This window comes from Acidovorax sp. NPDC077693, assembly GCF_044542805.1.
Classification (GTDB): Bacteria; Pseudomonadota; Gammaproteobacteria; order Burkholderiales; family Burkholderiaceae_C; genus Acidovorax.
This window is the reverse complement of record NZ_JBITVD010000011.1, coordinates 58962-171953: the sequence shown is the minus strand read 5'-3', so window position 1 is coordinate 171953 and position 112992 is coordinate 58962. Positions and strand designations below refer to the sequence as shown.

The following is a 112992-nucleotide window of genomic DNA, read 5'->3' as shown; positions in this document are numbered from 1 at the left end:
CCGCTCGGCCCTTTACGACCAAATGGCGCGAGGGCACTTTCCGGGGTCCATCAAGATCGGGCAGCGTGCGACCTCATGGTCAGCCAAGGCAGTACGAAACTGGATAGCGCAGCGTGTGGATGGCCTGTAGCCGATGGGGCAATGTAGCCCTTGTTGACGATGTGGCGGCGGCGTCTTGGGCTGCCAAAATTGATCGGTCATGGGGCCGTCTGCATCCACAGTTTTTCACGCGGCAGCTCATGGTGAACAAGGTGGGGGAACAAACGGGGGAACAAGTCAAAAAATAAAAAAACGAAATCCAGCTTCTATGCGGGTTTACAGCTTTCATTCAATTGACGCCAGCTACCATACAAGACACCGCCACACTCTGGAGAACCCAGGCTGTGGCGGTTTTTCTTTGCCTATCGACAAAACTGCTTGGCACGATCGGCGTAGGTAGCCTCGCCGCGTCGCGTGCGGCCGCTCCAGCGTTGTGTCAGCGGCGCTGTTTTTTAGTTGCAACCGCCTCAACGAGGACGGGGTCGCCACCACCTCGGATCACACTGTGCTGAACGCACTTCGCGATAAAGCCTTGGCCGCCTCCTGCCACAGCATCATTCAAGGAAAAAAGCGTTTCAACGCCTCTTCGAACGCCGGAACATCGGCACCCACGTGCGAGGTGTTGTACTCGGCTTTGAGCAGCGCCAGACCGGGCAGGCTCTGCGCGGACATCTGGTTGTACAGGGGGATGCCAATCAGCGGATGGTTTCCATTGCTGGCACCGGCAATGAACAATGTGGTGGGGAGCGGCTTGCCCTCTATCGTCTTTTCAAATCCCAGCACGCCGGCGGGGCTGGAGTATTCACCCACGCTGCACTCCGTGGAAAGGTAGTGCGAAAAGCTGGGCGGGCGGCCGGCCTGTGCCTCCAGCACCAGGGCGGCCACCACAAAGTAACCGCCGTGTGACAGCCCGGACAGCGCGCGGCGCTTGGGGTCTGCGCGGTACTGGCTTTCGATGGCGGGCACGAGTTCCTTCACGATGAAGTCGAGGTATCTGGATGCCCCGGGCTGAAGGAAGTCTGTAGTGCGCCACGCAGTACCGCCAATGCCGACCAGGATTGCCTGCGTTCCCCGGCGCTGCATCACTTCCTTGAAGGTATCGAATCGCGATCGATTGGGCCCACCGCTCCCCGGCGCGGCCCCGCCATAAGGCGCATCACCCTCCGTGGCGTAGATCACCGGCAGTGCCGCGGTGCCGCCCGCGTAGCCTGCAGGGATGAACACCTGAATGGAATAGGTGCTGCCGGTCGATGCGGACTTCATGGAGGAGTTGACGACTTGTCCCACTGTTTCGGGCGGCGGAGCGTCGGGGCCGGAGGAGCCCCCGCCGCCACATGCGCTCAAGGCGCCTGCCAATGCGCCCCCCAGTGCCGCGGCCAGTGCAGCGCGCCGCGCGGGTTGGAATGATCCCTGGTGCATGTGTGTCTCTCCCTGTAGAGAGGGATTCTGGCACGCAAGCGTGGCAGTACCTGCTGCGCACGCTAAGCCTCGCTCAGAATGCCGTTGACCATCAGCTCCAGGAGTGCGGCACGCAGGGCGTCTTGCGGATCGTGGACATCGGTGACCGCGCCACGCTCCACCCATATGGCGCGGCCGTCAAAGTTGTAGTCGGTGGCCTGAAGATGCCGGACGAGGGCTTCGACCTCCTGGAAGTCCTTGTCCGATATGTTCCTGGCGAGGGTGACAGTGATACCCATGGCAATCCTGTAAGGCCAGCGTTGCGAAATCCAGGGTGATAGCCTGATGGAGCATGCGCCCGTTTGTCACGCCCAGGGCTCATCGTTTACCAGTGTCGCGGCCAGGCTGACGTGGGGGCGGTGATTTGTGTCACTGCGCACGCGAAAGGTGGGTGGTGCTCACATTCGCTCAGCACTGACCGTCAAGCGCCGCCAACAGTGACGCCGCTGATGTTTCGGGATCTCTACAGACCGGCGATGGCGGCTGCCAATGCCACCGCCACCACTTGCACGCCGAAAAATATCACCAGGATGGGCATTGCATCTCCTCGGGGAAAACGCCAATCCTACAAATGCGAATGATTCTTGTGACTGCCTTTTCTGCTTGCGACGATGTCAGACTCATCCTACGCAAAAGGCCATTTCCGGCATGTTGCTGACCCAAACCGCCAATGGCTGTTCAGTGAGTGTGGGTTTAGGCAACAGACGCTGCATGCCATCAGCGCAGCTCCGCCATTGGGAAGCAGCCTGTTTGACCGCTATCTTGTAGCGACGTGTATCAATTCTTGAAGCTGCATTTGCAGCGCCGCAAAATCGATACTCGTTCACGCCGGAGGCCGCCATGCCAATGGAGTATTTGAGACAACTCGAGCGCGACGAGCTCCCACTGGTCGAGTGGGACGTCGTCAACATCGACAAACTGCGTGTCCTGCATGCTGCAGGAATGGTGGAGGTGCAGCTTCCACCCGTGGATTCACCCTGCCAAAAAGCCCAGGTTCTGTACGTCACGGGACTGGGTTGTGCCACGCTCCGGGCCCATGGCGCAAGGATGCGAATGTCCCGCCGCAACCCCGCCCAACGCGATCTGGAAGCGTCCTTCGACTAGTGGTTGCAGCAGGCCTGCGACTGGGACGCGGTGGTCGGCACGGAGCATCTGTCCTACAAATTGATGCGCTGCACAAGAATGGTGTGCACGAGGGAGCTGTCTCTACCATGGGTCATCCGTAACACTGGCATGGCCAGGCGAAAGGCACCTATGAGCAGCAGTTGGCACAAATTGGCCCTCGGAAACGACGACCAGGCATTCGAACCCACCTTGCGCATCCAGCAGATGTTCATGTCCAAGTTCCTGATGTGCCGTCCGGGTTCCGGCCGCGCGCTGTTTTCTTGCTACGACAAGGAAAACGACAACCTCTGGCTCTACTTTTCGCCGGCAGCTGAAGACATCGCTGTGCGCGTATACGCCGAGCCGTGCGACCCGCCCACGGCGCTGGACTGCATCGGGTTGCTGGCGGGCGAGGGCGATGCGTTGGGAATCGAGGCGCCAGAACTGGCAAAGGCCGCTTGAACGCATGGCGCCTTGACAGCGGAGGCGTCATGTACCAGGGGCGAGGTGGAGTCGTGCAGGTACTGGCCGGTGATCGTAGGCATATTCCTACAACCTGCCGCATGACGTTCTGACATCGCCGCGCATGGTCCGATGCGCCAATGACTTTCTCTAAGCGCAATCCAAGTGCATTGCGCAACCCTTCCAAATTCGTTGCGAGGATTTCATCATGTCGTTCTCTGCTTTTTCTTCGTCCCACCATCTGGAAGCTTGGCCTGAGCTGCCGTCGTTTCAGATGGGCCAGCCTTCAGACCGGGTTGAGCAGCGTCAGCAAACGGACGACCTGCGATCGCTCTATGGCGACGGCCACGGCGTCGAGCGTGAATTGCAGTTCTCCGACCTGGGCTGTCGCCAAACGCAGGCAATGGGCTAGCCAGCCCTGTTTCATCCGCCTTCAGGGCGCACTCGCCTTGGTTCCCACTCTTCACATTCGAGGGCACGGCGCCTCCCACTACCAGGCGCGCATATTCAGGGGCCAGGAGTTGATCGGTGAGCCCAGTGTGCACACCAGTGTGGAGCATGCCATTGCGGCACACGCAGCCGGGGCGGGGCTCGCGGGTGTCACGGGTTTTCATCTCTGGTATGAGGGCTGCACCGTAGGCGCTGTGCCTCTGACACAAATGCGCGACCAAGCCCACAGCCTCGCACAGAGGCTGATCGTTTTGACCGCCGTGATGCGGTAGCTGAACCCTCGCGTCGCCCATGCCACCGCCTGCAGGCCACGGGCGATACAAAGCGAAATAAACCGAAACTGCGCCGAGACCACCTCGGCCTGCCTCCGCGGCACCATCAGGGTCATGTTCAACACCGTCCGTGAAAGGACTGCATCATGAAACCCTGGATCAAGAAAACCCTGGTGGGATTGTTCGGCGCTTCGATCATGGTGGGTGGGCTCACCGCTTGCTCCAGCGGCCACCACTACCGCCAGGGGGCCATGACGCCTGAAAAGATGGCCGAGATGCGCGGCAAGGTGGTGGAGCGCGTGAGCAGCAAGCTCGATCTGACCGATCCACAAAAACAGAAGCTGAATGTCTTGGCGGACAAGCTCGAAGCGCAGCGCACCGCCTTCATCGGCAAGACGGCCGACCCGCGTGCAGAGGTGCAGGCCATCATGGCGGGCGACAAGTTCGACCGCACCCGCGCCCAGGCGCTGATGGACGAGAAGACCCGCGCAGTGCAGGCCAACAGCCCCGAGGTGATCACGGCGCTGGCAGACTTCTATGACAGCCTGAACGCCGACCAGCAGCAGAAAGTGCGCGAGCTGATGCAGCGGCGCAAGGGCTGGATGGCCCGCGGCTGAGGCAGGGGCATCGACATGTCTCCACTGCTGCAACCCATCCATCAACTCGCAGGGCAGCTGCGTGAGCATGGCCCCGCACTGCTGGCGGGCATGCCCGAGCCGCACGACGAACTGATGTCCCTGGTGTGGGGCCCCCGGTTTGACCGCGAACACGCGCTGGGCCTGGTGGCGCGCCAACCGGCGGGCGCTGCCCACGCACTGCCTGCCTTGCTGGCCGCGGCGGATGCCTTCGATGCCCTGCACATCCCCGTGCAGCGGCGCTTGCGTGACCTCATCCGCCGGCACCGCGCATTGAGCGCAGTGCCGCAGGAAACACAGGCCGACGACCGCTACGGCGATGAGGCGGTTGCCGGCTGGCAGGGCCACCACGCAACGCCCACCGGCCAGCCTGCGATCGCTGTGCGCGGACAGGAGCGCCTAGATTGGGGCATGGCCGAGGAAGCGGGACAACCCTGGAGCATTGCGCCCAGCGGCCACCAGCCCCTGGCTGGACGCACCCTGCCAATGTAAGAATCGCGCATGCACCGCATCCTCCTCATCGACGACGACGAACAGCTCGGGCCTCCGCTGACCGTGTATTTTCAGCGGTTCGAGCTGGAGCTGACCCATGCGCTGCGTCCCAGCGACGGACTGGCACGCCTTGCGGCGGGCGGCTTTGATGCTGCCATCCTCGATGTCATGCTGCCCGAAATGGATGGCTTCGAGCTGTGCCGCACCATCCGCAAGCAGGGCGACCTGCCCGTGGTGATGCTCACGGCCCGGGGCGAGGTGATGGACCGCGTCGTCGGGCTGGAGCTGGGGGCGGACGACTACCTGCCCAAGCCCTTCGAGCCGCGCGAACTCGTGGCCCGCCTGCAGACCGTGCTGCGCCGCCGCCGCGCGCCGGGGCAGGGCGGCGGCGACACGGGCGTGCTCGAGTTCGAGGGCCTGGTGATCGATGCGGCGCGCCGCAGCGTGCTGCGCCAGGGCACCACCATCGAGTTGACCGGCACGGAGTTCGACCTGCTGCACCTGCTGGCGCGCGATGCTGGCAAGGTCTTCAGCCGCGACGACATCCTGAACCAGCTGCGCGGGCACGAGGCCGAGCTGTACACCCGCGCGGTCGACATCGTGGTCAGCCGCCTGCGCAAGAAGCTGGAGCCGCTCGACTGCATCAAGACGCTGCGCAACGCCGGCTACTCCTTGGCCCTGCGGCGGGCAGCCGCGCCATGAGGTGGCAGCGACGGCTGAGGGCAGAAGACATTCCCGGCGTGGAGCACGACTGCCCCTGGCACCGCCGCGCAAGCCGGGCGGTGGGGTACTCGCTGCGCATCCGGCTGGTGCTGGTGTTCATGGCATTGGCCGTGACGGTGGCCATCGCCTTCATGGGCGGCGTGCAAAAAGCCGTGTCGGTCGGCTGGCGCGAGGCTGCGCGCCCCTTGCTGATGGACTACGTGGACCGCCTGACCGCCGAGATCGGCAACCCGCCCAGTATCGAGCGCGCGCAGGCCATTGCCAAGCGCCTGCCCATCACGCTGCGCATCGACGGGCCGGTGGTGCACTGGGAGTCCCACCCCGACCAGCCGCGCCCGGACTGGATGAGCGACAAGTTCCAGCGCGAGGACCACTGGAACGGCCACGGCAGCGACGACCAGGGCCGGCGGCTCTTGCAGCGCATCACGGCCGACGGGCACAGCATCGAATTCGGGCTCAACGCGCTGTCGTGGGACAAGCGCCCGCGCATCGCGTGGGGCACGCTCACCGTGCTGCTGCTGCTCACCGCGCTGGCGTATGTGTATGTGCGCCATCTGCTGCGGCCGCTGGACGACATCCGCATGGGCGCCCAGCGTTTTGGCGAGGGCAACTTCGCGCAGGCCATCCCCGTGCGGCACGCCCACCGGCCCGATGAGCTGGGGCAGCTGGCCGCCACCATCAACACCATGGGTGACGACATCCACCAGATGCTGGAGGCCAAGCGCGCCCTGCTGCTGGCGATGAGCCACGAGCTGCGCAGCCCGCTCACCCGGGCCCGCCTGAACACCGAACTGCTGCCCGAAAGCCCCGAGGTGCAGACCCAGCGCCTGGCGCTGATGCGCGACCTGGGCGAGATGGCCGGTCTCATCACCGACCTGCTGGAGAGCGAACGCCTGGCCGGCCGCCACGCCGCGCTGCACCGCGAACCCACCGACCTGCCCGCCCTGGCGCGCGAAGTGATCGGCGAGCTGGGCAGGCGCCACGCCACTGCAGCGTCGATCGTGCTGCATGCTGGCGGGCAGGAAGAGGCCCTGCAAACGCTGTCGCTCGACCGATCCCGCCTGCGGCTGCTGCTGCGCAACCTGCTGGACAACAGCCTGCGGCACAGCGACCCTGCAGCGCCTCCGCCCGAGCTGTACCTGCGGCGGGTGGATGCCGCGGTGGAGATCGAGGTGCGCGACCACGGGCCGGGCGTGCCGCCCGAACACCTGCCGCATCTGGCCCAGGCCTTTTACCGGCCCGACACCGCGCGCCAGCGCACCACCGGCGGCGTGGGGCTGGGGTTGTACCTGTGCCGCCTGGTGGCGCAGGCGCATGGCGGCACGCTGCAGATGCGCAACGCGGAGCCCGGCCTGTCGGTGACCGTGCGGCTGCCAATCGTGGGTTGACGCCTGAATCGCCAGCCCGCCGCAGCTGCGGCACACCGTGGTTAACGAACTCGGCGCAAGGCGCGTGCGAACCGGCTTGGGGTCTGGGCACGTGCGCAGTTCGCCGCGGCGCGGGGCGCCCTAGCTGCCTTCGGGGGCCGGCCTCCCGGGGCAACGGCGTGGGCTTTGCACGGCGTTGGTGCGCGCCGCGCACACGCCGCACCGTCCCGGATGCCTTTGCGCAAATTCAGTGTTTTGAAAAGCTTCTGAAGAATACCTGCCTACCGCTTGATGGGTCGGCCTGGATAGCTATCGAATGTGTAGCAAGTTCGCGTTGGGGGCGTTCTGCGACGTTCTCCACCCCCGCCTTGGCCCCGTTCTTGCTGATGCAGGTGACCCCGCTCTCAAATGGGTCACGCCTCTAGCGTTTACCCTGTATATACAGGTATGCTCGGGCTGTCATCATGGCGGCTGCAAGCGGGTGCGACCCGGCCGGAGTGGGCAAAGGTACTTTCTTCAAACAGGAGCAGATGATGACTCGATCGGTTGTGAAATGGACGTCGCTGGCGGCAGCCGCGGCTTGCGTGATGGCGGTGGCCGCACCGGCCCAGGCGCAAGAGACCAAGATTGTGCTGGGCATGTCCGGCTGGACCGGCTTTGCGCCGCTCACGCTGGCCGACAAGGCGGGCATCTTCAAGAAGAACGGCCTCGATGTGGAGATCAAGATGATCCCGCAGAAGGACCGCCACCTGGCCCTCGCCTCCAAGTCCATCCAGTGCGCCGCCACCACGGTCGAGACGCATGTGGCATGGAATGCCAACGGCGTGCCCATCGTCCAGATCTTCCAGATGGACAAGTCCTACGGCGCTGACGGTATCGCGGTGCGTGGCGACATCAAGGGCTTTGCGGACCTGAAGGGCAAGACCATCGGCGTGGATGCGCCCGGCACCGCTCCGTATTTCGGCCTGGCCTGGATGCTCAGCAAGAACGGCATGAGCCTCAAGGACGTGAAGACCACCACGCTGTCGCCCCAGGCGGCCGCGCAGGCCTTCGTGGCGGGGCAGAACGACGCTGCCATGACGTACGAGCCGTACCTGTCTACCGTGCGCGACAACCCTGCCGCGGGCAAGATCTTGGCCACCACGCTCGATTACCCCATGGTGATGGACACCGTGGGTTGCGACCCCACCTGGCTCAAGGCCAACGGCAAGGCCGCGCAGGCCCTGGCCAACTCGTACTTCCAGGCGCTCGACATGATCAAGGCCGACCCGACCAAGTCCAACGAGATCATGGGCGCGGCGGTCAAGCAGTCGGGCGAGCAGTTCGCCAAGTCGTCGTCCTTCCTGCGCTGGCAGGACAAGGCCGCCAACCAGAAATTCTTTGCCGGCGAGCTGACCACGTTCATGAAGGACGCCACGGCCATCCTGCTGGAGGCCGGCATCATCCGCAAGGCGCCAGAGGATCTGAACGTCACCTTCGACGCGAGCTTCATCAAGTAAATCGTTCCTGGAAGAAGAGCGCGCCATGTCTGCTGTGCAACCCCTGTCCGTGACCACGCCTCAAGCCCCCGTGCGCCGGCGCTCGCTCGCTCCCCTGGAGCCTGTGAGTGCCCGTGCCCGCTGGCTGCTGGGCTTCGGTTTTTTTGTGTTGTTCGTGCTGGTGTGGGCGTTCTTCACGCTGGGCGGCTTCGTGTCGCCCACCTTCCTGGCCAGCCCTGTCACCATGGCCAAGGAAGGCTGGCTGTTGTTCAGCGAGTACGGCTTTCACAAGGACATCGGCATGACGGTGTGGCGCGTGTTCGGCGGCTTCATCCTGGCCGCCGTCATCGCCGTGCCGCTGGGCATTGCGATGGGCGCGTACAAGGGCATCGAGGCGTTCTTCGAGCCCTTCGTCTCGTTCTGCCGCTACCTGCCCGCGTCGGCCTTCATCCCGCTGCTCATTCTGTGGGCCGGCATTGGTGAGACGCAGAAGATCCTCGTCATCTTCATCGGCTCGGTCTTTCAGATCACGCTCATGGTGGCCGTCACCGTGGGTGGCGCGCGGCGCGACCTGGTGGAGGCTGCGTACACGCTGGGTGCGGGCCACAAGGGCATCGTCACCCGCGTGCTCATCCCGGGCGCCGCGCCCGAGATCGCCGAGACCCTGCGCCTGGTGCTGGGCTGGGCCTGGACCTACGTCATCGTGGCCGAGCTGATCGGGTCGTCGAGCGGCATCGGCCACATGATCACCGACAGCCAGTCGCTGCTCAACACCGGCCAGATCATCTTCGGCATCATCATCATCGGCCTCATCGGGCTGGTGTCCGACTTCGCCTTCAAGGCGCTCAACCACCGTCTGTTTGCCTGGAGTTTTGTGCGATGAGCCGCGTTTCCATACAAGCTGTTTCGCGCGTCTTCGAGACCGCCAAGGGCCAGCGCACACAGGCGCTACAGCCGGTCGACTTCGAGGTCAAGGACAACGACTTCGTCACCATCCTCGGCCCGTCGGGCTGCGGCAAGTCCACGCTGCTGCGCATCGTGGCGGGGCTGGACCACGCCACCAGCGGCCGCGTGCTGCTCGATGGCGCACCGGTCGAAGGCCCCGGGCCCGAGCGCGGCATGGTGTTCCAGAGCTACACGCTGTTCCCCTGGCTCACCATCGAGCAGAACATCCGCTTCGGCCTGCGCGAGCGCGGCATGCCCGAATCGCAGCAGAAAGAGCGCGCCGCGTACTTCATCGCCAAGGTGGGGCTGCGCGGCTTCGAGCAGCACTTTCCCAAGCAGCTGTCGGGCGGCATGCAGCAGCGCACCGCCATTGCGCGCGCGCTGGCCAACGACCCCAAGATCCTGCTGATGGACGAGCCCTTCGGCGCGCTCGACAACCAGACCCGCGTGCTCATGCAGGAGCTTCTGTTGGGCATCTGGGAGGCCGAGCGCAAGACCGTGCTGTTTGTCACCCACGACATCGACGAGGCCATCTTCATGGCCAACCGCGTGGCCGTGTTCAGCGCGCGGCCCGGCCGCATCAAGACCGAGCTGGCGGTGGACCTGCCGCACCCGCGCCACTACACGATCAAGACCAGCCCCGAGTTCATGGACCTCAAGGCGCGGCTGACGGAAGAGATCCGCGCCGAGTCCATGGCAGCGGACCTGCATTAAGGCTTTATGAGCGCCCGTCCTTCCCGCCGTTCCGCAGAGGCTCCGCGCAACGGGCCCCGTGCCGCCGCAGCCAAGGCGGTCGTGGCCGTCGCTGCGCCCGCGCAGGCCATGGCGCTGTACGAGCAGGTCAAGGACCACATCTCGCGCAAGATCCAGGAAGGCATCTGGCGCGCGGGCGACCGCCTGCCGTCCGAGAACGAGCTGGTCACCCAGTTCGGCATCTCGCGCATGACGGTGAACCGCGCGCTGCGCGAACTGGTGGAGCAGGGCCGCATCGTGCGCGTGGCCGGCGTGGGCAGCTTCGTGGCCGAAGACAAACCCCAGTCCACGCTGCTGCAGATCGCCAACCTCGCCGGCGAGATCCGCCAGCGCGGGCACGACTACCGCTGCGACGTGCTGGCAGTGGAGCGCATCTCGGCCACGCTCGAAGTGGCCGCTGCGCTCGACCTGCGCACGGGCGAGTCGGTGTTCCATTCGCTGTGCATCCACCGCGAAGACGGCGTGCCCGTGCAACTGGAAGATCGCCACGTGAACCCCCGCCAGGTGCCCCAGTTCGCCGCGCAGGACTTCACGCTGCTGCAGCCCTCCGAATACCTGGTGCGCAACGTGCCGTTCGACCAGATCGAGCACGTGGTCGACGCCGTCATGCCCACTGCAGAGCAGGCCACGCTGCTTGAGATGTCGCCGCAAGAGCCCTGCCTGCTGCTCACCCGCCGCACCTGGTCGCGCGGCGTGCCGATCACCGTGGTGCGCTGCCTGCACCCCGCCACCCGCTACCGCCTGGGCAGCCGCTTCCGGGCGGACGGCAATCCCGTCGCAGGGTGAACGAGATGCCGATGTTCCTCCCCAGCCCACGCACCCCTAACCCGATCGGGCTGAGCCTGTCGAAGCCAGGGCGCGAACACCGCAGCCCTTCGACAAGCTCAGGGCGAACGGGCTGAGTGACCGACCAGCGTTGACTGACTGATTTTTCGCTTGTACCTACTTGTATATACAGGATGACCCCAATGACAAAAACAACCGCTTCGGCCTCCATCACCCTGCACCCTGGCCACGTATCCCTGGCCGCGCTGCGCAGCATTTACGCTGCGCCCGTGCAGCTGTCGCTCGACCCGTCCGCACGCGCCCTCATGCAGGCATCGCTGGCCACGGTGCAGCGCATCGTGGACGAAGACCAGGTGGTCTATGGCATCAACACCGGCTTCGGCAAGCTCGCCAGCACCAAGATCGCCCACGAGCGCCTGGCCGAACTGCAGCGCAATCTGGTGCTGTCGCACAGCGTGGGCACGGGCGATGCGCTGGCCGACGATGTGGTGCGCCTCATCCTCGCGACCAAGGCCATCAGCCTGGCGCGCGGGCACTCCGGCATCCGGCCCGAGATCGTGGATGCGCTGCTGGCCATGGCCAATGCCAACGTGCTGCCCGTGATCCCGGCCAAGGGCTCGGTGGGCGCGTCGGGCGACCTGGCGCCGCTGGCGCACCTGGCCTGCGTGCTGATCGGCGAAGGGCAGGCCAAGGTCAACGGCACGGTGGTGTCGGGGGCTGACGCCATGCGCTCCATCGGCCTGGCGCCGTTCGTGCTGGGCCCCAAGGAAGGGCTGGCGCTGCTCAACGGCACGCAGGTGTCCACCTCGCTCGCGTTGGCCGGTCTGTTCGGCGCAGAGAGCGTGTTCGCGGCCGCGCTGGTGGCAGGCTGCCTGTCGCTCGAGGCCATCAAGGGCTCGGTGAAGCCGTTTGACGCACGCATCCACGAAGCGCGTGGCCAGGCCGGGCAGATCGCCGTGGCGGCCACCGTGCGCGCCTTGCTGGACGGCAGCGCCATCGACACCTCGCACCCGAACTGCGGCCGCGTGCAGGACCCTTACTCCATCCGTTGCGTGCCCCAGGTGATGGGCGCGTGCCTGGACAACCTGCACCACGCCGCGCGCGTGCTGACCATCGAGGCGAATGCGGCTTCCGACAACCCCCTGGTGTTCGACAACGGGGACGTGATCTCCGGCGGCAACTTCCACGCCGAGCCCGTGGCCTTCGTGGCGGACATCATCGCGCTGGCCGTGGCCGAGATCGGCGCCATCTCCGAGCGCCGCCTGTCGCTGCTGCTCGACCCAGGCCTCTCGGGCCTGCCGGCCTTCCTGATCCTGGACAGCGGCGTGAACTCGGGCTTCATGATCGCGCAGGTCACCGCCGCCGCGCTGGCGGCCGAGAACCAGTGCCTGGCCAACCCCAGCAGCGTGACCAGCCTGCCCACCTCGGCCAACCAGGAAGACCATGTCTCCATGGCCACCTACGGCGCGCGGCGCCTGGGTGACATGGTGCGCAATGCGGCGGTGATGGTGGGCATCGAGGCCATGGCCGCTGCCCAGGGCATGGAGTTCGACCGTGCCTTGAAGTCATCGCCTCTGGTGGAAGACCAGTTCGCCGCCATCCGCCAGCGCGTGGCGTACCTGGAGCAAGACCGCTATCTCGCCACCGACATCGAAGCCATGCGCGAGTGGGCGATGCACACGCCGTGGCCTGCGCCGCTGCTGCAGTGCCTGCCCAGCCACGCCTGATTTCCTTCCATTCACACCCATCGATTCCCAGGAGCCCACCATGAACGCCAACGACGCCATCATCGCTGCCGCAGCTTCCTCCACCCCCAGCACCGACCCTCGCCACGACGCCAGCCGCGTGATCCGCGCACCGCGCGGCAACCAGCTCACCTGCAAGAGCTGGCTCACCGAAGCGGCCTACCGCATGATCCAGAACAACCTGGACTCCGAAGTGGCCGAGCGCCCGCAAGACCTGGTGGTGTACGGCGGCATCGGCCGTGCCGCGCGCAACTGGGAGTGCTATGACCAGATCCTCGCCTCGCTCAAGGACCTGAACGACGACGAAACCCTGCTCATCCAGTCCGGCAAGCCCGTGGGCGTGTTCAAGACCCATGCCAACGCGCCCCGCGTGCTGCTGGCCAATTCCAACCTGGTCCCTAAGTGGGCCAACTGGGAGCACTTCAGCGAGCTGGACCAGAAGGGCCTGTTCATGTACGGCCAGATGACCGCCGGCAGCTGGATCTACATCGGCACGCAAGGCATCGTGCAGGGCACCTACGAGACCTTTGCAGAGGCCGGCCGCAAGCACTACGGCGGCTCGCTCGAAGGCAAGTGGATCCTGACCGCGGGCCTGGGCGGCATGGGCGGCGCGCAGCCGCTGGCAGCCACGTTCGCAGGCGCGGTGTCGCTCAACATCGAGTGCCAGCAAAGCAGCATCGACTTTCGCCTGCGCACGCGCTACGTGGACAAGCAGGCGCGCGACATCGACCATGCGTTCGAGCTGATCCAGCAGCACACGGCGGCCAAGGAGGCCATCTCCATCGCCCTGCTGGGCAACGCGGCCGACGTGCTGCCCGAGCTGGTCAAACGTGCCCAGGCCGGCGGCTTGAAGCCCGACCTGGTCACCGACCAGACCTCGGCCCACGACCTCGTCAACGGCTACCTGCCCGCGGGCTGGACGGTGGAGCAGTGGCGCGCCGCGCAGCAGGACGTGACCCAGCACGAAGCCCTGAAGCAGGCCGCAGCCCGGTCGTGTGCCGTGCACGTGCAGGCCATGCTGGACTTCCAGTCCATGGGCATCCCCACGGTGGACTACGGCAACAACATCCGCCAGGTGGCGTTCGACGAAGGCGTGGTCAACGCGTTCGACTTCCCCGGCTTCGTACCCGCCTACATCCGCCCGCTGTTCTGCGAAGGCAAGGGCCCGTTCCGCTGGGTAGCGTTGTCGGGCGATCCGGAGGACATCCGCAAGACCGACGCCAAGATCAAGGAGCTGTTCCCCGAGAACAAGCATGTGCACCGCTGGCTCGACATGGCCGGCGAGCGCATCGCCTTCCAGGGCCTGCCCGCACGCATCTGCTGGCTGGGCCTGGGCGAGCGCCACATCGCGGGCCTGGCCTTCAACGAGATGGTCAAGAGCGGTGAGCTGAAGGCCCCCATTGTCATCGGCCGCGACCACCTGGACACAGGCAGCGTGGCCAGCCCCAACCGCGAGACCGAGGCCATGAAGGACGGCACCGATGCCGTGAGCGACTGGCCGCTGCTCAACGCGCTGCTCAACACCTCGGGCGGCGCCACCTGGGTCAGCCTGCACCACGGCGGCGGCGTGGGCATGGGCTACTCGCAGCACTCGGGCATGGTCATCGTGGCCGACGGCACCGACGCCGCAGCCGAGCGCCTGGCGCGCGTGCTGGTCAACGACTGCGGCAGCGGCGTGATGCGGCATGCGGACGCTGGCTATGAACTGGCGGTGGAGACGGCCAGGAAGCAGGGGCTGAAGCTGCCGATGGTGAAGTGAGGGAATGTGCGGGGGCCGTGCAGGCCCTCGTCCGTTCGGGCTGAGCCTGTCGAAGCCAAGGTCCACCGGCAACCACCACCTCCACAATCTCTTCCCATGAACTTCTTTGACCTCGCAACCATTCCCAGCACCCCGTGGAAGAACGGCGGAGGCAGCACGCAAGAGCTGGCCTGCTGGCCGCCCGGCGCGGACATGAACAGCTTCGAGTGGCGCGTGAGCCTGGCCACGGTCGACCGGCCCGGGCCGTTTTCGGTCTTCCCGGGCATCGACCGCCAGATCATGCTGCTGGGCGGGGACGGCCTGCACCTGCGCAGCCCTGGCTGGGAGCAGTCGCTGGACCAGCGCTGGCAGCCGTTCGCCTTCTCTGGCGATGACGCGGTGGACGGAGCCATGCTCGGCGGCACGTCGAAAGACTTCAACCTGATGCTGCGCAGGGGCGTGTGGAGCGGCTCTTTGCAGGTGCTGCGCGAAGCGCCACCACCACCTGCAACGGCTGGGTTGTGCATGGTGCTGCAGGGCCGCTGGCAGGGTCCGCGCGTGCTGCAGGCGGGGCAGGGCTTTTGGTGGACTGGAGGGCAGGGCAAGGGCGTAAAGCCTGTGCTTGATGACGGCCCGGAGCCGGTTCTGGCCTGGATAGCGCTCGAAGACGTTGGCGGGGGCAATCCTTCCTTGGGTGGAGGAGTGCGGGGGTGACGGGTGAGTCAGGCACCGTGCCTGCGGTACGGCCCCCTCTCCCCCAGCCCCTCTCCCGCAAGGGGCGAGGGGGGGCAGAGCGCCGGGCAGCGCGCGAGCATGAGCCGGTATTCACTCCCTCTCCCCTCGCGGGAGAGGGCTGGGGAGAGGGGGCGAACAGGCACGCTGCCCGCAACACACGTCCTCTTCATGGCCCACCTTGCCAACGACCAGCCATCCAGGCCCCGCAATCCCAAAAATTGATTCAAATCAGCCCCTACCGCTTGTCAGTCAAGCGCTACCAGCTATCAAAAACATAGTAAACATGACCCAGCCCATACCCCCCAGCGCCGACGGCATCTGGCACCACCTGCGCCCGGTGCCCGAACTCACCGTATTCGATGCACCGCTGCCGCCTGGAGAGCCGGCCTGCGTGGTGGTGCGAGGCGGCACGGTGCGCTGGGTCGGCCCCGCCACCGCGCTGCCTGCCGCCTACGCCGACCTCCGCCGCCACGATGCCCGCGGCGCCCTGGCCACGCCCGGCTTGGTGGACTGCCACACCCACCTCGTCTATGGCGGCCAGCGGGCCAACGAATTCGCCATGCGGCTGGCGGGCGCCACGTACGAAGAAGTGGCCCAGGCCGGCGGCGGCATCGTGTCGTCCGTCAAGGCCACGCGCGAGGCGTCCGAGGACGAACTCTTTGCCCTCGCAGCTCCCCGCCTGCAAGCCCTGCTCGACGAAGGCGTCTGCGCCATCGAGATCAAGTCCGGCTACGGCCTGGCGCTGGAGCACGAGCGCAAGCAACTGCGCGTGGCCCGCCGCCTGGGCACAGCCTTCGGCGTCACGGTGCGCACCACTTTCCTCGGCGCGCATGCGCTGCCGCCCGAATACGCCGGCCGTAGCCAGGACTACACCGACCTGGTCTGCAATGAGATGCTGCCCGCGCTCGCGGCCGAAGGCCTGGTCGATGCGGTGGACGTGTTCTGCGAACGCATCGCCTTCACGCTGGCCGAAACGGAGCAGGTGTTTCAGGCTGCGCAAAAGCTCGGCATTCCTGTCAAGCTGCATGCCGAGCAACTCTCCGACATGGGTGGCGCGGCCCTGGCCGCGCGCTATGGGGCGCTGTCGTGCGACCACATCGAGCACCTGTCGCAAGACGGCATCGCGGCCATGAAGGCCGCCGGCACCGTGGCCGTGCTGCTGCCCGGCGCCTACTACACGCTGCGCGACACGCACCTGCCGCCCATCGCGCAGCTGCGCGAAGCCGGCGTGCCCATGGCCGTGTCCACCGACCACAACCCCGGCACATCCCCCGCGCTCAGCCTGCTGCTCATGGCCAACATGGCGTGCACACTGTTTCGCCTGACGGTGCCCGAGGCCCTGGCCGGCATCACCACGCATGCCGCCCGCGCGCTGGGCCTGCAGGACACGCACGGCCTCATCGCCGCGGGCCGACCCGCCCACTTCGTGCTGTGGCCGCTGGGCGACGCGGCCGAGCTGGCCTACTGGTACGGGCACAAGCCCGCCTGCACCATCGTGCGGCAGGGGCGTGTGGCGGCCGACGGCCTGGGCATCCACACGCACCAGGAGGCACTCCATGGCGCTTGACGCACCGCACAGCCTTTTCGCCGCCGACGCGCTGCTGCCCACCGGCTGGGCGCGCAACGTGCTGTTGCAGTGGGACGGGGCAGGGCGCTTCACCCACATCGCCGCCGATGCTGCAGCGCCCGCGGGCGCACCGGTGGCTGCGGGCCCGGTGGTCCCGGGCATGCCCAACCTGCATTCGCACGCGTTCCAGCGCGCGTTCGCCGGCCTCACGGAGTACCGCGGCGAAAGCCAGGACAGCTTCTGGAGTTGGCGCAACCTGATGTACCGCTTTGCCGCACGCATCACGCCCGAGTCGCTGGAGGCCATCGCCACCTGGCTGTACGTGGAGATGCTGGAGGCCGGCTACACCTCGGTGTGCGAGTTTCACTATGTGCACCACAACCAGGACGGCACGCCGTACGCCACCGATGCCGAAATGTCGCTGGCCCTGCTGCGCGCCGCAGCCCACACGGGCATCGGCATCACGCTGCTGCCGGTGCTGTACCAGACCAGCGGCTTCGGCGCCAAGCCGCCGCGGCCGGACCAGGCACGTTTCATCCGCAGCACCGACAGCATGCTCTCATTGTTGGAGCGCCTGGCGCCCGCTGCGCAAGCGCAAGGGGCCGCTCTGGGCCTGGCGCCGCACTCGCTGCGCGCCGTGCCGCCCGACAGCCTGCGTGCCGCCGTGCAGGGCCTCACCGCCCTGAACCCGCATGCGCCCATCCACATCCACATCGCCGAGCAGACGCAGGAGGTGGACGACTGCATCGCCTGGAGCGGCCAGCGCCCGGTGCAGTGGCTGCTCGACCACGCCACGGTGGACGCACGCTGGTGCCTGGTGCACGCCACCCACATGACGCCGGACGAATACGCCGCCGCCGCGCGCACCGGCGCCGTGGCCGGCATCTGCCCCACCACCGAAGCCAACCTGGGCGATGGCATCTTCGACATGCCACTGTGGCTGAAACACGGCGGCCGCTGGGGCGTCGGATCGGACAGCCATGCGTGCGTGAACGCGGCCGAAGAGCTGCTGATGCTGGAGTACGGCCAGCGCCTGTCGCGCCGCCAGCGCAACGTGCTGGCCAGCAGCACCCAGGCCGAGGTGGCCACGGCCATGACCCTGCAGGCCGTGGCCGGCGGTGCGCAGGCCGCGGGCCGCGCCGTTGCAGGACTGGCAGCGGGCCAGCAGGCCGACCTGGTGGTGCTGGACGCACAGCACGTGGCGCTGCGCGACCTGCCCGCGCACAGCATGCTCTCGGCGCACGTGTTCGGCAGCCACCGCACCTCGGCCATCGACAGCCTGTGGGTGGCGGGCGTGCAGCGCGTCGCGCAAGGCCGCCATGCGCTGCATGAAGCCGCGGCTCACGCGTTTGTGGCCGCCCGGTCCGCCACCATTGCAACGAACGCCTGAGATGGGATGCACTGTCGATGATTTCAGGCCGTTCGGGCTGAGCCTGTCGAAGCCAGGGTAGTCACGTTCGGCATCTCTCCCCCCACCGTTCGGGCTGAGCTTGTCGAAGCCAGGGTGCTCGCCACAACACTTATCGACCTCACCGCAACCACCGCACTCCACACCATGACCACCACCACACCACCGCCACCCTTCCTGTTCCACCAAGGCACCCAGCCCTTGCTGGTCTCCATGCCCCACGCAGGCACCTACGTGCCGCCCGAACTGGCCGCGCGTTTTACCGACGAAGCCCGCCAGGTGCCCGACACCGACTGGCACATGGAGCGCCTGTACGCCTTCGCTAAAGACATGGGCGCGTCCATCCTGGTGGCCACGCACTCGCGCTACGTGGTGGACCTGAACCGTCCGCCGGACGGCGCGAGCCTGTACCCCGGCCAGAGCGTCACGGGCCTGTGCCCGGTGGACACCTTCGACGACACGCCCATCTACGCGCATGGCGACGTGCCCGATGACGCCGAAGTGGCAGCGCGCCGCGATGCCGTCTGGGCGCCGTACCACGCGCAGCTGCGCGCCGAGCTCGACCGCATTCGTGCGCAACACGGCGTGGCGGTGCTGTGGGACGCCCACTCCATCCGCTCGGTGCTGCCGCGGTTCTTCGACGGCAAGCTGCCCGACCTGAACCTGGGCACCGCCGAGGGCGCCAGCTGTGACCCGGCGCTGGCCGCCGAGTTGCTGGACATCGCCAAGGCCGCCACGGGCTACACCGGTGTGCTCAACGGCCGCTTCAAGGGCGGCCACATCACGCGGCACTACGGCCAGCCCGAGCGCAACATCCACGCAGTGCAACTGGAGATGACGCAGTGCAGCTACATGCAGGAGGCCCTGCCATTCGACTACCTGCCCGACGTGGCGGCCGGCGTGCAGCCGCACCTGCAGCGCATGCTGCAGGCGGCGCTGGCGTTTGCGCAGGGTCAAGCAGGGCGCTGAAACGTGGCCAGCTTTACCTTGGCACTGGGCCTGCGCACGGGCTATCGGTGCTAGTATGGGCTGAACGGCCCGGCCTGGGCCGTCCGGTGCGCCACCTGGCCACCGCTGCGGAAGGAGCCGCATCCTGATGGAGTCTGCGGCTTACTACTACATGCCCTTGTTCAAACCCGGCGCGATCGTCCACATCGGCGCGACCCGCGAGACGGTGAGCCACGTGGTGGTGCGGCGGGGCGGGCTCATGGTGCACCTGGTGGGGCACGAGTCACCGGTGCATCCCGACACCTTGCGGCTGGCACCCAGCGCCTTTCAGCTCAGCCGCGTTCCCGATTGATGTGATGTGCGCGCCGTACCGTGCCCTGGTGGGACACGGTCACTGCACTGCGTGTGCGGGTCAGGCGATGGCGCGCTGCCCCATCGCTTCGCCCAGCTGAATGGGCCGCGCCGGCGCCCACTGCGGGTTGAAGTGCAGCGGCCCTTGCGGGAACAGCATCACCACCGTGGAGCCGAGCAGGAAGCGGCCCATCTCCTGGCCCTTTTGCAGGCTCACCTGGCCGGCCGGGTAGTCCCACTGGCGCAGATGGCCGGGGCGCGGCGGGTTCACCTGCCCATGCCACACCGTGGCCATGCTGCCCACGATGGTCGCCCCCACCAGCACCAGCACGAACGGGCCGCGCTCCGATTCGAATACGCAGACCACGCGTTCATTGCGTGCGAACAGGCCCGGCACGCCGCGCGCCGTGGTCGGGTTGACCGAGAACAGCTCCCCCGGCACGTGGATCATGCGCGTCAGTTCGCCCGCGCACGGCATGTGGATGCGGTGGTAGTCGCGCGGGCTCAGGTACAGCGTGGCGAAATGGCCGTTCTCGAAGCGTGCACCCAGGGCCGCGTCGCCGCCGACCAGCGCCGTGGTGGAGTACGCATGCCCCTTGGCCTGAAAGACCTGGTCCTTGGCAATGGGCCCGAACTGGCTGATCGCGCCGTCCACCGGGCAGATCAGGTCCGCATCGGCCAGCGGGCGCGCACCGTCCTTCAAGGCCCGCGTGAAGAAGTCGTTGAACGACGCATAGCTCGTGATGTCGGGGTTGGCGGCCTCGGCCATGTTCACGTTGTAGCGCGCCACGAAGCGGCGGATCACCGAGGTGGTCAGGCCCCCGAGCTGCGCCGATGCAAACTTGCCGGCCAGGGCCGTCAATGCTTGCTTGGGAATGAGGTACTGCGGAAGAACGGCGAGGCGGTCAGACACGGGATGGACTTCCTTGATGGAGCGGAGCGGGCCATTCTACGGGGGCCCGTCGGTGGGAGAGGGATGCGGCTGCCGTCGCGGGATGGGCGGCGTGCCAGGCATCGGGGCGGGGCGCCCAGCGGGCGGGTTCATCGGCCTGTACCAGTGTGCCGATGTACTCGCCCAGGTCCACGCCCAGCGCATCGCGCGCCGCTGCCGCCCCGGCATCGCTGCGGCTGGCGGTCGTCACAAACCGGGTGAACGCGGCCCAATCGCCGGCGGCCATCTGCGCCACGGCGATGCGGGCCAGGTCGTAGGACAGCTGGTTGCCGTCGTCCGTGCGGTGAAAGGAGTCGCCCGTCCAGAACTCCTGCACGCGCTCGTCGGTCCAGAAGCGCTGGTGCCGCTGGTGCATGGCCTGGGGCGTTTGCTGCCCGCGTGCAGCGCCGGCCAGGCGGTGCTCGGTGTTCACGGCCAGGCCTTCGTCCAGCCAGGTGGGCAGGCGCAGATACGAGAGGGCGTTGTGGGTCAGCTCATGGGCGATGACGGGCTCGATGGCAGCCAGGTCGGCCTGCACCACCACGAAGTGCGGGCAGCCGTGGTGGATGAACATGCCGCCGCTGAACGCGAACTCGCCCGCATCCGGGTAGAACTGGGCCACGTATTCGTAGTAGGTGTCTTCACTGTCCAGCACCAGCACGACGCTTTTCTCGCCCGCATGGAAGTGGGCCACGCCGTCGAGCACCTTGAGGATGCGCTGGCGGGTCTTGCTCACGAACTGCGCGGTGGCGCGCGCCACGGCAGGCTCCAGGGCGGACAGGATGTAGACGTCCTCGCTCTCGTGCAGGTGAGGATGGGGCTGCACCCGGCCGCCCAGCGCGTCGCGCAGGTGCAGGAGCCATGCGCGGCGGGCCTGGTTGATCGCCTCGGTCACCACAGGCTCGGCGGCCCCCGGCCGGGTGGCCCATTCGTCCACGGCCTGCCAGTCCAGTTGCACGAAGCCGCCAGGCACGGTGTGCAGGTGGGCCAGCACGTCAAACGGCGCGCTGCCCGCGAGCTCGATGCTGGTGGGCGCCACGGTGGCGTGTGCCGCTGTGGTTGGCGTTGCTGCCGCCTGCCGGCGCGCCGCCGCTTGCGCGGGTGCGGGCAGGTGGTGAAAGGCCAGGAATGCGCCCATGAACGGCACGATCCACACGCCCATCACCAGCAGGGCCTTGCGCTGGGAGAACTCGTCGGACCGCAGCACTCGCCGCGTGGCGGCGGCATTGATCAGCACCAGGGCGGCAAGGGCGATGGCGAGGAAGGCGAGGGGGCTCATGGGGCAGCGCAGGCAGCGCAAGTGGTGGGGCGAGGGGGTGGGTGCGCCTGTGGCGTGGGGCCGCAGGCCGAAGCGCTGGATGCTACACGCCCGCACTCCGCGCAGCGATTACACCCCCAGGTACTGCTCCAGCAGCGCGGGTTGCGCCTGCAGCGCGTCGGAGCTGCCCTCGAACACCACCTGGCCCTTGACCAGGATGACATTGCGGTCGGTGATCTGCGTGACGTGTTTCCAGTTCTTGTCCACGATCACGCTGCTGATGCCGCTGTCCTTGATGAGGCTGCAGATGCGCCAGATCTCGCGCGCGATCAGCGGGGCCAGCCCTTCGGTGGCTTCGTCGAGGATGAGCACGTCGGGGTTGGTCATGAGCGCGCGACCGATGGTGAGCATCTGCTGCTCGCCGCCGCTCAGTTGCTGGCCGCCGTGTCCCAGGCGCTCCTTCAGGCGCGGAAAGGTCTCCAGCACGCGGTCGTAGGTCCAGTCGCGCTGGCCGCGCGTGCCGGCGCGGGCGGCCATCTGCAGGTTCTCCACCACGCTCAGGTTGCCGAAGATGCCGCGGCCTTCGGGCACGTAGGCGATGCCCAGGCGCGCCACTTCGTAGGGCGGCCGGCCGGTCATGTCGCGCCCGGCGACGGTGACGCTGCCCGAGCGCGGCGGCACCAGGCCCATCAGCGACTTGAGCAGCGTGCTCTTGCCCATGCCGTTGCGGCCCATGAGGCCGATGGTTTCGCTGCGGCCCACGCGAAAGTCCACCCCATGCAGGATGTGGCTGGGGCCGTAGAACGTGTGGATGCCGCGGGCGTCGATCCAGGGGATGTTGCTCATCTCATTGACCCCATTGCGCGGCGCACTACCCGCAGCCCGCCAAACTGGCGCGGCCCATGCGCGGGCAGCCGCGCAAGGGCCGCCCCGCCGCGCTGGCTGCGTCTGCCTGCCCGCATTGCGCAGCAATGCGAGAGCGGGGGGAGGGCGCGAAGCGACTCAGGGGGGTGTTGTTTCAACATCAGTGGTCCTCGCCCAGGTAGGCGGCCTGCACGCCCGCGTCGGCGCGCACCTCGGCGGGTGTGCCGTGGGCGATGACTTCGCCGTTGACCATCACGGTGAGCCGGTCGGCCAGCGCGAACACGGCGTCCATGTCGTGCTCCACCAGCATGATGGCGTGCGCGGGTTTGAGGCGCTGCAGCAGGCCGACCATGCGCTCGGCCTCGGCCACGCCCATGCCGGCCAGCGGTTCGTCGAGCAGCAGCACCTGGGGCTCGGTGGCCAGGGTCATCGCGATCTCTAGCTGGCGCTGCTCGCCGTGGCTCATGGTGCCTGCGATGGCCGTGCGCCGGTCTTTCAGGCCCGACAGCTCCATAGCGCTTTCCAGGCGGGCGTGAAGCGCTCTGTTATTGATAGCGGCGTGGCGCGTGTCCTGCCACCAGCGCAGCGGGTTCCAGGGCTGCTGCGGGTCGCGCGACTGTGCGGCCAGGCGCACGTTCTCGTGCACCGTCAGCGGCATGAAGATGTTGGTCTTCTGGTAGCTGCGCCCCAGGCCCTGGCGCGAGATGCGCTCGGGCGCCCAGCCCGTCACGTCGGTGGTGCCCAACTGCACCTGGCCCGAGGTGGGCGGCAAGTCGCCCGAGAGCAGGTTGGTCAGCGTGGACTTGCCCGCGCCGTTGGGGCCGATGACCGCATGGATGCGGCCCCGCCACAGCTCCACCGACACGCCGTGGACGGCAGCCAGGCCCCCGAAGCGCTTGGTCAGGTTGCGGGCAGACAGCAACACGTCATCGGCCATGGTGCGTGCCCTCCGGTGCATCGGTTTGTGCCTTGGCCCGGCGCCAGTTCAGCATGCCCAGCAGCCCGCGCGGCGCGGCCAGCACCACCAGCACGATGAAGCTGCCCATCAGCAACTGCCAGTGCTTGGTGATGTCCTTGAACACATGCAGCAGGATCTCGAAAGCAAACGCGCCCACGATGGCCCCGGCAAAGTTGCCCATGCCGCCCAGGATGACCATCATGATCGCGTGCGCGCTCATGTGAAAACCCATGAGCTCGGGATTCACATAGCCTGTCTGCGCGCCCCACAGGTAGCCCGCCAGCCCCGCCAGGGCGCCGGCCACGGTGAACGCGGTGAGCTTGTAGCCCCGCGTGCCGAAGCCCATGGCGCGCATGCGGTGCTCGTTGATGCGCACGCCCGCCAGCGCCCGGCCCAGCGGGCTCCACAGCAGGCGGCGCAGCAGCACATAGACAATGACGACCAGCGCGAGCGTGAAGTAGTAGAAGGTCTTGCGGCCTTCCAGGTCGAACGGCAGCCAGCCGAAAATGGACGCATCGGGCCGGAAGTTGATGTACAGGCCGTCCGAGCCGCCCAGGACCTTGTTGTCGAAGAACAGGTAGAACACCATCTGCGCGAACGCCATGGTGACCATGATGAAGTAGATGCCGTGGGTGCGCACCACGAAGAAGCCGATGACGAGGGCCACCAGCCCCGCGCCCGCCACGGCGAGCGGCAGGGTCCACCACAGGCTCACCGGGGCGTCGGCGGGCGTGAGGAAGGCCAGCGCATACCCGGCCACGCCGAAGTACGCCGCATGGCCCAGCGACACCAGCCCGGTCACGCCCTGCAGCAGGTCCAGGCTCATTGCAAAGATGGCCATGATCAGCATGCGTGTGACCATCTGCACGTAGAAGTCGCTGCCGACGAACGGGAACGCCAGCAGCGCCACCAGGCCCATGGCCAGGACGAGCTGCGCGCTGCGGGGCAGCACTTCGATGTTGGAGCGCGGGGTGCTCATTGTTTGAACAAACCTTCAGGTTTCCACAGCAGCACGGCTGCCATCAGCATGTAGACGAGCATCCCCGCCATCGAGGGCAGCAGCACCTTGCCGAACGTATCCACCAGGCCCACCAGCAGCGCCGCGATCAGCGCGCCGCGCACCGACCCGATGCCGCCGATCACCACCACCACAAAGCACATGATCAGCACCGACGAGCCCATGTTGGGGTAGACGCTGGAGATGGGCGCTGCCACCATGCCCGCAACGGCGGCCAGGCCCACGCCGATCGCGAACACGACGGCATGGATGAGCTTGATGTTCACGCCCAGCGACTCCGCCATGTCGCGGTTGAAGGCCCCTGCGCGGATCTTCATGCCCAGCCGGGTCCTGGAGATCAGCAGGTACAGGCCCAGTGCCAGCACGATGCAGACGCCGGAGATGAACAGCCGGTACACCGGGTAGGACAGCGTGTCCGTGAGCGGTATGGACCACTCCAGCATCTTCGGGATGGCCACGCCGTGCACGTCGTCGCCCCACAGGATGGAGCGCAGCTCTTCGAAGATGTAGATGAGGCCAAAGGTCAGCAGCACCTGGTCGAGGTGGTCGCGGTGGTAGAAGTGCCGGAACAGCAGCCACTCCAGCGCCAGGCCGAACACCACTGCCAGCACCGCCCCGCCCAGGATGGCCAGCGTGAGGCTGCCGAAGTAGCCCGACAGCGAATACCCCAGGTAGGCCCCCAGCATGTAGAAGCTGCCATGCGCCAGGTTGACCACGCCCATGATCCCGAAGATCAGCGTCAGGCCGGCGGCCAGCATGAACAGCAGCAGGCCGTACTGCACGCTGTTGAGCAGTTGAATCAGAAAGGTCGCGAAGTCCATGGGCGTGGTGAGGGTGGCGGCGGGTGCAGTGCGGCGGGCGGCTTGCGGGCCTGCGCGGTGGAGTCATCCACGGGTAAGTGTGTCATGGTGCGGTGTGTCCCGCGCAAGGCAGGTAGACGCCCTGGCTCGGCGCCTGCGCGCATGGGCCACGCCGGCGCGCAGGCAGTGCCGTCGTGCACGCAGCGTGCCGAAGAACAAGGGCGGGGCCGCTGCGTCGGGCAGCGTGTCCGCCCACCTCAGCCCATGCGGCAGCCGGCGCCGCTGTCGGCCAGCGCCTTGGCGGCCACGCCGATCACCTTGTTTTCCTTGTTCTCCACGCGGCGCAGGTAGATGTCCTGCACGGGGTTGTGCGACTTGCTCATCGTCCACTTGCCGCGCGGGCTGTCGATGGTGGCGCTTTCCATCGCCTTGATGACCGCGGGCTTGGCAGACAGGTCACCCTTCACGGCATTGGCGCCCTGCACCAGCAGCAGGCCGGTGTCGTAGCCCTGCACGGCATACACGTCGGGCTGGCTGCGGAAGGCCTTGGCGTATTCCAGTCGGAACTGCTTGTTGCGCGGCGTGTCCAGCGAATCGCTGTAGTGCATGGTGGTGATGATGCCGTCGGCCGCGGGGCCCGCCGCATCGAGCACGCCTTCGGTGAGGAAGCCCGAGCCGTACAGCGGGATCTTGTCCTTGAGGCCTGCGGCCGCGTAGTCCTTGATGAACTTGGCCGCGCCGCCGCCCGCGAAGAAGCAGGCCACTGCGTCAGGCTTGAGCGCGGCGATCTCGGTCAGCAGTGCCTGGAATTCCACGTTGGGGAAGGGCAGGCCCAGTTCCTTCACGATGGTGCCGCCGGCGGCGGTGTAGCTTTGCTTGAAGCCCTCGAAGGCTTCGTCGCCGGCTGCGTACTTCCAGGTGATCCACACGGCCTTCTTGTGGCCCTTTTCGACCATGGCCTTGCCCAGCGCCAGCGTGGGCTGCGAGTTGCTGAACGAAGTGCGGAACACGTTGGGTGCGCACAGCGCGCGGGTGGCGGCGTGCACGCCCGCGTTGGGAATCAGGTTGAGCACGCCGGTGTCGCGCGCCACCTTCTGGATGCCCATCTGCACGCCCGAGTGCACGGTGCCGATCAGCACATCCACCTTGTCGCGCTGCACCAGCTTGCTGGCGTTTTCCACGCCCTTGCTGGGCTCGGACTCGTCGTCCACCTTGAACCATTCGATCTCGCGGCCGCCGAGCTTGCCGCCTTGCTGGTCGATGGCCAGGCGCACACCGTTCTCGATGGCCACGCCCAGTTGCGCAAAGGTGCCGGTGTACGGCAGCATGAAGCCGACCCGCACCTTGCCGCTTTGCGCCCGCACGATGGAGGGCAGCAACAGGCCCGTGGATGCGGCGCCCACGAGGGCGGCGCTGCGGCTGATGACGAGTCGGCGGGTGGTCATGGGGCGGGTCTCCTTTGTTTAGGCTTAAAGCAATTTAACCCAAGGCCCTCCTGTAGAAAACTATGGCTTACCCGTACCGATGGCGCAGGTGCGGTTGGTGGGCCGGTGGGCGGTGGTGGAGCGGCGTGCGGCCTGGGGCTGCAGCAGAGCCGCCGCTTGAGCGCTGTCCAGCCCAGCGGAGCACAATGCGGGGCCGTTTTCCATGGCCCCTGCAGGCCTGCGAGGCCCGCAGGGCCTGCGGCCTCCTGTGTCGCGACGAGAGGGTGTCGCTCCCCGTCTTAGACTGTTCCATGTCCTCTTCCGAGTCCCGTTCCGCTTCATCGTCCGCCGCCAAGCCCCAGCCCGCTGCCATCACGTCCCGCGCCCGCATCGGGCGCTGGCTGCGCAACTTTTGGCCGGCGCCACTGGGCATCGACGGGCGCGAGCGGCTGCGCTTCATCGTGGGTGCCGTGATGGGCGTTTTCATCACCGCGCTGCTGAGCCGGTGGTGGGCGCAGGGCGTCGGCATCGCGCACGGGCCCTGGATGATTGCTTCGCTGGGTGCCAGTGCCATCCTGGTCTTCGGCATGCCGTCGAGCCCGCTGGCGCAGCCCTGGCCGGTGCTGGGCGGCAGCACGCTGTCGGCCGTGGTCGGCGGGGTGTGCTCGATGCTGGTGCCCGATCCGGCGCTGGCTGGCGCGCTGGCGGTGGGGCTGGCCGTGGCGCTCATGGTGCCGCTGCGCTGCCTGCACCCGCCGGGCGGCGCCATGGCGCTGTATGTGGTGCTGACGGCGGGCGACGGGGTTCATCTGGCCATGTTCCCGATCCTGTTCAACGTGGTCGTGCTGCTGGTGGCGGGCGTGGTCTACAACAGCCTGACCGGGCGCAGCTATCCGCACCCCCAGCGCACGCCGGTGCGTGCCAGCGTGGCGCCTGGTGCTTTTACTGCAGGCGACGTGGATGCTGCGCTGGCGCACTACAACCAGGTGCTGGACGTGAGCCGCGCGGATCTGGAGGGACTGCTGTACCTCGCCGGGCGGGCAGCGTTCCAGCGCACGCTGGGCGAGGTGCGCTGCGCGGACATCATGTCGAAGCCGCCATTCGCGGTGGAGGCGGGCGTGTCGCTCAAGGATGCCTGGGCCCTGATGCGTGCCCGTCAGATCAAGGCGCTGCCCGTGGTGGACGGGCGGCAACTCGTGACCGGCATCGTCACCGTGGCGGACTTCATGCGGCTGGCCAACCTCGAAGTCCATGAGGGCCTGGGCCGGCGCCTGCGTGCGCTGGTGATGGGGCGCGGCGACCAGCCCGGCACGGTGGGCGAGATCATGTCGCACCCCGTGCAGGTGGCCCGCACGGACCAGCACGCCATGGACCTGGTGCCGCTGTTCTCGCACGGTGGCCACCACCACATTCCCATCGTGGACGCCGGCGAACGCCTTGTGGGCGTGATCACCCAGACGGACCTGGTGCGCACGCTGGCCATCGTGGTGCAGGGGCGCGACGGCCCAGCGGGGCAGGGCGGCCCGTCGGGCAGCGGTGTGCAGCCCGCTGCCGCACGGGCTGCAGCGCCCGTGCCGGGTGCTGCAGCCCCCACCGCCGCGCCATAGGCAAAAACAGGGTTCCGCGGTACAATTGACAGGCTTTGCACAGCGCTTTGCCTGTCCACTGACGCCGTCTCCCCCGGCTTTCTGCCTGATCTGCGCCCCGGGTGCAGCGACTCCCACCGCCCGCAATGCACCGTGTGCCGAGTACAACCGGTCACGCCGTAGCTGCCATGGTGGATGCACAAGTAGTCAGGCGCCGATCACAGAATATTTGTTTGAAGAGATAGAACATGGCCAAAGAAGAACTCATTGAAATGCAAGGCTCCGTCACGGAAGTCCTGCCCGACTCGCGCTTTCGCGTCACGCTGGAAAACGGCCATCAACTGATTGCCTACACCGGCGGCAAGATGCGCAAGCACCACATCCGTATCTTGGCGGGCGACAAGGTGTCGCTGGAAATGTCGCCCTACGACCTGAGCAAGGGCCGGATCACCTTCCGCCACCTGGCAGGCCGCGGCCCGGGCCCTGGCGGCAACCGATAACCCGGTGTTCGCGTGCGGTGTGTTGAAAATTTCAAAAAAACCGCAACGAACCCAAAACAGCTGAAATTCCGATATAGAATACGAGCTGTCGGAGCGTAGCGCAGCCTGGTAGCGCATCTGCTTTGGGAGCAGAGGGTCGCGAGTTCGAATCCCGCCGCTCCGACCAATGTTTGAAGGCCTTGCAGCACATGCTGCAAGGCCTTTTTGCTTTGTGGGCCTGCTTGTCTGTTTCGGGTGACAAGCTCGCTTCGGATCGCATGGAGTGCGGGTGCCGCAGGGCAGAATACCGGTTGCACCGTCGTACCGTTGCACCGCGTCACCATCCACACCGCGCCGCATGCTGTCTGGTGCCTCCAGGGCTGCGTCAGGGCTGTTGATGGCGCCGTGCTGACCCACTCCGAACACGATGACCCCACCTGTGCCTTCGTCTCCCTTTGTCCTTGCGCCGCGGCAACCCCGTTACGACACGGTGGATGCGTTGCGCGGTCTGGCCATGGTGTGGATGACGGTGTTTCACTTCTGCTTCGACCTCAGCCATCTGGGCTTCTGGCCGCAGAACTTCCGCGCCGACCCGTTCTGGACCTCGCAGCGCACGGCCATCGTGAGCCTCTTTCTCTTTTGCGCAGGCCTGGGGCAGGCCATCGCCTTGCACCAGGGGCAGGGGTGGGCGCGCTTCGGGCGGCGCTGGGGGCAGATCGCGGGCTGTGCCTTGCTGGTCACCGTGGGCTCGGTGGTGATGTTTCCGCAGAGCTTCATCTACTTCGGTGTGCTGCACGGCATGGCCGTCATGCTGCTGGTGGCGCGGCTCACGGCGGGCTGGGGCCGTGGGTTGTGGCTGGCGGGCTTGCTGGCGTTGGCGCTGCCGCCGCTGGCCCATCATCTGCTCACGGGCGCCTGGGCCGACGCAGCGCCCTGGTTCAACAGCCGCTGGCTCAACTGGCTGGGCCTGGTGGGGCGCAAGCCATTCACCGAGGACTATGTGCCCGTGCTGCCCTGGCTGGGCGTGATGTGGTGGGGGCTGGCCAGCGGCCAATGGCTGCTGGCCCGGCGCAGTGCCTGGCTGCAGTGGCGGCTACCGAGGGCTCTGCGGCCCTTGGCCTGGCTGGGACGGTGGAGTCTGAGCTACTACATGGTGCACCAGCCGGTGATGATCGGCGTGTTGATGGCGGTGGCCTGGTGGAGGGCCTAGCGGCCTGAGGCCAGGTTCCTGGGCGTGCCGAAAGTCTTGGCGCAGGGGTCGCGGGGCAGGGGCTTGTGGTGTGACGGCTTGGCGCTTTGGAGCGGGCCTGGAATGGACATCGATCGGCCTGGACCGACTCGGAACCGGCACAAACGCGGGAGCCCTGCATGTCGGGATTCTCCGCATGATCCCTGGCTGCACGGGCCGGCCTGGTGCAACGTGATGTGGCCCGACCGCCCATGAAAAACGCGGCCTGGGCCGCGTTTTTTGGGGGCAGGCCCGGTAGGCCGAGCCGCTGGCTTCTGGGTTGCCCAGAAGCGCTGTCGATGGATTAGATTACTCGACCTTGGCCTTGGTGCGCAGGTCTTCCTGGAACTTGGCCAGCTTTTGCTGTTGCAGTTGCTGGGCGACCTGGGGCTTCACTTCTTCCAGCTTGGGCAGTTCGGCCTGGCGCACATCGTCCAGGCGGATGATGTGGTAGCCGAACTGGCTCTTCACGGGGGTCTCGGTCATCTTGCCCTTTTGGAGCTTGACCAGGGCTTCGCTGAACTCACCCACGTAGCTCGATGGGTTGGCCCAATCCAGGTCGCCACCCTTGGCGCCAGAACCTGGGTCCTTGGATTGCTTCTTGGCGATGTCTTCGAACTTGGCGCCCTTCTTGATGGAAGCGATGATCGCCTTGGCGTCCGATTCCTTTTCCACCAGGATGTGGCTGGCCTTGTATTCCTTGCCGCTGTTGGCGGCCGCAAACTTGTCGTACTCGGCCTGGATTTCGGCGTCGGTCACGGGGTTGTTCTTTTGGTAGTCGGCGAACAGTTCGCGGATGAGGATGGTCTGGCGTGCCAGTTCCATTTGCGACTTGTAGTCGGCGGAGCCTTCCAGTCCGCGCTTTTGCGCTTCCTGCATGAAGATTTCGCGGGTGATCACTTCTTCCTTGATCTGGCCTTCGATATCGGGCGTCACAGGGCGGCCCGAGCGTTCCACTTGCTGCCTGAGGGCTTCAACGCGCTCTTTGGGCACGGCCTTGCCGTTGACGATAGCCACGTTCTGGGCAAAGGCTGGCAGGGCCACGGTGCCCAGCACGGCAGCGGCGACGAGGCCGGACAGGAGCTGTTTCTTCATGCGGAATCCAAAAATTGAAAGGTTGTTTTTGTGCCAGCTGAAATCCGGCGCCTGGGTAGCTGGGGCCGGTTCAGAGAACTTCAATGGCGAGGGCGTGGACGCCTTGGTCAATAAATTCTTGCAGCGCATCATACACAAGGCGGTGCTGCGCGACCCGGGGCTTGCCTGTAAACAAAGGTGACGAAATGCGCACCCGAAAATGCGTGCCGAAGCCGGTGCCATTGGCCCCGGAATGCCCGACGTGGGCGGCGCTTTCGTCCAGCACCTCCAGGGCGGTGGGCGTGAGCCGCTGGGCCAGGGCTTGGTGCATCTGTTGCGCTATGGAGATGGACGTGGTCATGTCGGCGTCCCTCAGGCCACAGGCTCGTCGTTCTTGAGGTGCGGGGCGATGTAGATGCCCTGGCCCACCAGAAAGACCAGCGGAAAGGCGTAGCCCCACAGCTTGAAGTCCACCCACGCCTCGGTGCTGAAGTTGAGCACCACGTAGGCGTTGACGGCCGACATGAAGGCGCAGTAGATGATCCAGGCGACGTTCAGGCGCGTCCAGATGGCGTCGGGCAGCGTCAGCTGGCCGCCCAGCAGCATCTTGAGGAAGTTCTTCTTCAGGATCCACAAGGCCACGGCCAAAGCGATCGACATGGCGCCGTAGAGCACCGTGGGTTTCCACTTGATGAAGCGGTCGTCCTGCAGCACCAGCGTGAGCGTGCCGAACAGCAGGATCAGCACCAGCGTCACCTTGTGCATGGTCTGCAGCCGGCGTTCCATCGCGTAGATCAGGCCCATCTGCACCACGGTGGCGGCCATCAGCACGGCGGTGCCCACGTAGATGCCGTAGAACTTGTAGGCCCCGAAGAACAGCAGGATGGGGAAGAAGTCGATCAGAATTTTCATGAAGTCAGGCGAGAGTCTCGGCGGTCAGCCCTTGTCGGTTTCGAAGTCCAGCGACGCCGAGTTCATGCAGTAGCGCAGGCCGGTCGGCGCAGGGCCGTCTTCGAACACGTGGCCCAGGTGGGCCCCGCATTGTGCACACACCGTCTCGGTGCGCACCATGCCGTGGCTGCGGTCCACGATTTCCTTGATGGCGCCTGGCACGGCTTCGGAGAAGCTCGGCCAGCCGCAGCCCGCGTCGAACTTGGTCACCGAGTCGAACAATTTGGCACCGCAGCAAATGCAGTGGTAGCTGCCATCAGCCCAGTGGGCTTCGTACTTGCCGGTGAATGGGCGCTCGGTGGCCGCATGGCGGGTGACCTGGAAGGCCACGGGTTCTGCGCCCTTGTCGCGCAGCACGGCTTGCCATTCGGCGTCGGTTTTTTGTACGGGGTGGGTCATGATGAACAGCTGATCTCGATGGAAGACGCCCAGTCGGGCGGAAAGGCTGCGTAGGCGTCGTGCCCGGGGTGCTCGTCGAAGGGGCGCTCCAGCAGCCGCTGAAGGGTTTGGACTTCGCTGAAGTCGCCAAGTTTCGCAGCGCGGATGGCTTGTTCGCCCAAATGGTTGCGCAGCACGAATTTGGGGTTGGTCTTGAGCATCAAATCGGCTGCTACCGCTTGATCAGAAAGCGCAAGTAGCTCTGAATATGATAGCAACCATGCGTCGAACGCCTCGCGGTCGGCAAAGAGGTCGCGCACGGGCTCGAAATCGCCGTTGCCCACCGCGTGCGAGAGGCGGCGCCAGAAGATGGGGTAATCCACACCATTCTTGGCCAACAGCTGCAGGATGCCGTCAATGAGTGCGCCATCCTGCTCGCTCGCCTTTAGCAGGCCCAGCTTGGCGCGCATCAGGCCCATGAATTCTTCGGGGAACACCGTCTTGTACGACTCCAGCGCCTGCTTGGCCAGCTCTTCGTCGCCGATGAGCGGCAGCAGGGCCTGGGCCAGGCAGAACATGTTCCAGTACGCCACGTTGGGCTGGCGGTTGTAGGCGTAGCGGCCTTGCGTGTCGCTGTGGTTGCACACATGGCCGGGCACGAACGCGTCCAGAAACTGAAACGGCCCGTAGTCGATGGTCAGGCCCAGGATGCTCATGTTGTCGGTGTTCATCACGCCATGACAAAACCCCACGGCCTGCCACTGCGCCATCAGGCGCGCAGTGCGCTCGCTCACGGCCTGCAGCAGTGCCGCGTAGGCATTGCCGCCGAACTCGGTGGTGGTGCGGCATGCAGGGTAGTAGCGGTCGATGACGTAGTCGGCCAGCGCCAGCAGTTGGGGCTCGAGCCCGTTGGCGGCAAAGTGCTCGAAGTGGCCGAAGCGCACGAAGCTGGGTGCCACGCGGGTGACCACCGCGGCGGTCTCGACCTCTTCGCGCCGCACGGGGCCGGGCGACCCGGTGATGCACAGCGCGCGCGATGTTGGCACGCCCAGGCCGTGCATGGCCTCGCTGCACAGAAACTCGCGAATGCTGGACCGCAGCACGGCGCGGCCGTCGCCCCCCCGCGAATAGGGCGTGCGGCCGGCGCCCTTGAGCTGCACCTCGTAGCCGCTGGCCGTCTCGCCCAGCAAGATGGCGCGGCCGTCGCCCAACTGGCCGGCCCAGACGCCGAACTGGTGGCCGCTGTACACGCTGGCCAGGGGGCGCGAGCCCGCCAGCAGCATGTTGCCGGTGAACGCCTGCAGTGCCTCGTCGGATTGGAGGTGGGCCGCGTCCAGGCCGATCAGCTGGGCGACCGCGGCGCTGGTGCTGACCCAGTGGGGCGCGGGCAGCGGAGTAGGGCGCAGCTCGGTATAAAAATCCGGGCCCAGGGCGGCAAAACCATGGTTCCAGGCCAGGCCGATGTCGGCAAGGGTTTCGCTGTCGGCGCGCTGATTCATCGTCCGATTGTCTCGCACCGCCGATGCCCCCGAGCCGACAGGGCCATGGGCCACAATACGCAGGCCCCTAGCTTGCTCTGCCTTGGCCATCCCCCTTGTCAGGACGCTGCTTCGGGCTCCGGGTGCAGCACCTGCGCGCGGTACTGGCCGGGCGGCATGCCGAACCAGCGCTTGCAAGCCCGAAACAGGTTGCTCTGGTCCGCAAAGCCCAGCAGGTCGGAGATCTCGCCCAGGGTGCGCCGCGCATCGCTCAGGTGCTGGCGCGCCAGCTCGCAGCGTGTGTCGTCCAGCAGCTGCTGGTAGCTCACGGATTCGGCCTGCAGACGCCGCTGCAGGGTGCGGTCGGTCAGGTGCAGTCGCGCAGCGATGTCTTCGCGCCGCGGCTCGCCCAGGTGCAGCACGCGCGCGATTTCGGTGCGCACCCGGGTGCTGGCCAGCGTCTGGCCGAGCTGGTCCAGCTCGGACTCCACCATGCGCTCGTGCAGCGCCCACAGGCTGGGGTTGTGCGTGGGGATGGGCGCCAGCAGGTCGGCGTCTGCCAGCAGGAACCGGTTGGCCGGCTGCCCGAACCGTGGCATCACCCCGAAGGCCACGCGGTAACGGGCGTCGTCCTGCGGTGGCGGGGTGGTCAGCTCCACGGCCTGCGGCACCAGGTCGCGCCGGGTCAGCCAGCCGCACAGCATGAACAAGGTCAGCACCGCGAACTCGATGCGCTGGCGCGGGATGGGCCGGGTGGCGCCTATGTGGCTGATCGCCAGCCAGTAGCCCTGGCCGCGCGGGTCGCGCTGCATCTCGAAGGTGGTGGCGTCCGATATCAGCGCCATCTGCCGCTGCAGGTGCTCAAACCCCACCATCAGGTTGGGCCCGGAGGCCAGCGCATAGCCCACCAGGTCCACATTGCCGTAGCGCGCCGCCAGGTCCCGCTCCAGGCCCAGGCCGGGCTGGCCGTACCGCGCCGCGGCGGCCTCCCACAGGCGGCTTACGCGGTCCACATCCACGCGGGTCTGCTGTTGCTGCAGGGCGGGCAGGTCGATGCCCGCTTCGCTGCACAGGTCTGCGGCGGGCAGGCCTTCGGCCGCAAACATGTCCGCGATGCCACGCACCCACGCGGCGGAGCTGGTGCGCGGTGTCATGGCCGTGCTGCCGAGTCAGGGTTAACGCGAGGGTGGTGTTCTGAAGTCACTGTTTTGGCGCGGTTGCGATAGTGGGCCGATGGCGATGCATTCACACAATCGTCGCTGAGGTTTGGCCCTGCCGCAAGTGTGACGCTTCAGAGAGGCCCGACCCATTCCTGAAAACCCCCAAGGAGACAAGACATGGCTGATTTTCAACGCCGCGTGCGCTTAGGCGCCGCCATGCTGGCAGCATTGATGGGTACGGCATGCGGCGGCTCCAGCGGCACGCCGCCCGAGCTGCGCGAGACCCGCTACGGCGCGGTGCGCGGCACGGACGACAGCGCCACCACCGGCACCTACGCCTGGAAGGGCTTGCCGTTTGCCAAGCCCCCGGTGGGCGACCTGCGCTGGCAACCACCCGCAGAGCCCGCAGCCTGGACGGGCGAGCGCGACGCCACGCGCTTTGGCAACGCCTGCCTGCAGATGGGGCGCCTGTACGGCCCTGGCGCCAACAACCGCTTTGACGACACCATCGGCCAGACCCTGGGCACCCCCGTGGGCAACGAAGACTGCCTGACCCTGAACATCTGGCGCCCGGCCAACGGAGACAACAACCTGCCCGTGCTGCTGTTCCTGCACGGCGGCAGCGGCATCTCGGGCTACACGGCCGACCCGGTGTACGACGGTGCGGCGCTGGCCCGCAAGGCCAATGCGGTGGTTGTCACGGCCAACTACCGGCTCGATGTGATGGGCTTCTTTCAGCTGCCCGCGCTGCACACCGGCAGCCAGGCGTACAGCGGCAACTACGCGCTGCTGGACAACATCCAGGCGCTGCGCTTCATCCAGGACAACATCGGCCGCTTTGGCGGCAACGCGGGCAACGTCACGCTGATGGGTCAGTCGGCGGGTGCCACCAATGTGCTGGCCCTGCTGACGGCACCGCCGGCTGCTGGCTTGTTCCACAAGGCCCTGCCGGTCAGCGCCGGCATATCGCTGCCCACCAACTTGCCCGCGGGCACCATCCCCACGCTCAACCCGGCCAGCAAATACGCGGCGCAGGCGGGCACATTGCTGGCGGCCCTGGCAGTGGCCGACCGGCTGGCGCCCGACGCCGCCGCGGCAGCCGCGCTGGTGGCCGGCTGGACGCCCGCGCAAACCGCCAGCTACCTGCGCGGCAAGGACGGCCGCGTGCTGCTGCAGACCGTGCTCAAAAGCGGCCTCACGGGCTCGGGGCCCATCCCGGATGGCGTGGTGATTCCGGTCGACCCGATCGCGGCCATCGGGGCGGGGCGCTACCACAAGGTGCCGGTGCTGTCGGGCTACACGCTGGACGAGGCCAAGCTCTTCGCGCCCTTCCTCGCGCTGCTGGGCGGCAAGCCCGGCATGAAGATCAGCGACGCCGAACGTTTTGCGATGACGCAAAGCTTCAACCCCGACGCGCCCACCACGCTCACGGCGGCCGACGTCATCGACGCGTCGTACCTGCCCGTCACCGCGCCGGTCACCGGCTACAACGCCCGCATGAAGCTGCTGGGCGCCGCCTTCATCGACCCGAGCCGCGACAACCTGCTCAACACGCTGCGTACCCAGCAGGCCAACGTGTGGAGCTACCAGTTCAACTGGGCCCAGCAGCCTGCGCCCTGGAACGATGTGTACGGCGCAGCCCACGGCTTCGATCTGCCGTTTGTGTTCGGCAACTTCGGCCCATCGTTGCTTGCCAAGGCCGCCAACAGCACCGCCAACCAGCCGGGCCGCCTGGCCCTGTCGGGCGTGATGATGGACAGCGTGCGCGCCTTCGTGCACACCGGCAACCCCAACCACGCCGGCCTGGGGCAGGAGTGGCAGGCCTGGCCGCGCAGGTTCATCTTCGACGCGGACCAGAAGGCTGCGCGCCTGAGCGTTCAATAAGCGTGTTCAGTCAGCTTGCCCGGTGATGCCCAAGCCCATGTTCGTTCAGGATGCCACGGTGGCGGCAAGGTATGCACTCAGTGCGTCGTCATCCACGATGGCCACCTTGCCGAAGTCCAGCGACACGATGCCCAGCCCTTCCAGCGTTTGCAGCACCCGGTTCACCGTCTGGCGCGACAGGCCCACCAACTGGCCCAGCTCGTCCTGCGTGAGGTTGAGACGGCGCGTGCTGCGCCAGAACAGCCGGCTCAGGTACAGCGCCACGCGGTGCTCGGTGGACTGCGTGCGGCCCGCCTCGATGATGGTCATGGCCTGGCCCAGGCGCATGTTCAGGTGCAGCACCAGGAACTGGTTGAAGCCCAGGTGCGCTTCGCGCAGCGCGTTGAACAGCGGCAGCGGCAGGCACAGCAAGGTGGTGGGGCGCAGTGCAACCACGTTGTATTTGCGCGGCTCGGGTTTCATGGCCGAGCCTTCGCCGAACCACTCGCCGTCGGGCACGCCGATGAACGCCGACGAGCGGCCCTTGCTGGCCGGGCTTTGCAGCATCACCAGGCCCGACAGCACGGCGTACCAGCCCTGCACGGCGCTGCCGGCGGGCATCATCACCGCGCCCTTGTCGCCCTGGATGGAGAACACCTCGGCCCGCAGCCGCTCCTGCAGGGCTGCGGGCACGCTGGCGAACCAGGGCTGGGCTTCGATGAAACGCTGGGCGGTGGGCGCAAAGCAGAGCATGCGCCGCATTGTCCCGGGTTCAGGAGTCATGCAGGGTATTCCCTGTGCGTTTGTCAACGGGGCGACAGGTGTTGGCAAGCCCGCGCCTGCGGCGCACACTGCCCTTGCCCCGATGGAATGCGCGCCGCGGGCTGCGGGTTTTCACCACCAGCGTGACACGTCCGAAGGCCTGCACCGCGCTACGATGATCTTTCCATTCACCACCACATCCAAGGAGCCCCCATGCTGGGTCTGATGCAGAGCCAACCGCTCTTGATTTCGTCGCTGATCGAGTTCGCCGAGCGCCACCATGGCGACGCTGAAATCGTCTCGCGCCGGGTCGAGGGCGACATCCACCGCTACACGTACCGAGACCTCGGGGCGCGTGCGCGCCGCCTGGCCCATGCGCTGGATGCCCTGAAGCTGCAGTTCAGCGACCGCGTGGCCACGCTGGCCTGGAACGGCTACCGGCACATGGAGATGTACTTCGGCGTCTCCGGCTCGGGCCGCGTGCTGCACACCGTCAACCCGCGCCTGCACCCCGACCAGATCGCCTGGATCGTCAACCACGCCGAAGACCAGGTGCTGTGCTTTGACCTGACCTTCCTGCCCCTGGTGCAGGCCGTGCACGCCAAGTGCCCCACGGTGAAGAAGTGGGTAGCGCTGTGCGATGCGGACAAGCTGCCGGCAGACTCCGGCGTGCCGGGACTGGCCAGCTACGAAGAGTGGATCGGCGCCTATGCGCCCGACTACGCCTGGCCCGAGTTCGACGAGAACTCCGCGTCCAGCATGTGCTACACGAGCGGCACCACGGGCAACCCCAAGGCCGCGCTGTACAGCCACCGCTCCACCACGCTGCACGCCTACGCCGCGGCGCTGCCCGACGTGATGTGCCTGTCGGCTCGCGACTCGGTGCTGCCGGTGGTGCCCATGTTCCACGTCAACGCCTGGGGCATTCCGTACTCGGCCGCGCTCACGGGCTGCAAGCTGGTGTTCCCGGGCCCGGCCATGGACGGCAAGTCCATCTACGAACTCATCGAAGCCGAGAAGGTGACCTACGCCGCGGGCGTGCCCACCGTGTGGCAGATGATGCTCGGCCACATGAAGCCCGCGGGCCTCAAGTTCTCCACGCTGCGCCGCACCGTCATCGGCGGCTCGGCCTGCCCGCCCGCCATGATCCATGCGTTCAAGGAAGACTACGGCGTCGAGGTGCTGCACGCCTGGGGCATGACCGAGATGAGCCCGCTGGGCACGCTGTGCACCCTGAAGAACAAGCACCTGGCGCTCTCCAAGGACGAGCAGATGAAGGTCCTGCAAAAGCAGGGCCGCGCGATCTACGGTGTGGACATGAAGATCGTGGGCGGCGACGGGGCGGAACTGCCGTGGGACGGCAAGACCTACGGCGACCTGCTGGTCAAGGGCCCGTGGATCGTGGATAGCTACTTCAAGGGCGAGGGCGGCAACCCGCTCGTCAAGGACGCGCAGGGCCGCGGCTGGTTCCCCACGGGCGACGTGGCCACCATCGACGCCGACGGCTTCATGCAGATCACCGACCGCAGCAAGGACGTGATCAAGTCCGGCGGCGAGTGGATCAGCTCCATCGACATCGAGAACATCGCGATGGCGCACCCTTCAATTGCCATGGCTGCCTGCGTGGGCATGCCGCACCCCAAGTGGGACGAGCGCCCCATCGTCGCGGTGGTCAAGCGGCCCGGCACCGAGGTCACCCGCGAAGAGCTGCTCGCCTTCTACGAAGGCAAGACCGCCAAGTGGCAGATCCCCGATGACGTCGTGTTCGTCGATGCCATTCCGCTGGGCGCCACCGGCAAGATGCTCAAGACCCGATTGCGCGAGCAATTGAAGGATTACAAGCTTCCGGGCCTGTGATGAAGACTGGCCCCGCGCTCGGGGGAGCGCGGGGCCAGTCGCGTGTGCGACGCTGGTAGGGGCAATCCCTGAGCATCGCTTTGTTGCAACGCGGTACGCTGCGTTTTATATATTTACAAGGAGACAAGACCATGAAGTTCGCTATTAAGGCTGTAGCAGCCTCGGTAATCCTGGCAAGTGCTGGCGGGGCGTTCGCTCAAAAGGGCGAGACCGTCAAGATCGCCTGGCTCGACCCGCTTTCCGGCCTGATGGCGGCCGTGGGAACCAACCAGCTCAAGAGCTTCCAGTTCATCGCTGAAGAGTTCAACAAGAAGAACGCCGCAGGGGTCAAGTACGAGATCATCGGCATCGACAACAAGCTCAGCCCGCAAGAGACCACCAGCGCGCTGCGCTCGGCCATGGACCAGGGCGCACGGTACGTGGTGCAGGGCAACGGCTCCGGCCCGGCCCTGGCCATCATGGACGCGCTGGAAAAGCACAACGCCCGCAACCCCGGCAAGGAAGTCCTCTTCCTGAACTACGCCGCGGTGGACCCCGACCTCACCAACAGCAAGTGCAGCTACTGGCACTTCCGCCTGGACGCGGACACCTCCATGAAGATGGAAGCCCTGACCACGTACATGAAGGACATGCCCGAGGTCAAGAAGGTCTACCTGATCAACCAGAACTACGCGCACGGCCACCAGGTCGCCAAGTACGCCAAGGAAATGATGGGCCGCAAGCGCCCTGACGTGCAGTTCGTCGGCGACGACCTGCACCCGCTGGCCCAGGTGCGCGACTTCGCGCCCTACATCGCCAAGATCAAGCAGTCGGGCGCCGACAGCGTGATCACCGGCAACTGGGGCTCCGACCTGGCGCTGCTGATCAAGGCCGCCAACGATGCGGGCCTGAACAACGTCAACTTCTACACCTACTACGGCTCGGTCACCGGCAGCCCCACCGCCATGGGCTCGGCCGCCGCAGGCCGTGTGTACATGGTGGCCTACGCCCACATGAACCTGCCCGGCGAGATCAACAAGATCGTGGTGGACTACAAGAAGAAGTTCAACGACGACATGTACACCGGTGCGGTCTACCACGCCTTCACCATGCTGTCCGAAGGCTTTGCCAAGGCCAAGTCCACCGACCCCGTCAAGGTGGCGGCGGTGTTCGAAGGCATGAAGTTCAAGAGCTTCAACGGCGAGGTCGAGATGCGCAAGACGGACCACCAGCTGCAGCAGGGCCTGTTCATCTCCAAGTGGGAGAAGGCCGGCGGCAAGTACCCGCTCGATTCGGAGAACACGGGCTACACCTTCGTGCCCGTGAAGTACTACGAGCCCTATGTGGCCAGCACGCCCTCCTCGTGCCAGATGAAGCGTCCGTAAACCCTGCGCAATCGCTTCGAGGCCCGAGCCACTCGGGCCTCTTTTTTTACCCCTGCAGTGAAAAATTCCAATGAATACTGAGTTTTTCGTGATCTCGCTGCTGAACGGCGTGAGCTACGGGCTCCTGCTGTTCATGCTCAGTTCGGGCCTCACGCTGATCTTCAGCATGATGGGTGTGCTCAACTTTGCGCACACCAGCTTCTACATGCTGGGAGCCTATTTCGCGTTCACCATCTCCGGACTGGTGGGCTTCTGGCCGGCGCTCGTGATTGCGCCGCTGGTGGTGTTTGCACTGGGTGCCGCGTTCGAGCGCTATTGCCTGCGCCGCGTGCACAAGTTCGGCCACGTGCCGGAGCTGCTCGTCACGTTCGGGCTCTCGTACCTCATTCTGGAAGTGGTGCAGCTCGTGTGGGGCCGCTCGACGGTGCCCTACGGCCTGCCCACGCAACTGCAGGGCCCCCTGTTTTCGCTGTACGGCACGCAGTTCCCCAAGTCGCGTTCGTTCGTGATGCTGGTCGCGCTGCTGATGCTGGTGTCGGTGTGGCTGCTGCTCACCCGCACGCGCATCGGCCTCGTGATCCAGGCGGCGCTCAAGTACCCGCACATGGTGGAGGCGCTGGGCCACAACGTGCCGCGCGTGTTCATGCTCGTGTTCGGCGGCGGCGCGGCCCTGGCGGGCCTGGCGGGGGTGATCGGCGGCAACACCTACGTCACCGAGCCCGCCATGGCGGCGTCGGTGGGCTCCATCATCTTCGTGGTGGTGGTGGTGGGCGGCATGGGCTCGCTGGCGGGGGCCTTCCTCGCGTCGCTGCTCATCGGGCTGGTGCAGACCTTTGCCGTGGCGCTCGACTACTCGCTCATCCATGTGTTCAAGGCGGTGGGCGTGGCCGTCACCGACCAGACCTTCGGCTACCCGCTGCTCAAGCTCACCATCTCGCAGGTGGCGCCCATCCTGCCGTACCTGTTCCTCGTGCTGATCCTGATCTTCAGGCCCAAGGGCTTGCTGGGCACGCGGGAGGACTGAAGCCATGAATTCCAATTCGACACCTACCACCACTGGCTCCGGCGCCAGCTCCTACTACCGCTTCAAGCCCTGGAACGTGGGCCGATTCGTCATCTGGACGCTGTTCGCAGCCATGCTCATCGTCGCGCCCATGCTGTTTCGCAGCAGCCTGGCGCTGACGATGCTGTCGCAGATCGGCTACCTGATCATCATCTGCCTGTCGTACAACATCCTGCTGGGGCAGGGCGGCATGCTGAGTTTCGGCCATGCGGTTTACACCGGGCTCGGCTCGTTCATCGCCATCCACGCGATGAACATGGCCACCAAGGGCACGGTCAACATTCCGCTGGTACTGATCCCGCTGGTGGGCGGCCTGGCCGGCGCGTTCTTTGCCATCATCCTGGGCTTCGTCACCACCAAGAAGTCGGGCACCACGTTCGCCATGATCACGCTCGGTATCGGCGAGCTGGTGGCGTCCATGGCGCTGATGTTCCCCGAGTTCTTCGGCGGCGAAGGCGGCATCACCACCGACCGCACGTACGGCAAGGCCTTCTTCGGCCTGAACTTCGGCTCGGGCATGCAGGTGTACTACCTGATCGCGGCCTACTGCTTCGTGTGCACCGCGGCGATGTTCGCCTTCACCGGCACGCCGCTCGGCCGCATCCTGAATGCGGTGCGCGACAACCCAGAGCGCGTGGAGTTCATCGGCTACAACACGCAGCGCGTGCGCTACTTCGCGTTCATCATCGCGGGCTTTTTTGCAGGCATCGGTGGGGGCCTGGCCACCATCAACTTCGAGATCATCACCGGCGCCGACAGCCTGAGCGTGATCCGCTCGGGCGGCTACCTGCTGTTCACCTTCCTGGGCGGGGCCACGTTCTTCTTCGGGCCCATCATCGGTGCGGTGCTGCTGGTGCTGGCCTCGGTGCTACTGTCCGAGCTGTCCAAGGCCTGGCTGCTGTACCTGGGCCTCGTGTTCCTGTTCATGGTGATGTATGCGCCCGGCGGCATCGCCAGCCTGATCATGATGAACCTGCGCCTGGCCAAGTACGGCAAGCTGCGCCAGTTGGGCACTTCGTACCTGGCGCTGGCCGGCACCGCGCTGGTGGGCGTGCTGGGGGCGGCCTGCATGATCGAGATGACCTACCACCTGCAACTGAACGCCGCACTCGGGCCGGAGCTGACCTTCCTGGGCGCCACGCTCAACGCCAAGGGCTTTGCCAGCTGGTTCGGCGCCATCTTCGTGATGGTCACGGGCTTCGGGCTGTTCGAGCTGTGCCGTCGCCAGTTCCTGCGCCAGTGGGGCACGATCCAGGAAGAAATCGAACACCACATCAAGCGTACGGAGGCGCTGTGAACATGGCCGCTGACAACGCAACCCCTGCCTACGCCCTGGAACTGCGCGACCTGCGCAAGAGCTTTGGCAAGACCGAAATCATCCGTGGCGCCAACCTGGTCGTGGCTCCTGGCGAGCGCGTGGCCATCATCGGCCCCAACGGCGCTGGCAAGTCCACGCTGTTCAACCTGATCAGCGGGCGCTTTGCGCCCACCAGCGGCGACGTGATCCTGAACGGCCAGCGCATCAACGGCCTGGCGCCGTACGAGATCAACCGCAAGGGCCTGTCGCGCAGTTTTCAGATCACCAACATCTTCCCCAAGCTGAGCGTGTTCGAGAACCTGCGCTGCGGCGTGCTGTGGAGCATGGGCTACAAGTACACCTTCCTGCGCTTCTTGTCGAACCTGCACGACGCCAACCAGCGCGCCAAAGAGCTCATGGAGATGATCAAGCTCGACAAGAAGCGCGACACCCTGGCCATGAACCTCACCTACGCCGAGCAGCGGGCGCTGGAGATCGGCATCACCATCGCGGGCGGCGCCAACGTGATCCTGCTGGACGAGCCCACGGCCGGCATGAGCAAGAGCGAGACCACGCGCTTCATCCACCTCATCAAGGAAGTGACCGAAGGCCGCACCCTGCTGACCGTGGAGCACGACATGGGCGTGGTGTTCGGCCTGGCCGACAAGATCGCGGTGGTGGTCTATGGCGAGGTGATCGCCTTCGACACCCCCGACAAGGTGCGCGCCAATGCGCGCGTGCAGGAGGCCTACCTGGGCTCCGTCGTGGCCGATGAGCAAGGCGCGGGACACTGACTGACTATGCTGAAAATTGACAACCTCCACGCCTACTACGGCAAGAGCCATGTGCTGCATGGTGTGAGCTTCGACGTCCAGCCCGGCGAGATCGTGGCGCTGCTCGGGCGCAACGGTTCGGGCCGCTCGACTACCGCCAAGGCCATCATGGGCCTGGTGGACTGGGAGGGCACGCTCGAATGGAAGGGCCAGGCTCTGAACGGCAAGAAGGCCTACGAGATCGCCCACCTAGGCCTGGGCTACGTGCCCGAGAGCCGCGACGTGTTTCCCAACCTCACCGTGCACCAGAACCTGCTGCTGGGCCAAAAGGGCAACGGCAAGGGCAGCCGCTGGTCGTTCGACGACATGTACGAAATGTTCCCGCGCCTCAAGGAGCGCCAGCACACCGAGGCGGGCGTGATGTCCGGCGGCGAGCAGCAGATGCTCACGCTGTGCCGCACGCTGATGGGCGACCCCGACCTGATCATCATCGACGAGCCCACCGAAGGCCTGGCTCCCAAGATCGTCGAGCTGGTGGGGCAGTACCTGCAGACCATCAAGGCGCGCGGGATTTCGGTGCTGCTCATCGAGCAGAAGCTCACCATCGCGATGAAGATCTCGGACCGCGCGCTGGTGATGGGGCATGGCTCCATCGTGTTCCAAGGCACGCCGGACAGCTTGCGGGCCGACAACTACATTCGCAAGGAGTGGCTGGAGGTGTAAGCCATGGACATTCAGTGCCCATGATTTTTGCCCATTTGGTAAAAAATGATTGCCAACTGCTCATGGGCCCTGCAAGGTCTTTAGTATCGGGGCTCATCACCAACGGGGCAGTTATGCGTACTCTTGAAGAGCTCAAGCGGTTGCACGATCAGGCGGAAGATCAGCCCGCGATGTCGTCCGATCTTGCCCAGGCGGAATGTCTTTTCATTCACCGTACGGCCGTGGTGATGGCTGACGGCGAGGTGGTCACTTGTGCAAACATGTACGCAGAGAACGTTGGGCATCTGGATGAGAAAACTACCTTTTCATCCCTCTGGAACAACGAGCGGATGCAGTCTGTACGTCGCACCTTGGGTACGGAAAACGAGTGGGCTCAATGCAAGCAGTGCTGGTTTCGCGAAATCCGCTATGCAGAACAGCGCCGTAGCTGGGCGGCGCTGGGCGGACGGGCTGCGCAGGCAGCGTTAACAAAGCCCGCGGAGTATCAGCCAATATCCTGGGATTTCCGGAAAGCGCAAGCGGAGCGCAAGATTGACTGATCCTCTGCGTCCCCAACTGACTCGATTGGGACTTTTTCGTGTCAAGAACGATGACGTTTTCATTGAGCTGACGGTGCGCCTGCGCCGCACTGCGGACACCCGGTATGACTTCAGCAAGCTGTATTTTGCTGTGGGCATTGCGGGGCGCTACAGCGAGGAACGCACCATCTGCTTTCGCTTGCGTCATTCCGATGTGGTGGAGCGAGTTCGCTTGCTCATTCCGCCAGAAGGCAAGGCAGCCGGATGGATCCGCCTGCGGCTCGAGGCTTTTGCTCGATCCTACGGAGCCTGCGAGGTCGTTTCGACGCGACTAATTCCGGAGGACGGGGGTGAACTCTCTCGACAGGCCTACCTGGTCGGTTTGAAGTCCAGGGTTCGTGCTCAAGTGGTACAGAGCGAAGTTCTCCAGCGTGCGACAGTTCCTCACCTCCCAGAATCTTTGAGCATCGAGCTGACGGCTGCCTGCAATCTCCATTGTTCCCACTGCAGCAGCCACGGAGATGAGCGTGAGCATCTTCTGAACAACCGGCGACCGCCGTTGAATGCGGAGGTTCTCGAGACTCTGGCGCACGAGGTTTTTCCGTACCTCACATTGGTGAATCTTGTTGGGCGTGGAGAACCGACCATGGTTTCGGCGTCCCAATGGAACCGGTTCTTCGAGTTGTGCGAGGCCTACGATGTGCTGGTCACCTGCGTCACCAATGGTTCCTTCGTCAAGCAGCGATTCGATGCCCGGAAAATGCACCTGCTGGATACGCTGACGTTTTCCATCGACGGGATGACGGAAGAGGTGTTCACAGCGAACCGGGGCGGAGCTGATCTGAACACGTTTATGAAGAACCTGGACCATTTCCAAAGCCTTCGACGTGAGCAACACTTGTTGCGTCGTCCTCGCCTGGGGCTGTCGTGGACCCTGAAGCGCAACAACATTCACCAGTTTCCTGACTTCATTCGATTCGCTATCAAGGCAGATGCTGAACTGCTGTATGTGCGCCACCTTCTGCTGTTCCGGCCAGAGGATGCAAAAGAGTCCCTGCTCGAGGATCCAGAAATGTGCAATCACTATCTGTCCATGGGCTACGAGCTTTTGAAGGGTAGCCCGATGAAGCTTGACGTTCCGCCATTGGCGGCCACCGCCTAGAGCCCTGTCTCAGGCTTTCGCTGGGACTTGGAGTGTTTCGCACGAAACGCAACCTGGCCTACGGAAGCCGTTTGTCCCCCGCGGGACAAACGGGATATCGCAAAGCCATGCGGAGCCCCTACAATAAAAACGCACGATCGTTCTTTTTCACTCTCCAAGGAACAACAGCACCATGACCGCTGAATACAAAGTCCACGGCTCCGTTGCCGTGATCACGCTGGCAAACCCTCCCGTCAACGGGCTGGGCCTGGCCACCCGCCAAGGTATCGTGGACGGCCTGGCCCGTGCCAATGCCGATGCAGCGGTCACATCCATCGTCATCACCGGCGCCGGCGGCGCCTTCTCGGGCGGTGCGGACATCAAGGAATTCGGTACCGACAAGTCGCTGCAGGAGCCCAACCTGCTGTCGGTGATCCTCGCCGTGGAAAACTCGGCCAAGCCGGTCGTGGCCGCCATGCACACCGTCGCCATGGGCGGCGGCCTGGAGCTGGCGCTGGGCTGCCACTACCGCATTGCCGCACCTGGCTGCTCGATTGCGCTGCCCGAAGTCAAGCTGGGCCTGATCCCCGGCGCGGGCGGCACGCAGCGCCTGCCGCGCGTGATCGGCGTCGAAGCCGCGCTCAACCTGATCGTGAGCGGCGAGCCCGTCAAGAGCGAACTGATCGCCGGCGTGCCCGGCCAGAAGCTGTTCGACAAGCTGGCCGCATCGCCCGAGTCGCTGGCCGAAGAAGCCCTGGCGTTCGCCCAGAGCGTGGCCGATACGCGCCCGCTGCCCCTGGTGCGCAATTTCCCCTGCAAGCACCCTGAAGGCGACGCGTACTTCCAGTTCGCACGCAACATGGTCAAGGGCATGGCCAAGAACTTCCCCGCGCCTGCCAAGTGCGTGGACGCGGTCGAAGCAGCCACCAAGAAGAAGTTCGCCGAAGGCATGCTGGTCGAGCGCGAGATCTTCATCAACCTGATGTGGACCGCCGAGTCCCGCGCGCTGCGCCATCTGTTCATGGCAGAGCGCGCCGCGAGCAAGATCCCTGACGTGCCGTCGGACACCCCCAAGCGCGACATCAAGCTGGTGGGCGTGATCGGTGCGGGCACCATGGGCGGCGGCATCGCCATGAACTTCCTGAACGCCGGCATCCCCGTCAAGATGCTGGAGATGAAGCAGGAGGCCCTGGACCGCGGCGTCGGCACCATCAAGAAGAACTACGAAGCGCAGGTCAAGAAGGGCAAGCTCAAGGAAGACAAGTACGCCCAGCGCATGGCGCTGCTGTCCACCACGCTCAGCTACGACGAGCTCAAGGACTGCGACCTGATCATCGAAGCCGTTTTCGAAGAGATGGGCGTGAAGGAAGCCGTGTTCAAGCAGCTGGACGCCGTGGCCAAGCCCGGCGCCATCCTGGCGTCCAACACCTCCACGCTGGACGTGGACCAGATCGCCAACTTCACCCAGCGTCCCCAGGACGTGGTGGGCATGCACTTCTTCAGCCCCGCCAACGTCATGAAGCTGCTGGAAGTGGTGCGTGGCAAGGCCACCGCCAAGGACGTGCTGGCCACCGTGATGGCCGTGGCCAAGAAGATCAAGAAGACCGCCGTGGTCTCGGGCGTGTGCGACGGCTTCATCGGCAACCGCATGATCGAGCGCTACAGCCAGCAGGCCGGCTTCCTGCTGGACGAAGGCGCCACGCCCCAGCAGGTGGACAAGGCCATCGAGAAGTTCGGCTTTGCCATGGGCCCGTTCCGCATGGGCGACCTGGCCGGCAACGACATCGGCTGGGCGATCCGCAAGCGCCGCTACAGCGAAAAGCCCGACATGAAGTACAGCAAGACCGCAGACCTGCTGTGCGAGCTGGGCCGCTTCGGCCAGAAGACCGGCGCAGGCTGGTACGACTACCGGGCCGGCAAGCGCGACGCGATCCCGAGCGATGTGGTGAACAAGATGATCGAGGAGCACCGCAAGACCCTGGGCACGGCGCCCCGCAAGATCTCCGACGAGGAAATCGTGCAGCGCCTGGTGTTCGCCCTGGTGAACGAAGGCGCGCACATCCTGGAAGAGGGCATTGCCAGCAAGTCCGGCGACATCGACATGGTGTACCTGACCGGCTACGGCTTCCCCATCCACCGCGGCGGCCCGATGCACTACGCCAGCGAAGTGGGCCTGTTCAACGTGGTGCAGGCGATGAACCGCTTTGCCCAGAACCCCATGGACGACGCCAACGCCTGGAAGCCCGCTCCGCTGCTGGCCAAGCTGGCCGCCGAAGGCAAGGCCTTCCAGTAAAGCAGGTACTTCGCTTCGCCAAATCGCGTACATGAAATCGCGCCTTCTCCCACCATGCTGCGTTGCAAATCCTCGTCATAGCTTGGCTATGACTGCGGTTTGCGCCTTGCCTGGCACGAGAACGCATCCATTTCATTTGTAAGCTCATTGACGAAGCGAAGCACCGGCGCGCACCCCGTTCACCGATTAAAGGATTTCCCATGACCTCCGCAGTGATTGTCTCCACCGCCCGCACGCCGCTCGCCAAGAGCTGGAAGGGCTCCTTCAACATGACCCATGGCGCCACGCTGGGCGGCCACGCCGTGCAGCATGCCGTGCAGCGCGCCGGCATCGACGGCGCCGATGTCGATGACGTCATCATGGGCTGCGCCACGCCGGAAGGCGCCACGGGCAGCAACATCGCGCGCCAGATCGCGCTGAAAGCCGGCCTGCCCATCACGGCGTCGGGCATGACGATCAACCGCTTTTGCTCCTCGGGCCTGCAGACCATTGCCACCGCGGCCCAGCGCATCATCGCCGGCGAAGCCGACGTGTACGTGGCGGGCGGTGTGGAAAGCATCTCCTGCGTGCAGCAGGAGATGAACCTGCACATGATCCAGGACCTGGCCCTGGCCAAGCAAAAGCCCGAGATCTACTGGAGCATGCTGCAGACCGCCGAACAGGTGGCCAAGCGGTACAACATCGGCCGCGACGCGATGGACGAATACGGTGCCGCCAGCCAGCAAAAGGCCTGCGCAGCCCAGGCCGCCGGCCTGTTCGATGCCGAGATCGCCCCCATCACCGTCACCGCCGGCATTGCCGACAAGACGCTGGGCCTGATCACCAAGCAGGTCACCGTGAGCAAGGACGAAGGCACGCGCGAAGGCACGACCAAGGAAGGCATCAGTGGCATCCGCCCCGCGCTGCCCGGGGGCGTGATCTCGGCCGGCAATGCCAGCCAGTTCTCCGACGGCGCAGGCGCCTGCGTGGTGACCAGTGAAGAGTACGCCAGCAAGAAGGGCCTCAAGCCCCTGGGCCGCTTCCTCGGCTTTGCCGTGGCCGGCTGCGAGCCCGACGAAATGGGCATCGGCCCCGTGTTCGCGGTGCCCAAGGTGCTCAAGAAGCTGGGCCTTACCGTGCAGGACATCGACCTGTGGGAGCTGAACGAGGCTTTCGCCGTGCAGGTGCTGTACTGCCGCGACAAGCTGGGCATCCCGGCCGACCGCCTGAATGTGAACGGCGGCGCGATCGCTGTGGGCCACCCCTACGGAGTGTCGGGCCAGCGTCTCACGGGCCACGCGCTCATCGAAGGCAAGCGCCGCGGCGCCAAGAAGGTGTGCGTGACCATGTGCATCGGCGGCGGCATGGGTGCTGCCGGCGTCTTCGAGGTGTTCTGACCGATAGCGTTCCGGCGCTCTGCCGGCATGCGCACCGGGCCGGCCTTGCCCAAGGCCGGTCTGTATAAGGGGCTTACATACATGGCCGCCGAGCGCGTGCGGGTGGCGAGTCTCTGAATGCGGCAGGGCCATGGATGCAGTGACAGGGGGTTGAGAAGAAGGGGCTACAAATTGTTGCCTTGTGGCGGCGCGCAAACCCCAGCGGCGGCACCGGCGCGCGGCAGAATCCGCCGCGGTTGCTGGCGCCCCAGGGTGCCGGGCCGTCTCCGCCTTTCTTCTTTTTCTTCCTTTCACCGGTTTTCCCATGCGTCGCACAACTTCACTTCGATTTCTCACCGCACTCTCCACGCTGGCCGTGGCCTGCGGTGCCCACGCACAGAGCTTCAAGCTCCAGCAGCCGCTGGAGTCCGACGCCGACGTGGTGCTGCAGGAGATCGTGCTCGACGCCAAGCAGACCCGCGTCACCCTGGTGGTGAAGAACAGCACCGACGAGGCGTTCGAAGCCTGCGCGCAGCCCACGGGCTCGCCCGATGCCTTCACGCTCAAGGACCTGGACAGCGGTGCGGTGCTGCCGCAGCGTGCGATCAGCGGCCTCACGCTGTGCAACGTGAAGATGGACACGGTCAAGCCCGGTCGCACCAAGTTTCTGAAGATCACTTTCCCGCCGCTCCCGGCAGGTGCCACGCGCCTGCAGCTCGGAGAGGCCAGCTGCCAGCCCAAGCCCGATTCGGACATGGAGTACTGGTGTTTCAAGAACATCGCGCTGCCCGCCCGCTGATCCTCGCGCCGGCGAGGGGGCAGGGCATGCAGCATTCAAGGAGACCTCATGACCCTGCGTTCCACGCTCGACTTTTTGCTGTACGACTGGCTGGAGGCCGAGAGCCTCTCGGCCCGCGGCCGTTTCGCTGACCATTCGCGCGAAACTTTCGACGCGGTGTTGGACACCTGCGAGCGCATCGCGCGCGAGAAGTACGCGCCGCACAACCGCACGGTGGACATCGAAGAGCCGCACTTCGACGGCGAGAAGGTCATCCTGCCCCGGGCGACGTACGAGGCCCGCAAGGCCTACGCCGAATCGGGCCTGCTGTCGGCCGCGCAGGACTACGACATCGGCGGCATGCAGCTGCCCTACACGGTAGAGGCGGCGGCCAACAGCTTCTTTGCGGTGGCGTCCATCAGCATCGGCTCCAACCTGCTGACCTCGGGCAACGCCAACCTGCTGATGGCGCACGGCACGGCGCTGCAGAAAGAAGTCTTCGCACTCAACGAGTTCAACGGCCGCTGGTCGGGCACCATGTGCCTGTCCGAGCCGCAGGCGGGCTCGTCGCTGTCGGACGTGGCCACGCGCGCCGTGCCCGATGGCAGCGACTTCGAAGCCGACCCGCTGGGCGCGCGCTATCGCCTCACGGGCAACAAGATGTGGATCAGCTCGGGCGACCACGAGCTCACCGAGAACATCGTGCACCTGGTGCTGGCCAAGATCCCGGGGCCGGACGGCAAGCTCGTGCCCGGCACGCGCGGCATTTCGCTGTTCATCGTGCCCAAGAAGATGGTCGATGTAGAGGGCCAGCTGACCGGTGAGCGCAACGACGTGGCGCTGGCGGGCCTGAACCACAAGCTGGGCTGGCGCGGCACCACCAACACGCTGCTCAATTTCGGCGAGGGCAAGTTCCCGGTGGGCGGGCAGGCCGGCGCCGTGGGCTACCTGGTGGGGCAGCCGGGCAAGGGCCTGCACTGCATGTTCCACATGATGAACGAGGCGCGCATCGGCATCGGCATGGCCGCCACCATGCTGGGCCTGGCGGGCTACTACGCCAGCCTGGACTACGCCAGGAACCGCCCGCAGGGCCGCCCGGTGCAGGGCGCCAAGGACGCGGCCGGTGGCGCCCCCGCCGCCGTGGTCAAGGACGCCGCGCAGCCGCAGGTGCGCATCATCGAACACGCCGACGTCAAGCGCATGCTGCTGGCCCAGAAGGCTTATGGCGAAGGGGCGCTGGCGCTCAACCTGTTCTGCGCCCGTCTGGTGGACGAGCAGCACACGGGCGACGCAGCCGCGGCCGACGAGGCCCGCCTGCTGCTCGAAGTGCTCACGCCCATCGCCAAGAGCTGGCCCAGCGAGTTCTGCCTGGAGGCCAATTCGCTGGCCATTCAGATCCACGGCGGCTATGGCTATACGCGCGACTTTCCGGTGGAGCAGTACTGGCGCGACAACCGCCTGAACATGATCCACGAGGGCACGCACGGCATCCAGGCCATGGACCTGCTGGGCCGCAAGGTGCTGATGGAAGGCGGGCGCGGCCTCACGCTGCTGGCCGGGCGCATCAACGCCATCATCGAGCGGGCGATCCAGGTGCCCGCGCTGGCCGCGCATGCCAACGCGCTGGGCGCCGCCCTGCAGCAGATCGGTGCCGCCACCAAGGCCGCGTGGGCCACGGGCCAGCCGGCCGATGCGCTGGCCAATGCCGTGCCTTACATGCAGGCCTTCGGCCACACGGTGCTGGCCTGGGTGTGGCTGGACCTGGCGCTGGCGACGCTGGCCGACGACGCTGCCCTGGCACAGCCCGCCAGCGTGGGCCGCATGGGCGCCATGCGCTATTTCTTCCACTACGAGCTGCCCAAGATCGGCGCGTGGCTGCAGGTGGTGAGCAGCCGCGATGCGACCTGCGCCAGCTTTCCTGAAGAGGCGTTCTGACCATGGCCACACCACGCGCACTGCAGCGCCTGCACCAGCTCATCTGGGCGCTGATCTACGGCGGCCTGCTGGTGCTGGTGCTGGGCATCGCCACGGCGCGCACGGACGATGCGCTGGGCTGGACCCTCATCGCCGTGGGCGGGGTGGCTGCCGTGGTGGGGCTGGTGCTGATCGGCGTGCGCTCGCGGCTGCGGGCAGATGCTGCGCCATGACGCGGTCAACGCCCTCTGCATGCCGTGGCCCCATCCGCGACACTCCCGCGACATGGCACCTCCGCGTTGCATCGCACAATCATTGCGTGACTTGATTTCATGTGCCGGATGGCCGCACGCCCGCAGGGCGGGCCGTTCGCACCCTGACTGCAGACCCACAAACCCAAGGAGACACACTTCATGACCCGCACCATCCAGCAACTGTTCGACCTGACCGGCAAGACCGCCCTCGTGACCGGAGGCTCGCGCGGCCTGGGCCTGCAACTGGCCCATTCGCTGGGCGAGGCGGGCGCCAAGATCGTGCTCAGCTCGCGCAAGGCGTCCGACCTGGAAGAGGCTGCGGCCGACCTGCAGGCCGCCGGCATCGACGCGCGCTGGATCGCCGCGGACTGCTCCAACGAGGCCGACATCCGCCGCCTGGCCGACGAAACCCTGGAGCGCCTGGGCCACGTGGACATCCTGGTGAACAACGCCGGCGCCGCCTGGGGCGCCCCGGCCGAGGACCACCCCGTGGACGCCTGGGACAAGGTGATGAACCTGAACGTGCGCGGCTACTTCATCCTGAGCCAGCACATCGCCAAGCACAGCATGATCGCGCGCCGCAGCGGCAGCATCATCAACGTGGCCTCCATCGCGGGCCTGGGCGGCAATCCCAAGGGCATGAACACCATCGCTTACAACACGTCCAAGGGCGCGGTGATCAACTTCACCCGCGCGCTGGCGGCTGAATGGGGCAAGTACAACATCCGCGTCAACGCCATCTGCCCGGGCTTCTTCCCGAGCAAGATGACGGTGGGCACCCTGAAGGCCATGGGTGAGGAAGCCCTGGCCGCGCACGCGCCGCTGGGCCGCCTGGGCGACGACGAGGACTTGAAGGGCCTGTGCGCGCTGTATGCGTCGGATGCGGGCAAGCACATCACCGGCCAGTGGCTGGCAGTGGACGGCGGCGTGAGCATCGTCACCGGCGGCTGATGGCCCCGGCTGCACGCCCGCCCGGCGTGCAGGCCGGAGCAGGCGGAGCGGGCGGTGTGGGCAGTGCACCCGATGCCCTCGCCATGCCCGTGTTTGTGCCGCCGAGGCAGTGCGAAGGCGTATGCTTTTGCCTCCCTACAAAAACTGGAGTTACCTGTGCTGAAATTTGGTGTCGAGATCCCCTTTGTCAGCCACCTCGGCTTCACCCTGCACCGCATGGAGAAGGGCGAATCCGAGCTGCGCTACGAAGCCAAGCCCGAGCACCTGAACTCATTCGACGTGACCCACGGCGGCGCGTCGATGACGCTGCTGGACGTGACCATGGCCACGGCCGCGCGCAGCGAGACCCCCGACATGGGCGTGGTCACCATCGAGATGAAGACCAGCTTCATGCAGCCCGCCCGCGGCCCGCTGGTGGCCAAGGGGCGGCTCATCCACCGCACGGCCACCATGGCGTTCACCGAAGGCACGGTGTACGACGCGCAAGGCAAGATCTGCAGCCACGCCACCGGCACCTTCAAGTACGTCAAGCGCCTGCCGGTGGACGGCCGCAGCGTCAATGGCCTCAAGGTGATTTCCACCGACTGAGTCCGCCCGAAATTCAAGTGAAAATGGCCGCTAACGCTTGATGGATAAGCGCTGGCAGCTATAAAAATAGTAGCAAACGTTCAAGGAGCTCTCCATGCCACGCAATCAGCAAATCGTTCTCGACAACCGTCCCCAGGGCGAGGCCGTGGCCAGCAACTTCAAGCTGGTCGCCACCGACACGCCTGCGCTGCAGGACGGCCAGGTGCTGGTGCGCCACCACTACCTGAGCCTGGACCCGTACATGCGCGGCCGCATGAACGAGAGCAAGAGCTACGCCGCGTCGCAGGGCCTGGGCGAGGTCATGATCGGCGGCACCGTGGGCGAGGTGGCCGAGAGCCGCCACCCCAAGTACGCCGTGGGCGACAAGGTGGTGGGCATGGGCGGCTGGCAGGAATACAGCGTGGTCGACGCCAACGCCCCCGGCGCGCTGCGCAAGGTGGACACGGCCCACGTGCCGCTGTCGCACTACCTGGGCGCGGTGGGCATGCCCGGCGTGACGGCCTGGTATGGCTTGGTCAAGATCATCGCCCCCAAGGAAGGCGACACCGTGGTGGTGAGCGCCGCCACCGGCGCCGTGGGCAGCGCGTTTGCCGCGCTGGCCAAGGCGCGCGGCTGCCGCGCGGTAGGCATTGCCGGTGGTGCTGAAAAATGCAAGTACGCCGTGGAGGAACTGGGCTTCGACGCCTGCATCGACTACAAGCAGCACAGCGACGTCAAGGCCATGTCCAAGGCGCTCAAGGAAGCCTGCCCGAACGGCATCGACGGCTATTTCGAGAACGTGGGCGGATGGATTATGGACGCGGTGATGCTGCGCATGAACGCCTTCAGCCGCATCGCCCTGTGCGGGATGATCGCCGGCTACGACGGCGCGCCGCTGCCCATGGCCAACCCTGCGCTCATGCTCATCAACCGCATGAAGGTCGAAGGCTTCATCGTGAGCGAGCACATGGAAGTCTGGCCCGAGGCCCTGAAAGAGCTGGGCACGCTGGTCGGCACCGGCAAGCTGCGCCCGCGCGAGACCGTGGCGGACGGCATTGCCGCCGCACCCGAAGCGTTCCTGGGCCTGCTCAAGGGCAAGAACTTCGGCAAGCAGCTCGTGAAATTGATCTGAGCATGGGCATGATGGAAACCAGCAACCCGTCGCCCCACCTGCGCTGGACCTGGGCCCGCTTCGACGACCTGGGCGTGCACGCGCTGCACGACGCGCTGGCCCTGCGCTGCAAGGTGTTCATTCTGGAGCAGGGCCCCTACCAGGACCCGGACGGCGCCGACAAGAAGTCGCACCACCTGCTGGGCTACGACGACGCTGGCGTCCTGCAGGCCTGCCTGCGCGTGGCAGACCCGGGTGTGAACTACGCCGAGCCGTCCATCGGCCGCGTGGTCACCGCCAAGGAGGCGCGCGGCAACGGCACGGGCCGTGTGCTGATGCAGGAGGGCATCGCCCGCTGCACCGCGGCGTGGCCTGGCCACGCGATTCGCATCAGCGCCCAAGCGCACCTGCAGCGCTTCTACGGCAGCCTGGGTTTTGTCACGGTGTCGGACGAGTACCTCGAAGACGACATCCCCCACGTCGAAATGCTGCGGAGCCCGTCATGACGACAACCGCACCTGCCGCGGTCCTGGCCCGTACCCACGACGTATTCAACCAGAGCACGCCGTGGGCGGATGTGAACCTGTTCACCACCAACCAGCCGCTGCAGGATGCGCTGCGCCTGCACAGCCCCGCGCTGCCGCTGGCCGGCCTCACGGCCCTGGGCGCAGAGATGGGCTCGGCCGAAATGCAGACCCACGCGCGCCTGGCCAACACCCACAAGCCGCAGCTGCACACGCACGACCGCTTCGGCCATCGCACCGATGTGGTGGAGTTCCACCCCAGCTACCACGCGCTGATCGGCGCGGCGCTGCGCCACGGCCTGCACGCCACGCCCTGGTCGCGCACGGGTGCAGCAGCGGCGTACGCCCACACCGAGCGGGCCGCCGGCTTCATGCTGTTCACCGAGGCCGAGCCTTCGGTGCTGTGCCCGGTCTCCATGAGCTATGCGGTCACGCCAGCACTGCGCGGCAACACCGCCGTGTGGGCCGATTGGAGCGCGGGCCTGGCCAGCACGCAATACGACCCGCGCCTGGCCTTGTTCTCGCAAAAATCCGCGCTCACCATGGGCATGGGCATGACCGAAAAGCAGGGCGGGTCGGACGTGCGCGCCAACACCACCCAGGCCGTGGCCGACGGCGAGGACGCCTGGGGGCCGCGCTACCGCCTGACGGGCCACAAGTGGTTCTTCTCGGCGCCCATGTGCGACGCCTTCCTGGTGTTGGCGCAGGCGCCCGGCGGGCTGACCTGCTTCTTCCTGCCGCGCGTGCTGCCGGACGACCGCAACGGCGTGCTCAACAGCATCCGCATCCAGCGCCTGAAGGACAAGCTGGGCAACCACGCCAACGCCAGCTCCGAGGTCGAATTCATCGACGCGAACGCCTGGCGCGTGGGCGACGAAGGCCGCGGCGTGGCGCAGATCCTGGAGATGGGCACCATGACGCGGCTGGACTGCGCCCTGGGCACCAGCGGCCTCATGCGCCAGGCGCTGACCATCGCGCTGCACCACACGCGCCAGCGGTCGGCCTTTGGCAAGAAGCTCATCGAGCAACCCCTCATGCGCAACGTGCTGGCCGACCTGGCGCTGGAGAGCGAGGCCGCCACCGCGCTGTCCATCCGCCTGGCCAGCGCCTTCGACAAGACGGCCACCAGCGAGCACGAGGCCGTCATGGCCCGCCTGCTCACGCCCGTGGCCAAGTTCTGGGTGTGCAAGCGCGGCAGCGTGTTCGCGCAGGAGGCCATGGAATGCCTGGGCGGCAACGGCTACGTGGAAGAGGGCGGTGAAGGCACCATGGCCCGCATCTACCGCGAGATGCCGCTCAACTCCATCTGGGAAGGCGCCGGCAACATCATGGCGCTGGACCTGCTGCGCGCCGTGCGCCGCGCCGACACCGCTGCGGCCCTGGCCGACGAACTGGCCCCCGCGCGCGGCGCCCACCCGGCGCTCGACCGCCTGGCCAGCGCGCTGCCCCTGCGCGTGGACGCGATGACCACCGAGGCCGAGGCCCGCCGCCTGGCGCAGGACGTGGCCCTGGCCGTGCAGGCCGCGCTGCTGTACCGCAGTGCACCCGGCGCCGTGTTCGGTGCCTTCTGCGATTCACGCCTGGCCGGCGACTGGGGCTACAGCTTCGGCACGCTGGGTGCGGGCGTGGACCTGGACGCCATCTTGGCCCGCGCGCTTCCGATCTGATTCACCCCACAGAATTTTGCGGAGAAACCCATGTCCCATCTCATCCTGCACCACTACCCCTCGTCGCCGTTTTCCGAAAAGATCCGCCTGGTGCTGGGCTTCAAGAAGCTGGCCTGGAAGTCCGTGATCATCCCCAGCATCGCGCCCAAGCCCGATGTGGTGGCGCTCACGGGCGGCTACCGCAAGACGCCGTTCCTGCAGGTCGGTGCCGACATCTACTGCGACTCCGCATTGATCTGCGACGTGCTGGAGCACGAGCAGCCCGAGCCCGTGCTGTACCCGCCGCACCTCAAGGGCGTGGCCCGGGTGTTTGCGCAGTGGGCCGACAGCAGCCTGTTCTGGGCGGCCATGGCCTACAACCTGCAGCCCAAGGGCGCATCGGCCATGTTCGCCAACCTGCCGCCCAACGTGGCCCAGGCCTTCAGCGAAGACCGCCGCGAGATGAGCGCGGGCATGCAGCGCCTGCGCCCCGCAGACGCCACGGCGGCCTACCGCTCGTACCTGCGCCGCATCGCGCACATGGCCGAGGAGCATGACTTTTTGTTCGGCGCCGAGCCGTGTCTTGCCGACTTTGCTGCTTACCACCCGCTGTGGTTCACCCGCCAGTGCGTGCCGGTGATGGCCGACATTTTTGCGGCCACGCCCGCGGTGCTCGAATGGATGGACCGTGTGGCCGCGCTGGGCCACGGGCGCATGGAGAAGTTCGCGGCCGAAGACGCCATCACCGTGGCGGCCGGCGCAGAGCCGCTGCCGCTGATGGACGATGTGTTCCAGGACGAGCACGGCATCCCGCTGGGCTCGCAGGTCGCCATCGCCGCCGAGAGCTTCGGCACCGAGCCGACCGAGGGCGAGCTGATCGCCGCCACCCGCACCCGCTACACCCTGCGCCGCACCGACCCGCGCGCGGGCACCGTGCACGTGCACTTCCCGCGCATCGGGTATGTGCTGCGGGCTGCAAAGGCCTGACGGCGGCGCCGCGCCACCTCACAACCACACCCACACCCACACCCGTTCGGGCTGAGCCTGTCGAAGCCAGGGCAGCCCTCGCGGACACCCTTCGACAAGCTCAGGGCGAACGGCAGGGCGATGGATGACCCGGTGACCGCACGGATGCATCGATACATGCCCTGGCGCTGAACACACACAAAACCACACACCACTTCAAGGAGACACCACCATGATCGACAACTTTGCCGGCAAGACCGCCGTCCTCACTGGCGCAGGCTCGGGCTTCGGCCTCGAATGCGCGCGCATCGGCGCCCGCCTGGGCATGAACCTGGTGTTGGTGGACGTGCAGCAGGACGCGCTCGACGCCGCCACGGCGGAGATGCAGGCGGCGGGCGTGCAGGTGCTGGCGCGCAAGGTCGACGTGTCGAACGCCGCGCAGATGGAGCAACTGGCCGCGGACGTGCAGCAGCGCTTCGGCGCGCCGCACCTGGTGTTCAACAACGCCGGCGTGGGCGCCGGCGGCCTGGTGTGGGAGAACTCGGTCAAGGACTGGGAATGGGTGCTGGGCGTGAACCTCTGGGGCGTGGTGCACGGCGTGCGCCTGTTCACGCCGATGATGCTGGCGGCCGCCAAGGCAGACCCCGCCTGGCGCGGCCACATCGTCAACACCGCCAGCATGGCGGGCCTGGTGGACGCGCCCAACATGGGCATCTACAACGTGAGCAAGCACGCGGTGGTGAGCCTGTCGGAGACGCTGTACCAGGACCTGTCGCTGGTCACGGACCAGATCAAGGCCAGCGTGCTGTGCCCGTTCTTCGTGCCCACCGGCATCGCCCAGAGCCACCGCAACCGGCCCGGCGACATGCCGGCCGACAAGCCCACCAAGAGCCAGCTCATCGGCCAGGCCATGAGCGACAAGGCCGTGGGCAGCGGCAAGGTGACCGCGGCCGAAGTCGCGCAGAAAGTGTTCGACGCAGCGGCGCAGGGCCAGTTCTACATCTACAGCCACCCCAAGGCCATCGCTTCGGTGCAGACGCGCATGGAAGACATCATGCTGGGCCGCAACCCCACCGACCCGTTTGCCGGCAAGCCCGAAGTGGGTGAGCAACTGCGGGCAGCGCTCAGGGCCGAAGGTTGAGGATAAAGGGCAGGGTTTGAGGTCAAATAGGCCTCTACCGCTTGCTGAGCAAGCGCAAGCAGCTATTAAAGATATAGCAATTCCTGTGAAGCCGGACAACGACCCTACCGCGCAGCGCGCCCCGCTCGCCCACCTCACCCATTCGGGCGACGCCGCCCCGCATGCGGTGGGCGGTTTCGCGCTGTTCGCCACCGCCATCGGCCACTGCGGCATCGCATGGCAGGGCGATCTGCTGGCGGGCGTGCAACTGCCCGAAGACGCGGGCGAAGCCGCGACACGTGCCCGCATGCAGCGGCGCTTTCCGCAGTTGTCCGAATGCGCCATGCCGCCCGCCGTGGCCGCCTGGGCCGCGCGCGTGGTGGCCGCGCTGGAGGGCGTGCACGACGATCTGCTGGACGTGCCGTTGGCCACCGAGGGCGTGCCGCCGTTCAACGCCCGCGTGTACGCACTGGCCCGCCGCATTCCGCCGGGCAAGACCATGACCTATGGCGAGATGGCTGCGGCGCTGGGCGAGCCCGGTGCAGCGCGCGCCGTGGGCCAGGCGCTGGGGCACAACCCGTTTGCGCCGGTGGTGCCATGCCACCGCATCCTGGCTGCGAATGGCAAGACCGGTGGCTTTTCGGCCGGGGGCGGTGCCGCCACCAAGATGCGCATGCTCGACATCGAGGGCGCGTTTGCGCACGACACGCTGGCGCTGTTTGCGCCCCGGGGCTGATGCGGGTTCAGCCGTAGTCGCAGTTGCAGCTGCAGCTGCAGCTGCAGTTAGAGCCCCACGGACCTACCCGCGTTTCCTGAGCATCGCCGATCCGCTGCTGGCCATCGCCAGCTCTTCGGTGGTGGCCAGCAGGGCAGGGCCCAGGGCCAGCATGCGCTCCTCGGTCAGGCGCACCAGCGGCCCTGCAATGGTGACCACGCCGATCACCGCGCCGTTGTGGCTGCTGCGGATGGGCGCGGCCATGGCGGTCATGGCGGGCGCGAACACTTCCACGATCATGCTGAAGCCGCGCTGGCGCGCCGCCTTCAGGTAGGCCAGCAGGGCCTTCACGGTGGTGGGTGCGTTGGGGCCGTAGTCCTCGGGCTTGCCAAAGCCCTGCTGGGACACCAGCGCCAGCGCTTCCTCATCGCTCAGCGTGGACAGCCACGCGTGGCCGGCCGAGCTGCACGACAGGTTCACCGACAGGCCCATGTCCGGGTCGTAGCGCAGGCCGCGCACGGCCCCTTGCGCCTTGGCGACGAAGGTCAGCTCGCTGCCGTCCACCACGGCCAGGCGCACCAGCTCGCCCGATTCGGCCGCCAGCCGGTCCAGCAGCGGCTGGGCGATGTCCACGATGCCGCTGGCGCTCAGGAACCCCAGGCCCAGCGACACCAGCTTGATCGTCAGCATGTAGTTGCCCTGGTTGTGCTCCTGGCGCACATAGCCGCAGCGGACCAGCTCGGCCAGCAGCCGGTGCGTGGCGCTCAGCGGCATGTCCAGCTCGGACGCGAGGTTCGACAGCGCCTTGCCTTCGGGGTGGGGCGCGAGGTGTTCCAGGACTTTGAAGCTGCGCTCGAGGATGCTGCTCATGGGCAATGGCTTTCGAATGGGGACGGGCAGGCTGGGGGCGCTGTCACCGGTTGGGCAGCAATGTACCAAAATTTGTTAAAGGGTTTCTACTATGGAAACACTTTCCACTTTTTTCTACGATGCATCCCAAGCGCTGCGGCGGCGACATCGGTTGCGCCCTGGCAAGCCTTGCCCCTTTTTTTGATGGAGATGCCCCGTGAAGAAAACTGCCTGCCTTCTGGCCACCGCCGGCCTGTCCCTGTTGCTGGCCCTGCCGGCCGCGGCCCAGCAAGAGCGCGTGATCCGCTTCGGTCACCTGAACAATGCGGACCACCCGGTGAGCTTTGGCGTCAAGCGCTTTGCCGAGCTGCTGGCGGCCAAGAGCGGCGGCAAGCTCAAGGTGCAGGAATACCCCGCCTCGCAGCTGGGCAACGAGCTGCAGCAGCAGTCGGCCCTGCAGGGCGGCGTGCAGCAGATGTCGGCCCCGGCCACCACGTCGCTGGCCGGCATCGTCAAGGAATTCGGGCTGGTGGACTTTCCGTTCGCGGTGGCCAACTTCGCCCAGGCCGATGCGCTGCTGGACGGCCCGCTGGGCCAGACGCTGATCGCCAAGCTGCCCGAAAAAGGCCTGGTGGCCCTGGGCTACTGGGACCTGGGCTTTCGCAACGTGACCAACAGCAAGCGCCCCATCACCAAGGCCGATGATTTCGATGGCCTGAAGCTGCGCGTGATCCCCAACCCGGTGTTCCTCGACACGTTCAAGGCCTTCAAGGCCAACCCGGTGCCCATGCCGTTTGCCGAGCTGTACGGCGCGCTGGAGGCCAAGGCGGTGGACGGCCAGGAGAACCCCTATGCGGTGATCCTGTCGAACAAGATGTTCGAGGTGCAGAAGTACGTGAGCGCCACCAACCACGTGTATGCCGCCAACATCGTGCTGGTGAGCAAGAAGTTCTGGGACCAGCTCACCCCCGCCGAGCAAAAGATGATGCACGACGCCGCCAACGAGGCGCGCGGCTACCAGCGGCAGGTAAGCCGTGCCGCCGCGCAGAAGTCGGTAGGCGACCTGCAGGCCAAGGGCATGGCCTACAACGAGATCGCGCCGGCCGAGCTGGCCCGCATGCAGCAGATCGCCAAGCCCGTGATCGAGAAGTTCGCCGCCACCTACGACCCGGCCATCGTGAAGCTCTACAACAGCGAACTCGCCCGCATCCGCAAGTAAGAGCGCCTGGCAAAACTCTTCTGGCGTCGTTGCTGCGTCTTGTCGTGCTATTCGCACTGCCTGCGACGCAGCGCCTAGCCAGAACCGCTTCGCTGAGCTTTGTCAGCCGCTCTCAACCCTTAACACCCCATGAAAATCCTCGTCCTCCACGGCCCCAACCTCAACCTGTTCGGGCGCCGCGAACCCCACATCTACGGCACCACCACGCTGGCGCAGATCAACGAGCGGCTGCAAAAGCTCGCGGCCGAACTGCAGGTCGAACTCGCCATCGTGCAGTCCAACCACGAAGGCGCGCTCATCGACTTCCTGCACGACCACATCGACGCCGCGCAGGGCGCGCTGGTAAACCCCGCGGGCCTCACGCAGCACGGCGTGCCGCTGCACGACGCGATCAAGGCCATGCCGTTTCCGGTGATCGAAGTGCACATGTCCAACATCGCCGCCCGCGAGGCCTGGCGTGCGCATTCCATCATCTCGCCGGCCGTGAAGGCCACGGTGCAGGGCTTCGGTCCGCATTCGTACCTGGCGGCGCTGCGCTCGCTGGTGGAGAGCCTGCGCGAGGCTGCCCAGGCCGCCTGAGTACCCATCCTCCATCACAGGAAATACAACATGAATCGGTGGATGGATGGCGCCTGCCGCGGCCTGGAGGCGGTGATCGCCGCCATGCTCGCGTTGATGGTGGTGCTGGTGTTCGGCAACGTGGTGCTGCGTTACGGCTTCAACTCGGGCATCACCGTGTCGGAAGAGGTCTCGCGCTGGCTCTTCATCTGGATGACCTTCCTCGGGGCCATCGTCGCACTGCGCGAGCATGGCCACCTGGGGGTGGACATGGTGGTGCAGCGCTTGCCGGCCGTGGGCAAGAAGATCTGCCTGGCCCTGGGCCATGTCGTGATGCTCTACATCGTGTGGCTGCTGTTCCAGGGCAGCCTGGCGCAGGCGCGCATCAACTGGGACGTGACGGCGCCGACCACGGGCGCGTCCATGGCCATCGTCTACGCGGCGGGGCTGGTGTTTGCCGTGTGCGCGGCGCTGATCCTGGCGATTGATCTGTACCGGCTGCTCAGCGGCCAGATCGCCGATGAGGACCTGGTGATGGTGCAGGAGTCCGAAGAGGCCGTGCAGCTGCAGCAGATCCTGGGCTCGGCGGGCACCACCCATGCGTCCCCCGGCAAGGAGGGCGCGCGATGACCATCTTCGTCTTTGTCGGCGCGCTGCTGCTCGCCATGGCCATGGGCATCCCGATCGCGTTCTCGCTCTTGGCCAGCGGTGTGGCGCTGATGTGGCACCTGGATCTGTTCGACGCGCAGATCCTGGCGCAAAACCTGATCAGCGGGGCCGACAGCTTTCCGCTGCTGGCCGTGCCGTTCTTCATGCTGGCGGGGGAGATCATGAACGTGGGCGGCCTGTCGCGCCGCATCGTGGACTTTGCGCTGGCCCTGGTGGGCCATGTGAAGGGCGGCCTGGGCTACGTGACCATCATGGCCGGCTGCCTGCTGTCGGCCCTGTCGGGCTCGGCCGTGGCCGATGCGGCGGCGCTCACCGCGCTGCTGCTGCCCATGATGGTCAAGGCCGGGCACGACAAGTCGCGCGCAGGCGGTTTGATCGCGGCCACCGGCGTCATCGGCCCGGTGATCCCGCCGAGCATCGGCCTCGTGATCTTTGGCGTGGCGGCCAACGTGTCGATCTCCAAGCTGTTCCTCGCGGCCATCGTGCCGGGCATCCTGATCGGTGCGGCCCTGTGGCTGACGTGGGCCGTGCTGGTGCGCAGCGAGAAGATCGTGCCCCCGCCGCGCAAGTCCGCGGGCGAGATCCTCACGGCCCTGCGCAAGGCGCTGTGGGCGCTGATGCTGCCGGTGATCATCCTCGTGGGCCTGCGCATGGGCGTGTTCACGCCCACCGAGGCGGCCGTGGTGGCGGCGGTGTACGCGCTGTTCGTGTCGGCCGTCATCTACCGTGAGATCACCTGGCGCGACCTGTACGGCATCTTCGTGGCCGCGGCCAAGACCAGCGCCATCGTGATGTTCCTCATCGCCGCCGCCATGGTGAGCGCGTGGCTCATCACCGTGGCCGACCTGCCGTCCAAGGTGGTGGGGCTGCTGCAGCCCTTCATGGACAACAAGGTGCTGCTGATGGCGGCCATCATGGTGCTGGTGATGCTGGTGGGCACCGCCATGGACATGACGCCGACAATCCTCATCCTGACCCCTGTGCTGATGCCGGTGGTGACGGCCGCCGGCATCGACCCGGTCTACTTCGGCGTGATGTTCATCATCAACAACTCCATCGGCCTGGTCACGCCGCCCGTGGGCACGGTGCTGAACGTGGTGGCCGGGGTGGGCAAGATGTCGATGGACGACGTGACCCGCGGCGTGGTGCCCTTCATGATCGCGGAGTTCGCCATCATGTTCCTGATGGTGCTGTTCCCCTGGCTGGTGATGGGCCCTGCGCGGTGGTTCCATGGGTGACGAGCGCGGGCGCGGCTGGCGTGGCTCGCGCGGATGATCCGGCCCGCGGCAGTGCCGGTGCAGGGCCGGTGCAGGGCCGGCCGCAGGGCAAGCCGGGGTGGCTGCTGGGGCGCAGCGGGTGTTACATTCAATCGCACCTGTCGCCATGCCCGCGTGATGCGGTCGCTGGCGCCGCCCCATCACCACCCCCCCGACGACAAGGACCCCCTGCATGCCCCCGGACCGCGAGCGACTCACCCGCATGCTCTTCGATGAGTACATCGAGATGTATGCCGCACGCGATACCCGGCTGCTCGCGCGTTTCAGCGACAGCTTCAGCGGCTTTGCCGGCAGCAGCGACAAGCTGGTGAAAAGCCGGGCCGAGTGGGTCGAAGTGACGCAGCAGGACTTTGCCCAGGTGCCCACGCGCATCGGCATCGACATGGTGGACCTGTTCGTGCAGGACCTGGGCCCGGACCTGCTGGCGGCCACCGCGTTCTTTCACATCCACCTGCCGATCCCCGATGCGCTGTTCTCCCGCGAGACGGCCCGCAAAGTGGTGCTGTTCCGGCGCGAGCCCGCGGCGACCGCAGGGCAGGGCACCGAGGGCGACTGGAAGATCGCGCACGTGAGCGTCTCCATCCCTTACGGCAAGGCGCACGGCAGCGAGGTGTACCCCATCGACGACCTGCGCCAGCGCAACAGTGAGCTGCAGGCGCTGGTCGACGAGCGCACCGAGGCGCTGGCGCAGGCCAACCACCAGCTGGAGCTGCTGAGCAATACCGACGGCCTCACGGGCATCGCCAACCGCCGCCACTTCGACGAGGCCCTGGCGCGCGAATGGGCCCGGGCCCAGCGGGCCCGCACGCCGCTGGCGCTCATCATGCTGGACGTGGACGTGTTCAAGCACTTCAACGACCACTACGGCCACCTGGCGGGCGATGCCTGCCTAAAAGCACTGGCCCTCACCCTGGTACAGACAGGCGCCCGCCGCGAAGGCGAGCTGGCCGCGCGGTTTGGCGGCGAGGAGTTCGTGGTGCTGCTGCCCGGCTCGGACCTGCAGGCCGCCGCCGACGTGGCGCGCCGCATCCAGGAGGCCATCGTGCAACTGGCGCTGCCGCACGAGGGCGCGCCGCACGGCATCGTGACCGTGAGCTTCGGCGTGGCCAGCCTGCAGCCGCAGCGCGAGCAGTTGCCCGAAGAGCTGGTGCGCCAGGCCGATAGGGCGCTGTACCGTGCGAAGCAGGGCGGGCGGCACAGGATTGAGCTGGCGCAGGTGGTGGGGGAGGGGTAGGGGAGGGGCGAGGTTGATCTTTAGGGGAAGTTGTCAGCAGTCGGACTTACGCGCATAGGTTTGCGGTAATCAGTTTTCTTTGCACGCCTCCGCATATTCGTTTACTAGGTTTCGTGTCATCCCTCTTTCGGTTTTATAAGATCCAGCTCCTCGTTACAAGTTGCGGTGTCTACCGTCGTGGGATAGCAGGAATCGGCCACAAGCAGGCATACGGCAATGCAAGAGTTTCCATTCATACGCACCCCCGACATCTTCGTTTTGACCGTAGATGTGGATACGCCTGGACTGTTGCGAAGCTTCTTTCGAACTGAATGGGGCGAATCGAACGAGGAACTTTGCTTCTTTGATGGCATGTTGCTGGGCCTCGTGGAGCCGCCATCCAACGCAAGCAAGTTGCAACTTTCGTTGGTTCCCCGATTGGACCCGCATCGCACATATCCATGGCCGACCGCGAGTGATTTTGCAGATGCGCTATCTGCGATTTGCGACGCAGCTCGAAGCCGGAACATTTGGTGCGAAGTCGATGCCGACCAGTATCCGGTGACCTTGATTTCCGACCCGGTGCTAGTTGCCGAGCAACTGAAACAGGTGCTGGCCTTCTGTAGAGGTCAGTCCGAAGTTTGCCCCTCGTTTTCCACAGGAGGCGCCTTCCCATTTTCGTGAGGCGAAGTCGGCTTCGGGCCCGCTAGCGTCCTTCGCTGTGGGGCTGAATTCCGCCAGGAGCAGACATCTTTGGAGGCGACGGTTAAGCATGAAAACAGACAACACAGAAGGACCGGAACGGGGGATGCTCCTGTCCCATCCGGAGTGGGCTGGCCTTGAGCATTTACCGGCACGAGAATTTCTGCAAGCAGTGAAGGCGCGAGATTTAGAAGTGGCTGAGATGCGCGAGATTGCTCGGCTTGCGACTAGAAAAGCGTTGGAGGATTACCAACCTATTGCGCCCGAGGTACCGCTGGACTTGACTGTCCAGATTGAGGGTGGCGAGTATGTTTTCCAACTGTTCGGGTTGACAGAATCGTGTCCACCGGTCGTGTTCGCCACAGCTCGGGTCAATCCCAGAAACCGGTCAGTGGCGGTCAAAGTGTCAGGCTTGGCTCTACGCTCTGACTAGCTTTCAAAGGACCGCTTTGGGCCCAAAGCAGCCGGGCGTTGTCTCCTAAATCAGTCGTTCAGAATTGCGAAACGCCCTTGCTTCTCAAGGAAACTGGTCGGCTGGCCCCAGCGTAATGCCGTAGAACGTCGCACCAACAAAGTTCGTTCCGACTAGCACAGCACCATCCAAGCCTATGGACTCGATAGCCGCATCTCCGAAAGTCGCGTTGGTCAGATCGGCTCCAGTGAACGTCGCGCACTTGACGTTGCAGTTTCTAAAGCTGGTCCCGCGAAGGCTTGCGCCAGTGAAGTCTGCACTGTGAAACCAGGAATGCGGCCCGAAGCTTGCCCCATCAAGGGTAACGCGAGAAAGATTGGCCTCAGACAAATCTACGTTCGGGAAATGCCGTTCACCCAGCGCGTATCGCTGCATCAGTTCTTGAAGCGTTGACGGAGGGGTGTAGTTGTCTGTAGTCATCACTGAAGGCAGCTTCTGGCCGATATGCGAAGTCTAGCCGCCTGCTGCGACGTACCGCGTACAAATCCGACGCCGGAGTGTCCACCAAACAATGGCGTTTCGCATAACGCCCAATCGCGGCCTGAGCAAGCGGCACGCCTGCGTTCCCTCAAGCGAAGGACATTCCGGGTTTTCCCGCACCCGCGCACCAAACTGGTGACAATGGCCGGCTATGCAAACGACCCGTTTCTTCAAGATGGCCCTCATCCTGGGCCTGCTCTCGGCCATTGGCCCCTTTGCCATCGACATGTACCTGCCGGCGCTGCCCGAGATCGGCGCCAGCCTGGGGGCGGAAGTCTCTGCGGTGCAATGGAGCCTAACAGCCTTCTTCGTCTCGCTGGGTGTGGGCCAGTTGTTCTATGGCCCGATCTCGGACATGGTGGGGCGCAAGCCGCCGCTGTATGCCGGGCTGCTGCTCTTTACCCTGGCCAGCGTGGGCTGCGCGCTGGCGACCGACATCGAGACGCTGGTGGCCCTGCGCTTCGTGCAGGGGCTGGGCGCTGCGGCGGGCATGGCGATACCGCGGGCCGTGGTGCGCGATCTGCACACCGGCACGGAGGCCGCGCGGCTGATGTCGCTGCTGATGCTGGTGTTCAGCATTTCGCCATTGCTCGCGCCCCTGGCCGGCAGCGGCGTGATCGCCGTGACGGGCTGGCGCGGCGTGTTCTGGGCGGTGGCCGTGGCGGCGGTGGCCGGGCTGGTGCTGGTGTCGCAGGGCCTGCAGGAGACGCGCCCCGCGGCCGACCGGCTGGAGAGCAGCCTGGGCAGCGCGCTGGCGGGCTACGCGCTGCTGCTGCGCGACTGGCACTACCTGGGGCTGGTGTTCATCGGCGGGTGTTCGATGGCGGGGTTCTTCGTGTACCTGGCGGGCTCGCCGTTTGTGCTGATCAACCACTATGGCCTCACGCCGGTGCAGTACAGCCTGGCGTTCTCGGTCAACGCGGCGGCGTTCTTTGCGGCGGCGCAGTTCAATGCACAGCTGGGGCGGCGTTTTGGTTTGGTGAACACGGTCAAGGCGGCCGTCACCGGGGCGGGTGTGATCATGGTGGCCCTGCTGGCCTATTACCTGGCCGGGGGCGACCAGCTGGCCGTGCTGCTGGGGCTGTACTTCTTCGCCAGCGCGCTCATGGGGCTGGTGATCCCGACCACCTCGGTGCTGGCGCTGGAGGAGCATGGCGCCATCGCCGGCACCGCGTCGGCCCTGTTGGGCACGCTGCAGATGCTGATCGGCGCCGTGGCCATGGGCGTGGTCGGATTGTTCGCCACCGGTAAACCGCTGCCGATGGTGGTGGGCATGGCCAGTGGTGCCCTGATGGGCCTGGTGCTCACGTGGGTCACGCTGGGCCGCAGCCGGCCCGTGCAAGCGCAAGCACACGCGCAGAACCAAGCGTCTTGATCGTCAAGGACTCGAAGACATTCTGAATATCTGACGCTATCAAAAATATAGCTGATAGCGCTTATCCAGAGCGCGGTAGAGCCGTTTTTTCCCCTGAATCTGCACGCCCTGTGCCGTATGTGGCTCTGCCTACGGCGTGGATCAGCACCAGCCCTGCGCGCACAGCTCGCACGCCCGCTAATCCGTGGTGCCCCGGCAGGACAGCGGCACGTCGATGTCGCACCAGGCGAGGTCAGTGCGATTCAGTCCGTCCGGCCCCTTTCCATGGCGGTGCAGCGGCTCAGCTGCGGGCGCGGTCGCGCAGCGCGCGGGCCACTGTGGCAAGGCCTGTACCCGGAGAACTGGCGCGTGCCAGTTTGCCGACCACGCCGTCTCGGCCCGACGCGGCACGGGCGATCAATGCGCTGCCCACGGCCCGGCCGACCATGCGGCCGAGAAAGCCGCGGCTTTTGCCGGCGGTGCGCATGACCAGCAGGCCTGCGCCCAGCACCAGCCAGCGTTCTGCCGGAAAGCCCGGGCGGGCCTCCTCCCTGGTGCGGACTTCGTTGATCTTCTGGCGGATGCCCATGTGTGATTCCCCTTGGCTTGGATGTGATGGGCTCCATCGTTGCCGGGGTGGGTGCCGCGCGTTGTCAGCCTGCGGTTTTGCTGGCGGTGATCCGTGTCCTACGCCGCGGTGCCGGCGGGCGCTTGCAACGCTGGCGCATCAGGCGTGGCATGTCCGCGGGCCGCAGCCACTGCGCGGGCCAGCCCCAGTACCGTGTGCGGGGCCGAGCCTTCGGCGTGGTTGCTGATGGTGACGAACGCGTTCTGACCGCGCCCGGTCATGCCCGCAATCACCGCGGCCAGTTCGGTGCGGGTTTCCTCGTCGGGGTGGTGCAGGCGGTCGTAGGGCTGGTACAGCTTTTCGGCGTCGTCGTAGCCGTACGGGCCGTGCACCGGGTGCAGGTTCCAGCGGCACACCAGCGGGCCGGGCCACAGCGCGCGCAGCACCGGCAACTGGTCCTTCAGGGCCGGCATCTTGGCGTGCAGGCCCAGGCAGTAGGTGGCGCCGGCCTCGCGCAGCACGGCGGCGAAGGCGGGGGTCAGCCATTCGGGGTCGCGCACCTCCACCGCGATCACGCCGTCGGGTGCCAGCGGGGCCAGTGCGGGCTGCGCGAGCAGCATGGCGCGCAGGCGCTCCAGCAGCAGCGGCAGTCGGTCGAGCTGCGCCAGCGGCAGCGGGCTGAGCTGGAACACCAGCACCCCGAGCTGGTGCCCTAGGCCCTGCAGTGCGGGCTCCACGAATTCGCTGCGGGCCAGGTCGGGGCTCAGGAAAGCGGGGTTGGGCTCGCGGCCCCTGCCATCCTCGGCGCGCACCAGTGCGTCGGTGACCAGGCTGGGCGCCTTCACCACGAAGCGGAAGTCGTCGGGCACCTGCGATGCGTAGCGCTCGTACTGGCTCACCGTGAGCGGCCGGTAGAAGCTGCGGTCGATGCTCACGGTGCGCAGCAACGGGTGCTGGGCATACACCGGCAGGCCTTGTTTGGACAGCATGGACTCGGAATGCTCGCCCTCCCACACCAGGCCTTTCCAGCCGGGGTAGGTCCACGACGAAGTGCCCATGCGCAGTTGCGGGGGCAAGGCGGCCGCCAGCGCACGCAGGTCGTCGTGCCCCGGGGCAGGGTGCACGCCGGTGCGGCGTGTTCGGGAGGGTGGTGCCGGGTCGGTGCCAAACCCGTCCGTGGGAGTGTCCGGCTCGGGCGGCTGCTTGCGGGGGGCGGGCGAGGGCGGCGGTGTGGGCGGGCCGCCGAACAGGTCGTCTTGCATTCAGGCGGGCAGGGCAGGACGTTGGCTCATGGGGGGCAGGCTCACAGGCCTCCGAACAGCCCGCTTTCATCGAGCAGCTCGTAGGTGATCTCGGGGCGCTGGTCCAGGCTCTTCTTGATGGCAGCGGGGATGGCCTGGCGCGTCTTGCGGCACAGGCCGGGCTGGTCCAGCACCAGGATGGCGATGCCGCGCAGCGTGCGCACCTCGTTCGGGCCGGGGGTGATGGACAGGCGCACGCCGAGTTGCTGCTCCATGCGTGCCTGCATGCGACGCAGGTCGTCAAGGCTGGTCAGGTTTTCCAACCGCTCGAGCAGTTTCTTTTCTTCGGTGCGTGTCAGGCGAAGAATGCGCACGTCGCCGCCGGGCGCCTCGATCAATGCGTCCCGCCCGCACACGCAGGTGCCGGGCGGGCATTCGGTGCGGATGGGGAAGGGGATGGGGTCGTTCATGGCAGCCTGCGCATTCTAGGGACCTCTGCAGGACCACCACGCCGTGGGGTCGGGTGGGGGCCAAAGCGCCTGTGGCAAACTCCCGCGCTTCGCGTTTTGTTTGTTTCAGAACCGGCTGCGCCCCGCAGGGCAAAGGCCGGTTCGCCGTCAGAGAGAGTTCGCCCACACATGCAGCAGATCATCCGGCAGTTGGCCGCAGAAATCAGGGTCAGTGAACAACAGGTGCGTACAGCCGTCGAGCTGCTGGACGGTGGGGCCACCGTGCCTTTCATCGCACGCTACCGCAAGGAAGTGACCGGCGGCCTGGACGACATCCAACTGCGTGAGATCGAAGCGCGCCTGTCGTACCTGCGCGAGCTGGAAGACCGCCGCGCCGCGGTGCTCAAGAGCATCGACGAGCAGGGCAAGCTGACCGATGCGCTGCGCGCTGCCATCGCCGCCGCGCCCACCAAGCAAGAGCTGGAAGACATCTACCTGCCCTTCAAGCAAAAGCGCCGCACCAAGGGCCAGATCGCCCGCGAGTTCGGCATCGAGCCGCTGGCCGACAAGCTGTTTGCCGACCCCACGCTCGACCCCGCCACGGAAGCAGCGGCCTTCACCAAGCCGCCCGAGGTGCTGGACGACGGCAAGCCCGGCGCCGACTTCTCCACCGTGCCCGCCGTGCTCGACGGTGTGCGCGACATCCTGTCCGAGCGCTGGGCCGAAGACGCCGTGCTGGTGCAGGGCCTGCGCGAATGGCTGTGGGCTGAGGGCCTGCTGCGCAGCAAGAAGGTCGATGGCAAGAACGAGAACGACCCTGAGGTCTCCAAGTTCCGCGACTACTTCGAGTACGACGAACCCATCGGCCGCGTGCCGTCCCACCGCGCACTGGCGGTGTTCCGCGGACGGGGGCTGGAGATTCTGGAAGCCAAGCTGGTGCTGCCCGTAGAGCCAGAGCCCGGCAAGCCCAGCCTGGCCGAAGGCAAGATCGCCCTGCACCTGGGCTGGAGCCATGCAGGCCGGCCCGCCGACGACCTGATCCGCAAGAGCGTGGCCTGGACCTGGCGCGTGAAGCTGTCGCTGTCGACGGAGCGCGACCTGTTCGCCCGCCTGCGCGACGACGCCGAGAAGGTCGCCATCAAGGTGTTTGCCGACAACCTGCGCGACCTGTTGCTGGCCGCACCTGCCGGCCCGCGCGTGGTGATGGGGCTGGACCCGGGCATCCGCACCGGCGTGAAGGTGGCTGTGGTGGACGACACCGGCAAGCTGGTGGAGACCGCCACGGTGTACCCGCACGAGCCCAAGCGCGACTGGGACGGCTCGCTGTTCACCCTGGCCAAGCTGGCTGAAAAACACGGCGTGAACCTGATCGCGATCGGCAACGGCACGGCCAGCCGCGAGACCGACAAGCTGGCTGCCGACCTGATCAAGATGGCGGCCAAGGCCGAGCGCGCCATCGAGAAGGTGGTGGTGAGCGAGGCCGGTGCGTCCGTCTATTCCGCCAGCGAATACGCCTCGCAGGAGATGCCCGATGTGGACGTGAGCCTGCGCGGCGCGGCCTCCATCGCCCGGCGCCTGCAGGACCCGCTGGCCGAGCTGGTCAAGATCGACCCCAAGAGCATCGGCGTGGGCCAGTACCAGCACGACGTGAACCAGAGCGAGCTGGCCCGCACCCTGAGCACCGTGGTGGAGGACTGCGTGAACTCGGTGGGCGTGGACCTGAACACGGCCAGCGTGCCGTTGCTCAGCCGCGTGTCGGGCCTGTCGGGCAGCGTGGCCAAGGCCGTGGTGCGTTGGCGCGAGGCCAACGGCGCGTTCAAGAGCCGCAAGCAGCTCATGGACGTGGCGGGCCTGGGTGCCAAGACCTTCGAGCAGAGCGCAGGCTTCCTGCGCATCCGCGGTGGGGACAACCCGCTCGACATGACCGGCGTGCACCCCGAGACCTACCCCGTGGTCGAGCAGATCATGGAGAAGACCGGCAAGCCCGTGGCCGAGATCATGGGCCGCGCCGACATGCTCAAGACGCTGAAGCCCGAGCTGTTCGCCAACGACAGGTTCGGCGTCATCACCGTCAAGGACATCCTGGGCGAGCTGGAAAAGCCCGGCCGCGACCCGCGCCCGGACTTCAAGGTCGCGCGCTTCAACGACGGCGTCGAGGACATCAAGGACCTCAAGGAAGGCATGGTCCTGGAAGGCACCGTGAGCAACGTGGCCCAGTTCGGCGCCTTCATCGACCTGGGCGTGCACCAGGACGGCCTGGTGCACGTGAGCCAGCTGGCGCACAAGTTCGTGAACGACGCGCGCGAAGTGGTCAAGACCGGCGACATCGTCAAGGTCAAGGTGATGGAGGTGGACGTGGAGCGCAAGCGCATCGGCCTGTCGATGAAGCTCGACGCCGCACCGCCGCGCCAGAGCGGCGACCGCGGCGCGCCGCGCGACAACCGCTTCGAGGGCGCGGGCCGGGGCTATGCCCAGCCGCAGCGCCGGGCCAACGAACCCGCGCAGCAGTCGGCCATGGCGTCGGCGTTCGCCAAGTTGCAACAGGCCAAGAATCGTTAGGTGCCGGGCGGGGAGGGCGGGCCATAATCGGCCCAACCAAACCCTTCGGTGCCCTACCCCATGGAGTTGAACGCACTGCTGGCCCAACCAGTGGCATTGCCCAGCCTGCCGCGCGCCGTGGCGCTGCTGATGAACGAGCTGGCGCACGACGAGCCCAGCCTGCGGCGCCTGAGCCAGCTTTTCGGCACCGACCCCACGCTGGCGGCACGGCTGCTGGAGCTGGCCAACTCGCCCACCTTTCAGCTGCCGCGCCAGATCGCCGGCATCCCGGAAGCGCTGGCGCTGCTGGGCACCGGGCAGGTGCGCGCACTGGTGTCGTCGGCCACGCTGGGCACGACGTCCCGCTCGGTGCCGGGTGTGAACATGCAGCAGTTCTGGCGCTACAGCCTGAACACCGCCAAGCTCGCGCGGTCGCTCGCAGGCATCGTGCACCAGAACCAGATTGCCGCCTTCACGGCCGGCCTGCTGCATGCGCTGGGCGAGCTGGTGATCCACCTGGCCGACCCGGACAAGGCGCAGTCCGTCAACACCCTGGTCGCGCCGTTCGACCTGCGGCGCGGCAAGATCGAGCACCGCATCTTCGGCTACAGCTACGGCCACGTCACCGCGGCCCTGGCCCGCCGGTGGCAGCTGCCCGAAACGGTGGTGGACGCCCTGCAGCACCAGGGCGCACCTTTCGACAACAACGTCTACGAGCCGCTGGCCGGCGTCATCCACCTGGCCTCCTGGCGCGCCCGCGCCCGCGAGGCCGAGCTGGATGACCGGGAGCTGGCGGTGTCGTTCCCCGGCGAGGTGGGCCTGACGCTGGGGCTCGACATCGACATGGTGCTGCAGCAGGACCCGATCGACTGGACGGTGAAGCCCGAGGCGGCCGACTACGTGGTGTGACCTGGCCGCCAAGCCCGGGGTGCGGCGTATCGCCCGCAGCGGGTGATGCGCAGGGCCGTGGCGGATGACAGCGCGACAGGCGCAAGCGCCGGGCTTTGCGACAATCCCCGCCCATGAAAGCCCTGCGCATCCATGCCGGCCCCCGTGCCCGCGAACACCTTGAACAACACGGCCTGCAGCCCGCCGATGTGGGCGTGATCCCCGGCGCAGCGGGTGGCCCCAAGGGGCTCATCCTGGGGCCGCTCGACCGGTTCATCTTCGGCCAGTGGCTGCCGCAATCCACCCAGCCGGTGCACCTGGTCGGCGCCTCCATCGGCGCGTGGCGCATGGCCACGGCCTGCCTGCAGGATTCGGTGGCGGGCTTCGAGCGGCTGGAGCACGACTACATCCACCAGAACTACGACCTGCCGCCCGGCAAGAAGCGGCCCACGGCAGCGCATGTGAGCGAGCGGTTCGGCCAGAACCTTGATGCGTTCTACGGCGGCCGGGTGGACGAGGTGCTCAACCACCCGCGCTACCGGCTGCACATCGTCACCTCGCGCGGGCGCCACATGCTGCGGCGTGAGCACGGCCTGGCCACGCCGCTGGGCTATCTGGGCGCTTTCCTGACCAACACCGTGCACCGCAAGGCCCTGGGCGCCTGGCTGGAGCGGGTGGTGTTTTCATCGCCCGATGCCGTGGGCACGGGGGCCGACGCTGCCACCCTGGCATGCGCTGCGCTGCCCTTTGCCACGTCGGACTACCGCACGCGGCAGGTGCTGCTCGATGCCGGCAACTTCATGCAGGCGCTGCAGGCGAGCTGCTCCATCCCCTTCGTGCTGCAGGCGGTGCACAACATTCCGGGCGCTCCGCGGGGAGCGTACTGGGATGGCGGCATCACCGACTACCACCTGCACCTGGCGTACGGCAAGCCATCGCAGACTTCTAAACCGACACCGACACCCACATCGGCACCGATGCCGGCGCAAGCGCAGTCACGGACACCGGACACGATGTTGGATGGTGCTATTGATTTTATAGCTGGTAGCGCAAGCGGAGAGAGCGGTGGCAGCCAAAATCAACACAAATACCCTTCGCGCCCATCGCCCGGGCTGGTGCTGTACCCGCATTTCCAGCACAGCGTGGTGCCGGGCTGGCTGGACAAAGGCCTCAAGTGGCGCCACCGCTCCACCGCCGCCCTGGACAACATGGTGGTGCTGTCACCCAGCCCGGACTGGGTGCGCACCCTGCCCCATGCCAAGCTGCCGGACCGCAACGACTTCACCCACTACGGCACGGACAGCGCTGCACGCGCGAAAGCCTGGCTCACGGCCACGCGGGCCAGCCAGCAGCTGGTGGACGAGTGGGCCGCCTGGCTGGAGCGGCCGGACATGGGCCTGGTTCAGCGCCTGTGATCGGAAGGGGCTGCCGCAGCGCGGCGCGCGGCCTCCTGCACGGCCTTGGCGGCGTGGCGCGTGGTGTGACCGCGCGCCCAGCTGAGCACCTCGTGCGCCGGCATGGGCCGTGCAATGCCGAAGCCCTGGGCACGCTCGCAGCCCAGCTCCAGCAGCCGGGCCGCCTGCTCGGCGGTCTCCACACCTTCAGCCACCGCATGGCGCTGGAAGGCCGCCGCCAGCGCGACGATGGCGCACACCAGCGTGAGGTCGTCCTCGTCGTCGAGGATGCCGCGCACGAACGACTGGTCGATCTTGATCGTCTCGGCCGGCAGGCTTTTCAGGTACGACAGCGATGAGAACCCGGTGCCGAAGTCGTCCAGCGCAAAGCGCACGCCGAGCGCCTGGCAGCTTTGCATCATGTGGCGCATGTACTGCATGTCTTCCAGCGCGGCGGATTCGAGGATCTCCAGCTCCAGCCGGGTGGGCGACACCTCCGGGCAGGTGTGCAGGATGTCTTTCAGGCGCTCGACGAAGTTGGGCCGGTGGAAGTGCCGTGCGGAGATGTTCACGCTGACCTCCCAGAGCATGCCGGCATCGGTCCAGTGGCGCATCTGGGTCAGTGCCTGGCGCAGCACCCATTCGCCCAGCTCCACCTCCAGCTCCGCGTCCTCGATGAGTGGCAGCACATGCTGCGGGCCCAGCAGGCCTTGCTCGGGGTGCTGCCAGCGCAGCAGGGCCTCCAGGCCCAGGATCTCGCCGGTGCGCAGGTGGACCTTGGGCTGGTAGTGCAGCACCAGTTCACCCGCGTGCAGCGCCCGGGCCACGCGGGTCTGGCGGGTGTGCTGGGTCTGCACGGCATGGTCGAGCTGCACGTCGAACACGTGCATCTGGTTGCGCCCGAAACTCTTGGCCTGGCACATCGCCTGGTCGGCATGGCGCAGCAGGGTGTCGGGGTTGGCGTCGTCCTGCGGGAAAACCGCCACGCCCACGCTCACGGTGGTGGTGATCACGCGGTCGTCGATGGCGTAGGGCGCTGCCAGCTGCTGCATCAGCACGCGCACGCGGGATTCGACCGCCGGCACGTCGGCCTGCTCGCCCAGCAGCAGCACGAACTCGTCGCCACCCATGCGCGCCACCGCATCCTGCGGCGTGATGAAGGCGCCCAGGCGCCGGGCGGTTTCTTTCAGAAGGCGGTCGCCCACGCGGTTGCCGTGGGCGTCGTTCACGGCCTGGAAGTGGTCCAGGTCGAGCATGCACACGGCCAGCAGCAGGCCCTTTTGCCGGGCCACGAAGATCGCGTGGGTCAGCCGCTCGGCCAGCGCGGCGCGGTTGTACAGGCCCGTGAGCGCGTCGTGCCGCGCGTGCCAGGAGATCTGGTGGCGCAGGTTGCGGGTTTCGGTCACGTCGCGGAACACCAGCACGCAGCCCACGGCCATGCCGTCGCCCTTGCGGATGGCCGAGGCGGTGTATTCGATGGCGTAGCGCTCGCCGGAGCGGTGGATCAGCAATTCGTGCGTGGCCTGCTGCAGCGCGCCGGGCACGGTGTCGCGCTCCGCGGCCGCGTTGGCATTGCGGCTGGCCGGGTCCTCGTACAGGCGGAACACGGTGTCGAGCTGCCGGCCCGTGGCCTGGTCGGCGTTGAAGCCGGTCATGAGCTGCGCGGCCTCGTTGATGGTCTCGATGCAGCCCGCCAGGTCGGTGGTGATCACGCCGTCCCCGATGGACGCGAGGGTGACCTCGGCACGCTCTTTTTCGGCCCGCAGGGCCTCTTGCGCGCGCTTGCGCTCGGTCACATCCACCAGCGTGCCGATGGTGCCCGCCAGCTCGCCGCTGGTGGTGGTGAACGGCGCCTCGTAGTAGGCCATGTCCCGCGGCGGGTGGTGGTTGGCCGGGCGGATGCGGATCTCGTTGTCCTGCGCCATCGCGATCTGGGCCGAGCGCTCGGGCGAGAGCTCCGGCGGGTAGAAGGTGCTGGGCGGCGCGGGGTGCGCCAGGTCCGCCCGGGGCTGGAAGAGCCGCTGCCAGGCGCGGTTCACATCCAGGTAGGCGCCCTTGGGGTCGCGCACGAACACCGGCAGGGGCAGGGCGTCGATGAGCTGGCGCGTGAAGTGCAGCTGCTCGCTTTGCAGGTGCTGGGTTTCGCGCAGCGACAGCACCAGCGACTGCACCTTGCCCGCCATGTCGTTGAAGGTGGCGGCCATGGCGCGCGACTCGAGCGTGCCGGTCACGTCCATGCGGGTGTCCAGACGGCCTTGGCGAAACGCGTCGGTGGCCTCGGCCAGGCGGCGCAGCATGCGTGCGTTGGCGCGCAGCAGCAGCGTCAGCAGAAAGAAGATGGTGAAGATGTTCAGCGCCGAGATGCGCAGCTGCACCAGGACCGTTTTCCAGATCTGGCCCACCAGCGGCTCGGTGTGCAGCGACACCGTCAGGCGCCCGGGTTGTCCCGTCAGGGTGTTCTGCCCGAACTGCTGCACCAGCGGCCCGATGTCGATCCAGCGGGCGAACCATTCAGGCGCGAGGGGGACGGGGCGGGCGCTGGCCACCTGCACCGCCGGCTGGCTGCCCACGCTCCATTGCAGGGATTGCACGGCCGCCGCAGTCGCCAGGCCTTCCCTGAGCACGATGGCCGCGCCCTCCGCGTCGCCCGGCGGCAGCGCGGACAGGGCGGGCAGCAGCGAGTCGCCCATGCGGCGCAGCTCGCTGGTGGCGTGGCGGCTGGCCTCGGCCGTCTCCGTGGACAGCAGGTAGTGGTAGCGCACGGCGGTGACCACCAGGATGATCAGCACGATGGGCACGTACAGGCGGGGGTACGTGCCCCGCCAGAGCCAGTTGCTGAGTTTTCCGGTGCGCATCGTGTGTGGCCTTCCCCAAAACCCGAAGGGTAAAAAATTGTTAATTAATTAATTCTTTGTGGGCGAGTCTAGCGCTTCGTGCGGGCAGGGCGCGCGCGGAGCGTGTGATGGTGTGAGTTTTCGTGAGTATTGGGCCCCGCCGGCGCAGGCAGCACCCCGCACCAGCGCAATGCGCGCGCTCAGCGTGCGTTGAGAGGCGGTGGGTTCGGGTCCGCAGAGCGATGGCGGTGATCGCCGTGATCGCCCGTGCTCGGGCGGATGGCGTTGATGGGGGTTGGGGCGCTGATGGAGCGCGGACGCAGCCGCAGGGCTGCGCCGCCTGGCCGGTCACATCGACTGGGCCAGGATGTCGCGGTATTCCTCGGGCGTGGCCACGCGCGGGTTGGTCTTGTGGCAGTGGTCGGCCATCGCACCCTTGATGATGTCGTCGAACAGCGCCTCGGTCACGCCCAGGGCGGCCAGGCCCGTGGGCAGGCCCAGGCGGGCGTTCATGTCGCGGATGGCTTCGGGGATGTCGCCCGCGGCTGCCAGCCCCATGGCGTGGGCCATGCGCTCCAGGCGCTTGTCCTTTTGTACCGACTCGGCGCCCGCATTGAAGCGCACCACGGCCGGCAGAAACATGGCGTTGAGCGTGCCGTGGTGCAGGCGCGGGTTCACGCCGCCCAGGCTGTGGCTCAGCGAGTGCACCGCGCCCAGGCCTTTCTGGAAGGCCATGGCGCCCTGCATGCTGGCACTCATCATCTGCAGGCGCGCGTCGCGGTCGCTGCCGTTTTTGGTGGCGGGCTCGATGTGGGCCCAGCCACGGGTGAGGCCGTCCAGCGCGATGCCGTCGGCCGGCGGGTTGAACGCGGCGGACATGAAGGTTTCCATGCAATGCGCAATCGCATCCATACCGGTAGCAGCGGTCAGCGCAGGGGGCAGGCCCAGCGTCAGCTCGGGGTCGCAGATGGCGGTCTTGGGCACCAGGTTCCACGAATGGAAGCCCAGCTTGCGGTGGTCGTCCACGATGATGATCGCGCCGCGGGCCACCTCGCTGCCCGTGCCGCTGGTGGTGGGCACGGCGATCAGCGGCGCAGCGCGGTCGGTGATGCGCGGCGAGCCGCCCTCGATGGTGGCGTAGTGCGTCAGCGGCCCCTCGTGGGTGGCGGCGATCGCGATGCCTTTGGCGCAGTCGATGGCCGAGCCGCCGCCCACCGCGATCAGGCCGTCGCAGCCGTGGGCCTTGTACACCTCGACCGCTGCGCGCACGGCGGCCTCGGTGGGGTTGGCGGGGGTCTGGTCGAACACCGCCACGGGCAGGCCGGTCAGCGCATCCAGCGCCTTTTGCAGCACGCCCGCGGCCTTCACGCCCGGGTCCGTCACCACCAGCGGGCGCGTGATGCCCACGCGATCGCACTCCTGCTTGAGCAACTGGACGGCGCCGAACTCGAACTGGATCTGGGTGACGTAGTAGATGAAAGCCATGGTGGTTGCAGAAGTTACGTTTACGATGGATCGCTGAAGCTGTCCGTTGCCGTGCCTGCGAAGCGAGACGGAGTCGGCCACTGCGCTGTGCGCAGGGCCGCTCTGCGAGGAGCGTGGCGTGCTGGCGCCGGACAGGTTCCAGGCACTCTACAACCCGGAGACACCGATGACCACTCAGCAAACCCTCATTTCCCTCGCTCTGGCGGGCGCGTCCGTCGCTTTTGCGACAGTCGCCCAGGCCGAATGCCTGACCGATGCGCAGGCCTCGGAACTCGTCGCCAACTACCTGGCCAAGACGCCCGCCGCAAACCTGGAGAACCTGTCCGACGCCGACGGTGCCTGCACCCGCGGCAAGGTCAACCAGCTGCTGGCGCAGCGGCTGGGCAAGGTGGTGGGCTACAAGGCCGGGCTCACCAACCCGGCGGTGCAAAAGCGCTTCAACACCGACAAGCCCGTGTGGGGCAAGCTCTACGAAGGCATGATCCTGCCAAGCGGTGCCTCGGTGGACGCGGCCTTCGGTGCCCGCCCGCTGTATGAAGCCGACATGCTGGTGCGTGTGAAAAGCGCCGCCATCAACCACGCGAAGACGCCCATGGAGGTGCTCGACGCGGTGGACCAGGTCATCCCCTTCATCGAACTGCCCGACCTGCTGGTGCAGGCACCGCCCAAGCTGAACGGCGCAGGCGTGAGCGCCATCAACGTGGGCGCGCGGCTGGGCGTGGCCGGCACGCCGCTGCCGGTGCCCGCCTACCGGGGCGAGCGCTTTGCGATGCTGCAGGCGCTGGCCGACATGAACGTGTCGCTCACCGACGCCAGCGGCGCGCGCCTGGGCGGCGGCAAGGGCAGCGACATCCTGGAGCATCCGCTCAATGCCGTCGTGTGGCTGGCCGGCGCGCTGCAGCAGGAGGGCCTGACCATGCAGCCGGGCGACCTCATCAGCCTGGGCTCTTTCTCGCCGCTGCTGCCGCCCAAGGCGGGGCTGACCGTCACGGCCACCTACGACGGCCTGCCGGGTGCCGCGCCCGTGCGCCTGAGCTTCAAGTAAAACAAGACACCCTGCATGCGCCCGCGCCCCGGCCCGTGCGGGGGAGGGCGCGGCCTTGCCAGAGATTTCCCATTGACCGCTGACCTGAACATCCACCATACCCGCCTGACCCCCCAGATGCGCAGCGTGCTCGAGCGCATGGCCCGCGCCGGGCATGCGCCGCTGCACACCCGATCACCCCAGGATGCCCGTGTGGCCTACCAGGCCGGTGCCGATGTGCTGGAGGTGCCCAAGGCCCCGCTGGCACGCGTCGAAGACCTGTCCATCCCGGCCCGCGACGGGTATGCGTTGCCCGTGCGGCTGTATGCCCCCAGCACGGACGCGGGCCTGCCGCTGCTGCTGTACACGCACGGCGGCGGCTTCACCATCGGCAACATCGCCACGCACGACATCCTGTGCCGTGAACTCGCGCGGCTGGCGGGGTGCATGGTCGTGTCGCTGGACTACCGGCTGGCGCCCGAGCACCGCTTTCCGGTGGCCAGCAACGACGCCTGGGATGCGCTGGCCTGGCTGGCTGCGCAGGGGGGCGCATGGGGCGCAGACACCGCCCGCTTGGCCGTGGGCGGCGACAGCGCGGGCGGCACGCTCGCCGCGGTGAACGCCATCCTGGCGCGCGATGCGGGCCTGCCGCTGGCACTGCAGATGCTGTTCTACCCCGGCTGTGCCGCGCACCAGGACACCCCATCGCACACCACGTTCGCGCGCGGCCTGGTGCTGGAAGAACCCGCCATCAGCTGGTTCTTCGGCCACTACGTACAAAGCCGCGCCGAGCGCGAGGACTGGCGCTTTGCACCGCTGCTCGCGCCCGATGTGGATGACGTGGCGCCCGCCTGGGTGGGCCTGGCCGAGTGCGACCCGCTGGTGGACGAAGGCGTGGACTATGCCGACAAGCTGCGCCTGGCGGGCGTGCCGGTGGACCTGGAAATCTACCGCGGTGTGACGCACGAATTCATCAAGATGGGCCGCGCCATCCCCGAGGCGCGCAAAGCCCATGCCGATGCGGCGCGCGCACTGCGCAGCGCCTTCGGCCTGGACTGACCCTTCATAACAATCCTTGGAGACAACGAGACCATGCAACGCAGTGATTTCCGATTGTTCCACCGCCTGCGCGTGCGCTGGGCCGAGGTGGACATGCAGAAGATCGTGTTCAACGCCCACTACCTGATGTACATCGACACCGCCATGTCCGACTACTGGCGGGCGCTGGGGCTGCCTTACGAGAGCAGCATGCACGCCCTGGGCGGCGAGATGTACGTGAAGAAGGCGACGGTGGAATACCACGCGTCGGCACGGCTCGACGACACGCTGGAGGTGGGCCTGAAGTGCGCGCGCATCGGCAACTCGTCCTGCTTGTTCCAGGCGGGCATCTTCAGCGGCGACCGGCTGCTGATCTCGGCCGAGCTGGTCTATGTGTTCGCCGACCCGGCCACGCAGACCTCGCGGCCCGTGCCGCCCGCGCTGCGCGCCATCTTCGACGGCTTCGAGGCCGGCCACGACATGGCCGAAGTCAAGACCGGCGACTGGAACACGCTGGGCCGTGATGCAGGCCGCGTGCGCACCGATGTGTTTGTGCGCGAGCAGGGCATTCCCGCCGAGATCGAGGCCGATGCGCTCGATATCTCGGCGCGCCACGCAGTGCTCTACAACCGCCTGGGCATGCCGATTGCCGCAGGGCGCCTGCTGCAGCCCGAGCCCGGCGTCGGCCGCATCGGCCGCATGGCGGTGGACCGGTCCGTGCGCGGCGGGCGCTGGGGCCGGCAACTGCTGGATGCCCTGGTGGGCGCGGCCAAGGCGCGGGGCGACACCGAAGTGCAACTGCACGCCCAGCGCAGCGCCGAAGGGTTTTACCGCCGCGCCGGGTTCACGGTGGTGGGCCAGCCGTACGAGGAGGCTGGCATTGCCCATATCGCCATGGCGCAGCGGCTTTAGTGCCCCGCATGGGCACGGCCGTGTCACGGCTGGGTGCGGCGCCTGTGGATGCTATAAAAATATGAGCTGCTACCGCTCGCCAGACAAGCGGTAGAGCCGTTTTTTTATCAAATATCGTCGAGCAGTGCGTAAGGCAGGGGCTGCAAGGACAGCGCCACGCCGTCCGCCGCACCCACCTGCAGGCTGTCCTGCGCGGCTGCGATCTGCAGCGACACGATGGCGTCGAAACCCCCCGCCGGTGCCGCCGCAACCTGCACCATCGTGCCGCACGGCTGCTCCAGGTCGTTGGTGCTGAACACCTCGGCCCCGACGGCTACTGCAGAGGCAGCGTGGGCCACGTAAGCCCGGCGCTTCAGCGTGCCCCGGAACTGGCTGCGTGCCACCACTTCCTGGCCGGGGTAGCAGCCCTTCTTGAAGTTCACGCCGCCCACGGATTCGTAGTTCAGCATCTGCGGCACAAAGGCTTCGACCACCGGGGTGGTCAACGTTGCGACGCCGCTCCGGACCTCGCCCCAGGCCCACACGGCCGGGTCGATGGCTGTGCCCGTGGGCGCAGGGTCGGCCACCGGCGCCACCCACAGCGCACGGGGCTGGCCGTCGGCGGGGTACAGGTGCACCACCGACGCGGCGCCCACGTCCGCCTTGGTCCAGGCGGGCTGTGCGCCCTGGGGCAGGGCCGTGACGGCATCGCCCGCCAGGCCGTACAGCGCGAAGTCGGCCGTCGCATCTGTCAGCTTGGCCTTGGCACGCAGCACGAACATCGACAGGCGCTTGAGGGTGGGGGGCAGCAGGTCGGGGCTGCACAGCAGCAGAATCTCGGTAGCGCTGCGCTTGAAGCCGATGAAGGTGGCCTGCATGCGGCCCTTGGCCGACAAAAAGGCCGCCAGGCGGGCCTGGTCGTCGCCCAGCAGGGCGAAATCCTGGGTGAGCTGGCCGTGCAGGAACTTGGCGGCGTCTTCGCCTTCGACGCGAATCACGCCCAGGTGGGACAGAGGGGCAATGCCGTTCAGAGGGTGGGTCATCGCTGAATTATGATGCCCGGTTCTACACATACATTCATCAGGGTTGTGCGACGTCTACTTGCTTTGATCTTGGTGGTTCTCATAGGTGCCGGTGGTGCCGCCTTCTGGTGGCTGCATCAGCCGCTGGTGACCGGCGGCGAGCCGCTGGAGCTGGCCATCGAGCCCGGCACCACGCCGCGCGGCATCGCCCGCGATGTGGTGGCCGCGGGTGCGCAGACCGACGCCCGTTTGCTGTACGCCTGGTTCCGCTTCTCGGGCCAGGACCGTGCCATGAAGGCCGGCAACTACGAAATCCCCCCCGGCACCACGCCGCGCAGCCTGCTCAACAAGCTGGTGCGCGGTGAAGAGTCTTTGCGGGCACTGACCCTGGTGGAGGGCTGGAACTGGCGCCAGGTGCGCCAGGCGCTGGCCAAGGAAGAGCAGCTCAAGCACGACGCCGCGGCCTTGAGCGACGAGGCCCTGATGGCGCAACTGGGCCGCCCGGGCGTCGCACCCGAAGGCCGGTTCTTCCCCGACACGTACGCCTATGCCAAGGGCTCCGGCGAGATCGCCCTGCTGCGCCGCGCCCTGCACGCCATGGACCGCAAGCTCGAAGCCGCCTGGGCCCAGCGCGCGGCCGACACGCCGCTCAAGTCGGCCGACGAGGCGCTGGTCCTGGCCAGCATCGTCGAAAAGGAAACCGGCCGCGCCAGCGACCGCGCCCAGATCGCGGGGGTGTTCAGCAACCGGCTGCGCGTGGGCATGCTGCTGCAGACCGACCCCACCGTCATCTACGGCCTGGGCGAGAAGTTCGACGGCAACCTGCGCAAGCGCGACCTGCTGGCCGACACCCCCTGGAACACCTACACCCGCGCCGGCCTGCCGCCCACCCCGATTGCCATGCCGGGCAAGGCCGCACTGGTGGCCGCGGTGCAGCCGGAGGCCACGCGCGCGCTGTACTTCGTGGCCAAGGGCGACGGCACCAGCCATTTCAGCGCCTCGCTCGAAGAACACAACCGCGCCGTGAACCGGTACCAGAGAGGCGGGCAATGACGCAGGGCCTGTTCATCAGCTTCGAAGGCATCGACGGGGCGGGCAAGTCGTCGCACATAGAGGGCCTGGCCACGGCGTTTCGCGCGCAGGGCCGCACGGTGACCGTGAGCCGCGAGCCCGGCGGCACGCCGCTGGCCGAGAAGCTGCGCGAAATGGTGCTGGCCGACCCCATGGACGCGCTCACCGAGTCGCTGCTGATCTTCGCGGCGCGCCGCGACCACTTGCTCAACGTGATCGAACCTGCGCTCGCGCGGGGCGAGGTGGTGCTGTGCGACCGCTTCACCGACGCCACGTTTGCCTATCAGGGTGCAGGCCGCGGGTTCGACGTGGGCGTGCTATCGACTTTGGAGCGCCTGGCGCAGACGGGGCTTGCGCCAGACGCCGGTTTGATGCGTGAGCCGGATCTGACGGTGTGGTTTGACCTGGCCCCTGAGGTGGCCGCGGAGCGCTTGACGGGTGCACGCGTGCCGGACCGCTTCGAGTCTCAGCCGGTCGAGTTCTTCCGCCGCGTATCACAGGGCTATGCCGACCGTGCAGCCGCGGCGCCGCAGCGCTTTGCCCGGCTGGATGCGGCGCAGGACCGCCACCGCGTGTGGCAGCAGCTCACCAGCGTGTTCGTTCGCAAGGGGTGGCTGGCGATCATGGTGGCGTCGCAAGGAGGCCCGCGATGAGCAGCGACGCGCCATCCGCCGCGCTGGCCCCCTGGATCGCCGCCCAGCGCACCAGCCTGCTGGCGCAGCGCGGCCATGCCTGGCTGCTGCAGGGCCCATCGGGCCTGGGGCAATACACGCTGGGGCTGGAGATGGTGCGCGCCTGGCTGTGCGACACGCCTGGCCCGAACGGTGCCTGTGGCCAGTGCAGCAGCTGCCACGCCATCGAGGTGCGCACCCATGCGGACCTGTGCGTGCTGATGCCCGAGGTGCAGATGATGGCGCTGGGCTGGCCGCTGTCCGAAAAGGCGCAGGCCGATATCGACGACAAGAAGCGCAAGCCCAGCCGCGAGATCCGCGTGGAGGCCATGCGCGATGCGGTGGAGTTTTCGCAGCGCACGTCGGCCCGGGGCCGCGGCAAGGCCGTGCTGGTGTACCCGGCCGAGCAAATGAACCACATCACGGCCAACGCGCTGCTCAAGACGCTGGAGGAGCCGCCGGGCGATGTGCGCTTCGTGCTGGCCAGCGAGGCCGCGCACCAGCTGCTGCCCACCATCCGCAGCCGCTGCCTGGGCCACGCGATGGCCTGGCCGGCCGAGGCCGAGATGCTGCAGTGGCTGCGCGGGCAGGGCGTGGCCGACGATGCGGCCAAGGCCTTCTTGCGTGCCGCAGGCGGCCGGCCCGACGATGCCTTGGCCTGGGCCCAGTCCGGCCGCAGCCCGCAGGCGTGGTCCGCGCTGCCCCAGGCCATGGCCAAGGGCGACGTCACCGCGCTGGGCGACTGGGCGCCCGCCCAGGCCATCGATGCACTGCAAAAGCTCTGCCACGACCTGATGGCCGCAAGCGTGGGCGCCGCGCCACGCTACTTCGCTGCCGCCGACCTGCCCAAGGCGGTGCCGCCGCTGGGCGCGCTCACGCGCTGGTCGCGCGCGCTGGCCAAGGAGGCGCGCACCGCAGAGCATCCGTTCAACGCAGGGCTCATGCTGGAGGCGCTTGTGGCGCAGGCGCGAAACACCCTACACTCCAGGCAACCAGCCCCAGGCACCCACCCATGAGCAGTCCTTCCACCGCACCCCGCCCCAGCGTCATGCAGCTGGCCATCAAGGAAAAGGCGGCCTTGTATGCGGCCTACATTCCCTTTTTTGCCGAAGGGGGCATATTTGTCCCCACCCAGCGCGACTACAAGCTGGGCGATGATGTCTATGTGCTGCTGACCCTGCCGGACGATACGCAGCGCTACCCCGTGGCAGGCCGCGTGGCCTGGGTGACGCCGGCCCGCGCGGCGGGCAACCGCACGCAGGGCGTGGGCATCCAGTTTCCCAAGGACGAGAAGTCGCGCCAGCTCAAGGTCAAGATCGAAGAGCTTCTGGGCACGGCCCTGGGCTCCGACCGTCCGACCCAGACCATCTGACACGGCCTGCGTGCCCGGTGCCGACCCGCGCAGGCGTGTCGGCATTTTTATTGGGGGCAGAACTTACGCGCGCCAGGGTGGTCGCACTAGCTTCGCTGCCCGGCAACTCACCGGTCCGCCCCGTTTGTTACCGCTTCGTTTTCCTGATACCGCATGTACACCGACTCGCACTGCCATCTCAATTTTCCGGAACTGCTGAGCCAGTTGCCCGCCATCCGCCAGGCCATGGCCCAGGCGCAGGTGGACCGGGCCCTGTGCATCTGCACCACGCTGGAGGAGTTCGAGGGCGTCCACGCTCTGGCCACGGCCCACGACAACTTCTGGAGCACGGTGGGCGTGCACCCCGACAACGAGGGTGTGCAGGAGCCCACCGTGCAGGACCTGCTGACCCGCGCCGCGCTGCCCCGGGTGGTGGCGATCGGCGAGACCGGGCTTGACTACTACGGCATGGAAGACCGCAAGGGCGGCCGCAGCATTGCCGACCTGGAGTGGCAGCGCGACCGTTTTCGCAACCACATCCGCGCAGCGCGCACCTGCGCCAAGCCGCTGGTGATCCACACCCGCAGCGCATCCGACGACACGCTGGCCATCCTGCGGGAGGAGGGCGAGGACGGCGCCGGGAACATCGCCGGGGGCGTGTTCCACTGCTTCACCGAATCCATGCAGGTGGCCCGCGCCGCGCTGGATCTCGGCTACTACCTGTCGTTCTCGGGCATCGTCACCTTCAAGACCGCGCAGGAGCTGCGCGACGTGGTGGCCTATGTGCCGCTGGACCGCACATTGATCGAGACCGACAGCCCCTACCTGGCACCCGTGCCCTACCGCGGCAAGACCAACAGCCCGGCCTATGTGCCGTACGTGGCCCAGCAGGTGGCCCAGACCAAGGGCATCGCGGTGGAAGAGGTGGCCGAGGCCACCAGCCGCAATTTCGAAACCTTGTTCAAGGGGGTCACCGCATGACGAACGTGCACGCAGACGGGGCATCGCCCGCCATCGACACCACCATCATCACCAACGCCACGGCGACCGCGGCGGCTGGCGCAAACCCTGCGCGCACGCCCCGCCGCAAGGTGCTGGCGGGCCTGGCCGCGGCCCTGGTCGCGCCCTGGGCGTGGGCCGGAGCGTACGAAGATTTTTTCTCGGCCATCCAGCGGGACGACGGCAACGCCATCACGGCGCTGCTGCGCCGCGGCTTCGATCCGAACACGCGCGACGCCAAGGGGCAGGCGGGCCTGCTGATCGCGCTGCAGAATGACTCGCTCAAGGCTTTCACGGCGCTGCTGGCAGCACGCAACATCAAGGTCGAGGTGCGCAACGCCCAGGATGAAAGCCCGCTGATGCTGGCGGCCATCAAAGGCCATATCGACATCGTGCGGGCCCTCATGGCGCGCGATGCCGACGTGAACAAGACCGGCTGGGCGCCCTTGCACTATGCGGCGTCTGCCGGGTCTGCGCAGCACACGCAGATCATCGCGCTGCTGATCGAGAACCATGCTTACATCGACGCCACGTCGCCCAACGGAACCACGCCGCTGATGATGGCCGCGCAGTACGGATCGCTGGCGTCGGTGCAGCTGCTGCTGGACGAAGGCGCTGACCCTACGCTCAAGAACCAGCTGGGCCTGACCGCGGCCGACTTCGCGATGCGCGTGAACCGCACGGACTCGGCCGCGAAGATTGCGGAGGCGCTGCGGCGCCGGCAGCCCAATCGCGGCCAGTGGTAGGGTGGGGCGGTGAGGGCAGGGGGCAAGGGGGGCAATAAGGCCGCATCGAGCGGCGCCTCCTGACGGAGGTCCCTGGCTGCCGGCCCCTTCATGCCCTGGAGCGTTGCCTGGGCCGTTGTGCGGTGCTACTCCACATGCTGCCGCTTCTGACGCGTGCGCGTTCTCTGCGCAGCCGTCTCAGCCCAGCGGAGCGGCTTCACCCGATGCCGGGCGTGACTGCAGGCGCGCGTAGAGCCCGCCCTGCGCCATCAGTTCGGCATGCGTTCCCTGCTCGGCAATGCGGCCGCGCTCCATCACCACCACGCGGTCGGCATGTTCGATGGTGGACAGGCGGTGCGCAATCACCAGCGTGGTCCGGCCCTGCATCAGGCGTTGCAGCGCGTCCTGCACCAGACGCTCCGACTCGGTGTCCAGCGCCGAGGTGGCTTCGTCCAGGATGAGGATCGGCGCGTCCTTGTAGAGCGCCCGTGCAATGGCCAGCCGCTGGCGCTGCCCGCCCGACAGCTGCGTGGCGTTGTGGCCCACCACCGTGTGGATGCCCTGGGGCAGGGCGGCCACGTGGGCGGCCAGGTTGGCGGCGTCCAGGCAGTCGAGCACGCGCTGCTCGTCCACGGCGTGGCCCAGCGCCACGTTCGCGGCAATGGTGTCGTTGAACATGACCACGTCCTGGCTCACCATCGCAAACTGCGAACGCAGCGAGCCCAGGTCCCAGTCGGGCAGCGGCTGCCCGTCCACCAGAATCTCGCCGGCCGACGGCATCACGAACCGCGGCAGCAGGTTGACCAGCGTGGTCTTGCCCGCGCCCGACGGCCCCACCAGCGCCACGATTTCACCGGGAGCCACCCGCAGGCTGATCTGGTCCAGGGCCGGCGCGTGGTCTGGCCCGAAAGACACGGACACGCGGTTCAGTGCCAGCTCGCCCTTCACGCGGTCGGTGCGGTACTGGCCGCCACTCTCGGCGCCCGTATCGCCCAGGAGGGCCAACCCCCTCTCCAGCGCGGCGACGCCGCGCGTGACGGGGCTGGCGACATCGGCCAGGCGCCGGATGGGCGCGATGAGCATCAGCATGGCCGTGATGAACGACACGAATCCGCCCACCGTGACGTCCTTGGTGTCCACCGCGCCACGGCTTTGCCACAGCGCGATGCAGATCACCACCGACAGTGCGGCGGCCGCCAGCAACTGCGTGAGGGGCGTCATCGCGGCGGAGGCAATCGTGGACTTGATGGCCAGGCGCCGCAGGCTGCCGCTCAGCCCTGCAAAACGCTCCGCCTGGCCCTCCTGGGCGCCATGCAGCCGCACCATGCGGTGGGCCAGCACGTTTTCTTCCACCACATAGGCCAGTTCGTCCGTGGCCTGCTGGCTGCTCTTGGTCAGGTGGTACAGCCGTTTTGACAGGGTCTTCATGATCCAGGCCACGCCGGGCACCACCACCGCCACGATCAGCGTGAGCTGCCAGTTGAGGTACAGCAAGTAGCCCAGCAGGGCCACCAGCGTGAAGCCGTCGCGCGACAGCCCCATCAGCGCCTGCACCAGCAGCGTGGCGCCGGTCTGCACCTCGTACACCACGGTGTTGGACAGCGCGCTGGCCGACTGGCGCGTGAACAGGCCCATCTCGGCCGCGAGCACCCGGTCGAACAAGGACTGGCGCAGTATCAGCATGCCTTCGTTGGCGATGCGCGCCAGGGCGTACTGCCCGACGAACTGGGCCAGGCCCCGCACGAAGAAGATCCCCAGAATGGCCAGCGGCACCATCCACAGCTGCAGGGTGCCCTGGGTGAAGCCCCGGTCCAGCAGCGGCTGCAGCAAGGCGGGTATGAGCGGTTCGGTGATGGCCCCGATGAGCGTCGCCGCAATCGCCAGGCTCCAGGCCAGCCGCTGGTTGCCAAAGTAAACGGATAACCGTTTAAGGCGTGTGGTCAGGCTGGCAGGGGGGGCGACGGGGGCTGGGGCAGGCGCGGCGCCTGGGTTGGTGGCTTGCATGTGCGGCCGATTCTACGTTTGTGCCTGCAGCCGGCCGCAGTGTGCCGCCGCGCTGCATGTCAAAAAAATGAGCACCCTTTGCAGGACTGGCGCACAGTTTGTCACAGGGGTTTTCCCGCTGTGTGTAACATTCGGGGTTGCTCAGAGCCTGTTCAATGTCCTGTTCGGCCAATGCTGGATGCCAATGACCACAGATCGAATCCCATCTCAAAAACCTTCCGCGGCCCTGCCGCACCCACTGCGCCGCCACGTGCTGGCCGCGCTGATCGCCACACCCGCCGTTCCGGCCCTTGCGCAGTTTCGCGTCGAGGTCACGGGTGTGGGTCTCACCCAGTTGCCCATCGCCATAGCGCCCTTCCGGGGCGAAGCGCAGGCACCCCAGAAGATCGCTGCCATCGTGCAGGCCGACCTGGAGCGCAGCGGCCAGTTCCGCGCTGTCGACGCCACGGGTGCCGCGCTGGATGAAACGGCCCGCCCGGACGTCGCCCTGTGGCGCCAGAAAAGCGCCGATTCGCTGGCCACCGGCAGCATCACGCGGCTGTCCGATGGCCGTTTCGACATCCGCTTTCGGCTGTGGGATGTCGTCAAGGGCCAGGACCTGGGTGGCCAGAGCTTCGTCGTCACGCAGGGAGACCTGCGCCTGGTGGCCCACCGCATCGCGGACTTCATCTACGAAAAGCTCACCGGTGAGCGCGGCATTTTCTCGACGCGCATCGCCTACGTCACCAAGACCGGCCCGCGCTACAGCCTGTGGGTGGCCGATGCCGATGGCGAAAACTCGCAATCGGCCCTGTCCAGCCCCGAGCCCATCATCTCGCCTGCCTGGTCCCCCAATGGCGGCCAGCTGGCGTACGTGTCGTTCGAGTCGCGCAAGCCGGTGGTGTACGTGCACGACGTCGCATCGGGCCGCCGCCGCCTGATCGCCAACTTCCGCGGCTCCAACAGTGCGCCGGCCTGGGCGCCGGACGGCCGCTCGCTGGCGGTCACGTTGAGCCGCGATGGCGGCTCCCAGCTGTACACCATCGACGCCAACGGCGGTGAGCCACGCCGTCTGATGCAAAGCGCGGGCATCGACACCGAGCCCGTGTACTCGGGCGACGGCCGCAGCATCTATTTCGTGAGCGACCGCGGCGGTGCGCCGCAGATCTACAAGGTGACCGCATCCGGCGGCAACGCCGAGCGCGTGACCTTCACCGGGTCCTACAACATCTCGCCGAGCGTGAGCCCTGACGGTAAGTGGTTGGCCTACATCTCCCGTGTGGGCGGCGCCTTCAAGCTCCACGTCATGGATTTGTCCAGCGGTACGGTGAATGCCGTGACCGACTCGACGGCCGACGAAAACCCCAGTTTTGCGCCCAACAGCCGCCTGATCGTGTACGCGACCCAGCAGCAGGGCCGCGAAGCGCTCATGACCACCACGCTCGACGGCAAGATCAAGGCGCGTCTGGCGGGGCAGGCTGGCGATATCCGCGAACCGGACTGGGGTCCGTTTCAAAAGCAGTGAACTAATTTTCAGTTTCAGTTATCAAGTTTTCAGGAGAATTTTGGATGATCAAACGCTTTACCCTCGCCCTTTCCATCGTCGCGCTCATGGCTGGTTGCAGCTCCGGTGTGAAGCTGGACGACGTGCCTGTCGAAGACAAGAACGCTACCTCGACCATGGGCGCGAACAACAGTGGCGCCAACTCCGGCAACACGGCGCAAAGCGGTGTGGCAGGTGTGGACCTGGGCCAATCGGCGCGTGACGCGGCAGGCCCCCAGGGCGTGGCCCGCATCGTGTATTTCGACTACGACAGCTACGTGATCAAGCCTGAATTCCAGTCGCTGATCGAAGCGCACTCCCGCTTCATCAAGTCCGGCGGCAACCGCAAGGTCATGATCGAAGGCCACACCGACGACCGCGGCGGCCGTGAGTACAACCTGGCACTGGGCCAAAAGCGTGCAGAAGCCGTGCGCCGTTCGCTGGGCCTGCTGGGCGTGCCGGACAACCAGATCGAAGCAGTGAGCTTCGGCAAGGAAAAGCCCGCAGCGGCGGGCAACTCGGAAGACGCGCACGCGCAAAACCGCCGCGCTGAACTGTCCTATCGTTAATGCGCGCGTTGTCTTTTTCCTTCCCCCGCAAGGCGCTGGCAGCGGCGACGCTGCTGGCAGTGTTGGTGCCGGCAAGCCACGCAGCGCTGTTTGAGGACGATGAAGCACGCCGCGCCATCCTGGAGATGCGCCAACGGGTCGACGGCCTGCAGGCCGCCCAGCAGCGCTCCTCAGACGAGGTGCGCAGGCTGGGCGAAGACAACAGCCAGCTGCGCCGCAGTTTGCTCGATCTGCAGACGCAGATCGAGACCCTGCGTGTGGAGCAGTCCAAGCTGCGCGGCCAAAACGAGCAATTGCTGCGTGATGCGGCCGACCTGCAAAAGCGGCAAAAGGACATCGCCCAGGGCGTGGACGAGCGCCTGCGGCAGTTCGAGCCCGTGAAGGTGACGCAGGACGGCCAGGAATTCCAGGCCGACCCGGCTGAAAAACGGGACTTCGACGCGGCGCTGGCCGTGTTCCGTTCGGGCAAGTTTCCGGACGCCAGTGCCGCCTTTGCCGCCTTCGTGCGGCAATACCCTCGCAGCGGCTTTGTGCCATCGGCTCGCTTCTGGCTGGGCAATGCCCAGTACGCGACGCGCGACTACAAGGAATCCATCAACAACTTCAAGTTGATGCTGGCAGACGCGCCGACCCACGCGCGCGCGCCGGAAGCCGCCTTGTCGATCGCCAACTGCCAGATCGAGCTCAAGGACACCCGTGCGGCCCGCAAGACGCTGGAAGATCTGGTGAAGGCCTATCCCCAGTCTGAAGCCGCCATGGCGGCCAAAGAGCGTCTCTCGCGCCTGAAGTAGCAATGACCGTCGAGGTCTCTTTGCCGGACGCCGCGCCTGCCGCAGAGCTGGCGCGGCGCTTCGGCGGGCTCGAGCGGCTGTACGGGGTTGCGGGTGCCGCCCGCATCCGCCACGCCCACGTGGCCGTCATCGGCGTCGGCGGTGTGGGGTCGTGGACCGCCGAGGCCCTGGCGCGCAGCGGGGTGGGGCACATCACCCTGGTGGACATGGACCATGTCGCCGAATCCAACATCAACCGCCAGATCCACGCGCTGACCGACACCGTCGGCCAGGCCAAGGTCGTGGCTATGCAGCAGCGCATTGCGCAGATCAACCCTGCCTGCACCGTCCATTGTGTGGACGACTTCGCCACCCCGGAGAATTGGCCCGGCCTGCTGCCGCATCCGGTCGATGCCGTGGTCGATGCCTGCGACCAGGTCAAGGCCAAGACCGCCATGGCCGCCTGGGCGCGCGATGTGGGAGTGCTGCACATCGTGGTCGGTGCCGCAGGCGGCAAGCGCCATGCGCACAAGGTCGACATCGATGACCTGTCGCTCACCACGCACGACCCTCTGCTGGCCCAGGTGCGCTACCGGCTGCGCAAGGAGCACCGCGCTCCGCGCGACGGCAAGAAGATCGGAGTCGCCTGCGTCTTCAGCCGCGAGGCGGTCGCCGCGCCCGATGCGTCGTGCAACATCGACGGCGACGGCTCCCTGAATTGCCACGGCTACGGCTCCGTCGTGGCCGTGACCGCGACCTTCGGCCAATGCGCCGCCGGCTGGGTGCTCGATCAGCTCGCTGCTGGCATTCAGAAAAAACCGCTCAAAAAGACGCTATAATCCAAGGCTTTGCAGCAGTTGATCAATCGGCTGCCTGCAACAGGTCGGGACGTTAGCTCAGTTGGTAGAGCAGCGGACTTTTAATCCGTTGGTCACTGGTTCGAATCCAGTACGTCCTACCAAGAACATGAGGCCCTGTAGCAATACAGGGCCTTTTTTGTTGCCCCTGGTACCCTGGCAGGGAGGGTGCAGGGGCGGCGTGGGGTCAGGGTGGCGTCGAGCGGTTGCCAGTGCTGGGCGCAAACAGGTCCCAGGTGGCAATGAACAGCGCCGCAATCACGGGCCCGATGACGAAGCCGGTCAGGCCGAACAGGGCCATGCCGCCCAGGGTCGAGATCAGCACGACGTAGTCGGGCATCTTTGTGTCCTTGCCGACGAGGATGGGACGCAGCACGTTGTCCACCAGGCCGATCACGAACACACCGTAGGCGATCAGCACCACGCCCTGCCATACCGCACCCGTGGCGAGGAAATAGATGGCCACCGGCAGCCAGATGAGGCCTGCGCCCACGGCCGGCAGCAGTGACAGGAAGGCCATCAGCACACCCCACAGCACGGGCCCCTGGATGCCCAGGATCCAGAAGATCAGGCCGCCCAGGGCGCCTTGCGAGGCCGCCACGACGATGTTGCCTTTGACCGTGGCGCGGATCACGGTGGTGAACTTGTCCACCAGTTGGCGCTTGTGGGCTTCGTCGAGCGGCGTGGCCTGGCCAATGCGCAGGGCCAGGCTGTTGCCGTCGCGCAGCAGGAAGAACAGCAGGTACAGCATGATGCCGAAGCTCACCACGAACTCCAGGGTGTTCTGGCCGATGCTCAGGGCCTGCGCGGCGACGAACTGGCTGGCTTGCACGGCCACCGAGGAGAATTTCTCCTGCAGTTCGGATACGGACGTGAGATTCAGGCGTTCGAGCAGGTTCACGGCCCAGCCGGGCAGGGCCGAGATGATCTGCTGCAGGTACAGACCGAAGTTGAGTTGCCCGGAGCGCATGCGCTCGTAGACCACGGTGGCTTCCTGGATGAGCGAGATCGTGATCGCTGTCATGGGCAGGATCACGACGACCAGGCATAGCGCCAATGTGCTCAGGGCTGCCAGGTTGGTGCGCCGGGGCATGCGCCGCAGCAGCTTGCGGTGCAGGGGGGCAAACAGGATGGCGAGAATCACGCCCCAGAAGACGGCCCCATGAAACTGCCAGAGAATGGCCCCGAAGGCCACGGTGACAAGGATCAGCAGCAGCAGAAAGGCTTTGGACTGGAGGTTGGCAGGCGTCATGTTGTGTGTGGCAAAGGAATACACGAATGTAAGCGAGCCGCGCCCGATGCCCCAGATGGAGACTGCTTTTTTGGCCCCTGCAAGACCCGCAAAGTTGGGTAGTTGGCGGTTCGGTGGCACAATGGCGCCCGCAACCAGGCCCTTCCCCAGCCACTGTCGCATCCGCCAATCGGTTCAGCCGTGTCGCGGAAGGTTTCTCAACCAGCTAATGCTTTCCCAAGGAAAGCGGAGGTCAGCGGAATATGAGCGATACGACATCCGTCTATCAAGCCTACCAAGGCAACACCTACCTCTTCGGCGGCAACGCGCCGTATGTCGAAGAGATGTACGAAAACTACCTTGCCAACCCAGGTAGCGTGCCAGACAACTGGCGCGAGTACTTTGACGCACTGCAAAATGTGCCTGCAGTGGACGGCAGCAATGCCAAGGACGTCCCGCACCTCCCCGTCATCAATGCCTTTGCCGAGCGTGCAAAGCAGGGCGGCACCAAGGTCGTCGTCGCCACGGGCGCCGACTCCGAACTGGGCCGCAAGCGCACCGCCGTTCAGCAGCTGATTGCCGCATACCGCAACGTGGGCCAGCGCTGGGCCGATTTGGACCCCCTCAAGCGCACCGAGCGCCCCGCGATCCCTGAACTCGAACCGTCGTTCTACGGGTTCAGCGACTCCGACCAGGAAGTCGTGTTCAACACCAGCAACACGTTCTTCGGCAAGGAATCGATGCCGCTGCGCGAGCTGATCAACGCCCTGCGCGAAACGTATTGCGGCTCCATCGGTGCCGAGTACATGTACGCCACCGACCAGAACCAGAAGCGCTGGTGGCAGGAAAAGCTGGAAACCATCCGCAGCAAGCCCAGCTTCGGTGCCGACAAGAAAAAGCAGATTCTCGACCGCCTGACGGCTGCTGAAGGCCTGGAGCGCTTCCTGCACACCAAGTACGTCGGCCAGAAGCGTTTCTCGCTGGAAGGTGGCGAAAGCTTCATCGCCGCGATGGACGAGCTGATCCAGTCTGCCGGCGCCAAGGGCGTGCAGGAAATCGTGATCGGCATGGCCCACCGCGGCCGCCTGAACGTGCTCGTCAATTCGCTGGGCAAGATGCCCAAGGACCTGTTCGCCGAGTTCGACCACACCGCACCCGAAGACCTGCCATCGGGCGACGTGAAGTACCACCAAGGCTTCAGCTCCGACGTGACCACCCCTGGCGGCCCGGTCCACTTGTCGCTGGCGTTCAATCCTTCCCACCTGGAAATCGTGAACCCCGTGGTCGAAGGCTCGGTGCGTGCCCGCATGGACCGCCGTGCCGACCCCCAGGGCAAGCAGGTGCTGCCCGTGCTGGTGCACGGCGACGCGGCCTTTGCCGGCCAGGGCGTGAACCAGGAAACGCTGGCACTGGCACAGACCCGTGGTTATTCCACGGGCGGTACGGTGCACATCATCATCAACAACCAGATCGGTTTCACCACGTCCGACCCGCGCGATGCACGCTCGACGCTGTATTGCACCGACATCGTGAAGATGGTCGAGTCGCCCGTGCTGCACGTGAACGGCGACGACCCTGAAGCCGTGGTGCTGGCCACCCAGCTCGCCCTGGAGTTCCGCATGGAGTTCCAGAAGGACGTGGTCGTGGACATCATCTGCTTCCGCAAGCTGGGCCACAACGAGCAGGACACACCTGCTTTGACGCAGCCGCTGATGTACAAGAAGATCGGTCAGCACCCCGGCACGCGCAAGCTGTATGCCGACAAGCTGGCCACGCAAGGCCTGGGCGAGACGTTGGGCGACGACATGGTCAAGGCCTACCGCGCCGCCATGGACTCGGGCAAGCACACCATCGACCCCGTGCTGACCAACTTCAAGAGCAAGTACGCCGTGGACTGGAGCCCGTTCCTGGGCAAGAAGTGGACGGACGCTGGCGACACGGCCATCCCCCTGGCCGAGTGGAAGCGCCTGGCCGAGAAGATCACCACCATCCCCGAGAGCGTGACGCCGCACCAGCTGGTCAAGAAGGTGTACGACGACCGCGCTGCGATGGGCCGTGGCGACATCCCCGTGGACTGGGGCATGGGCGAGCACATGGCTTTCGCCTCCCTGGTGGCCAGTGGCTTCCCGGTGCGCCTGTCGGGCGAAGACTGCGGCCGCGGTACCTTCACGCACCGCCACTCGGTCATCCATGACCAAAAGCGCGAGAAGTGGGACATCGGCACCTACGTGCCACTGCAGAACGTGAGCGAGAACCAGGCTCCGTTCGTCGTGATCGACTCCATCCTGTCCGAAGAGGCGGTGCTGGGCTTCGAATACGGCTATGCGTCCAACGACCCCAACACGCTGGTGATCTGGGAAGCCCAGTTCGGCGACTTCGCCAACGGCGCGCAGGTCGTGATCGACCAGTTCATCGCCTCTGGCGAAGTGAAGTGGGGCCGCGTGAACGGCATCACGCTGATGCTGCCGCACGGCTACGAAGGCCAGGGCCCCGAGCACAGCTCGGCACGCCTGGAGCGCTTCATGCAGCTGTCGGCCGATGCCAACATGCAGGTGGTGCAACCGACGACGGCGAGCCAGATCTTCCACATCCTGCGCCGCCAGATGGTGCGCGATCTGCGCAAGCCGCTGATCATCATGACGCCCAAGTCGCTGCTGCGCAACAAGGACGCCACCTCGCCGCTGTCCGAGTTCACCAAGGGCAGCTTCCAGACGGTGATTCCAGAGCAGGACGAGGCCATCGTGAAGAAGGCCGCCAAGGTCAAGCGCGTGATCGCCTGCTCCGGCAAGGTGTACTACGACCTCGTGAAGAAGCGCACCGAGCGTGAAGACGACGACGTGGCCATCATCCGCGTGGAACAGCTGTACCCGTTCCCGCACAAGGCCTTTGCTGCAGAGCTCAAGAAGTACCCCAACGCGACGGACATCGTGTGGTGCCAGGACGAGCCACAGAACCAGGGCGCCTGGTTCTTCATCCAGCACAACATCCACGAGAACATGCTCGAAGGCCAGAAGCTGGGTTACTCCGGCCGCGCGGCATCGGCGTCGCCTGCGGTGGGTTATTCGCACCTGCACCAGGAACAGCAAAAGGCGCTGGTCGACGGCGCATTTGCCAAGCTCAAGGGGTTTGTCCTGACCAAGTAAGGCCAGCTACCCGAACGAACACAGAACAAACAGAACCCTACTGAAAGAATTCAAAATGGCTATCGTAGAAGTCAAAGTCCCCCAGCTGTCCGAATCCGTGGCAGAAGCCACCATGCTGACCTGGAAGAAGAAGGCCGGTGAAGCCGTGGCCGTGGACGAAATCCTCATCGAGATCGAAACCGACAAGGTCGTGCTCGAAGTGCCCGCGCCATCCGCTGGCGTGCTGGCTGAAATCATCCAGGGCGATGGCGCCACCGTGGTGGCCGACCAGCTCATCGCCAAGATCGACACCGAAGGCAAGGCAGGCGCTGCGGCTCCTTCGGCGGCCCCTGCCGCTGCTGCTGCACCGGCACCCGCCGCTGCGGCTCCTGCACCTGCTGCTGGCGGTTCCAAGGGTGACGTCGCCATGCCTGCCGCTGCCAAGCTGCTGGCCGAGAACAACCTGTCCGCATCGGCTGTGGCCGGTACAGGCAAGGATGGCCGCGTGACCAAGGGTGACGTGCTCGGCGCCGTCGCTGGTGGTGCTGGCGGTACCGCCAAGGCTGCGGTCGCAGCCCCCAGCACGATCCCGACGGGCGTACCCACCAAGGCGCTGCCCCAGGTGTCGGCCCCTGCTGCCAAGGAAGACCTGAGCGGCCGTCCCGAGCAGCGCGTGCCCATGAGCCGCCTGCGCGCCCGCGTGGCCGAGCGTCTGCTGCAGTCGCAGTCGACCAACGCCATCCTGACCACGTTCAATGAAGTGAACATGGCCCCTGTGATGGACCTGCGCAAGAAGTTCCAGGACTCCTTCACCAAGGAACACGGTACCAAGCTGGGCTTCATGTCCTTCTTCGTGAAGGCCGCCGTGCACGCCCTCAAGAAGTACCCCGTGCTGAATGCGTCGGTGGACGGCAACGACATCGTCTACCACGGCTACTTCGACATCGGTATCGCCGTGGGCTCGCCCCGTGGCCTGGTGGTGCCCATCCTGCGCAATGCAGACCAGATGAGCTTCGCCGACATCGAAAAGAAGATCGCCGAGTTCGGCAAGAAGGCGGCCGAAGGCAAGCTGGGCATCGAAGAGATGACCGGTGGCACGTTCTCCATCTCCAACGGCGGCACCTTCGGCTCGATGATGTCCACCCCCATCATCAACCCACCCCAATCGGCCATCCTGGGCGTGCACGCCACCAAGGACCGCGCCATGGTCGAGAACGGCCAGGTCGTGGTGCGCCCGATGAACTATCTGGCCATGTCTTACGACCACCGCATCATCGACGGCCGTGAAGCCGTGCTGGGCCTGGTGGCGATGAAGGATGCGCTGGAAGACCCATCGCGCCTGCTGTTCGATATTTGAGATGCAACCCCCTGAGTCGCTTCGCGCCTTCCCCCTTCTCTCGAATTGCTGCGCAATTCGGGAAGGGGGACACCGCCAGCGCGGCGGGGCGGCCCTTGCGCGGCGGTCGCTGGCAGCAGGGCACCGCGCGTCTCACAGGCCGGTGGGAGTGGCGCATAGCGCCCTTTGAGATGCATCTTTTGGACCCACTCGTGCGGCTGGCTCATGCCAATTCCGCCGGTGGGTTTTTTTCCAATGAACGATTGATTGAGTGAGACCGACATGAGCAAACAATTCGACGTAATCGTCATCGGTGGTGGCCCCGGCGGCTACATCGCCGCCATCCGCGCTGCCCAGCTGGGCTTCAACGTGGCCTGTATCGACGAGTGGAAGAACGAAAAGGGCGGCCCTGCACCGGGCGGCACCTGCACCAACGTGGGCTGCATTCCGTCCAAGGCGCTGCTGCAGTCGTCCGAGCATTTCGAGCACGCCAACAAGCACTTTGCCGAGCATGGCATCACGGCCAGCGACGTCAAGATGGACGTGGCCAAGATGATCGCCCGCAAGGACACCGTCGTGAAGCAGAACAACGACGGCATCCTGTACCTGTTCAAGAAGAACAAGGTCAGCTTCTTCCATGGCCGTGGTTCCTTTGTGAAGGCTGCCGAAGGTGGCTACGAGATCAAGGTGGCAGGCGCCGCCGAAGAGTCCATCACCGGCAAGCAGATCATCATCGCCACCGGCTCCAACGCCCGTGCGCTGCCTGGCACGCCGTTCGATGAAGAATTCGTGCTGTCCAACGACGGCGCGCTGCGCGTGGGCGCGGTGCCCAAGAAGCTCGGTCTCATCGGCTCGGGCGTGATCGGCCTGGAAATGGGCTCGGTCTGGCGCCGCCTGGGTGCCGAAGTCACCATCCTCGAAGGCCTGCCCACGTTCCTGGGCGCGGTGGACGAGCAGATCGCCAAGGAGGCCAAGAAGGCTTTCGACAAGCAAGGCCTGAAGATCGAGCTGGGCGTGAAGGTCGGCGAGATCAAGACCGGCAAGAAGGGCGTCTCCATCGCCTACACCAACGCCAAGGGCGAAGCCCAGGCGCTGGAGGTGGACAAGCTCATCGTCTCCATCGGCCGCGTGCCCAACACCATCGGCCTGAACACCGAAGCCGTGGGCCTGGCCCTGGACGAGCGCGGTGCGATCGTGGTCGATGCCGACTGCAAGACCAACCTGCCCGGCGTGTGGGCGGTGGGCGACGTGGTGCGTGGCCCGATGCTGGCGCACAAGGCCGAGGAAGAAGGCGTTGCCGTGGCTGAGCGCATTGCCGGCCAGCATGGCCACGTGAACTTCAACACCGTGCCCTGGGTCATCTACACCAGCCCCGAGATCGCATGGGTGGGCCGCACCGAACAGCAACTCAAGGCCGACGGCGTCAAGTACAAGGCCGGCACCTTCCCGTTCCTGGCCAACGGCCGCGCACGAGCGCTGGGCGACACGACCGGTATGGTCAAGATGCTGGCGGATGCCGACACCGATGAAATCCTGGGCGTGCACATCGTGGGCCCACAGGCGAGCGAGCTGATCTCCGAAGCCGTGGTGGCCATGGAGTTCAAGGCCAGCAGCGAAGACATCGCACGCATCTGCCACGCGCACCCCAGCTTGAGCGAAGCCACCAAGGAAGCGGCGCTGGCCGTGGACAAGCGCACCCTCAACTTCTGATATTTGAATAAAAAACGGCCCTACCGCTTGCCAGGAAAGCGGTAGGCGCTATCAAATTCATAGTATCAGAGTGGTGCCCATCCCGTGACTGTCAAACAGGCTTATCTGGCCGAACTGGCCTCCAAAGGCTACCAAAGCGACCCCGCGCAGTTGCGGGCCGTGGATGCGCTGCAGCGCTGCGCCGACGAGTGGGCGCAGTACAAGGAGCGGCGTTCGAACGCGCTCAAGAAGCTCATCAACCGGCCGGACATTCCGCGCGGTGTGTACATGTACGGCGGGGTGGGGCGGGGCAAGAGCTTTCTCATGGAATGCTTCTTCAACGCCGTACCCTTGAAGCGCAAGGTGCGCCTGCATTTCCACGAGTTCATGCGCGAAGTGCACCGCGAGCTGGTGGGGCTGCAGGGCACGGTCAACCCGCTCGATGTGCTGGGCGAGCGCATCGCCAAGCGCTACAAGCTCATCTGCTTCGATGAGTTCCATGTGGCGGACATCACGGACGCGATGATCCTGCACCGGCTGCTGGTATCGCTGTTCGACAACGGGGTGGGGTTCGTCACCACCTCCAACTTCATGCCCGACGAGCTGTACCCGGGCGGCCTGCACCGCGACCGCATCCTGCCGGCGATTGCGCTGCTCAACGAGCGGCTGGAGGTGGTCAACGTCGACAACGGCACCGACTACCGCCGCCGCACCATGGAGCAGGTCAGGCTCTACCACACGCCCCTCGGGCCCGAGGCCGATGCCGAGATGGGCGAGGCGTTCGACAAGCTGGCCGAAGTGCACGACGAAGACCCGCTGCTGCACATCGAACAGCGGGAGATCCGCGCCCGGCGCAAGGCGGGCGGGGTGGTCTGGTTCGATTTCAAGACGCTGTGTGGCGGCCCGAGGTCCCAGAACGACTACCTGGAGATCGCCACGCAGTTCCATACGGTGCTGCTCTCCGACGTGCCGTACATGCCGGTGAGCATGGCGTCGCCTGCGCGGCGCTTCACCTGGCTGGTCGACGTGCTGTACGACCGCCGTGTCAAGCTCATCATGTCGGCCGCCGTGCCGCCCGAGCAGCTGTACACCGAAGGGCCCTTGGCGCACGAGTTTCCGCGCACGGTGTCGCGGCTCAACGAAATGCAGTCCAAGGAATTCCTGGCGCTGGAGCGCCGCAACGTGGACACTGGGCTGACATGATGAAGTATCTGGCCCTCTCCCTCGCAGCGCTGCTGGCCTGCACGCCTGGCGCGAGCGCGCTGGCGCAATCTGCCGCGGAGACTGCGGCATCTGCCCCGGCATCTGCAGCATCTGCCTCTGGTCCCAACGACGCCACCACCGGTGCCCGCGCAGCGTCTGCGGCGCACCGCAAGGCCGAGCATGACCGCATCCGCCATGAACGCGAGGCGGTGAAGGCCCAGCGCACGAAGGACGAGGCTGCCTGCTACCAACTCTTTGCGGCAGAGGACTGCCTGAAAATCGTTCGCGCACGGGTGCGCGATGCCGAGACCCGCCTGCGGGCGCAGGAGATCGAGCTCAACGATGCCGAGCGCAAGGAAAAGGCGGCCGATCGCCGCAAGTCCATCGAAGAGAAACAGCGCCCCATGCCCGCCAACACGCCGGCAGGCGCCGGCCCTGACGCCGTGCTGCGCAATAAGCCCGCGGCCGACCCGCAGGCCACCAAGGCGCAGCGGGACCACGAGGCAGAGTTGCGGGCGCAGCAGCAGCGCAGCAATCTGCAAAAGCACACCGAAGAGCAAAAAAGCCGGGCCGCAGAGAACGCCGAGCGGGCAGCGCAGGCCCGCGCCAAGCACGCCGAAGCGCTCAAAGCCGCTGAGGAGCGCCGTGCCCGCGTGGAGAAGGCCCAGGCCGAGGCGGTAGCCCAGGGGCGCAAGCCCGCTGCGCCGCTGCCACCTGCGTCGGCGGCTCAGTAGGCCGCTCGGGCCGCGGGCAGGCCTGGATTTGCAGGCTGGCTCTGCGGCCTCCCGTGAAGGGACTGGCCGCGCATCTGAAGCAAATCCTGCGAGAGTCGACGGCGAAGCTGAGGCAAAAATGGCCCTCGCCAATCCGCTCCGAACTGGGTGGAACCAGAGCTCAGACCACCATGCCCGCTCAGGGCCGGCCTGCCTCCACAGGGGTCAGGCGAGGCACCTTCTTTTCTTCCACCAGCGCCTCCATCTTGACGATGACCAGCGACAGGTTGTCGCCGCCGCCGCGGGCCCGGGAGCGGGCTTTTTCGATCAGGAACTCGGTGGCTTCGCGGGGCGAAAGCGAATCGACCACGGACCCGAGCTCCGTCGGCGAGAAATAGTGCCACACGCCATCGCTGCAGGCCATCAGCACATCGCCGGGCTGCAGTTGGGGGATCACGTGGGTGGTGATGGGCGGGTCGCTTTCAGTGCCCAGGCAGCCCACCAGGATGTTCGAATGGGGGTGGTTGTTGGCTTCCGCCTCGGTCAGTTCGCCCCGGTCCACGAGCGCCTGCACGTACGAATGGTCGCTCGTGCGAAACACCATGCGCGCTCCCTGGAAGTGGTAGATGCGCGAATCGCCGGCATGCACCCAATGGCAATCGCCGCGGGGGTTGATGAGGAAGGCCGCAATGGTGCTGTGGGGTTCCTGCTCAGCGGAGATGGCCGTGAGGCGAATGACGATGTGGGCTTCTTCCACCATGCTCTTGAGCATGGTCACCGGGTCGTCCGTGTCGGGTGAATAGCGCTCGAACAGCTGGCGCGCCGTCATCATGACCTGGTCGGACGCCTTGCGCCCGCCGCTGCGGCCGCCCATGCCGTCGGCAATGACGCCCAGCACGCAGCCGTTGTGCCGCTCATGCGAAATCAGGGCCACCTGGTCTTGCTGGTACTCCCGGTCGCCCTTGTGGATGCCGGTGGACGCGATGAGGCGAAAGGCTTTGGTCATGCTGTGGATTGTGTGGGCGCGTGCAGTAGCGGCCTCCGCAGAGCGGGGGCCAAAGGCTTATTATCTGCCCGCCTGTGGCATTTTTGCCAAGTGATGGCTGCTTTGCCTTGAATCCTCCATTTTTCACGTCCCGCCGGTGGCTCGCTGGCCCTCCGGTGTGTGCCCGCCGCGCCGCCCTGCACGCACCGGCCCAAGCGCTTGCTTTCATTCCCCACCATCGCCCGCCGCTGCACGGCGTCGGCTGGCGCGCCTGTGCCCAGGCCCGCGCCCGCGCGTGGCCGCGTCTTGCGAGCGGTGACCTGAGAGTGCCCGGCTGATGGCCCTGGCCGATATGGTGCAAGAGGTGTTCGCGCCGCTCGGGGTGCTGGCGCGGGCCGACCCGCATTTCCAGCCGCGCGAGGGCCAGACCCGCATGGCAGCCGCTGTGGCCAAGACGATGGAGGAGGGCGGTGCCCTCGTGGTGGAGGCCGGCACGGGCGTGGGCAAGACCTTTGCGTACCTCGTGCCCGCGCTGCTCAGTGGCGAGCGCGTGTTGCTGTCCACCGCTACCAAGGCGCTGCAGGACCAGTTGTTTGCGCGCGACCTTCCGCTGCTGGCCCAGACGCTCGGGCTGCCGGTGCGCATGGCGCTGCTCAAGGGCCGTGCCAGCTACTTGTGCCTGTACCGGATGGAGCGCGCCCGCCACGATGTGCTGGGGCAGGAGCGCGGCGTGGCCCGCGTGCTGGCCAAGGTCGAGGAGTGGTCCCGCAGCACGCGCTCGGGCGACCTGTCCGAGCTGACGGGCCTGGACGACCGTTCGCCCGTGATCCCGCTGGTCACCTCCACGCGCGAGAACTGCCTCGGCTCGCAGTGCCCGCGGTTTCGGGAATGCCACGTGCACCTGGCCCGCCGCGAGGCCCTGGCTGCGGACATCGTGGTCATCAACCACCATTTGTTCTTTGCGGACGTGGCGGTGCGCGAGTCCGGAATGGCAGAGCTGCTGCCGTCAGTGCGTGTGGTGGTCTTCGACGAGGCGCACCAGATCAACGAAACGGGTGTGCAGTTTCTGGGGCTGCAGCTGTCTACCGGACAGCTGATGGACTTCGGTCGGGACCTGCTGGCAGCGGGCCTGCAACACGCCCGCGGGTTGGCCGACTGGCAGGGCCTGGCCGCTGGCGTCGACCAGGCCGTGCGGGATCTGGTCCTGGTGGCGGGCGACTCCCGCGGGCCCTCCCGGCTGCGCTGGACCGACGAGGCGCCCGAGGGTGTACGCGAGGCTGACTGGAGCGCCGCGCTGCACCGCGTGGGCCAGGCGTGCGCCGACGCGCAGGAAGCCCTGGACACCGTGAGCGAGATGGCCCCGGATTTTGTGCGCCTGTACGAACGGGGTTCTGAGTTGCTGGCGCGCCTGGCCCGGTTTGCCGGACCCCCGCAGCCCGACGCCGTGCGCTGGGTCGACACGGGCGGCCAGTTGCGGCTGATCGAATCGCCACTGGACATTGCCGAGGCCATGCGCACGCGGCTGCTGGCGGCTCCTCAAGAGGAATCGGACCCTGATGGATGGCCGGTACCGGCCGCAGAAGCAGGCCCGGGCAGGGCGTGGATCTTCACGTCTGCCACGCTCGGCGACGACGACCAACTCACCTGGTTCACGGAGCGGGCCGGCCTGCAGGACGCGACCATCCTGCGGGTCGCGAGCCCGTTCGACTACGCGGTGCAGGCGGCGCTGTATGTGCCGCGGCACCTGCCAGCGCCGGCGGACCCGGCCCACAGTGGCGCCTTGGCACGCTGGGTGGGCGACGCAGCGGCGATATTGGGCGGGCGCACCCTGGTGCTCACCACCACGCTCAGGGCGCTGCGCTCCATTGGCGATGCACTGACCGCGCGGTGGGGTGCCACCGGGGCGCTGGAGGTGCTGGTGCAAGGCAACGGGCCCAAGCGGCGCTTGATGGAGCGCTTCCGTGAGGGATCGGACCACGGCCAGCCTGGCTGCATCCTGGTGGCGTCTGCCACCTTCTGGGAGGGGTTCGACGTGCCCGGCGATGCGCTGCAACTGGTGGTCATCGACAAGCTGCCGTTTCCGCCACCTGGCGACCCGCTGGTCGAGGCGCGCACGCAGCGCATCGAAAAATCAGGCGGCAAGGCGTTCAAGGCCTACGCATTGCCAGAGGCTGCGGTGGCCCTGAAGCAGGGCGCGGGCCGGCTGATCCGGCGGGAGACCGATCGGGGCATCCTGGTGGTGGGCGACACCCGCTTGGTCACCATGGGCTACGGCAAGCGCCTGCTGGCCGCGCTGCCGCCCATGCGGCGGCTGGAATCGGATCAGGAATTCAACGAAGCGCTGGAGGCGCTTACCAGACCTTCCACCACGGATCCGACTTGCCCTTGACGTCGCCACGCAGGTAGGCGCTCTGGGGGTAGGAGCTGTCCATCACGCGGCGTGCATCGTCGCGCAGTTGGGTCATGCCCAGCGCGTCATACGACTGGATCAGGATGTACAGGGCTTCTTCGAGGGCTGGCACGCCCTGGTAGTCGGCCAGCGCCACCTGTGCGCGGCTGATCGCCGCCACATAGGCGCCGCGCTGGAAGTAGTAGCGGGCCACGTGCACTTCGTACTGCGCCAACGAATTCACGATGTACGTCATGCGCTGGCGGGCGTCCTGCGCGTAGCGCGAATCCGGAAACCGCGTGGCCAGCTCGCTGAACGACTCGAACGAATCCTTGGCGGCCTTCTGGTCGCGCTCGGACAGGTCCTGGCGGGAGATGAACGAGAACAGCCCCAGGTTGTCGTTGAAGTTGACCAGGCCCTTCAGGTACAGGGCGTAGTCGAGGGCCGGGCTGGCCGGGTGCAGTTTCATGAAGCGGTCCAGCGTGGCGATGGCCTGGGCCTTTTCGCCGGCCTTGAAGTGCGAGTAGGCCTTGTCCAGCTGGGCCTGTTGCGCCAGCGGCGTGCCAGCGGCGCGGCCTTCTAGCTTTTCGAGCAGCGGGATCGCCTTGTCGTAGGCGCCGCTGTTCATTTCGTCCTTGGCTTCCGAATGGATGCGGTTGGGGCTCCAGCCGGCCGTCTTGTCGTCGGTGGTGGTGGAGCAGGCTGCCAGCAGACCAGCGACCAGCAAGGCGGAGACAAGGGGCAGTGGAGCACGCAGCATCGAAAGAGGCTTTCAGCAAAAAAGAAACAGAGTGTGCCTGGCTGGCCAGAGCGCTGGCCGCGGTCGCGGCGAGGGCTGCCCTGTGCCAGCCGGTCTCGATCCGGCCTGGGGCCCGGGAGGCAAAAGGGCATTGTACCGGCCGCAGCACTGCCCCAGATGGGGTGGGTATCGCGAGTTTTGTGCGGCGCGGGGCGCCGGGCTTTTTACAATGGCCCTCTATGTTTGTTCACCTGCGCCTGCACACCGAGTTTTCCGTCGTTGACGGTACCAACCGAATCGATGAGGTGGCCAAGGCTGCCGCCAAGGACGGCCAGCCCGCCCTGGCCATCACCGACCTCAACAACCTTTTCGGCGCCATCAAGTTCTACAAGGAGGCGCGGGGCAAGGGCGTCAAGCCGCTGATCGGGGCCGAAGTCAATGTCGCCGCCGAGTCCGGCCCTCCGGCGCGCATCGTGCTGCTGGTGCAGAACAAGCAGGGCTACCTGAATTTGTGCGAGTTGCTGGCCCGTGCCTGGACGCGCAACATCGTCAAGAACGTGCCCGTGTGCACCTGGGACTGGCTGCGCGAACTGGGCGAGGGCCTGATTGCCCTGGCCGGGGCGCAGGCCGGGCCGGTGGGCCAGGCGCTGATGAAGGGGGACGACGCCGGGGCCGCCAATGTGGCGCTGGAGCTGGCGGGCATATTTCCTCACCGCTTTTACATGGAGATCCAGCGGGCCGGCCGTGCGGACGACGAAGCCCATGTGATCGCGGCCGTGCAACTGGCCGCGCGCCTGAACCTGCCCGTGGTGGCCACGCACCCGGTCCAGTTCGCGACGGCCGACGACTACGAGGCCCATGAAGCGCGCATCTGCATCGCCGAAGGCGAGATCCTGGCCAACCAGCGCCGGGTGCGCAAGTTCACGCGCGAGCAGTATTTCAAGACCAGCGCCGAGATGCAGGCCCTGTTCGCCGACGTGCCCACGGCCATCACCAACACCCTGGAAGTGGCCAAGCGCTGCAACCTGACGCTGGTGCTGGGCAAGCCGCAATTGCCCGATTTTCCGACGCCCAACGGCATGCCGGCCGACGAGTACTTCCGGTTTGCGTCGTTCGAGGGGCTGGAAGCGCGCTTGAAGCACCTCTTTCCCGACGAGGCCAAGCGCGACAAGGAGCGCCCACGGTATGTGGAGCGCCTGGAGTTCGAGCTGGGCACCATCCTCAAGATGGGCTTTCCGGGCTACTTCCTCATCGTGGGGGACTTCATCCAGTGGGCCAAGACCAACGGCTGCCCGGTGGGGCCGGGCCGGGGGTCGGGTGCGGGATCGCTGGTGGCCTATGCGCTCAAGATCACCGACCTGGACCCGCTGGAGTACAACCTGCTGTTCGAGCGGTTCCTGAACCCGGAGCGGGTGTCCATGCCCGACTTCGACATCGACTTTTGCCAGTCCAACCGCGACCGCGTGATCGACTACGTGAAGGACAAGTACGGCAAGAACGCCGTGAGCCAGATCGCCACCTTCGGGACCATGGCGGCCAAGGCGGCCATCCGCGACGTGGGCCGTGTGATGGACATGAGCTACATGTTCTGCGACGGCATCTCCAAACTCGTGCCCGGCAAGCCCGGCATGTCCTACACCCTGGCGTACCCGCCCGAGGTGAAGAAAGAGGGCGACAAGAACAACTACGCGCTGGAACTGGAGCCCATGCTCTACGAGCGCGTGCGCAAGGAAGAAGACGTCAAGACCATCATCGAGATGGCGCAAAAGCTCGAGGGCATGACCCGCAACATCGGCATGCATGCCGGGGGCGTGCTGATCGCGCCGGGCAAGCTCACCGATTTCTGCCCGCTGTACCAGCAGCCCGGCAGCGAGTCGGCCGTGAGCCAGTACGACAAGGACGACGTGGAGGCCATCGGCCTGGTGAAGTTCGACTTCCTGGGCCTGGCCACGCTCACCATCCTGGAGATCGCGCGCGAGTTCATCATGAAGCGCCACAAGGGCCAGGAGAACTTTGCGTACGAGAACATTCCATTGGACGACGGACCGACCTACCGGCTGTTCTCCGAGGGCAAGACCGAGGCCGTGTTCCAGTTTGAAAGCCGCGGCATGCAGGGCATGCTGAAAGAGGCGCGCCCCAGCCGCCTGGAAGATCTGATCGCGCTGAACGCGCTGTACCGCCCCGGTCCCATGGACCTGATCCCCAGCTTCGTGAACCGAAAGCACGGCAAGGAGGTGGTGGAGTATCCGCACCCCGCCGTGGCCGACATGCTCAGCGAGACCTACGGCATCATGGTCTACCAGGAGCAGGTGATGCAGACCGCGCAGATCCTGGGCGGCTACAGCCTGGGCGGCGCCGACCTGCTGCGCCGGGCCATGGGCAAGAAGAAGGCCGAAGAAATGGCCGAACACCGCGAAAAGTTTCGCGCTGGTGCCCTGGCCACCCACGGCATCGACCAAGCCAAGGCCGACGAAGTGTTCGACCTGATGGAGAAGTTCGCGGGCTACGGCTTCAACAAGTCGCACGCTGCCGCGTATTCCCTGCTGGCGTACCACACCGGCTGGCTCAAGGTGCACTTCACCGCCGAGTTCTTCTGCGCCAACATGACGGTGGAAATGGACGACACCGACAAGCTCAAGGTGCTGTTCGAGGATGCGGTCAAGCATTTCGGCATCACCTTCGAACCGCCGGACGTGAACCGCGGCAAGTACCGCTTCGAGCCCGTGACGGACAAGATCATCCGCTACGGCCTGGGTGCCGTGAAGGGCACGGGCCAGCAGGCCATCGAGGCCATCGTGGCAGCGCGCGAAGGGCGGGGCGAGGGCCCGAACGGCTCCACCACAGGTCCCTTCAAGAGCCTGTTCGATTTTTGCCTGCGCGTGGACAAGGCTCGCATGAACAAGCGCTCGGTGGAGGCGTTGATCAAGGCCGGCGCGTTCGACTCGATCAACATGAACCGCGCGGCGATGGTCGCATCCATCGACCGGGCCTTCGACTTTGCCGCCGCCACGCTGGCCAATGTGAACCAGGGCGGGCTGTTCGACATGATGGGCGACGACGCGCACGGCTCCAGCACGCAGGAGCCAGAGCTGGTCGATGCATTGCCATGGGGCATCAAGGAGCGGCTCACGCTCGAAAAAACCGCCGTGGGCTTCTACCTGTCGGGCCACCTGTTCGACGAAGTCGCCACCGAGGTGCGGCGTTTCGTTCGCACGTCCATCGAGGAGCTGCTCGACAGCCGCGAGTCCCAGGTGCTCGCCGGCATCATCAGCGACTTTCGCGTCATCAACGGACAGCGCGGCAAGCTGGCGTTGTTCAAGCTCGACGACAAGTCGGCGGTCATCGAGGCCTCGGCCGACGAGGCGCTGCTCAACACCTACCGCAACCAGCTCAAGGAAGACGAGTTCGTGGTCATGATGGGCCGCTTGCAACTTGACCATTTCAGCGGCGGGCTCAGGGTCAAGGTGCAGCAGGTGTGGGACCTGGCCGGGGCGCGCTGCCGTTTTGGCAAATATCTGCACGTGCAGGTGGGCGACAAGGGCCCGGACGTGCCCCGCCTGGTGCGGGAGTTCCCGCCGCGCCGCGAGGAACTCACCGAGGGCGAGCCGCTGGTGCACGGCCTCAAGGTGCGCATGGGCGTGCGCTGCGCCGCCGAGGGGGTCGCCGCCGTGGCGGAACTGCAACTGGGTGAAAGCGCGCGTTTCTACCCCACCGATGCCGCGCTGGCCGCCTGGACGGCCCAGGTGGGCAGCGGTTCGGCGACCGTGGTGTACGACCACGGCTGAGGGTGTAGCGGCATGGACTTGAAAAAAACAGTATCAACGCCAGATTTCTCTCGCGGCAGCAGGCCGCGCGGATGGCTAGAATGATTTTCATGGCAACTCAACCACCTTCACCCCCCACCGCGCCGCCCGTCACACGGCCAGCGCGGGATGACGGCGGTTCGGTCGTGCTCGAGAGACGCACGCAAAAGACCCAGCCGCCGCAGATGTACCAGGTGGTCATGCTCAATGACGACTACACCCCCATGGAGTTCGTCATCGTGGTTTTGCAGGAATTCTTCAGCAAGGACCGTGAACAAGCGACCCAGATCATGTTGAAAATCCATCTCGATGGCAAAGGCGTTTGCGGGGTGTATTCCCGCGACGTGGCCGCCACCAAGGTGGAGCAAGTGCTTGACGCCGCCCTCAAGGCGGGCCACCCACTGCAATGTGTCAGTGAGCCTGTTGAATAACAGGTCTTTTGTCCCGATCTAAAGTTATCCCTTCCACGCAAGCACAAAG

The 112992-nt window shown here is 66.5% G+C and carries 104 protein-coding genes and 2 tRNA genes (1 of these 106 cut by a window edge); 78 read left to right on the top strand and 28 right to left on the bottom strand.

Features of this window, described 5'->3' with window-relative positions:
- A protein-coding gene (locus ACIGHN_RS17105; protein ID WP_198403248.1) for an AlpA family phage regulatory protein crosses the window boundary here: on the top strand, positions 1-130 show its end. It extends 209 nt beyond the left edge of the window; 130 of the gene's 339 nt are visible here — the last part of the coding sequence; the start codon falls outside the window, past its left edge; the stop codon is at positions 128-130.
- Between the two features lie 467 nt (positions 131-597).
- Here the strand turns inward: ACIGHN_RS17105 and ACIGHN_RS17100 are convergent, their stop codons facing one another.
- Both ACIGHN_RS17100 and ACIGHN_RS17095 read right to left on the bottom strand, forming a co-directional pair.
- Positions 598-1302, bottom strand: coding sequence for an alpha/beta hydrolase (locus tag ACIGHN_RS17100; RefSeq protein ID WP_396505282.1), 705 nt, complete (start codon positions 1300-1302; stop codon positions 598-600).
- 218 nt (positions 1303-1520) lie between these two features.
- Complete coding sequence (locus tag ACIGHN_RS17095; protein WP_056419348.1) at positions 1521-1736, bottom strand: hypothetical protein; 216 nt, start codon at positions 1734-1736, stop codon at positions 1521-1523.
- Positions 1737-2337: 601 nt separating this feature from the next.
- Here ACIGHN_RS17095 and ACIGHN_RS17090 point away from each other — a divergent pair.
- From ACIGHN_RS17090 to ACIGHN_RS17005, 18 genes are all read left to right on the top strand, one after another.
- Positions 2338-2601, top strand: coding sequence for a hypothetical protein (locus ACIGHN_RS17090; RefSeq protein ID WP_056419351.1), 264 nt, complete (start codon positions 2338-2340; stop codon positions 2599-2601).
- 150 nt (positions 2602-2751) lie between these two features.
- Positions 2752-3063 carry a hypothetical protein gene (locus ACIGHN_RS17085; protein ID WP_396505281.1) on the top strand — a complete coding sequence of 104 codons (312 nt, stop codon included), beginning with the start codon at positions 2752-2754 and terminating at the stop codon, positions 3061-3063.
- 208 nt (positions 3064-3271) lie between these two features.
- On the top strand, positions 3272-3475 hold the full coding sequence (locus tag ACIGHN_RS17080) for a hypothetical protein (protein WP_156370483.1): 204 nt from the start codon (positions 3272-3274) through the stop codon (positions 3473-3475).
- Positions 3476-3931: 456 nt separating this feature from the next.
- Positions 3932-4402: a Spy/CpxP family protein refolding chaperone gene (locus ACIGHN_RS17075; protein WP_056419361.1), complete on the top strand. Its 471-nt coding sequence runs from the start codon at positions 3932-3934 to the stop codon at positions 4400-4402.
- A 15-nt stretch (positions 4403-4417) separates the two neighbouring features.
- Positions 4418-4912, top strand: coding sequence for a hypothetical protein (locus tag ACIGHN_RS17070; protein ID WP_396505280.1), 495 nt, complete (start codon positions 4418-4420; stop codon positions 4910-4912).
- Between the two features lie 9 nt (positions 4913-4921).
- Positions 4922-5614 (top strand): response regulator transcription factor, encoded by a 693-nt coding sequence (locus ACIGHN_RS17065; protein WP_396505279.1) that lies wholly within the window; start codon positions 4922-4924, stop codon positions 5612-5614.
- Positions 5611-7023, top strand: coding sequence for a sensor histidine kinase (locus ACIGHN_RS17060; protein WP_396505278.1), 1413 nt, complete (start codon positions 5611-5613; stop codon positions 7021-7023). Before ACIGHN_RS17065 ends, ACIGHN_RS17060 begins: the two co-directional genes overlap by 4 nt.
- A gap of 512 nt (positions 7024-7535) precedes the next feature.
- Positions 7536-8501 (top strand): ABC transporter substrate-binding protein, encoded by a 966-nt coding sequence (locus tag ACIGHN_RS17055; protein ID WP_396505277.1) that lies wholly within the window; start codon positions 7536-7538, stop codon positions 8499-8501.
- A gap of 25 nt (positions 8502-8526) precedes the next feature.
- Complete coding sequence (locus ACIGHN_RS17050; protein ID WP_056419370.1) at positions 8527-9363, top strand: ABC transporter permease; 837 nt, start codon at positions 8527-8529, stop codon at positions 9361-9363.
- Positions 9360-10139, top strand: a complete 780-nt coding sequence (locus ACIGHN_RS17045) for an ABC transporter ATP-binding protein (protein WP_056419373.1) — start codon at positions 9360-9362, stop codon at positions 10137-10139. Before ACIGHN_RS17050 ends, ACIGHN_RS17045 begins: the two co-directional genes overlap by 4 nt.
- Before the next feature lie 6 nt (positions 10140-10145).
- Positions 10146-10964 (top strand): histidine utilization repressor, encoded by an 819-nt coding sequence (gene hutC, locus ACIGHN_RS17040; RefSeq protein ID WP_396505276.1) that lies wholly within the window; start codon positions 10146-10148, stop codon positions 10962-10964.
- A gap of 182 nt (positions 10965-11146) precedes the next feature.
- Positions 11147-12691: a histidine ammonia-lyase gene (gene hutH / locus ACIGHN_RS17035; RefSeq protein WP_396505275.1), complete on the top strand. Its 1545-nt coding sequence runs from the start codon at positions 11147-11149 to the stop codon at positions 12689-12691.
- Between the two features lie 40 nt (positions 12692-12731).
- Positions 12732-14468, top strand: a complete 1737-nt coding sequence (gene hutU / locus ACIGHN_RS17030) for a urocanate hydratase (protein ID WP_396505274.1) — start codon at positions 12732-12734, stop codon at positions 14466-14468.
- Positions 14469-14564: 96 nt separating this feature from the next.
- Positions 14565-15161: a HutD family protein gene (locus tag ACIGHN_RS17025; RefSeq protein WP_396505273.1), complete on the top strand. Its 597-nt coding sequence runs from the start codon at positions 14565-14567 to the stop codon at positions 15159-15161.
- Positions 15162-15465: 304 nt separating this feature from the next.
- Positions 15466-16749 (top strand): imidazolonepropionase, encoded by a 1284-nt coding sequence (gene hutI, locus ACIGHN_RS17020; RefSeq protein WP_396505272.1) that lies wholly within the window; start codon positions 15466-15468, stop codon positions 16747-16749.
- Positions 16739-18139 carry a formimidoylglutamate deiminase gene (locus tag ACIGHN_RS17015; protein ID WP_396505271.1) on the top strand — a complete coding sequence of 467 codons (1401 nt, stop codon included), beginning with the start codon at positions 16739-16741 and terminating at the stop codon, positions 18137-18139. The genes hutI and ACIGHN_RS17015 overlap by 11 nt, the downstream gene beginning before the upstream one ends.
- A gap of 165 nt (positions 18140-18304) precedes the next feature.
- Positions 18305-19126: an N-formylglutamate deformylase gene (hutG, locus tag ACIGHN_RS17010; protein WP_396505270.1), complete on the top strand. Its 822-nt coding sequence runs from the start codon at positions 18305-18307 to the stop codon at positions 19124-19126.
- Between the two features lie 127 nt (positions 19127-19253).
- A complete protein-coding gene (locus tag ACIGHN_RS17005; protein WP_056419397.1) occupies positions 19254-19457 on the top strand; it encodes a hypothetical protein in 204 nt (67 codons plus the stop codon).
- A gap of 60 nt (positions 19458-19517) precedes the next feature.
- On the opposite strand, the gene asd is transcribed toward ACIGHN_RS17005, so the two are convergent.
- From asd to ACIGHN_RS16970, 7 genes are all read right to left on the bottom strand, one after another.
- Entirely contained in the window at positions 19518-20369 is an 852-nt protein-coding gene (gene asd / locus ACIGHN_RS17000; RefSeq protein ID WP_396505269.1) for an archaetidylserine decarboxylase, read from the bottom strand.
- On the bottom strand, positions 20362-21666 hold the full coding sequence (locus ACIGHN_RS16995) for a hypothetical protein (protein WP_396505268.1): 1305 nt from the start codon (positions 21664-21666) through the stop codon (positions 20362-20364). Before ACIGHN_RS16995 ends, asd begins: the two co-directional genes overlap by 8 nt.
- A 108-nt stretch (positions 21667-21774) precedes the next feature.
- Positions 21775-22491 carry an ABC transporter ATP-binding protein gene (locus ACIGHN_RS16990; protein ID WP_056419408.1) on the bottom strand — a complete coding sequence of 239 codons (717 nt, stop codon included), beginning with the start codon at positions 22489-22491 and terminating at the stop codon, positions 21775-21777.
- 178 nt (positions 22492-22669) lie between these two features.
- Complete coding sequence (locus ACIGHN_RS16985) at positions 22670-23446, bottom strand: ABC transporter ATP-binding protein (protein WP_396505267.1); 777 nt, start codon at positions 23444-23446, stop codon at positions 22670-22672.
- Complete coding sequence (locus ACIGHN_RS16980) at positions 23436-24446, bottom strand: branched-chain amino acid ABC transporter permease (protein ID WP_396505266.1); 1011 nt, start codon at positions 24444-24446, stop codon at positions 23436-23438. Before ACIGHN_RS16980 ends, ACIGHN_RS16985 begins: the two co-directional genes overlap by 11 nt.
- A complete protein-coding gene (locus ACIGHN_RS16975) occupies positions 24443-25306 on the bottom strand; it encodes a branched-chain amino acid ABC transporter permease (protein WP_396505265.1) in 864 nt (287 codons plus the stop codon). Before ACIGHN_RS16975 ends, ACIGHN_RS16980 begins: the two co-directional genes overlap by 4 nt.
- Before the next feature lie 236 nt (positions 25307-25542).
- Positions 25543-26730: an ABC transporter substrate-binding protein gene (locus ACIGHN_RS16970; protein ID WP_056165384.1), complete on the bottom strand. Its 1188-nt coding sequence runs from the start codon at positions 26728-26730 to the stop codon at positions 25543-25545.
- Between the two features lie 290 nt (positions 26731-27020).
- On the opposite strand from ACIGHN_RS16970, the gene ACIGHN_RS16965 reads away from it, so the two are divergent.
- The 4 genes from ACIGHN_RS16965 to ACIGHN_RS16950 all read left to right on the top strand — a co-directional run bounded on the left by ACIGHN_RS16965 (position 27021) and on the right by ACIGHN_RS16950 (position 29984).
- Entirely contained in the window at positions 27021-28316 is a 1296-nt protein-coding gene (locus ACIGHN_RS16965) for an HPP family protein (RefSeq protein ID WP_396505264.1), read from the top strand.
- Positions 28317-28543: 227 nt separating this feature from the next.
- Entirely contained in the window at positions 28544-28795 is a 252-nt protein-coding gene (infA, locus tag ACIGHN_RS16960) for a translation initiation factor IF-1 (RefSeq protein ID WP_056165388.1), read from the top strand.
- An 89-nt stretch (positions 28796-28884) separates the two neighbouring features.
- A tRNA-Pro gene (locus ACIGHN_RS16955) sits at positions 28885-28961 on the top strand.
- A gap of 240 nt (positions 28962-29201) precedes the next feature.
- Positions 29202-29984, top strand: coding sequence for a heparan-alpha-glucosaminide N-acetyltransferase (locus tag ACIGHN_RS16950; RefSeq protein WP_396505263.1), 783 nt, complete (start codon positions 29202-29204; stop codon positions 29982-29984).
- Positions 29985-30311: 327 nt separating this feature from the next.
- On the opposite strand, the gene ACIGHN_RS16945 is transcribed toward ACIGHN_RS16950, so the two are convergent.
- The 6 genes from ACIGHN_RS16945 to ACIGHN_RS16920 form a co-directional block, all read right to left on the bottom strand.
- The gene (locus ACIGHN_RS16945; RefSeq protein ID WP_056419427.1) at positions 30312-31097 is read right to left on the bottom strand and encodes a peptidylprolyl isomerase; all 786 of its coding nucleotides are present in this window, start codon (positions 31095-31097) and stop codon (positions 30312-30314) included.
- Between the two features lie 70 nt (positions 31098-31167).
- Positions 31168-31437, bottom strand: a complete 270-nt coding sequence (locus tag ACIGHN_RS16940) for a BolA family protein (RefSeq protein ID WP_396505262.1) — start codon at positions 31435-31437, stop codon at positions 31168-31170.
- 11 nt (positions 31438-31448) lie between these two features.
- Positions 31449-31988, bottom strand: coding sequence for a septation protein A (locus ACIGHN_RS16935; RefSeq protein ID WP_056419435.1), 540 nt, complete (start codon positions 31986-31988; stop codon positions 31449-31451).
- A gap of 24 nt (positions 31989-32012) precedes the next feature.
- The gene (gene msrB, locus ACIGHN_RS16930; RefSeq protein ID WP_056419437.1) at positions 32013-32426 is read right to left on the bottom strand and encodes a peptide-methionine (R)-S-oxide reductase MsrB; all 414 of its coding nucleotides are present in this window, start codon (positions 32424-32426) and stop codon (positions 32013-32015) included.
- Positions 32423-33904: a YdiU family protein gene (locus ACIGHN_RS16925; RefSeq protein WP_396505261.1), complete on the bottom strand. Its 1482-nt coding sequence runs from the start codon at positions 33902-33904 to the stop codon at positions 32423-32425. The genes msrB and ACIGHN_RS16925 overlap by 4 nt, the downstream gene beginning before the upstream one ends.
- Before the next feature lie 98 nt (positions 33905-34002).
- Positions 34003-35037, bottom strand: a complete 1035-nt coding sequence (locus ACIGHN_RS16920; RefSeq protein WP_396505260.1) for an AraC family transcriptional regulator — start codon at positions 35035-35037, stop codon at positions 34003-34005.
- 183 nt (positions 35038-35220) lie between these two features.
- Here ACIGHN_RS16920 and ACIGHN_RS16915 point away from each other — a divergent pair, with 183 nt between their 5' ends.
- Positions 35221-36927, top strand: a complete 1707-nt coding sequence (locus tag ACIGHN_RS16915) for a carboxylesterase/lipase family protein (protein WP_396505259.1) — start codon at positions 35221-35223, stop codon at positions 36925-36927.
- Between the two features lie 45 nt (positions 36928-36972).
- Here ACIGHN_RS16915 and ACIGHN_RS16910 read toward each other — a convergent pair whose 3' ends face one another.
- Complete coding sequence (locus tag ACIGHN_RS16910; RefSeq protein ID WP_396505349.1) at positions 36973-37659, bottom strand: Crp/Fnr family transcriptional regulator; 687 nt, start codon at positions 37657-37659, stop codon at positions 36973-36975.
- Positions 37660-37881: 222 nt separating this feature from the next.
- On the opposite strand from ACIGHN_RS16910, the gene ACIGHN_RS16905 reads away from it, so the two are divergent.
- From ACIGHN_RS16905 to ACIGHN_RS16805, 21 genes are all read left to right on the top strand, one after another.
- Entirely contained in the window at positions 37882-39525 is a 1644-nt protein-coding gene (locus tag ACIGHN_RS16905; RefSeq protein WP_056165407.1) for a 3-(methylthio)propionyl-CoA ligase, read from the top strand.
- Positions 39526-39656: 131 nt separating this feature from the next.
- Positions 39657-40889, top strand: coding sequence for a branched-chain amino acid ABC transporter substrate-binding protein (locus tag ACIGHN_RS16900; RefSeq protein WP_056165409.1), 1233 nt, complete (start codon positions 39657-39659; stop codon positions 40887-40889).
- Between the two features lie 70 nt (positions 40890-40959).
- Positions 40960-41913, top strand: a complete 954-nt coding sequence (locus ACIGHN_RS16895; RefSeq protein ID WP_056165411.1) for a branched-chain amino acid ABC transporter permease — start codon at positions 40960-40962, stop codon at positions 41911-41913.
- A 4-nt stretch (positions 41914-41917) separates the two neighbouring features.
- Positions 41918-43249, top strand: coding sequence for a branched-chain amino acid ABC transporter permease (locus tag ACIGHN_RS16890; protein WP_396505258.1), 1332 nt, complete (start codon positions 41918-41920; stop codon positions 43247-43249).
- A gap of 2 nt (positions 43250-43251) precedes the next feature.
- Complete coding sequence (locus ACIGHN_RS16885; RefSeq protein WP_056165414.1) at positions 43252-44043, top strand: ABC transporter ATP-binding protein; 792 nt, start codon at positions 43252-43254, stop codon at positions 44041-44043.
- Positions 44044-44049: 6 nt separating this feature from the next.
- Positions 44050-44745 (top strand): ABC transporter ATP-binding protein, encoded by a 696-nt coding sequence (locus tag ACIGHN_RS16880; protein ID WP_056419458.1) that lies wholly within the window; start codon positions 44050-44052, stop codon positions 44743-44745.
- Between the two features lie 20 nt (positions 44746-44765).
- Positions 44766-45284: an SPASM domain-containing protein gene (locus ACIGHN_RS16875; protein WP_396505257.1), complete on the top strand. Its 519-nt coding sequence runs from the start codon at positions 44766-44768 to the stop codon at positions 45282-45284.
- Complete coding sequence (locus tag ACIGHN_RS16870) at positions 45277-46425, top strand: radical SAM protein (protein ID WP_396505256.1); 1149 nt, start codon at positions 45277-45279, stop codon at positions 46423-46425. The genes ACIGHN_RS16875 and ACIGHN_RS16870 overlap by 8 nt, the downstream gene beginning before the upstream one ends.
- A gap of 172 nt (positions 46426-46597) precedes the next feature.
- Positions 46598-48697: a 3-hydroxyacyl-CoA dehydrogenase NAD-binding domain-containing protein gene (locus ACIGHN_RS16865; protein ID WP_396505255.1), complete on the top strand. Its 2100-nt coding sequence runs from the start codon at positions 46598-46600 to the stop codon at positions 48695-48697.
- Between the two features lie 200 nt (positions 48698-48897).
- The gene (locus ACIGHN_RS16860) at positions 48898-50073 is read left to right on the top strand and encodes an acetyl-CoA C-acyltransferase (RefSeq protein WP_056165419.1); all 1176 of its coding nucleotides are present in this window, start codon (positions 48898-48900) and stop codon (positions 50071-50073) included.
- A gap of 304 nt (positions 50074-50377) precedes the next feature.
- Positions 50378-50851 (top strand): hypothetical protein, encoded by a 474-nt coding sequence (locus ACIGHN_RS16855; RefSeq protein WP_396505254.1) that lies wholly within the window; start codon positions 50378-50380, stop codon positions 50849-50851.
- A 48-nt stretch (positions 50852-50899) separates the two neighbouring features.
- Positions 50900-52765: an acyl-CoA dehydrogenase gene (locus ACIGHN_RS16850; protein WP_396505253.1), complete on the top strand. Its 1866-nt coding sequence runs from the start codon at positions 50900-50902 to the stop codon at positions 52763-52765.
- A gap of 2 nt (positions 52766-52767) precedes the next feature.
- Positions 52768-52977 carry a hypothetical protein gene (locus ACIGHN_RS16845; protein ID WP_056419469.1) on the top strand — a complete coding sequence of 70 codons (210 nt, stop codon included), beginning with the start codon at positions 52768-52770 and terminating at the stop codon, positions 52975-52977.
- Between the two features lie 180 nt (positions 52978-53157).
- Positions 53158-53949, top strand: coding sequence for an SDR family oxidoreductase (locus tag ACIGHN_RS16840; protein ID WP_396505252.1), 792 nt, complete (start codon positions 53158-53160; stop codon positions 53947-53949).
- 156 nt (positions 53950-54105) lie between these two features.
- Positions 54106-54537 carry a PaaI family thioesterase gene (locus ACIGHN_RS16835; RefSeq protein ID WP_082485809.1) on the top strand — a complete coding sequence of 144 codons (432 nt, stop codon included), beginning with the start codon at positions 54106-54108 and terminating at the stop codon, positions 54535-54537.
- A 94-nt stretch (positions 54538-54631) separates the two neighbouring features.
- Positions 54632-55648, top strand: coding sequence for an NADP-dependent oxidoreductase (locus ACIGHN_RS16830; RefSeq protein WP_056419471.1), 1017 nt, complete (start codon positions 54632-54634; stop codon positions 55646-55648).
- A gap of 11 nt (positions 55649-55659) precedes the next feature.
- Positions 55660-56133, top strand: coding sequence for a GNAT family N-acetyltransferase (locus tag ACIGHN_RS16825; protein ID WP_396505251.1), 474 nt, complete (start codon positions 55660-55662; stop codon positions 56131-56133).
- A complete protein-coding gene (locus tag ACIGHN_RS16820; protein ID WP_396505250.1) occupies positions 56130-57818 on the top strand; it encodes an acyl-CoA dehydrogenase family protein in 1689 nt (562 codons plus the stop codon). The genes ACIGHN_RS16825 and ACIGHN_RS16820 overlap by 4 nt, the downstream gene beginning before the upstream one ends.
- A gap of 30 nt (positions 57819-57848) precedes the next feature.
- Positions 57849-58784, top strand: coding sequence for a glutathione S-transferase family protein (locus ACIGHN_RS16815; RefSeq protein WP_056165432.1), 936 nt, complete (start codon positions 57849-57851; stop codon positions 58782-58784).
- Between the two features lie 211 nt (positions 58785-58995).
- On the top strand, positions 58996-59904 hold the full coding sequence (locus ACIGHN_RS16810; protein WP_056419481.1) for an SDR family oxidoreductase: 909 nt from the start codon (positions 58996-58998) through the stop codon (positions 59902-59904).
- A gap of 166 nt (positions 59905-60070) precedes the next feature.
- The gene (locus tag ACIGHN_RS16805; RefSeq protein ID WP_396505348.1) at positions 60071-60619 is read left to right on the top strand and encodes a methylated-DNA--[protein]-cysteine S-methyltransferase; all 549 of its coding nucleotides are present in this window, start codon (positions 60071-60073) and stop codon (positions 60617-60619) included.
- 63 nt (positions 60620-60682) lie between these two features.
- Here the strand turns inward: ACIGHN_RS16805 and ACIGHN_RS16800 are convergent, their stop codons facing one another.
- On the bottom strand, positions 60683-61468 hold the full coding sequence (locus ACIGHN_RS16800) for an IclR family transcriptional regulator (RefSeq protein WP_056165436.1): 786 nt from the start codon (positions 61466-61468) through the stop codon (positions 60683-60685).
- 196 nt (positions 61469-61664) lie between these two features.
- On the opposite strand from ACIGHN_RS16800, the gene ACIGHN_RS16795 reads away from it, so the two are divergent.
- The 7 genes from ACIGHN_RS16795 (at position 61665) to ACIGHN_RS16765 (ending at position 67518) form a co-directional block, all read left to right on the top strand.
- Positions 61665-62666, top strand: a complete 1002-nt coding sequence (locus ACIGHN_RS16795) for a TRAP transporter substrate-binding protein (protein ID WP_056419485.1) — start codon at positions 61665-61667, stop codon at positions 62664-62666.
- 129 nt (positions 62667-62795) lie between these two features.
- Positions 62796-63245, top strand: a complete 450-nt coding sequence (locus ACIGHN_RS16790; protein WP_056419487.1) for a type II 3-dehydroquinate dehydratase — start codon at positions 62796-62798, stop codon at positions 63243-63245.
- A gap of 30 nt (positions 63246-63275) precedes the next feature.
- Positions 63276-63854, top strand: coding sequence for a TRAP transporter small permease (locus ACIGHN_RS16785; protein WP_056165441.1), 579 nt, complete (start codon positions 63276-63278; stop codon positions 63852-63854).
- Positions 63851-65131 carry a TRAP transporter large permease gene (locus ACIGHN_RS16780; RefSeq protein WP_056165444.1) on the top strand — a complete coding sequence of 427 codons (1281 nt, stop codon included), beginning with the start codon at positions 63851-63853 and terminating at the stop codon, positions 65129-65131. Before ACIGHN_RS16785 ends, ACIGHN_RS16780 begins: the two co-directional genes overlap by 4 nt.
- 211 nt (positions 65132-65342) lie before the next feature.
- Positions 65343-66404, top strand: coding sequence for a GGDEF domain-containing protein (locus tag ACIGHN_RS16775; protein ID WP_396505249.1), 1062 nt, complete (start codon positions 65343-65345; stop codon positions 66402-66404).
- A gap of 216 nt (positions 66405-66620) precedes the next feature.
- Positions 66621-67067: a hypothetical protein gene (locus ACIGHN_RS16770; RefSeq protein WP_396505248.1), complete on the top strand. Its 447-nt coding sequence runs from the start codon at positions 66621-66623 to the stop codon at positions 67065-67067.
- Between the two features lie 88 nt (positions 67068-67155).
- Positions 67156-67518 carry a hypothetical protein gene (locus tag ACIGHN_RS16765; RefSeq protein ID WP_156370485.1) on the top strand — a complete coding sequence of 121 codons (363 nt, stop codon included), beginning with the start codon at positions 67156-67158 and terminating at the stop codon, positions 67516-67518.
- An 84-nt stretch (positions 67519-67602) separates the two neighbouring features.
- On the opposite strand, the gene ACIGHN_RS16760 is transcribed toward ACIGHN_RS16765, so the two are convergent.
- Positions 67603-67977, bottom strand: a complete 375-nt coding sequence (locus ACIGHN_RS16760) for a pentapeptide repeat-containing protein (RefSeq protein ID WP_396505247.1) — start codon at positions 67975-67977, stop codon at positions 67603-67605.
- Positions 67978-68188: 211 nt separating this feature from the next.
- Here ACIGHN_RS16760 and ACIGHN_RS16755 point away from each other — a divergent pair, with 211 nt between their 5' ends.
- Positions 68189-69412 (top strand): multidrug effflux MFS transporter, encoded by a 1224-nt coding sequence (locus tag ACIGHN_RS16755; protein ID WP_396505246.1) that lies wholly within the window; start codon positions 68189-68191, stop codon positions 69410-69412.
- Between the two features lie 280 nt (positions 69413-69692).
- Here the strand turns inward: ACIGHN_RS16755 and ACIGHN_RS16750 are convergent, their stop codons facing one another.
- The 3 genes from ACIGHN_RS16750 to ACIGHN_RS16740 all read right to left on the bottom strand — a co-directional run bounded on the left by ACIGHN_RS16750 (position 69693) and on the right by ACIGHN_RS16740 (position 71670).
- Positions 69693-69980, bottom strand: a complete 288-nt coding sequence (locus tag ACIGHN_RS16750; RefSeq protein WP_396505245.1) for a hypothetical protein — start codon at positions 69978-69980, stop codon at positions 69693-69695.
- Positions 69981-70078: 98 nt separating this feature from the next.
- Complete coding sequence (locus ACIGHN_RS16745) at positions 70079-71221, bottom strand: DUF72 domain-containing protein (protein WP_396505244.1); 1143 nt, start codon at positions 71219-71221, stop codon at positions 70079-70081.
- A 41-nt stretch (positions 71222-71262) separates the two neighbouring features.
- Positions 71263-71670 (bottom strand): hypothetical protein, encoded by a 408-nt coding sequence (locus ACIGHN_RS16740; protein WP_056419505.1) that lies wholly within the window; start codon positions 71668-71670, stop codon positions 71263-71265.
- 168 nt (positions 71671-71838) lie between these two features.
- Here ACIGHN_RS16740 and ACIGHN_RS16735 point away from each other — a divergent pair, with 168 nt between their 5' ends.
- From ACIGHN_RS16735 to ACIGHN_RS16725, 3 genes are all read left to right on the top strand, one after another.
- Positions 71839-74208: a Tex family protein gene (locus ACIGHN_RS16735; protein WP_396505243.1), complete on the top strand. Its 2370-nt coding sequence runs from the start codon at positions 71839-71841 to the stop codon at positions 74206-74208.
- Between the two features lie 60 nt (positions 74209-74268).
- Positions 74269-75096, top strand: a complete 828-nt coding sequence (locus ACIGHN_RS16730) for an HDOD domain-containing protein (protein ID WP_396505242.1) — start codon at positions 74269-74271, stop codon at positions 75094-75096.
- Between the two features lie 113 nt (positions 75097-75209).
- Positions 75210-76490, top strand: coding sequence for a patatin-like phospholipase family protein (locus tag ACIGHN_RS16725; protein ID WP_396505241.1), 1281 nt, complete (start codon positions 75210-75212; stop codon positions 76488-76490).
- Here ACIGHN_RS16725 and ACIGHN_RS16720 read toward each other — a convergent pair.
- Complete coding sequence (locus tag ACIGHN_RS16720) at positions 76478-79324, bottom strand: EAL domain-containing protein (protein WP_396505240.1); 2847 nt, start codon at positions 79322-79324, stop codon at positions 76478-76480. The genes ACIGHN_RS16725 and ACIGHN_RS16720 overlap by 13 nt on opposite strands.
- A 327-nt stretch (positions 79325-79651) precedes the next feature.
- Positions 79652-80788 carry an iron-containing alcohol dehydrogenase gene (locus ACIGHN_RS16715; protein WP_396505239.1) on the bottom strand — a complete coding sequence of 379 codons (1137 nt, stop codon included), beginning with the start codon at positions 80786-80788 and terminating at the stop codon, positions 79652-79654.
- A 166-nt stretch (positions 80789-80954) separates the two neighbouring features.
- Here ACIGHN_RS16715 and ACIGHN_RS16710 point away from each other — a divergent pair, with 166 nt between their 5' ends.
- The 3 genes from ACIGHN_RS16710 to ACIGHN_RS16700 all read left to right on the top strand — a co-directional run bounded on the left by ACIGHN_RS16710 (position 80955) and on the right by ACIGHN_RS16700 (position 83762).
- Positions 80955-81833: a 2-keto-4-pentenoate hydratase gene (locus ACIGHN_RS16710; RefSeq protein ID WP_396505238.1), complete on the top strand. Its 879-nt coding sequence runs from the start codon at positions 80955-80957 to the stop codon at positions 81831-81833.
- Between the two features lie 117 nt (positions 81834-81950).
- Positions 81951-82871: an alpha/beta hydrolase gene (locus ACIGHN_RS16705; protein ID WP_396505347.1), complete on the top strand. Its 921-nt coding sequence runs from the start codon at positions 81951-81953 to the stop codon at positions 82869-82871.
- 33 nt (positions 82872-82904) lie between these two features.
- Entirely contained in the window at positions 82905-83762 is an 858-nt protein-coding gene (locus tag ACIGHN_RS16700) for a YbgC/FadM family acyl-CoA thioesterase (RefSeq protein ID WP_396505237.1), read from the top strand.
- 107 nt (positions 83763-83869) lie between these two features.
- Here ACIGHN_RS16700 and ACIGHN_RS16695 read toward each other — a convergent pair whose 3' ends face one another.
- Positions 83870-84784: a YgfZ/GcvT domain-containing protein gene (locus ACIGHN_RS16695; protein ID WP_396505236.1), complete on the bottom strand. Its 915-nt coding sequence runs from the start codon at positions 84782-84784 to the stop codon at positions 83870-83872.
- 45 nt (positions 84785-84829) lie between these two features.
- On the opposite strand from ACIGHN_RS16695, the gene mltG reads away from it, so the two are divergent.
- The 6 genes from mltG (at position 84830) to ACIGHN_RS16665 (ending at position 89601) form a co-directional block, all read left to right on the top strand.
- Complete coding sequence (gene mltG, locus ACIGHN_RS16690; protein WP_396505235.1) at positions 84830-85816, top strand: endolytic transglycosylase MltG; 987 nt, start codon at positions 84830-84832, stop codon at positions 85814-85816.
- Complete coding sequence (gene tmk, locus ACIGHN_RS16685) at positions 85813-86487, top strand: dTMP kinase (protein WP_056419538.1); 675 nt, start codon at positions 85813-85815, stop codon at positions 86485-86487. Before mltG ends, tmk begins: the two co-directional genes overlap by 4 nt.
- The gene (locus ACIGHN_RS16680; protein WP_396505234.1) at positions 86484-87521 is read left to right on the top strand and encodes a DNA polymerase III subunit delta'; all 1038 of its coding nucleotides are present in this window, start codon (positions 86484-86486) and stop codon (positions 87519-87521) included. The genes tmk and ACIGHN_RS16680 overlap by 4 nt, the downstream gene beginning before the upstream one ends.
- The gene (locus ACIGHN_RS16675; protein ID WP_056419543.1) at positions 87518-87877 is read left to right on the top strand and encodes a PilZ domain-containing protein; all 360 of its coding nucleotides are present in this window, start codon (positions 87518-87520) and stop codon (positions 87875-87877) included. The genes ACIGHN_RS16680 and ACIGHN_RS16675 overlap by 4 nt, the downstream gene beginning before the upstream one ends.
- 153 nt (positions 87878-88030) lie before the next feature.
- Positions 88031-88837 carry a TatD family hydrolase gene (locus tag ACIGHN_RS16670; protein ID WP_056419545.1) on the top strand — a complete coding sequence of 269 codons (807 nt, stop codon included), beginning with the start codon at positions 88031-88033 and terminating at the stop codon, positions 88835-88837.
- Positions 88834-89601 (top strand): ankyrin repeat domain-containing protein, encoded by a 768-nt coding sequence (locus ACIGHN_RS16665; protein ID WP_082485828.1) that lies wholly within the window; start codon positions 88834-88836, stop codon positions 89599-89601. Before ACIGHN_RS16670 ends, ACIGHN_RS16665 begins: the two co-directional genes overlap by 4 nt.
- 177 nt (positions 89602-89778) lie before the next feature.
- On the opposite strand, the gene msbA is transcribed toward ACIGHN_RS16665, so the two are convergent.
- Complete coding sequence (gene msbA / locus ACIGHN_RS16660) at positions 89779-91584, bottom strand: lipid A export permease/ATP-binding protein MsbA (protein WP_396505233.1); 1806 nt, start codon at positions 91582-91584, stop codon at positions 89779-89781.
- A gap of 184 nt (positions 91585-91768) precedes the next feature.
- Between msbA and tolB the strand changes: the two genes are divergently transcribed.
- The 5 genes from tolB (at position 91769) to ACIGHN_RS16635 (ending at position 95406) form a co-directional block, all read left to right on the top strand.
- On the top strand, positions 91769-93088 hold the full coding sequence (gene tolB, locus ACIGHN_RS16655) for a Tol-Pal system beta propeller repeat protein TolB (protein WP_056419551.1): 1320 nt from the start codon (positions 91769-91771) through the stop codon (positions 93086-93088).
- 44 nt (positions 93089-93132) lie between these two features.
- Positions 93133-93675, top strand: a complete 543-nt coding sequence (gene pal, locus ACIGHN_RS16650; RefSeq protein ID WP_396505232.1) for a peptidoglycan-associated lipoprotein Pal — start codon at positions 93133-93135, stop codon at positions 93673-93675.
- On the top strand, positions 93675-94466 hold the full coding sequence (ybgF, locus tag ACIGHN_RS16645) for a tol-pal system protein YbgF (protein ID WP_056419556.1): 792 nt from the start codon (positions 93675-93677) through the stop codon (positions 94464-94466). The genes pal and ybgF overlap by 1 nt, the downstream gene beginning before the upstream one ends.
- 2 nt (positions 94467-94468) lie before the next feature.
- On the top strand, positions 94469-95284 hold the full coding sequence (locus tag ACIGHN_RS16640) for a ThiF family adenylyltransferase (protein WP_396505231.1): 816 nt from the start codon (positions 94469-94471) through the stop codon (positions 95282-95284).
- Positions 95285-95330: 46 nt separating this feature from the next.
- A tRNA-Lys gene (locus ACIGHN_RS16635) sits at positions 95331-95406 on the top strand.
- Between the two features lie 83 nt (positions 95407-95489).
- Here the strand turns inward: ACIGHN_RS16635 and ACIGHN_RS16630 are convergent.
- On the bottom strand, positions 95490-96554 hold the full coding sequence (locus ACIGHN_RS16630) for an AI-2E family transporter (RefSeq protein WP_396505230.1): 1065 nt from the start codon (positions 96552-96554) through the stop codon (positions 95490-95492).
- Positions 96555-96796: 242 nt separating this feature from the next.
- Here ACIGHN_RS16630 and ACIGHN_RS16625 point away from each other — a divergent pair, with 242 nt between their 5' ends.
- The 5 genes from ACIGHN_RS16625 (at position 96797) to ACIGHN_RS16605 (ending at position 104617) form a co-directional block, all read left to right on the top strand.
- On the top strand, positions 96797-99676 hold the full coding sequence (locus ACIGHN_RS16625; RefSeq protein ID WP_056419757.1) for a 2-oxoglutarate dehydrogenase E1 component: 2880 nt from the start codon (positions 96797-96799) through the stop codon (positions 99674-99676).
- A gap of 55 nt (positions 99677-99731) precedes the next feature.
- The gene (gene odhB / locus ACIGHN_RS16620) at positions 99732-101012 is read left to right on the top strand and encodes a 2-oxoglutarate dehydrogenase complex dihydrolipoyllysine-residue succinyltransferase (RefSeq protein WP_396505229.1); all 1281 of its coding nucleotides are present in this window, start codon (positions 99732-99734) and stop codon (positions 101010-101012) included.
- Positions 101013-101273: 261 nt separating this feature from the next.
- Positions 101274-102701 carry a dihydrolipoyl dehydrogenase gene (gene lpdA / locus ACIGHN_RS16615; RefSeq protein WP_056419763.1) on the top strand — a complete coding sequence of 476 codons (1428 nt, stop codon included), beginning with the start codon at positions 101274-101276 and terminating at the stop codon, positions 102699-102701.
- Positions 102702-102785: 84 nt separating this feature from the next.
- Positions 102786-103883, top strand: a complete 1098-nt coding sequence (zapE, locus tag ACIGHN_RS16610; RefSeq protein WP_396505228.1) for a cell division protein ZapE — start codon at positions 102786-102788, stop codon at positions 103881-103883.
- Complete coding sequence (locus ACIGHN_RS16605) at positions 103880-104617, top strand: hypothetical protein (protein WP_396505227.1); 738 nt, start codon at positions 103880-103882, stop codon at positions 104615-104617. Before zapE ends, ACIGHN_RS16605 begins: the two co-directional genes overlap by 4 nt.
- 178 nt (positions 104618-104795) lie before the next feature.
- Here ACIGHN_RS16605 and ACIGHN_RS16600 read toward each other — a convergent pair whose 3' ends face one another.
- Positions 104796-105602, bottom strand: coding sequence for a PP2C family serine/threonine-protein phosphatase (locus ACIGHN_RS16600; RefSeq protein ID WP_056419770.1), 807 nt, complete (start codon positions 105600-105602; stop codon positions 104796-104798).
- A gap of 316 nt (positions 105603-105918) precedes the next feature.
- On the opposite strand from ACIGHN_RS16600, the gene ACIGHN_RS16595 reads away from it, so the two are divergent.
- Positions 105919-107970 (top strand): ATP-dependent DNA helicase, encoded by a 2052-nt coding sequence (locus ACIGHN_RS16595; RefSeq protein ID WP_396505226.1) that lies wholly within the window; start codon positions 105919-105921, stop codon positions 107968-107970.
- On the opposite strand, the gene ACIGHN_RS16590 is transcribed toward ACIGHN_RS16595, so the two are convergent.
- Positions 107933-108730, bottom strand: coding sequence for an outer membrane protein assembly factor BamD (locus ACIGHN_RS16590; RefSeq protein WP_396505225.1), 798 nt, complete (start codon positions 108728-108730; stop codon positions 107933-107935). The two genes, ACIGHN_RS16595 and ACIGHN_RS16590, sit on opposite strands and share 38 nt — an antisense overlap.
- A gap of 218 nt (positions 108731-108948) precedes the next feature.
- On the opposite strand from ACIGHN_RS16590, the gene dnaE reads away from it, so the two are divergent.
- Both dnaE and clpS read left to right on the top strand, forming a co-directional pair.
- Positions 108949-112494: a DNA polymerase III subunit alpha gene (gene dnaE / locus ACIGHN_RS16585; RefSeq protein ID WP_396505224.1), complete on the top strand. Its 3546-nt coding sequence runs from the start codon at positions 108949-108951 to the stop codon at positions 112492-112494.
- 80 nt (positions 112495-112574) lie between these two features.
- Positions 112575-112943, top strand: a complete 369-nt coding sequence (gene clpS / locus ACIGHN_RS16580; RefSeq protein ID WP_056419941.1) for an ATP-dependent Clp protease adapter ClpS — start codon at positions 112575-112577, stop codon at positions 112941-112943.
- Positions 112944-112992 lie beyond the last annotated feature (49 nt).

Bases quoted from the DNA above. Each gene is read 5' to 3' on its own strand.
- ACIGHN_RS17100 (WP_396505282.1), bottom strand. From the start codon at position 1,302: ATGAAGTCCGCATCGACCGGCAGCACCTATTCCATTCAGGTGTTCATC.
- ACIGHN_RS17095 (WP_056419348.1), bottom strand. From the start codon at position 1,736: ATGGGTATCACTGTCACCCTCGCCAGGAACATATCGGACAAGGACTTC.
- ACIGHN_RS17090 (WP_056419351.1), top strand. From the start codon at position 2,338: ATGCCAATGGAGTATTTGAGACAACTCGAGCGCGACGAGCTCCCACTG.
- ACIGHN_RS17085 (WP_396505281.1), top strand. From the start codon at position 2,752: ATGAGCAGCAGTTGGCACAAATTGGCCCTCGGAAACGACGACCAGGCA.
- ACIGHN_RS17080 (WP_156370483.1), top strand. From the start codon at position 3,272: ATGTCGTTCTCTGCTTTTTCTTCGTCCCACCATCTGGAAGCTTGGCCT.
- ACIGHN_RS17075 (WP_056419361.1), top strand. From the start codon at position 3,932: ATGAAACCCTGGATCAAGAAAACCCTGGTGGGATTGTTCGGCGCTTCG.
- ACIGHN_RS17070 (WP_396505280.1), top strand. From the start codon at position 4,418: ATGTCTCCACTGCTGCAACCCATCCATCAACTCGCAGGGCAGCTGCGT.
- ACIGHN_RS17065 (WP_396505279.1), top strand. From the start codon at position 4,922: ATGCACCGCATCCTCCTCATCGACGACGACGAACAGCTCGGGCCTCCG.
- ACIGHN_RS17060 (WP_396505278.1), top strand. From the start codon at position 5,611: ATGAGGTGGCAGCGACGGCTGAGGGCAGAAGACATTCCCGGCGTGGAG.
- ACIGHN_RS17055 (WP_396505277.1), top strand. From the start codon at position 7,536: ATGACTCGATCGGTTGTGAAATGGACGTCGCTGGCGGCAGCCGCGGCT.
- ACIGHN_RS17050 (WP_056419370.1), top strand. From the start codon at position 8,527: ATGTCTGCTGTGCAACCCCTGTCCGTGACCACGCCTCAAGCCCCCGTG.
- ACIGHN_RS17045 (WP_056419373.1), top strand. From the start codon at position 9,360: ATGAGCCGCGTTTCCATACAAGCTGTTTCGCGCGTCTTCGAGACCGCC.
- hutC (WP_396505276.1), top strand. From the start codon at position 10,146: ATGAGCGCCCGTCCTTCCCGCCGTTCCGCAGAGGCTCCGCGCAACGGG.
- hutH (WP_396505275.1), top strand. From the start codon at position 11,147: ATGACAAAAACAACCGCTTCGGCCTCCATCACCCTGCACCCTGGCCAC.
- hutU (WP_396505274.1), top strand. From the start codon at position 12,732: ATGAACGCCAACGACGCCATCATCGCTGCCGCAGCTTCCTCCACCCCC.
- ACIGHN_RS17025 (WP_396505273.1), top strand. From the start codon at position 14,565: ATGAACTTCTTTGACCTCGCAACCATTCCCAGCACCCCGTGGAAGAAC.
- hutI (WP_396505272.1), top strand. From the start codon at position 15,466: ATGACCCAGCCCATACCCCCCAGCGCCGACGGCATCTGGCACCACCTG.
- ACIGHN_RS17015 (WP_396505271.1), top strand. From the start codon at position 16,739: ATGGCGCTTGACGCACCGCACAGCCTTTTCGCCGCCGACGCGCTGCTG.
- hutG (WP_396505270.1), top strand. From the start codon at position 18,305: ATGACCACCACCACACCACCGCCACCCTTCCTGTTCCACCAAGGCACC.
- ACIGHN_RS17005 (WP_056419397.1), top strand. From the start codon at position 19,254: ATGGAGTCTGCGGCTTACTACTACATGCCCTTGTTCAAACCCGGCGCG.
- ACIGHN_RS16995 (WP_396505268.1), bottom strand. From the start codon at position 21,666: ATGAGCCCCCTCGCCTTCCTCGCCATCGCCCTTGCCGCCCTGGTGCTG.
- ACIGHN_RS16990 (WP_056419408.1), bottom strand. From the start codon at position 22,491: ATGAGCAACATCCCCTGGATCGACGCCCGCGGCATCCACACGTTCTAC.
- ACIGHN_RS16985 (WP_396505267.1), bottom strand. From the start codon at position 23,446: ATGGCCGATGACGTGTTGCTGTCTGCCCGCAACCTGACCAAGCGCTTC.
- ACIGHN_RS16980 (WP_396505266.1), bottom strand. From the start codon at position 24,446: ATGAGCACCCCGCGCTCCAACATCGAAGTGCTGCCCCGCAGCGCGCAG.
- ACIGHN_RS16975 (WP_396505265.1), bottom strand. From the start codon at position 25,306: ATGGACTTCGCGACCTTTCTGATTCAACTGCTCAACAGCGTGCAGTAC.
- ACIGHN_RS16970 (WP_056165384.1), bottom strand. From the start codon at position 26,730: ATGACCACCCGCCGACTCGTCATCAGCCGCAGCGCCGCCCTCGTGGGC.
- ACIGHN_RS16965 (WP_396505264.1), top strand. From the start codon at position 27,021: ATGTCCTCTTCCGAGTCCCGTTCCGCTTCATCGTCCGCCGCCAAGCCC.
- infA (WP_056165388.1), top strand. From the start codon at position 28,544: ATGGCCAAAGAAGAACTCATTGAAATGCAAGGCTCCGTCACGGAAGTC.
- ACIGHN_RS16950 (WP_396505263.1), top strand. From the start codon at position 29,202: ATGACCCCACCTGTGCCTTCGTCTCCCTTTGTCCTTGCGCCGCGGCAA.
- ACIGHN_RS16945 (WP_056419427.1), bottom strand. From the start codon at position 31,097: ATGAAGAAACAGCTCCTGTCCGGCCTCGTCGCCGCTGCCGTGCTGGGC.
- ACIGHN_RS16940 (WP_396505262.1), bottom strand. From the start codon at position 31,437: ATGACCACGTCCATCTCCATAGCGCAACAGATGCACCAAGCCCTGGCC.
- ACIGHN_RS16935 (WP_056419435.1), bottom strand. From the start codon at position 31,988: ATGAAAATTCTGATCGACTTCTTCCCCATCCTGCTGTTCTTCGGGGCC.
- msrB (WP_056419437.1), bottom strand. From the start codon at position 32,426: ATGACCCACCCCGTACAAAAAACCGACGCCGAATGGCAAGCCGTGCTG.
- ACIGHN_RS16925 (WP_396505261.1), bottom strand. From the start codon at position 33,904: ATGAATCAGCGCGCCGACAGCGAAACCCTTGCCGACATCGGCCTGGCC.
- ACIGHN_RS16920 (WP_396505260.1), bottom strand. From the start codon at position 35,037: ATGACACCGCGCACCAGCTCCGCCGCGTGGGTGCGTGGCATCGCGGAC.
- ACIGHN_RS16915 (WP_396505259.1), top strand. From the start codon at position 35,221: ATGGCTGATTTTCAACGCCGCGTGCGCTTAGGCGCCGCCATGCTGGCA.
- ACIGHN_RS16910 (WP_396505349.1), bottom strand. From the start codon at position 37,659: ATGCTCTGCTTTGCGCCCACCGCCCAGCGTTTCATCGAAGCCCAGCCC.
- ACIGHN_RS16905 (WP_056165407.1), top strand. From the start codon at position 37,882: ATGCTGGGTCTGATGCAGAGCCAACCGCTCTTGATTTCGTCGCTGATC.
- ACIGHN_RS16900 (WP_056165409.1), top strand. From the start codon at position 39,657: ATGAAGTTCGCTATTAAGGCTGTAGCAGCCTCGGTAATCCTGGCAAGT.
- ACIGHN_RS16895 (WP_056165411.1), top strand. From the start codon at position 40,960: ATGAATACTGAGTTTTTCGTGATCTCGCTGCTGAACGGCGTGAGCTAC.
- ACIGHN_RS16890 (WP_396505258.1), top strand. From the start codon at position 41,918: ATGAATTCCAATTCGACACCTACCACCACTGGCTCCGGCGCCAGCTCC.
- ACIGHN_RS16885 (WP_056165414.1), top strand. From the start codon at position 43,252: ATGGCCGCTGACAACGCAACCCCTGCCTACGCCCTGGAACTGCGCGAC.
- ACIGHN_RS16880 (WP_056419458.1), top strand. From the start codon at position 44,050: ATGCTGAAAATTGACAACCTCCACGCCTACTACGGCAAGAGCCATGTG.
- ACIGHN_RS16875 (WP_396505257.1), top strand. From the start codon at position 44,766: ATGATTTTTGCCCATTTGGTAAAAAATGATTGCCAACTGCTCATGGGC.
- ACIGHN_RS16865 (WP_396505255.1), top strand. From the start codon at position 46,598: ATGACCGCTGAATACAAAGTCCACGGCTCCGTTGCCGTGATCACGCTG.
- ACIGHN_RS16860 (WP_056165419.1), top strand. From the start codon at position 48,898: ATGACCTCCGCAGTGATTGTCTCCACCGCCCGCACGCCGCTCGCCAAG.
- ACIGHN_RS16855 (WP_396505254.1), top strand. From the start codon at position 50,378: ATGCGTCGCACAACTTCACTTCGATTTCTCACCGCACTCTCCACGCTG.
- ACIGHN_RS16850 (WP_396505253.1), top strand. From the start codon at position 50,900: ATGACCCTGCGTTCCACGCTCGACTTTTTGCTGTACGACTGGCTGGAG.
- ACIGHN_RS16845 (WP_056419469.1), top strand. From the start codon at position 52,768: ATGGCCACACCACGCGCACTGCAGCGCCTGCACCAGCTCATCTGGGCG.
- ACIGHN_RS16840 (WP_396505252.1), top strand. From the start codon at position 53,158: ATGACCCGCACCATCCAGCAACTGTTCGACCTGACCGGCAAGACCGCC.
- ACIGHN_RS16830 (WP_056419471.1), top strand. From the start codon at position 54,632: ATGCCACGCAATCAGCAAATCGTTCTCGACAACCGTCCCCAGGGCGAG.
- ACIGHN_RS16825 (WP_396505251.1), top strand. From the start codon at position 55,660: ATGGAAACCAGCAACCCGTCGCCCCACCTGCGCTGGACCTGGGCCCGC.
- ACIGHN_RS16820 (WP_396505250.1), top strand. From the start codon at position 56,130: ATGACGACAACCGCACCTGCCGCGGTCCTGGCCCGTACCCACGACGTA.
- ACIGHN_RS16815 (WP_056165432.1), top strand. From the start codon at position 57,849: ATGTCCCATCTCATCCTGCACCACTACCCCTCGTCGCCGTTTTCCGAA.
- ACIGHN_RS16810 (WP_056419481.1), top strand. From the start codon at position 58,996: ATGATCGACAACTTTGCCGGCAAGACCGCCGTCCTCACTGGCGCAGGC.
- ACIGHN_RS16800 (WP_056165436.1), bottom strand. From the start codon at position 61,468: ATGAGCAGCATCCTCGAGCGCAGCTTCAAAGTCCTGGAACACCTCGCG.
- ACIGHN_RS16790 (WP_056419487.1), top strand. From the start codon at position 62,796: ATGAAAATCCTCGTCCTCCACGGCCCCAACCTCAACCTGTTCGGGCGC.
- ACIGHN_RS16785 (WP_056165441.1), top strand. From the start codon at position 63,276: ATGAATCGGTGGATGGATGGCGCCTGCCGCGGCCTGGAGGCGGTGATC.
- ACIGHN_RS16780 (WP_056165444.1), top strand. From the start codon at position 63,851: ATGACCATCTTCGTCTTTGTCGGCGCGCTGCTGCTCGCCATGGCCATG.
- ACIGHN_RS16775 (WP_396505249.1), top strand. From the start codon at position 65,343: ATGCCCCCGGACCGCGAGCGACTCACCCGCATGCTCTTCGATGAGTAC.
- ACIGHN_RS16770 (WP_396505248.1), top strand. From the start codon at position 66,621: ATGCAAGAGTTTCCATTCATACGCACCCCCGACATCTTCGTTTTGACC.
- ACIGHN_RS16765 (WP_156370485.1), top strand. From the start codon at position 67,156: ATGAAAACAGACAACACAGAAGGACCGGAACGGGGGATGCTCCTGTCC.
- ACIGHN_RS16760 (WP_396505247.1), bottom strand. From the start codon at position 67,977: ATGACTACAGACAACTACACCCCTCCGTCAACGCTTCAAGAACTGATG.
- ACIGHN_RS16755 (WP_396505246.1), top strand. From the start codon at position 68,189: ATGCAAACGACCCGTTTCTTCAAGATGGCCCTCATCCTGGGCCTGCTC.
- ACIGHN_RS16750 (WP_396505245.1), bottom strand. From the start codon at position 69,980: ATGGGCATCCGCCAGAAGATCAACGAAGTCCGCACCAGGGAGGAGGCC.
- ACIGHN_RS16745 (WP_396505244.1), bottom strand. From the start codon at position 71,221: ATGCAAGACGACCTGTTCGGCGGCCCGCCCACACCGCCGCCCTCGCCC.
- ACIGHN_RS16740 (WP_056419505.1), bottom strand. From the start codon at position 71,670: ATGAACGACCCCATCCCCTTCCCCATCCGCACCGAATGCCCGCCCGGC.
- ACIGHN_RS16735 (WP_396505243.1), top strand. From the start codon at position 71,839: ATGCAGCAGATCATCCGGCAGTTGGCCGCAGAAATCAGGGTCAGTGAA.
- ACIGHN_RS16730 (WP_396505242.1), top strand. From the start codon at position 74,269: ATGGAGTTGAACGCACTGCTGGCCCAACCAGTGGCATTGCCCAGCCTG.
- ACIGHN_RS16725 (WP_396505241.1), top strand. From the start codon at position 75,210: ATGAAAGCCCTGCGCATCCATGCCGGCCCCCGTGCCCGCGAACACCTT.
- ACIGHN_RS16720 (WP_396505240.1), bottom strand. From the start codon at position 79,324: ATGCGCACCGGAAAACTCAGCAACTGGCTCTGGCGGGGCACGTACCCC.
- ACIGHN_RS16715 (WP_396505239.1), bottom strand. From the start codon at position 80,788: ATGGCTTTCATCTACTACGTCACCCAGATCCAGTTCGAGTTCGGCGCC.
- ACIGHN_RS16710 (WP_396505238.1), top strand. From the start codon at position 80,955: ATGACCACTCAGCAAACCCTCATTTCCCTCGCTCTGGCGGGCGCGTCC.
- ACIGHN_RS16705 (WP_396505347.1), top strand. From the start codon at position 81,951: ATGCGCAGCGTGCTCGAGCGCATGGCCCGCGCCGGGCATGCGCCGCTG.
- ACIGHN_RS16700 (WP_396505237.1), top strand. From the start codon at position 82,905: ATGCAACGCAGTGATTTCCGATTGTTCCACCGCCTGCGCGTGCGCTGG.
- ACIGHN_RS16695 (WP_396505236.1), bottom strand. From the start codon at position 84,784: ATGACCCACCCTCTGAACGGCATTGCCCCTCTGTCCCACCTGGGCGTG.
- tmk (WP_056419538.1), top strand. From the start codon at position 85,813: ATGACGCAGGGCCTGTTCATCAGCTTCGAAGGCATCGACGGGGCGGGC.
- ACIGHN_RS16680 (WP_396505234.1), top strand. From the start codon at position 86,484: ATGAGCAGCGACGCGCCATCCGCCGCGCTGGCCCCCTGGATCGCCGCC.
- ACIGHN_RS16675 (WP_056419543.1), top strand. From the start codon at position 87,518: ATGAGCAGTCCTTCCACCGCACCCCGCCCCAGCGTCATGCAGCTGGCC.
- ACIGHN_RS16670 (WP_056419545.1), top strand. From the start codon at position 88,031: ATGTACACCGACTCGCACTGCCATCTCAATTTTCCGGAACTGCTGAGC.
- ACIGHN_RS16665 (WP_082485828.1), top strand. From the start codon at position 88,834: ATGACGAACGTGCACGCAGACGGGGCATCGCCCGCCATCGACACCACC.
- msbA (WP_396505233.1), bottom strand. From the start codon at position 91,584: ATGCAAGCCACCAACCCAGGCGCCGCGCCTGCCCCAGCCCCCGTCGCC.
- tolB (WP_056419551.1), top strand. From the start codon at position 91,769: ATGACCACAGATCGAATCCCATCTCAAAAACCTTCCGCGGCCCTGCCG.
- pal (WP_396505232.1), top strand. From the start codon at position 93,133: ATGATCAAACGCTTTACCCTCGCCCTTTCCATCGTCGCGCTCATGGCT.
- ybgF (WP_056419556.1), top strand. From the start codon at position 93,675: ATGCGCGCGTTGTCTTTTTCCTTCCCCCGCAAGGCGCTGGCAGCGGCG.
- ACIGHN_RS16640 (WP_396505231.1), top strand. From the start codon at position 94,469: ATGACCGTCGAGGTCTCTTTGCCGGACGCCGCGCCTGCCGCAGAGCTG.
- ACIGHN_RS16630 (WP_396505230.1), bottom strand. From the start codon at position 96,554: ATGACGCCTGCCAACCTCCAGTCCAAAGCCTTTCTGCTGCTGCTGATC.
- ACIGHN_RS16625 (WP_056419757.1), top strand. From the start codon at position 96,797: ATGAGCGATACGACATCCGTCTATCAAGCCTACCAAGGCAACACCTAC.
- odhB (WP_396505229.1), top strand. From the start codon at position 99,732: ATGGCTATCGTAGAAGTCAAAGTCCCCCAGCTGTCCGAATCCGTGGCA.
- lpdA (WP_056419763.1), top strand. From the start codon at position 101,274: ATGAGCAAACAATTCGACGTAATCGTCATCGGTGGTGGCCCCGGCGGC.
- ACIGHN_RS16605 (WP_396505227.1), top strand. From the start codon at position 103,880: ATGATGAAGTATCTGGCCCTCTCCCTCGCAGCGCTGCTGGCCTGCACG.
- ACIGHN_RS16600 (WP_056419770.1), bottom strand. From the start codon at position 105,602: ATGACCAAAGCCTTTCGCCTCATCGCGTCCACCGGCATCCACAAGGGC.
- ACIGHN_RS16595 (WP_396505226.1), top strand. From the start codon at position 105,919: ATGGCCCTGGCCGATATGGTGCAAGAGGTGTTCGCGCCGCTCGGGGTG.
- ACIGHN_RS16590 (WP_396505225.1), bottom strand. From the start codon at position 108,730: ATGCTGCGTGCTCCACTGCCCCTTGTCTCCGCCTTGCTGGTCGCTGGT.
- dnaE (WP_396505224.1), top strand. From the start codon at position 108,949: ATGTTTGTTCACCTGCGCCTGCACACCGAGTTTTCCGTCGTTGACGGT.
- clpS (WP_056419941.1), top strand. From the start codon at position 112,575: ATGATTTTCATGGCAACTCAACCACCTTCACCCCCCACCGCGCCGCCC.